Source organism: Pseudomonas ficuserectae (assembly GCF_024584585.1).
Classification (GTDB): Bacteria; Pseudomonadota; Gammaproteobacteria; order Pseudomonadales; family Pseudomonadaceae; genus Aquipseudomonas; species Aquipseudomonas amygdali.
The window spans coordinates 2,761,406-2,876,748 of record NZ_CP085684.1 but is presented as its reverse complement, the minus strand read 5'-3'; the positions used below and the strand labels follow the sequence as shown (position 1 = coordinate 2,876,748).

Below are 115,343 nucleotides of genomic sequence, written 5' to 3'. Positions count from 1 at the left end.
GCGCTGTACCAGACCCTGACCGACGCAAAAGCCGATACGCTGCAAAAACATTGCACGGCGGTAGCGTTCTTCACCCTGATGCTGGAGACATTTGATGCTGCGCCAGCGCCGCCCCTCCAACTCTCCCCCCGAGTCACGCGCGCCGCTGAGTACATCAACGACAACTTCACCCGGCCCATCAAACTCGCCGACATCTGTGCTGCAGCCAACCTCTCAGCGTCATACCTGATTCGCTCGTTCGAGCAGCGTTATCACCTGACGCCGCATGCCTACTTGCTCAACCGCCGTATCCAGCACGCCCAAACACAGTTGAAAAGCGGCAAGATGATTGCCGACGTTGCGCAGGAAACCGGCTTTGCCGATCAAGCGCATTTTCAGCGTGAGTTTAAAAAACACCTGGCAGCGACACCGGGGCAGTATCGGTTGTGATTGCACGGGTCAGATCAACAGATACAACGCACAGCCAGCCAATAACAGCGCCATGATCCGGTTGAAAACACGCACGCTTGCCGCGCTGCACAAATAGTTGCTCAGAAAACTCCCGGCAAAGACCCAGCAACCCAGTGACAGGTAGCACACCACACAATAGATGGTTGCGAATTGCCAGATCAACGTGGCCTCGCCATTGGCAACAAAAACACCCATGCCTGCTATCGATGCCAGCCATGCCTTGGGGTTCAGCCATTGCATGACCGCCCCTTGTATCATCGAAGGACCGACTGCCTTATCGCCCAGGCTCAGTTGACCGTTGTCGGTTGCAAGCCGGAACGCCATATACAGCAGAAATGCCACGCCGGACCATTGAATGATTCGGGTCAGAAATGGCCATTGCTGCAAGGTTTCGTACAGGCCAAAACCGATGAGTAGCAGCAATAGGGTAAAGCCCAGCGTTGCACCCAGCACGTGGCGCATGCCCGGCCAGACCCCATAGCGCGCACCGGCACTAAACGCCACAATGTTGACCGGTCCCGGCGTGATGGACGAAGCCAGTGCAAACGCAGCCATGGAAATCAGCATAGTCATGGAACACCCCTTGAACATGATCAGAAATGACCAGCTCAAGGTAATGACGGCAATGAACAGCGTATTGAAGGAAATTGCTCACAATATTATTCCAGCCATCCGCTTCACCTAAAACCATTGCTTTTTTGTCCGCATACCTTACAAATGCAATGTTCTCAGTCTGTAACCTCACTGCCACCTTCTCTGCGAGCCTGCTCCATGTCCAGAACCGTCGCCATTGCCTTCGCCTGCCTGCTTTCATCAACGGCCCAGGCCGCCTGCCCCGCCGCGACCCCGGTCGATACAGCGCGCTGGGTCTACGAAAAGCATCAGGACTTCTACCTCAGTGGCAAAGGCTCGGCTGATTACCTGTCCAAGCCTTTGCTGGGCTTGCTGAAAAAAGACTGGGCCTGTCAGAACGGTGATCAGTGCGCAGTCAGCGCCAACCCCTGGACCGACGCGCAGGATGGCGATGTGCAGAAGCCCATCGACTGGAAGCTGGTGTCCAATTCCGACAAGCAGGCGGTGGTCGAGATGACCTACAACCTGGGCTACAAAGACGCCCCGCAGCAGCCGGTCACCAGCCAGACCACTCGTCTGTTGTTGACTAAAAATGCCAGCAGTTGCTGGGTGCTGGACAATCTTCAAGGGCCGCAGGGTGTCGCACTGATGCAGACCCTGGAGGAATTTCCTTACGAAGGTGATTGATCGGCCTTGAAACAATCCGTCATTCTCGGTATCACAGGCACTTGAATTTCACGAGCGAGCACCATGAATACCTTTGAGCAATCGATTATTGAGGCTGCGCAGGCCGCCACGCCCAATAACACCGATGCCGAACGCGAAGCTGCCAGAATTGCCGCCACGCAGGCAGTGGCCGAAATCATGTCCAGCCGCAGCGGGCTGGACCGTACCCTGGCATTGGCCGAGTTGCTGGATTCCTACTCGGAACATGACGATCAGGAAGACGATTAGGCTGGGCGGCAGCGGGCAAAAATTTATTACCTGTTTATTTACCTGCCACGCTAAAGAAAGCTACTGTAGCGGTCGATAATTCGATTGAGGGGGTTCATCACAGCCCCCATTCATTTAGTCATTCAGTGCGCTCGGATGCGACCTATAGGGGAACCATCCGTGCAAGTCGAACAACTGAAAGACATCCAGGCCTACGTCAGGCGCACCGCCGACGACCTTGAACGCGTCTCGGCCAATCTTGCCGGACATCTTTTGTACCTGGAGCGTACTTCTCGCCCGCATGAAGCACAGGAAGTCAGCGAGCGGATCGTCGGCTTGCGTGCGTCAGTCGATGGACTTCGTGGCGTGTTCCGGTAACTTACCATTTACCTTTCCCCGGCCTGCGACAGCGGCCTCGCTACTTCCTCCAGAGACTTGCGCTCGGCAGCCGCGCCCCATATCGACTGCACCAGCGCCGCGAACACCATCAACCCTGCCCCGATCAGATAGCTGATCAGCACATTGCTGCGTTCGCCGGTTTCTATCAACTCACCAAACAACGTAGGGCCTATCATCCCGCCCAGCCCCGTACCGAAGGCGTAGAACACCGCAATCGCCAATGCGCGGATTTCCAGCGGAAAGGTTTCGGCCACTGTCAGATAGGCCGAGCTGGCCGCTGCCGAAGCAAAGAAGAAAATCACCATCCAGGCAATAGCCTGCTGGGTTACGTCCAGCAGACCTTGCTCGAACATATAGCCACTGATCGCCAACAGCACGCCTGACACACCGTAGGTCAGGCTGATCATGACACGCCGCCCCACCACGTCAAACAACCTGCCCAGCAGCAGCGGACCGCAGAAATTACCCAGCGCCAGCGGCAACACATACCAACCGACGCGCTCGGACGGCACGCCATAGAAGTCGGTCAATACCAGTGCGTAAGTGAAGAAAATCGCATTGTAGAAAAAAGCCTGCGCCGTCAGCAGCGTCAGGCCAACCAGCGATCGCTGGCGAAACGTCACCAGCAAGGTTCTGGCAACCTCCCCCAGCGGCGTGTGGTCGCACACGTGCAGGCGCAAGGGTTTGCCCTGCACGGGAGACAGCACATGGCCCTGGCGCTGCAAATCGGCCTCTATCTGTTCAACGATCTTTTTCGCCTGCGTGGCCTGGCCGTGAATCAACAGCCAGCGTGGGCTCTCCGGCAGCCACAGACGCATCAGCAGCACCAGCAGGCCCAATACCGCACCGATCCCGAAACACAGGCGCCAGCCCAGTTCGGCACCTACCCATTGCGGATCGAGCAACACAATCGAGCCAATCGCGCCCAGCGCAGCACCCAGCCAGAACGTGCCATTGATGGTCAGGTCGACCCAGCCCCGGTAACGCGCCGGGGTAAATTCCTGGATCGTCGAATTGATTGCGGTGTACTCACCACCGATACCCATGCCGGTCAGAAAACGGAACAGCATGAAGCTCCAGACACTGAATGAAAACGCCGTGGCGGCCGTGGCACCGACGTACAGCAGCAAGGTGATGAAGAACAGTTTGCGACGCCCGAGACGGTCCGCCAGCCAGCCAAAAAATAACGCGCCGAGTACGGCACCGGCGATATACGCGGCACCCGCCAGGCCCACGTGACTGTTGGTCAGGTTGAGCGCCGGACTGGCTTTCAGAGCGCCAGCCACCGAGCCGGCAAGGGTCACTTCCAGACCATCGAGCAACCAGGTGATACCCAGCGCCACAACCAGTAAGGTGTGAAACCGCCCCCAGGGCAAGCGGTCCAGACGGGCCGGCAAATCGGTTTCGAACACTGCACCCTTTTCATCGGTTGTGGTCATTTCCGGCTCCCTGACAGCGAACATTGGTGTCAGGTTTGAGAGTGACTTACGGCGATCAAGTTCAGCTCACCCAGAACCACAGCAGCGTCAGATTGGCCGCCGAGATCAGACCGAACAGACCCCAGGCGGCAGTCTTGACCAACCGACTGTTGACGAACGGCCCCATCAACTGCGGATCACTGGTAAAGCGAATCAGCGGCCAGAGCGCAAACGGCAGTTGCAGGCTCAGCACCACCTGGCTGAGCACCAGCATCTTGCCGACCGAACTGTCACCCAGCCAGATCACACCGATCAGCGCCGGAATCAGTGCCAGTGCGCGAGTAATCAAGCGCCGCTGCCAGCAAGGAATTTTGGCCTGCAGAAAGCCTTCGAGCACCACCTGCCCGGCGATGGTCCCCGTGAACGTCGAACTTTGCCCTGCCGCCAGCAAGGCGACGCCGAACAGCACGCTGGCAATGGCACCGCCGACCAATGGATCAAGCAGGTGATAAGCGTCCTGAATCTCGACCACTTCGGTATGCCCGGTCTTGTGGAACGCCGCAGCCGCGAGGATCAGAATCGCCGCATTGATAAGCAGCGCAAGGCTCAGCGAACCGATAGTGTCCAGCCGGGCGTGGCGAATGGCAGTGGCCTTGCTGGCCAGGTCAGCACCATTAACCCGGGTCTGCACCACCGACGAATGCAGATAAAGGTTATGCGGCATGACCGTGGCACCCAGAATACCGATTGCGATATACAGCGGCTCCTGGCTGCTCAGTACATCCCAGCTCGGTTTCAGGCCCGCCACTACATCCGGCCAGAATGGCTTGATCAGAAACAGCTCGATGGCAAAACAACTGGCAATGGTTGCAATCAACCCCAGCACGATAGCTTCCAGACGCCGGAAATTGGCGCCCTGCAAGGCCAGCACGATCAGGGTATCGAAAGCGGTCAGCGCTACACCGGTGGTTATCGACACGCCCAGCAACAGATGAAACGCCAACGCCGCCCCCAGCACCTCTGCCAGATCGGTGGCGATGATCGACAGCTCTGCCAGCAGCCACTGGCCTTTGGCGACATTACGGCTGTAGCGGGCAGCAGACAGCTGCGCCAGATCACGCCCGGTGGCGATGCCAAGGCGGGAAGAAAGGTTTTGCAAGACCATTCCCGACAGACTGGCGAGCACCACCACAAACAACAATGAATAACCAAAGCGTGAACCGGCCTCGATAGCCGTCGCCCAGTTGCCGGGGTCCATGTAACCGATGGAAACCAGCAGGCCTGGCCCCACGAACAGCATCATCTTGCGTAGCAAGGATGCGTTCGGCGGGATGGTCACGCTGTCGGTGGTCGCCGATGGGCAGAAAGGGGCTGTTGCAGTGGTGGGCAGTTTGTACGTCACGGGAACCCGACAGGCAGAAAATCAAGACCCTCATCCTAAGGTTTTGCGACACATGTTGATACATCATTGGCGGCTTCATGCCTGCTGTTTTGACGCTTGCTGGTCTTTGAGGCTGGCGCTGCATTGCTAATCACAAGCTATTTCAACGGCGTACAGCCTGACCCAACCGGTATAAACACTCAAAAACCGCACCAACTAAACAATTATTAATCTTTTAGGGAAACTCTGAAAAAGACTTCCTAATTTGGCAAAATCTCCGGACACCAGTCGCCGAGCTTTTCGATGATGAAACAGATGACCTTCGCCGACGCCGAGTATGCCGGCAAGCGCAAGCAGACCCGTAAGGAATTGTTCCTGATCGAGATGGATCAGGTGGTGCCCTGGAAAGGTTTGATTGCCCTGATTGAGCCCTATTATCCAAAAGGAGAAGGTGGCCGGCCCGCCTACCCACTGATGGCGATGCTGCGTGTTCATCTGATGCAGAACTGGTTCGGCTACAGCGATCCGGCGATGGAAGAAGCGCTGTATGAGACGACCATCCTGCGTCAGTTTTCAGGCCTGAGCCTGGAGCGAATTCCAGACGAAACCACCATTCTCAACTTCCGTCGTCTGCTGGAAAAGCACGAGTTGGCGACCGGGATTCTCGGCGTAATTAATGGTTATCTGGGCGACCGTGGCTTGTCGTTGCGTCAAGGCACCATCGTCGATGCCACGCTGATTCACGCGCCCAGTTCGACCAAGAACAAGGATGGCAAACGCGATCCTGAGATGCATCAAACCAAGAAAGGTAACCAGTACTATTTCGGCGCCAAGGCTCACATCGGCGCCGACGACGAGTCAGGCCTGGTGCACAGCGTGGTAGTAACAGCGGCCAATGTGGCAGACGTCACGCAGGTTGCCAAACTGCTGCACGGCGAGGAAAACGTAGTCTGCGCCGACGCAGGTTACACCGGGGTCGAGAAGCGCGAAGAACACGCTGGGCGCAAGGTCATTTGGCAGATTGCCGCCCGCCGCAGCACTTACAAAAAGCACGGAAAACGCAGTATTTTGTACAAGGCGATCCGCAAAATCGAGAAGGCCAAGGCCCAGGTTCGCGCCAAGGTCGAGCATCCGTTTCGGGTCATCAAACGCCAGTTTGGCTATGAAAAAGTGCGCTTTCGGGGCTTGGCCAAGAACACCGCGCAGATGGTGACGTTGTTCGCCCTGTCAAACCTGTGGATGGCCCGCCGACATTTGTTGGCGAGCGCAGGAGAGGTGCGCGTGTAATGCAGGAAATGGTTACCGCAAAAGGCTTTGCAGCGGCCGAAAGAGCTAAAAAGCGAAGATAATTGAGCAAATTTCGACATGCATCGTTTTTTGAAAAGTGCTGAGGACTCGGTAGCCGGAAAACATCCGGCTACTTCAGACCTTCCTTAGGGGCCATTAACCGCATTAAAAGACCATTCATTACAAATTGTAAAGAGTACCATTCAGGCATCTACAAGAACTCAGGATGGCCATCGATGAACTCATCACCTCGCACAGGTGCACCCAAGGGCGAACAGCTGCGGGCAGCGTATATCTCGGCGCGTATTGATCGACTGCCTGCGGTTGCCACTATCTGGAAACTGGTCGCCCTGCTGTCTATCGCCGGTTTTTTCGAGCTTTACGACCTGTTTCAGACGGCCTATATCAGCCCCGGCCTGATTCGCGACGGAATCTTTGCCACGGGAAACCAGGGCCTGTTCGGCTTTTCCGATCAGGCAGCCTTTGCCTCGGCGACCTTTCTGGGTCTGTTTTTCGGTGCCAGTCTGGTTAGCCCGATTGCCGACCGTTACGGTCGCCGCGCAATTTTTACCTTCGCGCTGATCTGGTACACCATTGCCACGGTGATCATGGGTCTGCAGACCTCCGCTCTGGGCGTGATAGGCATGCGCTTTGTAGTGGGTATCGGCCTGGGCGTCGAGCTGGTGACCATCGACACTTACCTGTCGGAACTGGTACCCAAACGCATACGCAGTTCGGCGTTCGCCTTCGCATTTTTCATCCAGTTCCTGTCAGTCCCCAGCGTGGCGCTAATGTCATGGTGGCTGGTGCCCCAGGCACCCGTCGGCTTTTCCGGATGGCGCTGGGTGGTGATTGGCAGCGCGGTATTTGCGCTGTTTGTCTGGTGGCTGCGTTCAGCACTGCCAGAATCACCTCGCTGGCTGGCGCAGCAGGGGCGTTTCGACGAAGCCGAACTGATCATGGACGGAATTGAAGCACGTTGTATCAAAGACCAAGGCAAGCCGCTGGATGAACCTGAACCGGAGAAAGTCGCGCTGTCAGGCAACGGCCGCTTCGCTGATATGTGGCAACCGCCATACCGTCGTCGTGCACTGATGCTGATCGTATTTCACGTCTTCCAGGCCATTGGCTTCTTCGGCTTCGGTAACTGGCTGCCCGCCCTGCTTTCTGGCCAGGGCCTGAGTGTCACACACAGCCTGGGGTATGCGTTCGTGATCACGCTGGCCTACCCGCTCGGCCCGCTGCTGTTCGTGAAGTTTGCCAACCGCTTCGAGAACAAATGGCAAATCGTCGGCTCAGCGTTGGGAGCGATGATCTTCGGCAGCCTGTTTGCCTTCCAGACCAGCGCGGCAGGCCTTATTTTCTGCGGGATCATGATCACATTCTGCAACGCATGGCTGAGCTTCAGTTATCACTCGTATCAGGGCGAGTTGTTTCCGACCAACATCCGCGCACGTGCCGTGGGCTTTTGCTACTCGTTCAGCCGCCTGTCAACGGTGTTCAGCAGCCTGCTGATCGGGATTTTCCTCGACCACTTCGGCACACCGGGCGTACTGGCGTTCATCGTTGGCAGCATGCTGATCGTGATCATCACCATTGGCCGGTTCGGACCACGTACACGCAATCTGGCGCTGGAGCAGATAGCCCACCGTTGAGTGAACTGACCGAGGAGTGGGTTCAGGCCTGAGCCCACTCCACATTGGTGACACCAAAGTGTTCCGCATAAGGTTTGGACACTTTGGCGACTTTCTCCAAACGGTATTTCGGTATGCGCGCAAGACCCGCGTCGACACTTGCACAGTGCCATGCTTCAGCGTTGTCCATATTCTCGGTGCGTATATAAAAACTCTTGAACGAACCGTTCAGCAGATAATCAATGCGGTAATGCTTTGGAAGTGCCATTGAAAGCCTGATCCTTTTTTCAGCAGTGGCTTGAAGTATAGGTGACTGCATTCACTGCAAAGAAATTCATTCTTTTTTCAATATCGGCGACCAACGAACATCCCCATTCGGATATATCAGCGAATACCCAGGCGCTTGGCAAGTCGATTGAGATTGGCTCTGTCCACCGCTAAATCGCGCGCCACTTCTGCCCAACGGCCTTGATGTCGTTCAAGACAATCAACAATCAAAGAATGCTGAAAAGCATCCACCGACGCCTTGAGCCCTGCCCCCTGCACAGCCGCTGAAAGGGCTTTTTCAGCCGTGGGTAGTGGCGTGGCAGACGCCGAGCCGTCGAGACCCAGCGCTGGCCCTTCGACCGTCAGGATGCGCGGCTTTTGCGGATGGGCAGACAACGCCTTGAGCACCGCCCGGCTGATCAGGTGCTCCAGCTCACGAACGTTACCCGGCCAGGGGTGCGCGAGCAGCAGCCGCTGCGCCTCGGCGCTCAGGCGCAGCCCACGTAGCCCCATGCGCACACGGTTTTCCTCGAGAAAATAGCCGGCCAGCAGCAACACATCCCGTCCGCGCTCGCGCAGTGCTGGCACGAGCAGCGGGTAGACGCTCAATCGATGATAGAGATCCGCCCGAAACCGGCCGGAGCGCACTTCCTCGGCCAGATCACGATTGGTGGCAGCGATGATGCGCACATCCACATGGTGTTCCTGATCAGCACCGACCCGTTGCAACTGACCACTTTGCAGCACACGCAACAGCTTGGATTGCACCGACAATGGCAGCTCACCCACCTCGTCAAGGAACAACGTACCGCCATCCGCCAGCTCGAACCTGCCGCTACGCCCATTGACCGCCCCGGAAAAAGCGCCTTTGACATGCCCGAACAATTCGCTTTCGACCAGCATTTCAGGCAGCGCGGCGCAGTTGAGGCTGATCAGCGGCTTGTGTGCCCGCGGCGAGTGCAGATGGATGGACTCGGCCACCAACTCCTTGCCGACACCGGTTTCACCCATGACCAGTACCGTCAGCGGGCTGTTGCCGACCAGTTCAATCTCCTGCTGCATACGCTGGTGAACCGCACTCTGGCCAATCAGCTCGCGAGGCGTTCGCCCTCCGGCAGCGCGCTTGTAGACCTCGGCCAACTGGCGCTGATCTTCAAAACCCCGCGCCAACTGGTTGATGCGCTCGCCCGCCATGACCGTTGCCGCAGCGAGACTGGCGAAGGCCTGCAGGTTATCCAGATCGACGCTGCCAAAGCTGGAGGGGTCCAGCCAATCCAGGGTAATGAGCCCCCAGGGCCGCCCCTGAACAGACAGCACGCAGCCCAGGCAATCATGCACTTCCAACGCGCCATGACCGTCGACCAGACCGTCATAAGGGTCGGGTAAATCGCAATCGGCAGCAAAGCGCAGCGGCCCGTCACTCGCAAGCAACGCCTCGAAGCGAGGATGCTCGCTGACCCGGAAGCGACGACCGAGCGCGTCCGGGCTGAGACCGTCGACCGCCAGCGGAATCAACACATCACCTTCAAGCCTGAGCAGTGCTGTAGCGTCGCAAGGCAGCCAGTGGCGCAGCGAGCACAGCAGACGCCGATAACGCTCTTCGTCCGGCAGTTCTCTGGACAGGTCGGACACCAACGGTATCAGCTCACGCAACAGGGGGTGGGTCATTACGACTCCAGCAGACGGCCAAAAAAGGCGTCATTATGACTCGCCAGGCTGAATAAGTGGTCACCGCGATGTTTATCCAGGCTCGCCCGTTCTGGCACCGTATGTCGAACACGTTGTATCAACGCGCGAATCAGAGCTACCGCCGTTAATCAGCCCTGTGAAATGACTCATTAACTTTACAGTTGCCGTACCAGATTCCGTTATTTGACCAATCAATGAATCAATAGCGTTCATGCAATTACAGTTGCCCGATCCTTAATTTTTCTGACGCCACAGGCACGGCTGAATGATGGATATTGTTTAATTTTATTGATGTGGCGATTGTCCGGTCTTGTTCCATAGTGCGCTCACTTTTACAGGAGCAACTGTTCATGCCCGGTACTCAAGGAAGAGCTCTTGAGGTTGATACACCTCTGGTTGTCGACCTCGATGGAACGCTGCTGCGTTCAGATCTGCTGTTTGAAACCGCAGTAGCTTTTATCCGCGGCCGACCACTACAGGTATTCAGGATTTTTACCTGGCTGTTACAAGGCAAGGCGCCCCTCAAGCAAGGGCTGGCTCTGGGCACCGACATCGACGTTGCGTTACCGCCCTACGATGCTGCGGTCATCGCTTATATCCAGACCAGTCGGCAGCACGGGCGCAGGGTGGTTATGGCAACGGCCTCTCACGAAACCCTTGCCAACCAGATTGCAGCACACCTGCAAACGTTTGATCAGGTCTGGGCCTCGGACGGTAAAACCAATCTTTCTGCCCATCACAAACGCGATTTGCTGGTCAGCCATTATGGTGAGGGCGGCTTTGATTACATCGGTAATTCCCGGGACGACCTGTGCATCTGGAAAGTCTCACGCAAGGCCATCGTCGCCAGCCCGCTCGCAGGTGTGGAACGCGCGGCGCGGGCACAAGGAAACGTCGAACAGGTGATCAAATCCACATCGTCCCGACGCAGTGCGTGGTACAAGGCGTTGCGCCTCCACCAATGGCTGAAAAACACACTGATTTTTGTGCCCCTGCTCGCTGCTCACCAAGTCCAGAGCACGCAATTGCTGCTCGACGGATTGCTGGCATTTTTGTGTTTCGGGCTCTGCGCATCAAGCGTTTACCTGCTCAATGACCTGCTTGATCTGGCAGATGACCGCCACCATCGAAGCAAACGCGAGCGCCCATTCGCCAGCGGTCAATTGTCGATCGAATCCGGCTTACTGGTGATCCCGCTGTTGCTTGCAGCAGCCTTCGCCGGCGCGGCAATCATGTTGCCATGGCAATTTGCGGCGGTGCTGGCTGCCTATTACTTGCTGACGCTGGTCTACTCGCTTTACCTCAAGAGCCACATGGCAGTGGACGTCATTGTTCTGGCGATGCTCTACACCACGCGCATCCTGGCCGGTGCAGCGGCGTTTCAGTTGCCGCTGACGTTCTGGATTCTGGCATTTTCAATGTTTCTGTTTCTCAGCCTCGCGCTGGTCAAGCGCTATGCCGAACTGCGCGACGCGAGGCTGTGCGATGTGACCGTCAAGACACGCGGCCGCGGCTACTACCCGGGCGATCTGGACATGATCGCCTCCCTGGGTGCATCGTCGGGCAATCTGGCGGTAATGGTCCTGGCGCTTTACATCCATGAGGGCGCGACGGTTGCCCTGTATCAGCATCCGCATGTGATCTGGCTGGCCTGCCCGTTGCTGTTGTTCTGGATCACTCGGATCTGGATGCTCACCCATCGCGGCCAGATGAACGAGGACCCGGTAGTTTTCGCAATCCGCGACCGGATCAGCCAGGGGATCGGTTTTCTGTTCCTGCTGGTGTTCTGGATCGCCGCATGAGCGCGCCTCTCTACTCCTGGGGGCGCTACCCGCAGGTTGCCCAGCAAGGTCATGACTGTGAGGCGGTAAATCGCTTGCCGGCGCACATCTCGGAAACACTTGCGCACCATCACACCAGCCTGCCGTTCGGCAACGGCCGTAGCTACGGCGACAGTTGTCTGGCCAGCAGTGGTCACGTACTGGACATGCGCAAGCTGGATCGCTTCATCGCCGCAGACTGGCAGCACGGCGTGGTGCAACTGGAAGCAGGCATGACCCTGTCACAACTGCTGGCGGCAGCAATCCCGCGCGGCTGGTTTCTACCGGTCACACCGGGCACGCAGTTTGTGACGATAGGCGGCGCACTTGCCAACGACGTGCACGGCAAGAATCATCATCTACGCGGCACCTTCGGCTGTCATGTCATGCGTTTCGAATTGATCCGTCATGGCGAGCCGCCGATGGTTTGTTCGGCCGTGGAAAACCCTTTGTTTTTCGCTGCCAGCATCGGCGGCCTGGGCTTGACCGGCGTTATCAGTCGGGTCGAGCTGCAATTGATGCCGATCCGTACCAGTCAGATCAACAGCACGGTGGTGCGCTTCGCCAATCTGGCAGAATTTTTTACCCTGTCGCACGAGCTGGACGCGCAGCACGAATACAGCGTGGCCTGGATTGATTGCCTGGCGCGAGGCAGTAATAGCGGCCGTGGCGTGTACATCGTCGGCGACCACGCTCGTTACGGGTCGCTAACGGCCGATGCGCCCAAGCGTCTGAGCATACCGTTCATTGCCCCGCTTTCACTGGTCAACCATCTGTCCTTGCGTGCATTCAATTCGATCTACTGGCACGCCCATCCACAACAGGCCAAGGCCCACCGCAGCGCTTGCGAAGCGTTCTTCTACCCGCTGGATCGCATCCAGCACTGGAATCGTCTTTATGGTCGCAAAGGGTTTCAGCAATACCAGTGCGTGATCCCCGAGCATTGCGCGCCCAAGGCCATGCAACTGCTGCTCGATGCGATTGCTGCATCGGGCCGGGGTTCATTCCTTGCGGTACTCAAGCGCTGCGGCGATATCGCTTCGCCGGGGCTGCTGTCCTTCCCGATGCCGGGTACTTCGCTGGCACTGGATTTTTCGCAGACGCGCGAGCTGGCCGAAACACTGTTCCCACGCCTGGATGCCATTGTCCGTGAAGCGGGTGGACGTCTATATCCGGCAAAAGATGCACACATGACCGGGAGCGATTTCCGCCAGGCCTATCCAGCCTGGGAACAACTTGAAGCCCTGCGTGACCCTTCCTTGATGTCCCGCTTCTGGAAACGAGTGATGCCATGAAAAAAATTCTGATCATCGGCGCGACATCAGCCATCGCCCACGCCTGTGCCCGACTCTGGGCCGCGCAGGGCTGTGATTTTTTTCTGGTGGCGCGCGACATGGAGAAGCTCGACAGCAATGCAGCCGATCTCAAGGCGCGCGGTGCCGGGCGTATCGACACACACCGACTGGACGTTACGCACTTTTCAGGGCACCCGGCGATGCTGGCCGACTGTCTGGCTGCATTGGGGCAGATCGATATCGTCCTGTTGGCTCACGGCACCCTGCCCGACCAGAAGGCCTGCGAGCAATACGCAGGCCTGGCCATACAGGAATTCATCACCAACGGTGCATCGGTTATTGCCTTGCTGACCCTGCTGGCCAGGCATTTCGAAGTGCAGCGCTGCGGCACACTGGCAGTGCTTTCCTCCGTCGCTGGTGATCGAGGACGCCCTTCCAATTACCTGTACGGCTCGGCCAAGGCTGCCGTCTCGACGTTCTGCGACGGGTTGCAGGCGCGGATGTTCAAGCTCGGCGTACATGTAGTGACCATCAAGCCGGGTTTTGTCGACACGCCCATGACCCACGGCCTGCCGTTGCCTGCCTTGCTGGTTGCGCAACCGGCAGCTGTTGCCGAGCGCATCGTCAAGGGCATCGCACGCCGGTCTACAAGCCTTTATGCGCCGGGCTTCTGGGCATGGATCATGTGGGTGATTCGCGCGATTCCACAGCCATTATTCAAAAGGCTCGACCTTTGAGCGACATGCCGCTGCTGTCAGGCTGGCGCTATCGGGCGGTGCTGCTATCGGTCGTCTTCTCGGCACTGGGCTATCTGGGATTTTCCCTGTGGGGCGGCTGGCAGGCAGTCAGCGCAGCAACCGGCAAGGTCGGGGTGCAGGGCGTTGGCTTGGTCTTGCTGATGTCGGCAATCAACTACGCGCTGCGCTTCGGACGCTGGCAGCTTTACCTTGAGGTGCTGGGGCATCCGCTTGCCTGGCGGCAAAGCCTGTGGATCTACCTGGCCGGCTTCGCCCTGACAACCACGCCCGGCAAGGCCGGCGAAGCACTGCGTGGCGTATTGCTCAGGCCGCTGGGCGTACCGTACCCACAAAGTTTTGCTGCATTTTTCAGCGAACGCCTGTCCGATCTGCTGGCCATCGTGCTGCTGACGCTGTTCGGTTTGTCGTGGTACCCGCAGGCGCAACCCATGATTTTTATCGGCCTGGCGCTGGTTCTGGCGGGGCTGCTGGTGCTGTCTCAGGGTCATTTGCTGAAGCGCATGCGAGGTGCGCTGCCGACGGAGAAGAGCACACGACTGCACAGGCTGCGGCGGCAGCTGTTCGACATCCTGCTCGCCGCCCGTCAATGCCTGCACGGAAGAGTGTTGCTGACCGCCAGCCTGCTCAGTCTGCTTGCCTGGAGCGCCGAGGCACTAGCGTTTTACTGGATGCTTGGCTGGATAGGCGCGCAGATCCCACTGACGTTTGCCGTGTTCACCTATGCACTGGCAATGCTCGCAGGAGCGTTGAGCTTCATGCCGGGTGGCCTGGGCAGTGCCGAAGCAGTGATGGTTGGGCTGCTGATGTTCAAGGGCATGCCTGGGGCAGACGCGATTGCCGCCACGCTGCTGATACGTCTGGCGACCCTGTGGTTCGCAGTGGCGATCGGTGCCGTGATGCTTTCCCGATTCAACGCTGCACCACCGGGACGTCAGCCTTGAGGCAGTAAAGCAGGCACCCGACACCTTTTGTTCACCTCACGGAGGAGCTGTTCAATGCCACCCGATTCGCGCACTTCGATTGCTATGCCCCTATTTCTGCTGGGTGCCGCCATCGCCGCAAGTTTTCTGGCCTCCAGCGGGCCGGTGCAATGGATGGACAATGGCATGTTTCTGGCCAACGCCCGCGAAGGCCATTATTTCAGTCAGTCGCTCGGACCGCTGGAGCATCCGCTTTATCAACTGATCAACTCGGTATTCTTCACACTGTTCGGCTCACGCGCGCTCAGCCTGCTGAATTCGTTACTCCTCGTGCCGTTGGCATGGATTGTCTATCGACTGGCGCAAAGCCTCGGCGCCGGGCCGCGTCAGGCCGTACTCGCTGGCGCAGCGACGGTATTGGCGCACGGAGTGTTCTGGGTGTCGACCAAAGCCGAGGTTTACCTGCTGCACACGCTGTTCGTACTGCTGGCTTATACGCTGCAGTTCAATGACAGTAACCGTCTGACGCCGCTGAAAAAGCTGTTCATGATTGGCGTGCTGACTGGAATGGCGGCCTCGACTCATCAACTGACCTTCGTGGTCCTGCTGCCGCTGTACCTGCATCTGCTGTACCTGTATAAAGCGCGCGTTTTGATCACCCTGCCCGGCTTCATGCTCGGCTTCGCAACGGCGGCTGTCGCGGTGTTCAATGATCTGAACACCGGATTGGGCCTGCTGGATATTGCTCGACGTTACCTGACCGGTGCGTCCGCGATCATTGCGGGGCCGGAGTGGCAAGGCAGCCTGTTGCGTTTCGACGAACTTCTTGAGGAGAGGAACGCAGCCATACTGGTGCTGCTGTCACTGATAGGGCCGCAGTTGGCGGGGCTGCTGCTGTTTCCCAGGAGAGTCGGCTGCGGTTGTTGTGGAGTGCGGCGCTGTTGAATCTGGTTTTTGCCATTTCCTATAACGTGACCGACCGTTTCACCTTTTTTCTACCCGGCGTGGCGATGCTGAGCATCATCGGCATGATTCAGCTGCGGCGGGTTTTGCCACACAATATGACACGCAGCACCTTGCTCAATCTCTCGGTATTGTCCTCGCCGACAGTGGTTCTGTTGGCGTATTCACTTTACGCAAACGGGGTCATACATTTTCCTGAGCATAAGGAGAAGCTGCCCTACCGCGACGATATCCGTTATTTCATGGTGCCTTACCTGCGCGACCGCTCTGCCGAGCAGTTCGTGCGCGCCTATGAACAGGTCGTGCCCAACGGTGCGTTGATCATCGCCGACTGGACACCGATGGGTGCCATGCGCTCCGGGCAAGCCATCGGGCTGCTTGGCGGTCGCAGGCTGGCCATGTGCGACGACAACGTTGCCATTCGAGCGGCCTTGAACAGCAACGGCGTCTATCTGCCACGGTTGAGCTATTGCGGGACGCTTACACAGCACTACCGGCTGGAAGAACGGGACTGTCAGAAATTTTGCGTTCGGGCATCACATGCGTTTAAGGTGCATGACATGCCTAGCAAAAAGACCCCGGCCGGCAAGGCCAAGAAAGACCTCCCTGAAATCCCCAAGGAGCTGGTCGAACAGTTCGTCAAAGGCCCGATGACAGCCGAGGCGATTCAAGACATCTCGATGGCCTTCAAGAAGGCGTTGGACGAGCGCGCACTCGGTGCCGAGCTTGGCCATCATCTCGGCTACCCGCCAGGTGCGGAGCGCCCCGAAGGCATCGAGAACCAGCGCAACGGCAGCAGTGGCAAGACTGTCCTGACCGACGATGGCCCGCTGAAACTGGATATTCCTCGAGATCGCGATGGCAGCTTTGCCCCGATCCTGATCCCCAAGCATGAGCGCCGCTTCACCGGTTTCGACGACAAGATCATCGCCATGTATGCCCGTGGCATGACGGTGCGCGAGATTCGCGCGTTCCTGTTGGAGCAATACGGCACGGACGTTTCCCACGACTTCATCAGCTCGGTGACTGACGCCGTGATGGAAGAAGTGGGTGCGTGGCAACAGCGGCCGCTCGAGCCGATGTATCCCGTGATTTTCTTCGACGCCCTGCGCGTGAAAATCCGCGATGAAGGCATGGTGCGCAACAAGGCGATCTACTTGGCACTGGGTGTTTTGCCGGATGGTACCCGCGATATTCTGGGCATCTGGATCGAAAATACCGAAGGCGCCAAGTTCTGGCTCAAGGTGTTCAATGACCTGCGCAACAGAGGCGTCGAAGACATGCTGATCGCTGTAACCGATGGCCTCAAGGGCATGCCGGAGGCGCTGGCAGCGGTTTACCCTGAAACGACCCTACAGACCTGCATCGTCCATTTGATCCGCAACAGCCTTGATTACGCCTTCAGGGACAAGCGCAAGGGCTTGGCCAAGGCGCTGAAGCCGATTTACCAGGCACTGAACGCAGAGGCTGCGGAGCAAGCGCTGAACGACTTTGAGTCCGGGCCTTGGGGGAAACAGTATCCAACCGTCGTTGCCGCGTGGCGTCGGGCTTGGGATCGCGTAATCCCGTTCTTCGTGTTCCCGCAGGCGATACGCAAAGTGATCTATACCACCAACGCCATCGAAAGCGTGAACGCGCAACTGCGCAAGATCATCAAGACGCGCGGGCACTTCCCGAATGACGAAGCGGCTACCAAGTTGATCTGGCTGGGGCTGCGTAATATCACGGCCAACTGGAGCAGAGCCGCGCATGATTGGAAGGGTGCGATGAACCAGTTTGCGATCCTTTACGGAGATCGCTTCACCAGGCCCGCCTGGTGATTACAGTGTCCGTCAGGTGACGGGCGTTAACCGCCCGCACACAAAAAATCTGACAGTCCCGGAAGAACAGCCGGCAGGATATTCATTGCAGGCGAACTGATCATGAATGAACCTCTGACTCACATTCATGACACGTTCGCGCACACTCTCAAGGCTGCCAGAGCGCCTGCCCGCCGCCCAGTTTGCGGTCCAGAAAACTGGCCGCGCTGATTAACGCCAGATGGCTCAGGGCCTGCGGTGTATTACCGAGATGATGAGCATGCGCGTCGAATTCTTCGGCGTACAAGCCCAGCGGGTTGGCGTAACGCAGCAATTGTTCGAACTCCAGATGCGCCTGCTCGACCCGACCGGCACGGGCCAGACATTCGACGTACCAGAACGAACAGGCAACGAATGCACCCTCTTCGCCTGCCAGTCCGTCATCGTGATCATCATCGTTGCGATAGCGGAATACCATCCCGTCACGCACCAGTGCTGCTTCGATGGCGTCCAGCGTCGCCAGCCACTTCGGGTCATTGGCACCGACAAAGCGTACCAGCGGCATCAGCAGCATTGAGGCATCCAGATTGCGGCTGCCCTTGTGCTGCACGAAGTGGCCCAGGTCTTCGTTCCAGAAATTCTCCCAGATATCGTTGTGGATCTCTTCACGTACCCTGGTCCAGCGCTCGAAGGGCCCCGACAGCGAGCGCTTGAACGCCAGGCGCAGTGCCCGGTCCAGTGCCACCCAGCACATCAGCCGCGAATGCAGAAAATGCTGATCGCCACCGCGCATTTCCCAGATGCCCACATCGCGGTCGCTCCAGTGTTCGCACACGTAGTCGACCTGGCGAACGACATGCTGCCAGCCATCATGGGAAATAGCGTCTCCATACTTGTTGGCCAGGTAGACGGCGTCCATCAGTTCGCCATAGATATCCAGCTGAACCTGCTTGTAGGCCTCATTGCCGATGCGTACCGGCTGAGCACCGCCGTAGCCGGACAAATGATCGAGATTGTCTTCCGGCAATTCTGCGTGGCCATCGAGGGCATACAGAATGCCGAGTTTCTCGGTCTGTTCACAGCAGTCATCCAGTCGCCCGCGCACCCAGCTCATGAAGGCATTGGCTTCATCGGTGTACCCCAGGCGCATGAACGCATACACGGTGAATGATGCGTCACGTATCCAGGTGTAACGGTAGTCCCAGTTGCGCTCGCCGCCCTCGGTTTCCGGCAGACCGAACGTCGCGGCTGCGACAATGCCGCCATGCTTGCGCGAGGTCAGCAGCTTGAGCGCCAGCGCCGAGCGAGTGACCATTTCACGCCAGCGGCCCTTGTATTGCGATTGCCCGGCCCAGCGCCGCCAGAATTTCAGTGTGTCGTCGAAATAGCGCGAGCATTTGCCTGCGGCCACGTTCGGGTCGTCGATACCGCCAAGAATGAACTCGACGGTCTGGCCTTTATGCATGTGAAACTCGGCTACAGCGTTCTGCTGCTCCAGCTGTAGCGGCGTAGCAGCCGACAAGCGCATGCCTGGCTGCCCTTCGGCCTCGAAACAGATGTCCTGACCATCGACGCGAGCGGTGGTTTCAGCACGGCTGTAGTCCATGCGTACCCGACAGCGCATGCGAATGGTGGCCTCGCCAAAACGCACTTGAACCCTGCGCACGATGCGCGGCAGATCGTCCTGATCTTCACCGATCGGCATCAGGTCGGTGACTTCCACCACCGCGTCCTCGGAAATCCAGCGGGTTTGCAGGACATTGGTGTCCGGCAGGTAGATCTGCAGCCGCCTGGCGTCAGGCAAATCGGGCGCCAGCTGAAAGATGCCGGCATCGGGCGTATCCAGCAGCGCGGTGAAAATCGACGGGCTGTCGAAATCCGGCCAGCAGCAGAAATCGATGCTGCCGGTGTTGGCGATCAACGCGGCGCTGCGCATATCGCCGATGATGCCGTGGTCTTCGATACGGTTTTGCGCTTCTTGGGGAAAGTCAGCCATTGCCACGGAACTCCGGATAAAGGGTCATCCCGCCGTCGATGTACAGGGTCGTGCCGTGCACATAATCCGAGGCATCGGAGGCCAGCCAGAGCACGGCATTGGCGACGTCTTCAGGCTCACCGATACGGCCATAAGGGATCAGTTTGAGCATTTCTTTCTCGGCGTCGCCCTTGCGCGCATCGGCATTGATCGGCGTGCGAATAGCACCCGGCGCGACGCTGTTGACGCGAATTTTCAGCTCGCCGACTTCCTGAGCGATGCTACGCATTAACAGGTCGACGCCGCCCTTGGATGCTGCGTAATTGACGTGCCCGGCCCATGGAATCAGTTGGTGCACTGAACTCATGTGAATGATCTTGCCCATCGCCCGTGACACATCAGGGCGCATGCCTTGCTTGATGAACTGGCGCAACGCCGCACGGGCACAGAGAAATTGCCCGGTCAGGTTGACATTGATGACCGTGTTCCAGTCTTCCAGGCTCATGTCGACGATGGCTGCGTCTTTTTGCAGGCCCGAGTTGGCGACCAGGATGTCCAATGCGCCAAAGTGCTCGATGGTCTGCGCAAACAGGCGCTCGACGTCTGCTTCTTTCGACACGTCGGCCCCGACAGCAAGGGCGCGACCGCCCGCTGCGCGAATCTCTTCAGCCAGCTTCTCGGCAGGTTCAGCCTTGGAGTTGTAATTGATCACCACCGCCGCCCCGGCTTCCGCCAGCGCTCGCGCGGCACCCGCGCCGAGACCGGAACTGGCTCCGGTGACGATAGCGACTTGTTGCTTGAGTGAGATATGCATCGAATTTCAGCCTCGGAGTAAGCGTACTAGTGCTGACTGACGAGGCTGAAAGTAAGTTCAGTTCGGCTTAGGGTGCCGGGTTGGGCTGAGTAGTGTGAATCGCTTCGATGCCAGCGATGACCTCGTCGGACAGCGTGACGTCGATGCTCTCCAGATTGATCTTCAGTTGATCCAGTTTCGTGGCACCAATGATGTTGCTGGTCACGAACGGACGGCTGGTGACATAGGCCAGCGCCATCTGCGATGGATCCAGACCATGCACGCGAGCCAGCGCGACATACTTGGCTGTGGCAGTGACGGCCTGCGGGTTGTTGTAGCGCTGGAAACGCTCGAACAGGGTCAGGCGGCCATCAGCCGGACGTGCACCGTCCAGGTACTTGCCGGCCAACACACCGAACGCCAGTGGCGAATAGGCCAGCAAGCCGACCTGTTCGCGAATAGCGATTTCTGCCAGACCCACTTCGAAGGTGCGGTTAAGCAGGTTGTAGGGGTTCTGGATCGAGACAGCACGTGGCAGATCGAGGGTTTCGGCAAGGTGCAGAAAACGCTGAGTGCCCCATGGCGTTTCGTTGGAGAGGCCGAAGTGGCGAATCTTGCCCGCCTTGACCAGATCGCCCAGTACCGACAGGGTTTCTTCGATTTCGACAGCCTGATCATCCGGGTCGTGGGTGTAACCCAGCACGCCGAAGAAGTTGGTCTTGCGATCCGGCCAGTGCAACTGGTAAAGGTCCAGGTAATCGGTATTAAGGCGCTTGAGGCTGGCTTCCAGCGCCGCAGTGATGTTCTTGCGGTCAAGCCGCGGATTGCCGTCGCGGATATGATCCATGCGACCTGGACCGGCGACCTTGCTGGCCAGTACCCAGTCGTTGCGGTCCCCGTACTTCTTGAAGTACTCGCCGATGATGCTTTCGGTCGTGGTGTAAGTCTCGCCACGCGGCGGCACCGGGTACATTTCTGCCGTGTCGAGGAAGTTGACCTTGGCATCCTTGGCCATACGAATCTGTTCGAATGCTTCATCCTGGGTGTTCTGCTCGCCCCAGGTCATGGTGCCCAGACAGATCGCGCTGACCGACAGATCGGTTTTGCCCAATTTACGAAATTGCATCGATGTCTCCGTTTGATTCAAAAAGATACAGCTTGAAACAAGGCTCCCATAAAACGCCGACTGGTCATTCACTGCAACACTTTTTATCTAACGATAGCCTTGCGCCTGCAGATCGAACAGCGCGGCGTAGCGCCCTGCGGCGGCGATCAGGCTGTCGTGATCACCGCGCTCCAGCACCCGCCCATGCTCCAGTACCACGATATGTTCGGCGTTGCGCACACTGGAAAAACGGTGGGAAATCAGCAGCGTCATGCGTCCCTTGGCGTACTCGCGAAAGTGCTCGAATACCGCAGCTTCTGCCCCGGCATCCAACGCGGCAGTGGGCTCATCGAGAATCAGAATATCGGCATCGCGGCGCATATAGGCGCGTGACAGCGCGATTTTCTGCCACTGCCCGCCGGACAGCTCCTGACCGCCTGCGAACCAACGCCCCAATTGTGTGGCGTAACCCTTGTCGAGCTGTTCGATAAACTGCGCTGCCATGCCTTGCGCAGCGGCTTCGCGCCAGCGGGTTTCGTCGTGAAAGGCGTGGGTATCGCCGACCCCGAGGTTCTCACCGACCAGAAACTGATAGCGGATGAAGTCCTGAAAAATCACGCCGATGCGCGACCGCAGGGCGTCTTCGTCCCAGTCCTGCAGATCGCTGCCATCCAGCAGAATGCGGCCTTGGTCGGGCTGATAAAGGCGCGTCAGCAACTTGATCAGGGTGGTCTTCCCCGAGCCGTTCTCGCCCACCAGCGCCACGCTACGACCCGGTGCAAGATGCAGATCGATGTTTTCCAATGCTGCGCGGCTGGTGCCAGGGTAAGTGAAGCTGACGTTCTCGAAACGCATACCATCGCCGGGCAGCGCACCCTGGGTCAGACTGCCAGCAGACGGCGTGACCGGCTGACCGAGGTAAATGTACAGGTCGGCCAGGTACAGCCCGTCCTCGTACAAACCACTGATCGCACTCAGGCTGCTGCTCACAGCGGCCTGCCCTTGCTTGAACAGCACCAGGTACATGGTCATCTGCCCCAGGGTAATACGCCCATGCACCGCATCGACCACCACCCAGGCGTACGCCAGATAGAACGAAGCAGTGCCCAGCAAGCCGAGCAGAAAGCCCCAGCCATCACGGCGCACGGTCAAGCGCCGGTCTTCGGCATACAGACGCTCGAAGGTGTCGCGATATCGTTTGAGCAGCAGCGGCGCGAAGCCGAACAGCTTGACCTCTTTGATGTAGCCCTCGTGGGAGAGCAATGTTTCGATGTAGTTCTGCCGACGGGTTTCCGGAGCACGCCGGGTAAACAGGCGGAACGCGTCGCCGGAAAAATGCGCCTCGGCAAAGAACACCGGCAATGCGCCGAGCACCAGAATCAGCAACGCCCAGGGCGAGAAATGCACCAGCAGTACGGCAAAGCTGATCAGCGAAATGAGGTTTTGCAGCAATCCCAGGGATTTGGTCACCAGTGCCAGCGGCCGTGTCGAGGCTTCACGCCGGACGCGCACGAGCTTGTCGTAAAACTCCGAGTCTTCGAACTGCGACAGTGACAGGGTCTGGGCCTTCTCCAGAATCAACGTATTGACCTTCTGCCCCAGCAACACCCGCAACAGCGCCTGCTGCACCGACAGCCCGCGTTGCGCACCGGCCAGCAGCGCCAGTACACCGGCCTCAAGCAACACATAACGCAACACCGGCCATAAAGGAGCCTCGCCAGTGCTGGCATGCAGTTGCATGGCACTGACCACCGCATCGACAATCCGCTGCCCCAGCCAGGCGGCCAGCGCGGGCAGCAAGCCTGCCACCAGCGTGGCAACGATCAAGCCAACGGACAGCGCTCGGGACGTGGTCCAGACCAGATGCATGGCCCGTAAGGCCTGCTGCATGAACGACGTGAAGCGTTTGAAAACCGGCATACGTTAAAAAATCCTGAAGAGCCTTATATGTTCACTGGAGCGCTCATCGTTATACACAAAGCCTTGAGATGACTATCGTGCCAATGCTCCGCGTTGGCATGCAGTTCGTGACGCTCTGCGTCACACATCTTCAGTCTGGTGAAACAGCAGGCGTAACCGGAGCTCAGGCCTGCATCTCGTACGACCTGAATCAGGTGTCAAGGCTCTAATGTGTGACGCGGAGCGTCACGAACTGCATTACCACGCGGAGCGTGGTAACGATAATCGATGTGTGATCGCTTATTCCGGACTCACCCTCACTTCGGTGCGCGCTGTACGCAGCGTTCGCGGCGGTCGTCGACGCGTTCGGCGAACCAGGCGGTGGTCAGGTTGCGGGTGATTTTCGGGCTTTTCAGGGTGATGCCGGGCAGGATGGCTCTTGGCAAGGGCTTGCCTGCTGCCTTGTCCGCCAGTGCAAACACCTTGCTGTACAGATCGGTCTCTTCGAACTCCAGGGTATCGCCCTGCTTGAGCTGGTTCCATATCTGTGACTTGTTCATGCCCAGCCGGTCAGCCAGGGTTCGCACTGCCAGCTCGGTGGAGCCTGGCGAGGTGGAGTCGAAACGAATCAGATCGCCATCAAGCGCCAGCTCGATGCCGGTCGCACGACTCACCGCGTTCTGAAACGCGGCATTGCGACTGGCGTACCAACCGGCATTGAAATCGGCAAAGCGGTACAGGGACTGGGTGTAGTTCACCGGGTAACCCAGTAGATGAGCGATGCCGAAATACATGCCGCCACGGCGAGTAAAGACTTCGCGTCGGATCGAGCCATCCACCGTGTAGGGATAATCTTCCGCATGCTTCTCGGCAAAGGCGATGCTGACCTGCATCGGGCCGCCGGTCTTGACCGGGTTGAAATTGCCGAACAGTACCTGGCCCAGCGGTACCATGCCGATGAAATCATCAAAGATCGCGCTGAGGTCTTTCTCTGTGCGGGCTGAATCGAGGCGCTTGCCATAGGTCTTGCCGTCTGGTGAACGTACGCGCAATGCCGTGGCTATCAACGCATTGGGGATATGCAAGCGCGCCGCGCGGCGGTTTATTTCGGCACGGGCAATGCGGCCCATGTCCGGCACCGCAGGGTCGACCTGAAAGGTTGACTCCTGTTCGGTCACAGCCAATACCGAGCACAGGTTTTCGGTGGTCATCGGAATTTTCTGCGCGGCAAATGCGGCATGGATATCCGTTGCCCAAGCCTGCCGATCCGTAACAGTGGCAGGCATCAGGCGCACGATCTGCGCACGCGCCTGTTCCGGGCTCAGTTCAGGTTCCTGCACACGCTGAGTGCCACAACCTGCCAGCACCAGCAGCCCGACGCTCAGCATGAGCGATTTGCTTAGCCTTCGATTCAATCCATGACTCCTGCCACGTTCGCGCTTTACCACACGGTTCACTTCAGAAGGCTTTAAAACACCGACCAGTCGATCCTCGCGCTGAGTTTTTCCAGCGCAGCCATACCGACAAGGGAATTGCCCGCCGCGTTCAACTCCGGAGACCACACACAGACCGAAGCGCGCTCCGGCACAATCGCAACGATACCACCCCCTACTCCGCTCTTGCCCGGCAGGCCGACACGATAGGCAAAGTTACCGGCTTCATCGTAAAGACCGCTGGTGGCCATGATCGAATTGACCTGAGTGGCCTGGCGTGCGGTGAGTATCTGATCGCCACTGTGAGTGCAGAAGCCCTGATTGGCCAGAAAACCGAACGCCTTGGCCAGATCAATGCAATTCATGCTCAGCGCGCAATGGTGGAAATAGCTGCGCAGCACGTCTTCCACATCGCCATGAAAATTGTCGAAGGACTTCATCAGATAGGCCGCTGCGGCGTTGCGCGAACGGTGCTGGTATTCGGATTCCGCAACTTTGGAATCGGAGGTGATCGCCCGGTTGCCGCACAGGCGTCGAACGAAGTCACGCATTGACAGCGACGGTGCCGCAAACCGTGCCTGATTGATGTCGCAGATCACCAGCGCGCCGGCGTTGATGAACGGGTTGCGCGGCCTGCCCCGTTCGAATTCCAGCTGCACCAGCGAGTTGAACGGCTGGCCGGAGGGCTCGTGCCCCAGGCGCTGCCAGATGTCCTCACCGGAGTGCCCGATGGCCTGCACCAGGCTGAACACCTTGGAAATACTCTGTATCGAAAACTGCGTTTCGGCATCACCGGCGCTGAACACCTGGCCGTCGTTGCCGTACACCGCAATGCCCAGTTGATCAGGCCGCACCCCGCCCAGCGCCGGAATGTAATCTGCCACCTTGCCCTGACCAAGCAAGGGTCTTACTTCATCGAGGATTTCGTTCAGCAGGTCTTGCATGTGTGCGCCCCTTGTTTTGGCTGCGCACACTACACCAACCCCAGGTGCCTCGCATCACTGTGTTGCAGGCTCAGTCCCGGTAATCGGTGCCGCTACGCTCCAGCTCGCGGATCAGCGCATTCCAGTGTCGGGCGACACCCGGACCATTACCGTCCTTGATGGCCTTGGCCTGCTCTTCCACTTTGGCGATGACCTCCCGGGGCGGAAACACCAGCTCTGCGTTGCCGGCAGACTGCGCTGCAATCTGGATATTGCAGGCGTACTCGAGGGCATGCAGCTGCTGGAATGCGTGCTCTACACTCACCCCGCCGGTGAGCAAGCCGTGATTGCGCAGGATCATCACGCTCTTGTCACCCAGGTCCGCGACCAGTCGTTCACGCTCGCTCAGGTCCAGCGCAATGCCTTCGTAACCGTGATAGGCCACGCGCCCGGAGAAGGCAATGGAGTGCTGGGAAATCGGCAGCAGCCCGTCCTTTTGCGCCGACACTGCGATACCGTCACGGGTGTGGGTGTGCAGCACCGCTTGCAGGTCATGGCGCGCAGCGTGAATGGCACTGTGAATCACATAACCGGCGTAGTTGATACCCAGCCCTGTCGGGTCATCGACAATCGTGCCGTCGATGTCGACCTTGACCAGATTGGATGCGGTGATTTCATCGAACAACAGGCCAAACGCGTTGATCAGAAAGTGCTCGTCCGGCCCCGGTACCCGCGCCGAGAAGTGTGTATAGATATGGTCGGTCCAGCGCTTGAGCGCGGCCAGCCGATAGGCCGCCGCCAACTTGACCCGGACTTCCCATTCCTGCGGCGAAACCCTGTCACGCACAGTGCCGCCACCCGACGGCGTAGTACCTGGCTGGAGTGGCAAAGCGCTGACGTTGCTCATAATGTTGCTCCTTGGTGACTGCTGACTGGCCAGCCAGACTAGGCGCATTACAAATCAATTAAAAATCACATTTACTTCTAAGCTAATTATAAAAAACAAGAATATTAGGAATAGCGGTTACAAAGGTTCCGCAAGCGCATCAAGGCGGTCTATTCATATTCGTTAAGGTTATTTAAATAAATTTTTATATAGCGATATGCTCCAGAAAATTCCGTTTCCGTTTTGGAGCCATGCATGTCAAAACCTGCCCCCTTTCTACCCCGTTTCAGCCGTCTGGCAGCGGCCATCGGGCTTGGTGCCGCGCTATTGACCGGAACGCTGATTGCGCCCGCCAGCGCACAGGCTGAAGGCGAAATTCGCATCGCCGAGCAGTTCGGCATCGTCTACCTGCTGCTCAACGTGGTGCGCGATCAACAATTGATCGAGAAACACGGCAAGCAAGACGGCCTGGAGATCAAGGTGGACTGGACCCAACTGTCCGGAGGTTCGGCGGTCAACGATGCGCTGCTGTCGGGCTCCATCGATGTTGCCGGTGCCGGGGTTGGCCCGTTGCTGACCATCTGGGACCACACCAAGGACAGGCAGAACGTCAAGGCGGTCGCATCGCTGGGCAACTTCCCCTATTACCTGGTGAGCAATAACCCCAACGTCAAAACCATCGCCGACTTCACCGAAAAGGACCGCATCGCGGTGCCGGCAGTCAGTGTTTCAGTGCAGTCACGCTACCTGCAATTCGCCGCCGCAAAACTTTGGGGTGATAAGGAATACGCACGCCTGGACAAGTACACCTTGAGCCTGCCGCACCCGGACGCCGCCGCCAGCCTGATCGCGGGTGGCACCGAATTGACCGGGCACTTTTCCAACCCGCCCTATCAGGATCAGGAACTGAAAAACCCCAACGTGCATGTCGTGCTCAACACTTATGACCTGCTGGGGCCTAACTCTCCCACCGTACTGTTCGTCACCGAGAAATTTCGCAACGAAAACCCGAAAACCTACAAGGCCTTCATTGAAGCGCTGGCCGAGGCAGAAGCTTTTGTCAGCAAAGACATTGGTGCTGCCGCCGACATCTACCTGCGCGTCACCAAGGCGAAGATCGACCGTGCCGAACTGTTGAAGATCATTGATCAGCCGGAGTTTCAATTCACCATCACGCCGAAGAACACCTACCCGCTGGCCGAGTTTTTGTACCGTGTTGGCGCGATCAAGAACAAGCCGGCGTCGTGGAAGGATTACTTCTTTCAGGATGCCACCCCGTTGCAGGGCAGTTGAGTTCTCGCACTGATCCTTATACGCAACAGTCGCTCGGCGTATAGACAAGTCCGGATGACGGGCTTCTGCCCGGAGGGCGTGGGAGCGTCGCCCGGTCCGCTCCCACGGCCCTCGGCCAGAATCAAGAGCGGACTTGTGTATCACGCGAAGCATTGGGACAACAATCAGCGGCAAGTCAAATTACCAGTTGTACGTCACCTTGCCGTAGTAAAACGCCCCGCTATACCCATAAGGCGAGAACGTGCTGTAAGCCAGGTTGCCGCCGCTGGACGAGAAGTCGTTGAGCTTTTCGGGGTACTTGTCGGTGACGTTATCGCCGCCCAGGGTGAAGACCCAGTTCTTGAGTGTGTAGTCTACTGCGAGGTCCAGCAGCCACGCAGCGCTGAAGGTCTGATCGTTGACCTTGTCGGCCTGGTAGCTGGTGAACTCGCCGTAGCGAACCAGGTTGGAATGCAGTGCCCAGTTACCGAACGTCAGATCATTGCCCAGCGTCAGTTTGTGCTGCGGGGTGGTGTCACCCAGCAGACCGATGCGCTCCCTGCGATCCACGCGAACCAGATTCACCCCTAACTGATCGAGAATCGCCGGGTTGGCTTTCACGTCGGTGACTTTAGTGTGGTTGTAGTTGTAGCCCACTGTGCTGTTCCAACGGACGCCGTTATCGAACTGGTAGCGGTAATTGGCGACCAGATCGACACCATCGGTGCTGGTGTCTGTGGCGTTGGTGAAATAGCGCGCACTGGTGTAGTTGATATCACCCACGCCATTGCTGCGCAGGTAGTTGATGGCCGTGTTGTTGAGCACCAGGTTAGAGGACAGCGAGATACGATCCTGAATATCGATGCGATAGACGTCGGCGGTCACAGTCAGGCTGTCCAGTGGCTGGAGCACCAGGCCCAGGCTGTAGTTGCGCGACTTTTCGGGCTTGAGGTCTTCGGCGCCTAACAGTTGCGCAACGTTACTGCCGGCCGGAAACGTGCCCGCTTCCTGGATAGTGTTGCCAATCAGTTGTGACGAGGTAAAGGTGAAATTCTGCTGCGCCAGTGAAGGGGCGCGGAAGCCTGTCGATACGCTGCCTCGCAAAGCCACCTGCGGGGTGAAGTCATAACGCGCCGAGAGCGAGCCGCTGACGTTGGAGCCAAAATCGCTGTAGTCTTCGTGGCGAACGGCAGCCGACACACCGAGCTTCTCGGTCAGGTTGGTTTCCACATCCAGATACTGGGCGAAGTTGTGTCGCGAGTAGCTGCCTGCATCGGCGGCGCGGAAGCCGCCCAGCCCGGAACTGCCGGTCTGAAAATACGACTCGGCCTGCCCCGCCTCGATCTGATAACCCTGGTGCAGGTATTCGGCGCCGAACGCGACCGACACCGGGTAAGGCAGCCATGCCGCGCTGAACTCCCGCGACAGATCGAAGCCAAGTTGCTTCTGATCGTTGGTCAGCGTGCCGTTGTCGAACGAGCGCGGCGTGTTCAGGCCAAGTGACGTATTGATGGTTTTGGTACGCAGTTCATAGGTGTTTTTCCCGTAGTTGGCAGACACGTCGTAGTGCCAGTCATCCGCCAGCTCGCCGCGTAATCCCGCTACCAGCGAGGTGTCTTCCAGCGTGCCGTTAATCAGTGGCAGATAACCGTTGGGGTAAATCGCAGCGATGTTGTTGGAGGCATTGCTCGGCCGATAAAACGCGGCCGTTTCACCACGGCGCTTGCTGTAGCCACCGAAGCTGTAGAACTCCGCCGCATCGTTGAAACTGTACTCGGCGTTGTATTGCAGCTTGCCCTCGTGGGTTTGCGGCTCACCCTGACGGAACACCTGCTGACCGTAAGTAGTGGAACCTATGCTGGAAGTACGAAAATCATCACCGGCACGGTTGGTGTAGTCGTTGTTGGAGCCTTCACCCGACAGGTTCAACGTGCCGTTGTCGCCCAGCGCGAAACCGGTGTTGCCGGACACCTGACGCTGAATCCCGTCGCCCTTCTTGTATTGGCCGTATTTGCTGGAAATCGAGCCGCCATGATCGGCGCTTTTGAGGATGATGTTGATCACCCCGGCAATCGCATCGGAACCGTAACGCGCTGAAGCACCGTCGCGCAGCACTTCGATGTGGTCAATGGCAGACAGCGGAATGGCGTTCAGGTCGGCAGGTGCCGAACCGCGTCCCACCGCCCCACCCAGGTTGACGAAGGCCGATGTGTGGCGGCGTTTGCCATTGACCAGCACCAGCACCTGATCCGGCGACAGCCCGCGCAATTGCGCCGGTCGGGTCAGCTCGGCACCGTCCACCAGGCCGGGCCGCGGAAAGTTGATCGAAGGGATCAAGCGCGCCAGCACCGTGCCCAATTCGCTGGAGCCGGAACTGCGCAGGCTGTCGCCGGAAATCACATCGATGGGCGACAGCGAAGCACTGGCGGTGCGCTCCTGCGCCCGAGTGCCGGTAACGATTACCGTGCCCAGGGTGGATGCGCCCTGGCTGTTTTGCTCATCTGTTGCCTGTGCAGCATGAGCGCTTGCACTGATGCCTGCGACGCTCAGCAAATTGGCTGAAAAAATCGCCGTGGCCAATACATTCCGTTTGAAACTCCCCATACCACTACCCCTTGAAAATCCTTGATCCAGAAACTCTGTTCTGGTTACAACGAGCGATCCGTGCGGCGGACGGTAGCGATCATTACAGTGTCTGATTGGTGTTCCGGAGGCCCGATGCTTTATAGCTTAATGACATTAATTTAAATATTTAAATATCAATAAAGAATAAGCATCTACATTTGTGTCCAGACTGAAAAATGCCGGAAGCGCGGACAAAAAAAGGCCGCACCTGCCTGAGGATGCGGCCCAAAACTGATGAAGCTGATGGACGAAGAATTGCTTACTTTGCGGTGATCACCGACAGTTTGGTAATGCCTGCGCGTTCGATGGAAGCCATGGCTCGTGCCACTTCGCCGTAATTCACGCCATTGTCCGCCTGCAACTGCACGCGCACGTCAGGGGCCTTGTCCTTGGCCGCCTTGAGGCTGGTTTCCAACAGATCTGGTTGAATTTCATCTTTGTTGATGAACAGCTTGCCCTGCCCGTCGATACTCACCACTAGCGGGTCTTTCTGTTCCACCGGCGCAACCGATTCGGTCTTGGGCAGGTTGATCGGAATCGAGTTGGTCAGCAGCGGCGCGGTCACGATGAACACCACCAGCAGCACCAGCATCACGTCCACCAGCGGCGTAACGTTGATCTCGCTCAGCACTTCATCGGTATCTTGTGTGGAGAAAGCCATCTCAGGATGCCTCCTTCACTTTCTGTCCAGCCTGCCCGCCTGTAGCGCCAGACTTCAGGACCGGATGCAGCAGCACGCGAAATGCACTCTTCTGCGCCAGGCTATAGAAGTCGTGGGCGAAGTCATCCAGGTCGGCAGCGGTCAGTTTCAGGCGCCGCAGGAAGTAGTTGTAAACCAGTACCGCAGGCACGGCGACGGCGATGCCGACACCGGTTGCCACCAGCGCTGCGCCGATAGGACCGGCAACGGTTTCCAGGCTTGCCGAACCGGCAGCACTGATACCCTTGAGCGCCGACATAATGCCCCAGACCGTACCGAACAGGCCGATAAACGGCGAGGTGCTGCCAATACTGGCGAGAATCGCCAGACCGGTCTCCAGCGAGCGGCGCTCCCGAACGATCTGCTGACGCAGGGCACGTTCAAGGCGGTCCTGATGGTTGATGGACTGACTGAGGTCGTTAGCCTGCGCGCCGTCCGGCACCTGAATGGCGGCGTAACCGGCCAGCGCAACACGAGCAGCAGCGCCGGGCTGTTCCTGGGCAAGTTGCGCGGCCGAATCCAGGCTCGATGCAGCCCAGAATTGCTTGTGGAACTTGCGGTCCTGGGATTTCAGGCGCGAGAACTGCACACCTTTGAGCAGGGCCAGGCCCCAGGTGGCGACGGAAAAAATGACCAGCAGCCAGATGACCGCGTGTTCGATGGATTCAAAAGGCGAAGCAAGTAGGTTCATGGCGCAGCTCTCTTTATGAACGAAGTCTGAACAAGGCATTGGGGTGTATCGCGATGCGCCTTTGGTTCAGGTAGCTCGCCGGGTCAATCGAATATCGTGGTTATTGGAACTTGAAACGTTATTTGATCTTGAAATCAATCGGCACACTGACCCAGCCGTCCTGGGCGACGTCGCCTTGTTTGGCGGGCACGAAACTCCAGCGCTTCACCGCTGCCAGCGCTGCGTCATCCAATTGATCGCGGCCGCTGCTTTTCTGTATCTGAATCTCGCCGGGCTTGCCGCTGGCCAATACATGGACGCGCAACAGCACGGTGCCTTCCCAGCCGCGGCGCATTGCCAGCGACGGGTATTCCGGTGCCGGGTTGCGCAGATAGCCAGCGCTGGCAGAAGCCGGAGTTACCGGTTTTGGCGCGGGCGGTGCGGGAGCGGCAGGTGCAGCGACAGGTGGCGCGGGCACCGGTGGGGCCGGTTGCTCGACCGGTTTTGCCACTGGCTTGACGACCGGTTTGACCACCGGCTTGGGCGGCTGCGGCTTGGGTTTTGGAATCGGTTTGGGCGGTGGCGGCTTGACGGCCAGTTCATCTTCGACCGGGGGCGGCGGCTCGACCACAGGCTGCACGACAGGCTCGGGCGGTGGTGGCGGCGTCTCCACAACCGGCGGCGCGGGCTGAGAGAACTCGATGGTCATCGGCGGAATTTCCGGCGGCACGACCGGCAATGCGGGTGTCGGGTTCTGGCTCAACCAGTAGATGACCGAGCCATGAAATACCAGCGCCAGTGCACCCAGCAGAATGGCTTCGCGTCGTCCAAGTATGGGTTTGGGGGTGCTTTGCAACCGCGATAACGCCAGAGGCGCACGGAAAGGACGCCCCAGATCGACCAGGTCGCCACTCGGCGTCTGGCGCCAGGGCACTTCATGTGCGCTGGCTGCGGTCTGGACATTGCCCATTGATACACTCCTGCATTTTCATGATAAAAATCCAGGTTCTGTTGGTATCAGTCACCTTTCCAAAGTTGATGTGGCAAGGCAATCATCGCTGAAAGAGGCTTGTTCCTGAAAAGAATATTTGGTTCGCCGGTTAGACTTTAAATGAATATATGAACCAGCGCAGACCGTGATGCGAGAGCGTGAGGAACGATAGTCGTCAGGTAGATCAGGCTCAATGACCGCTGTGATCACCATGCCCGCTGTGCTCGTCGCTGGTCAGCGACTTGGCGACTGCGGTGACCTGAATCGACTCTTTCACGCCCTTGGCGTCTTCCACGGTCAGGGTCAGAGGCACCTGATCACCCTCTTTGACCTGCGCTGCAAGGCCCATGAACATCACGTGGTAGCCGTCGGAATCGAGCATCACCGGTTTGCCGGCTGGCAGGTCAACCGAGTTGACGCGCTGCATGCTCATCACGTCGCCTTTCATGCTCATCTCATGGATCTGCACGGTTTTCGCAACAGGTGAAGCAACATCGACCAGCTTGCTGTCCGTGTCCGAAGTGATGCGCATGAACGCACCAGTGGCGGACTGGCCTGGCACAGTGGCACGCACCCAGGCGTCATCGACTTTGGTTTCGGCCAGCGCCTGAGCGCTCAGGCCCAGCAGCGAAAGGGTCAGCAACAGAGGCTTTGCGACGTTACGAATCAGAACGGTCATCAGCATACTTCCATCAAAGTGAGCAGATCTTCAGTGCATTGTTGGGCGGACAGCCTGTGCGACAAGCCCAAGCGCAGCACGCCGCGGGTGTCGTAGACATAACTGGTGGCGGTATGCGAGATCGTGTAGGTGTCGCCCAGCGGGACCTTTTCGAAGAATACGCCGAACTCCTTTGCCGTTGCGGCCGTTTCTTCAAGCGTACCGGACAGGGCGACGAAGGTCGGATCGAAAGCCTTCACGTAGGCGTCGATCACCTCGGGCGTATCACGCTCCGGGTCGAGAGTAATGAACACTACCTGGAGGGTCTTGCCCTCTTCGCCCATCAGCTTTCTGATCTGTGCAGCTCGCGCCAGTGCCGTCGGGCAAATGGCCGGGCATTGGGTGAAGCCGAAGAAGATCATCGGCATCAGGCCACGAAAACTCGACAGGGTCTTGACGTTGCCTTGTGCATCCTTGAGTCGGAAGTTGCGGCCAACTATCTCGTTGCTCATGTCTTTGCCGTGCTTGAACGGCAAGGCATTGGAATTGCCGCAGCCAGTCAGCAGGCCAAGGCTCAGCAACGAGAGGCCTGTGACCACCTCGCGGCGGGTCGGTTGGTACGTCATGTCTTGCGTCCCCTGGAGGGTTAGGCGCGTGGGTTCTGACACATTCAAAGGCCGCGAATTTACCACCCCAAGGCAACAGGGAATACCGCCAATCCTGTTTCAAACCATGAGCAGGCGCGCAAACGTCGGCCTCATGGGCTGCAATACGTCGTGCGACAAAACAGCACAGGCAGCTTTACCACCCTCAAGTACTGTTACCGAACACCCGTGCGCAACGCTTTAAATGCATATAAAACATATAATAAATAAAAATAATTCAATATTTTTATAATTAACATATAACCAAAAGGCCTTTCACAGGCTCGTTTCATAACCCTATATTCGCCAGCAAACCGACCCTTGCCTTGTGGAGGTGCCCAGAACTTTCTCAGCATTGCCCAAGGATTACTCCGCCATGGCCTTACCCGCTCACGCTCCCCGCCACGCCCTGCGCAACCCGCTGATCAAAAGCATAGCGCTTGTCGGCCTTGGCCTGATGAACCCCGCTCAGGCCGCCGATGAAACCCTCGACCGTGAGGCCCGGCTGGAGAAGGTCACGGTGATTTCCACCGGGGTTCGCGGTACACAGCGCACGGTGACTGAAAGCCCGGCCCCGATTGATATCGTAACCAGCGATCAGTTACTGAAAACCGGTCGCGCCGACCTGACCGAAGCCATCGCCAAACTGCTGCCTTCGTTCAACTATGGCACCAACGTCGCAGGCTATAACTCGACCATCTGCCCGTTGTCCAACCGCAGCCTTGCACCGGCCTACACGCTGGTGCTGGTCAATGGCAAACGCCGCCATAACAGCGCCCTGCCCGCCAATGGCTCGACTGACAGCAGCGGCGCGAACTCGGTGGACATCGACATGATCCCGATCAGCGCGGTGGAGCGCATCGAGGTGCTCAAGGACAGTGCCGCTGCGCAATACGGCTCGGATGCGATTGCCGGGGTGATCAACGTGATTCTCAAATCCAGCGCCGAGGGCGGTCATCTGGGGGTGACGTACGGCAAGCTGTACAGCGGTGAAGGCGAAGTGAGCAAATTCGAAGGGGACACCGGCTTCGAACTGGGTGACGGCGGCTTTCTGCATCTTTCGGCCGACGCACGCAAGCGTGGCGATGCCAGCTGGAACGAAAAAGCCACCAATAACGCCTACTTTCCCGGCGACCCTCGAGAGGCGACGTGGGACCGGGTCGGCGTCAAGAACGGCGACCCGCAGATCAAAGCGTTCAACCTGGCCTACAACGCCGAACTGCCGCTGAATGATCAGACGAAACTGTATTCCTACGGCACTTACGGACAACGCGACGCCATCATCAACAACTACTTCCGCTATCCCAACAGCAACGCCAACGTTCCCGAACTGTTTGCCGACGGCTACTACCCGCTGAACAATCTGGACGACACCGACTATCAGTACCTGATTGGCGCCAAGGGTGAGGCGCTGGGCTGGAACTGGGACCTGAGCACTACATACGGGCGCAACAACAACCATCAGTACAGCGATCTGACCATCAACCCCTCGCTGGGACCGGCCTCGCCGACGTCGTTCGACGACCTGGCAACCTATCGATTCGAGCAATGGGTCAACAACGTCGACATCACCCGTGCGTTCGACGGGCTGTTTGGCGTGCCGCTGCAAGTGTCCGCAGGGCTTGAACATCGCTGGGAGCGGTTCCGGACGCTTTCCGGCGACGCGCAGGCCTATCAGGTGGGCGGCTATCGCTTTCCGGCTACTCTGCCCAATGGTCAGGCCAACCCGCTGGCCGGACAGCTGGCGTCGATTGCCGCCCAGGCCGCAGCGGTGATCTCGCCGCAGGATGCCACCAGCCTGCAACGCAACAACTACGCAGCTTACGTCGATTTCGGTATCACCCCGATAGAACCGTTGTTTGTCGACCTTGCGCTGCGTGCAGAGCATTTCGACGATGACTCGGGCAACACGGTCAGTGCCAAGCTCAACTCGCGTTACGAATTTACCGACACCTTCGCCGTACGCGGCACCGTCGGCACGGGCTTTCGTGCGCCCTCGCTGACCCAGGTCGGCTACAGCATCTCGGACAACCGGGTCGGTGCTGCGCCGGATGGCACCATCGTGCCCGCCGTGACGCGCATCGCGCCGGTCAACTCGGCGCTGGCCCAGGCGCTCGGTGCGACCACCCTGGACCCGGAAAAATCGCGCAATCTGGGGTTCGGCGTGACCTGGCAACCGGCACCGCGCACCAGCCTGACCGCAGACGCCTACTGGATCGAGATCGACGACCGCATCGCCCGTACCGAAAGCCTGTACGGCCCAGCGCTGGCGCCCATCCTGTCGGCTCAAGGTGTGGACACCAGCACCCGCGGCCTGGACATCGTCCTCGACCATTCCAGCCAGTATGGTGCATGGGGCAACGTGCGCTGGAGCGCCGGGTTCAACTACAACAAGACCATTATCACCGACGTCAAGGACGCACCGGCAGCCTTGCAGGGCCTGGGCAGCAACCCTGGCGGCAGCCTGACCTGGGTCGGCCGGGCCCGCGAAGGCGACCTGACCGATGCTCAACCGAAAACCAAATGGGTACTGGGCGGCAAATGGACGCTGGGCGACCTGGGCGTGAATCTGCAAACCACCCGCTACGGCAAGGTCAAGACGCTCCAGCAGCTGGAGAGCGGGGATCGCAGCTTCGGGGCCAAGTGGATCACCGACCTGGATGTGTCCTACACCCTCTACGACAACATCACCCTCAGTGTTGGCGGCACCAATATCTTCGATGTGCGCCCGGACAAGAATGCAATCCCCTCCGCCGTCGGACTCAACCTGTACGGCAATTCACCGTTCTATCCGGGCGGTGGCTTCTGGTACAGCAAGATTGCCTATGATTTCTGACATCCGCACAGATTTGCTTATCGTGCCGCCGCGCCATGCAGAAAAAACTGCGTCACCAATGCGCCCATACCGGCGCGTGCCACACGGCCGCGGCGTTCGGCGTCGACCATCCCGGAGAGCAGCGCTGCGAACATTTCGGTAAGGACGGCCGCACTGACGTCGATCCGGAACAGACCTTCATGCTGCCCACGCAGGAAAAACGCATCGAGGGCGTCGGAGTAAGGCAACCAGCGGCGCCCTCCGCTGCTTTCATCGAGCGAATCCGGGCGCCACTGAAACACCAGAAAGACCAGCATTTCGCGGTGCATGAGGTGGTTGTCGACCAGTCGCTGAAGCGCTTCCAGCGGCGGAGCATGCTGCAGATCCGCGTCGGCAACCATCTGGTTCATCAGGTCCGAGGCGTGATTGAGCAACAGTTCCACGAGGTTGGCGCGGGTGCCGCAGAAACGGTTGAGCGTCGCCTTGCTGACGCCAGCCGCTTGAGCAATATCCTTGAGCGTACCGTTGGAGTGGTCAACCAGCGCAACGGCCAGGGCTTTCAGAAATTTGTCGTCAGCGGCAGGTAATTCCATCGGGTACGTCTTCAACTCGTGTTAAGTGGCAGGCGGCGCATTGTGCAGAAACCTTACCGCGTTCTCAAAGCCTATACACAATTAGTCACTAAAGTCTCACATGAGTCAATATTGACTCACTCTCTTACACAGTAGATCATTCGCGGCTTTAGTGTCTGATGGGCTGCGCCCGGGTGAGCGATGAGTGGTTTGAGCGATTGGCGTGTCATGCCTGCGGTAGCGCTGCTGGCAGTGTTGGGTCTGGCCGGGTGCGAGCAGAAACAGCAGCAGGATCACGCCGCATCGACAGCGCCCAAAGAGGTGGAGGCCATTGCGGTCAAAGCCGAATCGTTCACGGTCGTTGATGAACTGCCCGGCCGTATCGAACCGGTTCGTGTGGCGCAGGTACGCGCCCGGGTGGCCGGTATCGTGCTCACGCGCAACTTCGAGGAAGGTGCCGATGTGAAAGCGGGCGCGGTGCTGTTCCAGATCGACCCGGCACCGTTCAAGGCCGCGCTGTCCAAAGCTCAGGGCGACCTGGCCCGCACAGAAGCCACATTGTTCGAAACTCAGGCTACGGTCAAACGTTACGATTCTCTGGTCGAAATCGAAGCGGTCAGCCGCCAGACCTTCGACACCGCCCGCTCTGCGCTGCAAAACGCCATCGCCGCTAAAAAGTCGGCTCAGGCAGATGTCGAAACGGCCCGACTGAACCTGGGATACGCCACAGTCAAGGCACCGATTTCAGGGCGCATCGGCCGCGCGATGGTCACTGAAGGCGCGCTGGTCGGTCAGGGCGAAACCACACTGCTGGCAACCATCCAGCAACTCGACCCGGTCTACGCCGACTTCACCCAGCCGGTTGCCGACGCCTTGCAAATGCGCGAGGCCATTCAGGAAGGTCGCCTGCCCAAGGGTGGCGAAGATGCGCTGTCGCTGAGCGTCGACGGTACTGACTATCAAAGCACCGGCACCCTGTTGTTTACCGACGTTGCAGTAGACCGGACCACCGGCCAGGTTTCGTTACGCGCCCGCTTCGCCAACCCCAAAGGCGTGTTGCTGCCGGGCATGTACGTGCGGGTGCGCACACCGCAGCGGGTCGATGCCAATGCCATTCTCGTCCCGCAACGTGCCGTTCAGCGCTCCAGTGATGGCGCAGCCCGCGTACTTGTGGTTGGCCAGGACGGTACGGTCGAAGCGCGTCCGGTCAAAACCGGCGCAATGCAGGATTCGCGCTGGCAGATCACCGAGGGGCTGAAGGCAGGTGAACAGGTTGTCGTCGGCAACATGACCGGGCTCAATTCCGGTGACAAGGTCGTCGCCAAATCGCCCTCCGCCCAGCCGCAATCCAAGTCGCAATAAAGCCGCCTTCAGCGCGATCGAGGATCACCGTTCATGTCTCTGTTCTTTATCAAGCGACCCAACTTTGCCTGGGTGCTGGCCCTGTTCATTCTGCTGGCAGGCCTGATGGCCCTGCCCTCCTTGCCAGTGGCGGAGTACCCTGATGTGGCACCGCCGCAGATCACCATTACCGCTACTTACCCCGGCGCATCCGCGAAAGTGCTGGTCGACTCGGTGACCAGCGTCATCGAGGAAGAGCTGAACGGTGCCAAGGGCATGCTGTATTACGAGTCGACCAGCAACTCGACCGGCAGTGCCGAAATCAACGTGACATTCGTACCGGGCACCAACCCGGACATGGCACAGGTTGAAGTTCAGAACCGTATCAAGAAGGCTGAAGCGCGCCTGCCGCAGACGGTGCTCAGCCAGGGCCTGCAAGTCGAACAGGCCAGCTCCGGCTTCCTGTTGATTTTTACCCTGAACTACAAGGACGGCTCGGCCACCAAGGATACGGTCGCGCTGGCCGACTACGCGGCCCGCAACGTCAATAACGAAATCAGTCGGGTGAACGGTGTCGGCAGGTTGCAGTTTTTCGCCGCCGAAGCCGCAATGCGGGTCTGGATCGACCCGCAGAAGCTGGTGGGCTATGGGCTGTCCATCGACGACGTGAATGCGGCCATTCGTGCGCAGAACGTGCAGGTTCCCGCAGGCAGCTTCGGCAGCAGCCCGGGCTCATCACTGCAGGAATTGACCGCGACACTGGCGGTCAAGGGCACGCTGGACAACCCGGAGGAGTTCGGCCGCATCGTATTGCGTGCCAACGAAGACGGCTCCACGGTGCATTTGTCCGATGTGGCACGCATGGCCATCGGCAGTCAGGATTACAGTTTTGAATCGCGCCTGAACGGGCAACGTGCAGTGGCCGGTGCCGTGCAACTGTCGCCAGGTGCCAATGCGATCCAGACTGCCCGGGCAGTCAATCAGCGCCTCACCGAGCTGTCGGTCAATTTCCCGGAAGGCGTCGAGTTTTCGATACCGTACGACACCTCGCGCTTCGTCGACGTGGCCATCGACAAGGTGATCTACACCCTGATCGAGGCCATGGTGCTGGTGTTTCTGGTGATGTTTCTGTTTCTGCAGAACATTCGCTACACGCTTATCCCGACCATCGTGGTGCCGGTGTGTCTGGCCGGGACCCTGGCGATCATGTACCTGATGGGCTTCTCGGTGAACATGATGACCATGTTCGGCATGGTGCTGGCCATCGGTATTCTGGTCGACGACGCCATTGTGGTGGTGGAAAACGTCGAGCGGATCATGGCCGAAGAAGGCCTTTCTCCGGCAACCGCAACAGTCAAGGCGATGCAGCAGGTCTCCGGCGCGATTTTCGGTATCACGCTGGTACTGGCCGCAGTGTTTCTGCCACTGGCGTTCATGGGGGGTTCGGTCGGGGTCATCTACCAGCAGTTCTCGCTGTCGCTGGCCATGTCGATTCTGTTCTCGGGTTTCCTGGCCCTGACCTTTACCCCGGCACTGTGTGCCACGCTGCTCAAGCCGATCCCGGCCGGGCATCATGAAAAGCGTGGTTTCTTCGGTGGTTTCAATCGTCTGTTCGGCACGTTCACCGACCGTTACGAGCGCGTCAGCTCGAGCATGATCAAGCGCGCTGGCCGCTACATGCTGTTGTACGTTGGGATTGTCGGTCTGCTGGGCTTTTTCTACCTGCGTCTGCCGGAGTCCTTTGTGCCCGTGGAAGATCAGGGCTATCTGATCATCGACGTGCAACTGCCGCCCGGCGCGACCCGGTCGCGTACCGACCTCACCGCGCAATTGCTCGAGAACTACATGTTGTCCCGCGAAGCCACAGGTGCTGTGACCATGCTGCTGGGCTTCAGCTTCTCGGGCATGGGTGAAAACGCCGGTCTTGCGTTCCCGACCCTGAAGGACTGGTCGGAGCGCGGCAAGGGCCAGTCGGCAGCTGAAGAAGCGGCGGCGTTCAACCAGCATTTTGCCGGGCTCGCCGACGGTACGGTGATGGCGGTGACGCCTCCGCCCATTGACGGCCTGGGCACCTCGGGCGGCTTCTCGCTGCGCCTGCAGGACCGTGCAGGCCTGGGCCGCGAAGCCCTGCTGGCGGCACGCGACAAGCTGCTCGGCGAGGCCAACGGCAACCCGAAGATTCTCTACGCGATGATGGAAGGTCTGGCCGAAGCGCCGCAATTGCGCCTGAATATCGACCGCGAAAAAGCCCGTGCGCATGGCGTGAGTTTCGAATCGATCAGCAATGCGCTGTCCACCGCCTTCGGCTCCTCGGTGATCAGCGATTTCGCCAATGCCGGACGTCAGCAGCGTGTCGTTGTGCAGGCAGAACAAAGTTCGCGAATGACTCCGGAAAGCGTACTCAAGCTCTACGTGCCCAACAGCAGCGGCACGCTGGTGCCGCTGGGCGCATTCGTTTCGACGCAGTGGGAACAAGGCCCGGTGCAGATCGCCCGCTACAACGGCTACCCCGCGTTCAGGATTTCCGGCGATGCAGCACCGGGTGTGAGTACAGGTGAAGCGATGGCGGAAATCGAACGGATCGTTTCCGAGCTGCCGCAAGGCATCGGCTATGAATGGACCGGCCTCTCCTATCAGGAAAGAGTCGCCAGCGGCCAGGCAGCCGGCCTGTTCGGCCTGGCGCTGCTGGTGGTGTTCCTGCTGCTGGTTGCGCTGTATGAAAGCTGGGCGATTCCGCTGGTGGTGATGCTGATCGTACCCGTCGGTGCGCTGGGCTCCGTGCTGGCAGTGACTGCGGTCGGCATGCCTAACGATGTGTATTTCAAGGTCGGGTTGATCACCATCATCGGGCTGGCAGCAAAAAACGCGATTCTCATCGTCGAATTCGCCAAGGAGCTGTGGGATCAAGGCCATTCGCTGCGTGACGCGGCACTTCAGGCTGCGCGACTGCGCTTTCGGCCGATTGTCATGACATCGCTGGCCTTCATCCTTGGCGTCGTGCCCCTCACGCTGGCGACCGGCGCAGGCGCTGCGAGCCAGCGTGCGATCGGCACCGGCGTCATAGGCGGCATGCTCAGCGCTACACTGCTGGGCGTGATTCTGGTGCCGATATTTTTTGTCTGGGTGCTGTCAGTGTTGCGCCGTAAGCCGCATGTAGTACAGCAGGTTGATGACGATAAACACCTGCCCGAGAAACAATAAACAGTAAGCGGCCAGCGGGCTGGCGGGCTTCAATCCCGTCACTCCGCCGTTGGCCTGCTGTCGGTTTGCGGGTCCGCCGATGCTTTGACGCGGGTCCAGGCCGGCAGTGTGCTGGTAGCGATTTCCGACGCCACATTCACACGGTTGCGACCTTGCGACTTGGCAGCATACAGCGCACGGTCGGCAAGTTCGATCAGGCTGCGCTGGTCGAGCTGTCGATCCGTGCCGACGAATGTGGCAACACCGAGGCTGACCGTCACGATGCCAAACGGGCTGGCGGGATGCTCGATCTGCTCGTCGCGGATAGCCTGCAGGATGTTCTCGGCCACCTGACGAGTACTCGACTCGTCAGTGCCGGGCAGCACCACCGCGATCTCTTCACCGCCATAACGAGCAGCGACATCACCGGGGTGGCGGATGCATTGTTCGACCACACGGGCCAGTGCCACCAGGCACTCGTCACCGGCCAGATGGCCGTAGTGATCGTTGTAGCGCTTGAAATGATCGGCATCTATCAGAATCAGTGACAGAAGGCTGCGCTCGCGTCTGGCACGCTTGAATTCAACCTCCAGAAACTGATCGAACCGTCTGCGATTGGCCAGCCCGGTTAGCTTGTCTTCCGAGGCTATGAACTCCAGGTGCTGATTCAACTGGATGAGGGCTGCCTGAGAGTCGAGTAACTGATCTTCCGCGCGGATGCGGCTGTGAATGTGCCCGATCAGGCGGATGCCGAGGCCGACCACCAGCCCGAGCAGCACCAGCATGACCAGAATCGACTGCTTGGTCTGGCCCAACCAGTCGAGCATGGCCTCTTTCTGGCCCAGCGCGACCACAGTGACAATCGGGTACACGGCGCTGCGCTTGAACGCATAAAAACGCGCAACACCGTCGATTCTGGAGACAAATTGAGTGGTGCCAGAGGGTCGATTGCGCTCAGAAGTAAAGATCGGCGTCGATGAGAGGTCACGCCCGATTTCCGCTTCCAGGTGCGGATAGCGCACACGCAACTGCCCGGCCGCCGACGTGAGGCTGATGATGCCGGTTTTGCCGACCTGAATATCCGAATAGAACTTCAACAGATGATCGACACCAATGGTCACGACCATCAGCCCGGCAAAACTCGAATCAGGGTGGTTGATGCGCCTGCTGACCGATATGACCCATTCGCCGGAGGCACGACTGCGGATTGTCGGGCCGATGAAAGGTGCTTTGCCAGGCGTCTGCAGGTGGTGCTGAAAGAACTCGCGCTGGGCGCTGTTGACGCCAATGGCCTTGGGATTGGTTGAAAAGGTGCAAATGCCGTCAGCGTTGTACAGCGAAACCGTGTCGATTTGCGGCAACGCGCCCATTTCACGGGCAATGACCCATCTGAGACGCTCCATCTGCTCGGGTCCGGCACCGTCGTTTTCGACACGCTCCGTCAGGCCGATCAGCATCAGCTCGCTTTGTTTGAAAATGCCATCGGTGTAAGTGCTCAGCGCCCCAGCCAGATTAATCGTGCTGGTCTGGATGTTCTCCAGCGTGTTGCGGCGCGCGGTCCATGCTTGCCAGGCCATCAACATCACCACGCAGGCGCACACTACGAAGATCAGCCATGACGCAAGCCGAAGGTCGCGTTTCAAAACTTGCCTCCACAACAGGTGAGAACCAGTGCATCTGGTTTTTCTGAAAACCGGACCTGATTGCTCAGGGGCCATCGACAATCCTTTCGCTACTAACTGCCATTGTCGGCAAGCGTTCGGCCGTACCTGAAGGCCTGGCATTAATGAAGCATGCCAGAGAGTGGCATCATAATGCCACGTACAGCGGTCTATTGGTTGATCGGGGTTCAACATACGCAGGCAGGCACGCACTGGATCACAGTGGTGCCTGATTTTCTGGAGGGCTGTTTTCTGAAGGGGCTGGAAGCGAAGCTCGCTTACAGGGGCAAGGCAGGACGCACGTATTTGCCGGGCTTCATGCTGTTTCGGCGACAGTTTTGCGCAGTGCCGCAGCTTCCAGCTCGCGCACTAAAGGCAGCACGTGCTCGCCGAAATAGGCGACTTCTTCCTGGAAATGCAGAAATGCGGAAAGTACCAGATCGACACCGACGGACTTGAGCTCGACGATGCGCTCGGCAATCTGACGCGGCGTGCCGATCAAATTGGTCTTGAAGCCATCGTTGTACTGCACCAGATCCTGAAAGGTGGATTTGGCCCAATTGCCCTCGCCTTCCGGGCTGGCCTTGCCGGCCTGTTTCGCGGCATCACCAAACGCATTGACGGCTTCCGGATCTGCCTTGTCGACAATTTCAGCCAGCACCGCTCGCGCCTCTTCTTCGGTGTCCCGGGCAATGATGAAGGCATTGACGCCGATCTTCACTGAATGGCCGTTCGCGGCAGCCTTGGCTCGAATGTCATCAACCTGAGCCTTGATGCCTTCGATAGTATTGCCGTTGGTGAAATACCAGTCTGACACCCGGGCCGCCATATCCCGCGCAGCACGTGAGCTGCCGCCCTGAAAGATCTCGGGATGAGGACGCTGGATCGGCTTGGGTTTGAGGGTGTAATCGTGGAAGCGATAGAAGTCGCCCTTGAAGGTAAAATTGTCGGTGGTCCAGATACCCTTGAGGGCCCGAATGAACTCTTCGGAACGGCGATAGCGCTCGTCGTGCTCCAGCCAGGGTTCGCCAATGGCCTGAAACTCGCCCTTGAACCAGCCGCTGACAATATTGACCGCCACGCGCCCGGCGGTGAGCTGATCAATGGTTGCCAGTTGCTTGGCCGCAACAGAGGGCGTCCATGGACCTGGCAATATTGCTGCAATGACTTTGAGCTTTTCGGTGGCCGCCAACAGAGCATGGCTGAACGCTACGGACTCATGCTGGAATTCCGCCCCGTAACCGGCAGTGAAGCGAATTTGCGTCAGCGCATATTCGAAACCGGATTGTTCGGCGATCTGCGCCAGCTTGCGGTTGTAGTCGATGGTCCAACTGGTACGCTGTTCGATCTTGCTGACGACCAGACCACCGCTGACGTTCGGCACCCAGTACGCAAATTTTATGGAAGATTGGCTCATATCGGCACTCCTCTGACTGCAGGCTTCCCGAGCGCATTAGTCGAACGGGCTTGCAGAACCATAGAGCAGCAACCGTGCCAGACAGTTAAATGAATACAGATCAAAGAGTTGCAATGCCTGAAGGACAGCGTCAACTGTTTGCACTTCGGCAAGCTGTCGAAACACTGTTCCCAGGGCAACAGTGTCTGGCCGGGTTGCGCATTCATGCAGTGTTTAATTTAGCGGAAACAAACCGACGGAAGGCTGACCGCGCAGCTATCCAGAATCAAATGGCTAGGGTATTTTTGGATCCAATGAAACCGCGTTCATCCGCAGGAGCACCGATGAAACTGCATGCCTTTTTACTGGCCTTGATGATCCCCGCACTGTCGGCGCATGCCGAAGCCAAAACCATAAACGTCCCCCATGACCCGACCGGGCAGCACGCGCTGGTGGAGAAAAGCGGCAGCGCCCAAGCGCGCGTCGTCGTTACCCGACGTGAAGGTCTGCTGGGCGTGATCTACTCCAAGCGCGTCTACAACTGCGCCAATCACACAGTGAACCTGGTAGGCACCGGCTCTACTCTGGAAATCATGGAACAGGCTCGCGCCGTCAGCGGCATGGGTCCGGTGATACGCGATTCCACAGCCGACTACATCGAGTCCGAAGCCTGCAGTTGATGTCGCACTGATCAAGCACCTCCCCGGCTGAATTCACTTCGCCCGAAAGCGCCTCTCATGAGGCGCTTTTTTCGTTTCGTCTGCCTCGCCATTCAGCCAACACGTCGGACGCAAAAAACGCTTGCACGTAAAGTATTACGGTATACCATCAGACAGAAACAACTCACCATGCCCGTGCAGGCAGCAGGATTTAAGCGAGGCAAGTGTCATGAAGTTTTCGTTGTTCGTGCACATGGAACGCTGGGATGAAAGTGTCAGTCATCGCCAGCTTTTCGAAGACCTGACCGAGCTGACGCTGATGGCCGAGCAAGGCGGTTTCAGCACCGTGTGGATCGGCGAACACCATGCGATGGAATACACAATATCGCCGAGCCCCATGCCGCTGCTGGCGTACCTGGCCGCCAGAACAACGCGCATTCATCTGGGCGCGGGCACCATCATTGCGCCGTTCTGGCATCCGTTGCGGGTGGCAGGAGAATGCGCGCTGCTGGATGTGATCAGCAACGGGCGCATGGAAGTCGGCCTGGCGCGCGGTGCCTATCAAGTGGAGTTCGACCGCATGGCGGGCGGCATGCCGGCCTCCGAAGGCGGCAAGGCGTTGCGCGAAATGGTGCCGGTAGTCCGTGCGCTGTGGCAGGGTGACTATGCCCACGACGGCGATATCTGGAAATTCCCGACTTCGACCTCCGTACCCAAGCCAATCAACACGCCACCCATGTGGATCGCTGCTCGCGACCCTGATTCGCATAACTTCGCCGTGCAGAACGGCTGCAACGTGATGGTCACGCCATTGATGAAAGGCGACGAAGAAGTCGTCGACCTGAAGAACAAGTTCGAAGCAGCGCTGGCCAATAACCCTGACGTACCTCGGCCACAACTGATGGTGTTGCGCCACACGCATGTGCATGCTGCGGACAACCCTGAAGGCTGGAAAACCGGTGCTGACGCCATCGCGAAGTTCTACCGCACCTTCGACGCCTGGTTCGGCAACAAGCAGACGCCGGTGAATGGTTTTCTGGCACCCAGCCCGGAAGAGAAATTCAAGGAGCGTCCGGAGTTCGAGCTGGAGAATATCCGCAAGAACACCATGATCGGCACGCCGGAAGAGATCATCCCGCGCATCCGCCATTACCAGGAGCTGGGGGTCGACGAGTTCAGCTTCTGGTGCGACAACAGTCTGCCGCACGCCGAGAAGAAAAAATCACTTGAGCTGTTTATCAAGCACGTGGTGCCGGTGTTTCGTTGAGCTGAACGAGAACGACAGCTCGCTTGCCAATGCTCCGCGTTGGCGTGCAGTTCAGGACGCTCCGCGTCCCTTGCGACGCAGAGCGTCGCGAAATGCATTCCCACGCTGGAGCGTGAGGAACGAGAGGTGTCTGGACTTTACTCTCGCTCCACTCAATTAAGGCCAACCTTCAATGGTTATAAGCCCGCTCGTTATGCTCGGCCAGATCCAGCCCCATCTCTTCCACTGATTCATGCGCACGCAGGCCGATCAGTGCCTGCACGGCCTTGAGGATGATCCAGCTGACTGCGAAGCAATATACCGTGGTGAACAGCACGCCTTTGATCTGAGCAATTACCTGGGCTCCCATGCTGACATCCGGCACCAGCCCGCCCAGTGAGGGCACGCAGAACACGCCGGTCAGCACTGCGCCGATCATGCCGCCGATGCCGTGCAGGCCGAACACGTCGAGGCTGTCGTCATAACCCAGGCGTTTTTTCAGCACGGTCACGCTCAGGTAGCAGAACACCCCGCACAGCACGCCAATCGCCAGTGCCCCGCCGACGCCGACATAGGCACAGGCAGGGGTAATGCCGACCAGACCCGCCAACGCACCGCTTGCCAGGCCCAGCGCGCTGGGTTTGCCGACCTTGAACCACTCGGTGAACATCCAGCCGAGTATCCCGGCGCAGGCTCCCACTTGCGTGTTGAGCATGACGATGCCGGAAGTGCCGTTCAGGCCGCCACCGGAGCCGATATTGAAACCGAACCAGCCGACCCAAAGCATCGCCGCGCCAGCCATGGTCAGGCTTAGGTTGTGTGCAGGCATCGGGGTATTCTGATAACCCTTGCGTTTGCCCAGCACCAGACACGCCGCCAGTGCCGCGACACCGGCATTGATGTGCACGGCGGTGCCACCGGCAAAGTCCAGCACGCCCCAGTTGTGCATCAGCGCACCTGCCCCGCCCCAGACCATATGCGCGACCGGCGCATACACCAGGGTGAACCACAGCGCCATGAACAGCAGCGCGGCCGAGAACTTCATGCGTTCGGCAAAGGCTCCGGCAATCAGCGCAGGCGTAATAATGGCGAAGGTCATCTGGAAGGTCACAAACACGCCTTCCGGAATGTCACCGACCAGACTGTCGGGGGTCATGCCGGCCAGAAACGCGCGGCTCAGTCCGCCGACAAAGCTGTTGAAGCTCACCTGCCCTTCGACCATGTTGCTGGTATCCACTACCATGCTGTACCCGTAGATGACCCACAGCACGCCGACCACTCCGGCAATGCCGAAGCACTGAGTGAACAGCGACAACATGTTCTTGGCCCGTACCAGCCCGCCGTAAAACAGCGCCAGCCCCGGAAGGCACATGAACAGCACCAGCACTGCTGCGGTGATCATCCACGCCGTGCTGCCGGTGTTCAGAACGGGGGCGTCAGCTGCCTGCGCAATCGGAGCGAAGGCACCTGGCGCGAGTAAAGCTGTAAGGGATTTGCCGTGTAGACGATTGAACATGTTCAAAGCTCCCGCAAATGAATGGAAAGTGTCTGGCAGCAAGAAAGGTCATCGAGACAGGCGAGGCTCTTCGGCCTCTTGGGGGGTCAAGTTCTCGTGGCGCGAATGGCGTTATATAAGTCCGATGAGCCCGAAAGCGGGGCTTAAACCACCAGGGTTCTCGTTCCCACGCTCCGCGTGGTAATGCAGTTCGTGACGCTCCGCGTCACACAGTTCTGCGACTCAGTGAGATTCAGGCTCGACTTGAGTCAGCTTTTCGCCCCTCGGCGACCTACTTTGATGGGGCCAAAGTAGGCAAATCCCTTCGCTCCTGTTTCCGGCCCGACTTCGTCGGGTTCCTTCGCCCTGTCACTGATCCGGGGGTCGCCGCAACGGACCATCCATGGTCCGGTGCGGCTAGCCTGGCGTCCTGCCAGGCTACCCCCGGATCAGCGCCAGGACTCAGCCGTCACTAACGTCGCACTCTGCGTCGTCTGTGCCATCGCGGTCGATAAGCACGTTATCGAATCAGTAACCAGAACCCGGAATCCACGACGTCCCGGCCAAGGGCACTCGGGCCATCGCCGCAGACTCGACGGTCAGCGCCACCAGATCTTCCGGGTCGAGGTTGTGCAGGTGCGACTTGCCGCAGGCGCGGGCCATGGTCTGAGCCTCCAGCACCAGCACGCGCAGGTAGTTGGCCAGACGCCGACCGCCTTCGACCGGGTCGAGACGTTTGGACAGTTCAGGGTCCTGGGTGGTGATGCCCGCAGGGTCGCGGCCGTTCTGCCAGTCGTCGTAGTAACCCGCTGCCGAGCCAATCTTTCTCAGCTCTTCGTCGAGACGCGGATGGTTGTCGCCCAGGGCTATCAAAGCGGCTGTACCAATTGCCACTGCATCAGCGCCCAGAGCCATGGCCTTGGCCACGTCGGCGCCGTTGCGAATCCCGCCGGAGACGATCAACTGCACCTTGCGATGCATGCCCATCTCCTGCAGCGCCTGCACGGCTTGCGGGATGGCAGGCAGAATCGGAATGCCGACGTGTTCGATGAACACTTCCTGAGTGGCCGCAGTACCGCCCTGCATGCCGTCGAGCACAATAACGTCAGCACCAGCCTTCACCGCCAGCTTGACGTCGTAGTACGGGCGGCTGGCACCTATCTTCACGTAGATCGGCTTTTCCCAGTCGGTGATCTCGCGGATCTCGGCAATCTTGATTGCCAGATCGTCGGGGCCGGTCCAGTCCGGGTGTCGGCACGCAGAACGCTGATCGACGCCGACCGGCAAGGTGCGCATGCCAGCCACGCGCTCGGTAACTTTCATGCCCAGCAACATGCCGCCGCCACCGGGTTTGGCGCCCTGCCCCAGGACGATTTCGATGGCATCGGCCTTGCGCAGATCGTCGGGATTCATGCCGTAACGCGATGGCAGGTACTGGTAGACCAGATGCTGCGACTGACCGCGCTCTTCCGGGGTCATGCCGCCATCGCCGGTGGTGGTACTGGTGCCGGCAATGGTTGCGCCGCGGCCCAGCGCTTCCTTGGCGTTGGCCGACAATGCGCCGAAGCTCATGCCTGCAATGGTCACCGGAATTTTCAGGTACAGCGGCTTTTTGGCGAAACGATTACCCAGCACCACGTCGGTGCCGCACTTCTCGCGATAGCCTTCCAGCGGGTAGCGCGAGACGCTTGCGCCAAGCAGCAACAGGTCGTCGAAGTGCGGCAGCTTGCGCTTGGTGCCGCCACCGCGAATGTCGTAGATGCCGGTTTCCGCAGCACGCTGGATTTCCTGAATGGTCAGGCGATCGAAGGTGGCCGATTCGCGCAGGACTGGAGCAGGTTTTTGGCTGATGGGGTCGCTCATGGTAATGCTCCTGAATCAGTACGCGGAGGCGTTATCGACTTTGAAGTTGTAAAGCTGACGGGCCGAGCCATAGCGTTTGAAATCCGCGGCCTTCTCGTTGAAGCCCGCGCGATTGAGCAGCTCCTGCAACTCCTGCAGATGCTCTTCGCGCATCTCCTTGGCGATGCAGTCAGAGCCCAGCGACTCGACCTTGCCTTTGACGTAGATCCGCGTTTCGTACAACGAGTCGCCCAGCGCATCGCCCGCGTCGCCGCAGACCACCAGCCGACCGGCCTGGCCCATGAAGCAGCTCATGTGGCCGATGCTGCCGCCGACCACAATGTCGATGCCTTTCATGGAAATGCCACAGCGCGCTCCGGCATCGCCTTCAATCACCAGCAAACCGCCGTGCGCCGTGGCACCTGCGGCCTGCGAGGCGCTGCCCTTGACCCGGACTGCGCCGGACATCATGTTCTCGGCGCAACCAACACCGACATTGCCGTGCACGGTGATCGAAGCTTTCTGGTTCATACCCGCGCAGTAATAGCCGGCATGGCCCTGAATATCTATGGAGATGGCCTCGTTGACGCCGACCGCCAGGTTATGCGCGCCGTCAGGGTGGGTGACCAGCCATTCGCGCTCTTGCAATGCCTTGACCTGATCGTGCAGAGCCTGGTTGAGATCACGCACGGTGGCGCTGGAAAGATCGACGGTTTTCATGAGCGTGCTCCCTCGGCTGGCTCGCGTTCCCAGATGTACATAGTAGCCGGGACAGGTTCCCAGACCCTGGCGTTTTCGATACCCGGCAGGCTGGACAGCGCCTGGTATTCCGAGGCCATGGCGACGTAATCGTCGGTTTCGGCGAGAATGGCCGGTTTGCAGGCAATCGGATCGCGAATCACCGCAAAACCATTGCGCGTGCCGATGGCGAAGGTAAAAAAGCCATCGAGGTCCTCCAGCGATTTGTCGAGCGCCTGCTTGAGGCTGTCGCCCTGTTGCAGGCGCCAGGCCAGATAACCGGCGGCCACCTCGGTGTCGTTGTCGGTCTCGAAGTGAATGCCTTCACGGCGCAGGTTCTGGCGCAGGCGAAAGTGATTGGACAGCGAACCGTTGTGCACCAGACACAGGTCCGAACCCGTGGAAAACGGATGACTGCCTTCCATGGTCACCGCACTTTCAGTGGCCATGCGCGTATGGCCGATGATGTGGCTGCCCTTCATGGACGCCAGACCGAAGCGCTCGGAAATCTCCCTCGGCAACCCCATGCCCTTGAGGATCTCGATACTCTGTCCGGCGCTCATGATGCGCACGGTGGGCGCCAGCTGCGCCAGTGCAGCACGCACCGGGGCTTCTTCTGCCTGAATCTTCAATACCACGGCGCTGGCGTTCTGAAACCAGTCCAGTGGTGCATCCAGTCTGCTTTGCAGCGCTGCGATCAGCGCCTTGAAATCATACTGTTCGGTGGTGGCCTGCAAGGTCAGCTTGACCCAGCCCTGCGCCACTTCATCGCCATAAATGGCAAACCCGGCGCTGTCCGGCCCGCGGTCCGTCATAGCCTCGAGCATCGGTTCGAACAACCTGCCGAGTTGTGATTCCAGCGCCGGGTTCTTCAGATACAAACCAACGATTCCGCACATAAGCCTCACCTTGTTCGGAAGCGGCAAGCTTTTAGCTACAAGCTGCAAGCCAACCGCATAGACAGAAAAATTCAATACGCCGCAATCCAGCTTCTTATTGCAGCCTGAAGCTTGAAACGTGCAGCTAGAAAAACTCGATATAACGCTTCACTTCCCAGTCACTCACGTGGCGGCTGTACTCCACCCATTCCATGCGTTTGAGGCGGATGAACTCACCAACGATCTCGTTGCCCAGCACCTAGGCGAACAAAGGGTCGGCTTCGAGTGCATCGCAGGCTTCCTTGAGCGACTGCGGCAGGGTCTTGATGCCCCGTGCGGCGATTTCTTCCAGGCTCAATGTGTAAAGGTTCTCGTTACAGACGTGATCGATTTCCAGTTGCCGGTCGATGCCGTCCAGCCCTGCGGCGATGATCGCGGCGCTGACCAGATACGGGTTGCAACCGGCGTCCGGCAGGCGAAACTCCAGTCGGCCATAGGGCACCCGCACCATCGCCGAACGGTTGTTGGCGCCGAAGGCAATGAACGCTGGAGCCCAGGTCGCCCCCGACAGCGAGTTGCCGACCACCAGGCGTTTGTAGGAGTTGACCGTGGGTGCCGCGAAGGCACACAGCGCGGGGCCATGAGCCAGCAGGCCAGCCGCAAAGTGATAGGCCATCTTCGACAGGCCCATGCCGCTGGGGTCGCTGGCGTCGTGGAACAGGTTCTTGCTGCTGGCACTGGCGATCGACAGGTGGAAGTGCATGCCGTTGCCCGCACGCTTCGGATCGGGTTTGGGCATGAACGAGCAGATCATGCCCATGTCGTTGGCGATCTCCCCGGCCGCCATGCGGAAGAAAGTGAAGCGGTCCGCCGACTCCATGGCCTCGCTGTAGGTGTAATTGATCTCGAACTGGCCGTTGGCGTCTTCGTGATCGATCTGATAAATGTCGAAGCCCACCGGCTGTAGCGCCTCGGTCAAGCGCTCGAGAAACTCACGTGAACGCGACAGCCCCTTGTAGTCATAGCAAGGCTTGTCGAGGTTATCGCTGGCATCGACCATTTGCAGGCTGCCCGCAGCATCGCGCTTGAACAGGCTGAACTCGGGCTCCAGCCCGGTATTGAGGGTCCAGCCACGCTGGCTGAGGCGTTCGACCTGCTGCTGCAACACATAACGGCTGTCATAGGGCCACGGCTTGCCATCCACATGACCGATGCACACCACCCGCCCATACCCCTGCTGCCAAGGCACGGGGGTCAGCGACGACAGGTCGCCCCTGGCCATGAAGTCCGGGCCGTGGGGTTCCATGCCCATGCCGCAGATAGCGAAACCGGCGAACCCGGCACCGTCCTCTGCAACCATTTCCAGGCCCGTCACAGGAACCGACTTGGTCTTGGCCGAACCATGAATATCCACGAACTGAGCCAGCACGTACTTGATGCCGTGCTGTTCGATCAGGCGCTGTGTTTCGGGTGGCAACATGGGACGTGTCTCCTGGCATGGCAAAACGTTTCAGGGAAGGAGCGTTGTTTCACTACCCGCCGAGAATATATTCTGAGCAGGAAAGTTACTTTCCCTTCAGGAATGCAAAGCGCTTGCCAGTTTGGTATGCCAGCAAATCGAAGAGACGTTGAAGGGGCAATTCAGCTGTTTATATGGGAAACTCGTTTTCTCTCCGGGAATAATTTGCAACTGAAGTACGCCGATGACAGCGGCGAAATGCACATTCCCAGTGCGAAATAAAAATTATTGAACGGAAACTGTGCGCAGCCGATGAATATGCCGACCGAACCGCATCCGAAATTGAAGCTTGAGCAATACCTGGGTATTCAGATCAAACGCCAGCGCCAGGCTCAGGAGCTGAAGCTTGCCGACGTAGCGCGCATTGCCGGTATCAGCCAGGGCATGCTGAGCAAGATCGAGAACGCACAGGTGTCGACCAGTCTCGACAACCTCAGCCGTCTTTGCGACGTGCTGGGCATGCCCATGTCCAAGCTGTTCAGCCAGTACGATCAGCAAGGCAGCAGTGCACTGCTGGTGAAAGCCGATGAAGGGCTTGAGGTGGTAAGGCGCGGCACCGAGAAAGGCCACACCTATCACTTGCTCAACCATACCCGTGGGCCGAAGAAGAGTTTCGAGGCGTACATGGTGACGATGGACGATGCCAGCGAGGAGTTTCCGACCTTCTCACACCCCGGCACCGAGTTTCTCCACCTGCTCGAAGGCGAGCTGATCTACCGCCACGGCAATCAGCTGTATCCGATGCAGGCCGGTGACAGCCTGACCTTCGACGGCGACATTCCCCACGGTCCCGAGCAACTGGTGCAGGTGCCGATCAAGCTGCTGTCGATCATGAACTATGGTGCGCAGGGCGATTGAGGTCAGACCGGCAGCGGCGCGCCTGATGGCGCGCCGTGTCTACGGTGGTTACAGGTATTTCAACCAGCTGATATCGCGACGACGCGCCTTCAGCTCAGCGAACCAGCGCACGGCCGGAAACAGCAGCACCGCCAGTACCACCGAGGTCAGCCAGACACCCCATATGTGGTCGAAACCAAAGTACTTGCCCTGGTTGGTTCCCCAGATCGCTACGGCAATCAGGTACAGAATCTTCAGGACGTACAGGTGCAGCAGGTAGAAAAACATCGGTGCCGAGCCGAGCACCACCAAGGGCCGCAACCAGCTTTTTTCCTGACTGCGTTCGAAGGCGATGAGAATCAGCAGGCCGATCCCCAGCGTCAGGCTGATGAACAGCAATGACGGTGGGTATTTGGTGATGTTGAAGAAGCTCATGACCGTTTGCACACCGGTCTCGCCAACGCTCCACGGTTTTTCACCGTAGCCGTTGATCATGCGCAGGACCACAAAGCCCGACAGCGCTCCCCCACCCCACATCCACAGGTTTGCACGTCGTTTCGCCGCATCGTAACTACCGGCAAACCAAGGGCCTGCGGCGTAGCCCAGCGCGATAATGCCAATCCACGGCAATAACGGGTAAGAGGTACGGAAACGCAGGTTATCGGAGACCTCGATCCAGCCCCGATCATGCAGAATCGCCCACGGAATGTGCATGGCCGACTCGACACCGAAGTGCAGTGAGTCCAGCAGGTTATGCCCGGCAATGATCACCACGCCAATGACCACCAGCGCCCAGCGCGGCAGATACACCATCAGCGACAGCGCAACCATGCTCAGGCCGATGGCCCAGATCACTTGCAGGTAGATGATGGTCGGCGGGAACTGGAAGGTCCAGGCGAAGCTCACCAGGGTGAACTCCAGGGCAATGAGGAACAGCCCGCGCTTGAGCAGAAACGCCGACACGTCAGTCTTGCCCTGATATTTCTCGCCATACAGGTACGCCGAAAGCCCGGTCAGCAGAACGAACAGCGGCGCACATAAATGCGCCAGTGTGCGGCTGAAAAACAGGGCGGGCTCGGTGCTCGCGACCTCCATCGGGTCGAGGACCTGGCGGTGCAGGAAGAAGGTTTCCCGCACGTGGTCCAGCAGCATGAAGAGAATGATCAGCCCGCGCAGAGCATCGATAGAGCGCAGCCGTGATGCTGGCGCGCGGGTTGGTTGAACAACTGCTGTCATGAAAAATCCAGATCCGTAGCCGGAAGTGCAATGAGTCGATTGTGTTCTGTGTCAGAACTCGTTCTGAAGTGCCTTGTAGCCGCGCACCAGGTCAATGTTGGTGTGCGCCACGTCTTCGGAAAACTCCGAAGCCGAAATGCTCACCGGCGGGAATTGCGAGAGCTCAGTATTAGGCCCGATCCGGGTGGTGGACGGCACGTAAAAATTCTCCGGCAAATCGCGACCGTCGACCACCGAGTTGTGTCTGACCACACTGCCGGTGCCGACCTGGCAGTTGAACAGCACGCTGTTGAAGCCGATGAAGACGCGGTCTCCGACCATGCAAGGTCCGTGCACGATGGAGCGGTGGGCAATCGAGGTGAACTCGCCGATGGTCACCGCAGCACCCGATTTGGAGTGAATCACCACGCCATCCTGAATATTGGAATTGGCGCCGATGACAATCGGCTCCATGTCCCCTGTAGCGTCGACTTCGTCGGCGCGGATCACGGCATAGGGACCGACAAACACGTTGTCCTTGATGATCACCTTGCCGCAGATGATCGCGGTCTTATCGATGTAGGCGGATTCGGCGATGACAGGCAGATGGCCGGAAGGATTTTTACGGATCACGGTATGAAGCCTCAGGACAGGTAGTTGGAGGTCTGGGCGGCCGCATCGTGCGGATGCAGGCTTTCGAAGTGACGCACACTGACGCTGGAGGCTGCATAGCGGCCTTCCAGCGCTTGCTGGACCTTGCGCGCGGCGTCTTCGACGTACATCAGGTTCTGGCCGTTGAGCCGGGCAAATGCCTGCTCATCGGCACGCTTGACGGCGGTTTGTACCGGGGTGCCCAACGCCTGCTCGACCGCGTCGATCAGCGTCATCAGGCCCAGTTCGGTCGCCTGCTCTGCCACCCGCACCTGGACAGTAGCCACGCTGCGCTGGCTGTGCGGCGTGGCGAACGAGGCGTTCTCGCGCAGCCAGGTCGCAACCAGCATCGGGTCGACAAACGACTGCCTGCCAAAGCGTGCCGTAAAAGCCCCTTCCAGCAGTTGTCGAGACAGTGCAGCCGAGCACGGGCAGGTAGACGAGTAAATGATGTCGGCTGAAACATCGAGGCACAAACGACCGGCGTGCCATGTGGCGTCAAGCTTCACCGGGTAGGATTTCCAGCCGCTGAGCCCTTCGGTAATCAACGCCGGGCGACGGCACAGCAGATTGAAGCTCAGGGTGAGCCGGGCGCGGCTGGAATGGCAGTCCAGGTGACTTTCGACCATGGCTTCCATCAGCGCACCCAGCGTATCGGGGCTCAGTATCTGGTGCTCGGCATACCTGTCGAGGAGCCGGTAGAGCCGCGACATATGGATACCTTTGACACTCGGATCGGCCAGATCGACTTGCAGATCGACATGTGCATGGACCGGGTACCGGACGCCTGCTTCGGCCAGCCTGACGGGCACTTCGACGCCCTGCATGCCGACCCAGTCAAGTGAAACCAGGGCCGAGGAAACTTCCGTCAGGGCAACGTCTGGGAGGGAGTTGTTCATGTGCGTCAGTCGTCTCTTTGGCGAACCTCGCCGAGGGGGCGAAGCCTGATGTTGGCGGTTCACGGCCGCACAGCGTGCAGTCACAAATTCGTTACACTATAACATCATGCTTATGGACTTCATCAACCAAACGCTACCAGCCCGTTACAGCGCACCACCGACGCCACCTGCGTGTCAGGTCTTAGCCAGCTCCTCGATCAGAAAATCCCGAAAGGCCGCAACCGCTGCGGGCAGGTTGCGGCCGGCCATGCTTTGCAGTTCGATACGACGCGCCTTCATGCCTTCGTCGCTGATCGGCAGCGACTTGAGCTGTTTTTCGTGTGCGCGCTTGTCCAGCGTCATCTCGCTGGACAGGCTGATACCGCCCTCCTCACGCACAAACCGCAGTAGCGCGCCAATGTAATTGCTGGTCAGCACCGGATCGAACAGCAGGCCCTGCACCCCGCAACAGATGTCGAACAACTGGCGCAAGGTCGTGTCGGGATTGGTCAGGGCGATGGCATAGGGTTGCAGCTCGGCCAGCGAGACTTCGGTGCGTGAGGCCAGCGGATGGTTATGACTGACCACCGCGCAGATCGCGCCGCTGTGAATGTGCTCGACCTTGATCTCGTTCTGCGGTGTCAGGCTGAAGGTCAGACACAGGTCCGCATCCCCGGAGCGCACCCGCTCGGTGGCCTGCGCCGGAGCACAAACCTCCATCGAGAAATGGATACCCTGATACTGCCGCCGAAAACGCGCAATGCACTGCGGCAGAAAATCCAGGGCAAAGCCCTCCGAGCATGCGATGCGCACATGCCCACGCTGCAAGCCTTGCAGCTCGGTGATTTCCAGTACGACCTGCTCGGCTTCCAGCTGTGATTTGCGCGCATAGGCTGCCAAACGGATACCCGCCTCGCTAAGCATCATGCCGCGTGCCTGGCGCTCGAACAGCACGGCATCCAGCTCGCGCTCCAACTTGCTGATCTGCCGACTGACTGCCGAGGACGCGACATTGAGCCGTATCGACGCCTCGCTGATCGACCCGCAACGCGCCACTTCAAGGAAGTAGCGCAACGCGGTGGACTGTACGCCGTAGAGTTGCATCGCGGCTCCTGCGTTGCCTTTTCGGCAATGAAAGGTTCGAAATATTGTGCTTGTGGCATTGATACGCTTTGCCTAGAGTCATGTCGAGGCGCAACATCAATACAACCTAATCAAAAGAACACTGCAGCCTCGTTTCTCCCCTCTTCTCGCATTTGCGACCCCACTGCCCTTTGATACATCCACTTTGCCTTTTGGAGACGACGGCATGGGAATCAAGGGTTTCGCTCGCAGCATCGCGCTATTGAGCCTGTTCAGCAGTTTTTCCGCCCTGGCTGGCAAGGCCGACGACACACTGGTCTACGCCTCCGACAGCGAACCGGAGAACATCAGCCCCTATCACAACGACCTGCGCGAGGGCGTGATTCTCGGTCGCCTGATCTGGGACAACCTGGTCTATCGCAACCCGGACAATGGCGAGTACCAACCCATGCTCGCCACCAGCTGGAAGCAGGTCGACGACACCACCATCGATTTCCAGCTGCGCGAGGGCGTGAAGTTTCACAACGGCGATCCGTTCACGGCAGATGACGTGGTATTCACCCTCAATTACGTGGTATCGCCCGAATCCAAGGTGGTCACGGTACAAAACGTCGACTGGATCAAGAGTGCCGAAAAACTGGGTGACTACAGCGTACGCCTGCACCTGAAAAAGCCTTTCCCGCCTGCGCTGGAATACCTTTCCAACGCTGTGCCGATGTTCCCGAAAAAGTATTTCGAAGAGGTCGGGATGGCAGGCTTCAGCCGTAAACCAATTGGCACGGGGCCTTACAAGGTGACGGCCATTGCTACCGGTGAAGGCGTGAAGATGGACAAGAACCCAGATTACTTTCAGGGCAGCCCACAGGGCCAGCCGAAGATCGCTCACATCAATTTTCGCGTGATTGCCGATGCTGAAACACGTCTGGCCGAGCTGATGACCGGTGGCATCGACTGGACCTGGCGCGTAGCGCCGGATCAGGCCGAAAACCTCAAAGCCATGCCCAACCTGGTGGTCACCAGCGGCGCGACTATGCGTATCGGCTTTCTGATTCTGGATGCGCGCGGCACCTCCAGCGCCGACTCGCCGATGAAACACCTGAAAGTACGCCAGGCAATCAACTATGCGATCAACCGTGACGGTCTGGCCTCGCAACTGGTCGGTGGCGAAAGCAAACCATTGCAGGTCGCCTGCTACCCCGGTCAGTTCGGTTGCGACACCAGCGCAGCCACGGTCTACAACTATGACCCGGCCAAGGCCAAGGCGCTGCTCGCCGAAGCGGGTTACCCGAACGGCTTTGAAACCGAAATATTCGCCTACCGCGACCGCGACTACGTTGAAGCAATCATCGGCAACCTGCGTGCAGTCGGCATCAACGCCAAGCTGCGCTACCTCAAGTACGCGGCCCTGCGTGACCAGCAGCGTGGCGGCAAGGTGCCAATGTCTTTTCAGGCCTGGGGTTCGTTCTCGATTCTCGATACATCGGCCTCGGCCGGCACCTGGTTCAAGGGCAACCCGGACGACAACATCAAGGACCCGCAAGTCCAGGGCTGGCTGCAGACCGCCGACAATGCACTGGACCCGCAGGTGCGCAAGGACAATTACCGCAAGGCCTTGCAGCGCATCAGCGAACAGGCGTACTGGGCACCGTTGTTCAACTACTCGATGAACTACGCCTACGTCTCGGACCTGAACTTCAAGCCGTATCCGGACGAGCTGCCGCGCTTCGTACTGTCGAGCTGGAAATAGATCGTTAGTGAAGTTATTTGGCGAGACCTGCTGTGAGGTACGTGACGCGCCTTGCAGCATCGTCAGCCAACCCGTCATTCCCTGAACACAAGGTCACTTGCCATGTTCGGATTTCTCTTGCGCCGCCTGGGCATTGCCCTGTGCGTAGCGATCACCGTGTCGGTGATCAGCTTTTCCCTGCTGCACCTGTCCGGCGACCTGGCCACCGCCATCGGCGGGCCGGAAGCCAGCAGCGAGCAGATCGAACAGATCCGTGTGCAATACGGCCTCAACAAACCATTGGTGACCCAGTATTTCGAATGGTTGGCCGACGTGGTACGCCTGGATCTGGGTGACTCGTTCTTCTTTCAGGAATCGGTCTACAACCTGATCGCCTCGCGCCTGTCGATTACCCTCGGGCTGGGCGCAATGGCCCTGAGCATTGCGCTGCTGATTGCCATTCCGTTGGGCGTACTGGCCGCCGTGAAGCGCGACACGTGGATTGATCGCCTGGCGCTGAGCATCGCGGTACTGGGTCAGGCGATGCCGAGTTTCTGGTTTGCGCTGATGCTGATCGTGGTGTTCTCGGTCACCCTGAAATGGCTGCCGGTATCGGGCAACTCGACCTGGGCGCACTTCGTCATGCCTGCCATCGCGCTGGGTTATTACGCCACACCGGCGATCATGCGCCTGACTCGCGCCGGCATGCTCGACGTGCTCAATTCCGATTACATCCGCACAGCGCGTGCCAAGGGCCTGCGCCCCGCCACCGTGCTGTTCAAGCATGCGTTGCGCAACGCGTTGATCCCGGTGGTGGCACTGGCCGCCGTGGAGTTCGGCTTCATGCTTGGCGGCTCGGTGGTCATTGAAACAGTGTTCTCGCTGCAAGGCATCGGCCAACTGGCCTGGGATGCGATTGCCCGTGACGACTTCCCGTTGGTGCAGGCGGTCGTGCTGTTGATCGCGGTGATCTACATCGTCCTCACCCTGCTGGCCGACGTGCTCAACGCATTGCTCGACCCGCGCATTCGCGTGAAATAGGAGGCCACATGAGCACAACCACCTCATCGCCGCTGCTGATCAACGATTACCAGCCACCGGCGCGCAGTGTCTGGCGCACCCTGCGCAACAGCTTCGCGCACCGCGGTTTTGCCATCGACGCGGTGTTGTTGCTGATCATCCTGTTCGGCGCACTGTTCGCCCCCTGGCTGGCCCCTACGACCCTTACACGCAGGATGTAATGCTGCGCATGAAACCACCGGTATGGATGGCCAACGGCACCTGGGACTATGTGCTGGGCACCGACAAACTGGGCCGCGATTACTTGTCACGCCTGCTGTACGGCGCACGCATCTCGCTATTCATCGGTTTCTCGGCGGCGCTCATCTCTGGCGTCATCGGCACCATCATGGGCCTGCTGGCCGGCTACTTCGGCGGCAAGACCGACGCTGTAATCAGCTACCTGATCACCACGCGCCTGGCAATGCCAGTGGTGATGATCGCACTGGCCTCTGCATCGCTGATCGGTGGCTCGCTGAAAGTGGTGATCGTGCTGCTTGGCTGCCTGCTCTGGGACCGCTTTGCCGTGGTGGTCCGCGCTGCTGTGCAGCAGATCCGCGACGCTGAATACGTTGCCTCGGCCCAGGCGCTGGGCTGCTCGACGCTGCGCATTCTGGCCAGCGAAATTCTGCCTAATCTGGTCGGCGCACTGATCGTGGTTGCCACGCTGGAGATGGCCCACGCGATCCTTCTGGAATCGGCGCTGTCGTTCCTCGGGGTCGGCGTACAGCCACCGATTCCGTCCTGGGGCCTGATGATCGCCGAAGGCAAACCGTACATGTTCTTTTCCCCTTGGGTTATCGCGATTCCCGGCATCGCCCTGATGGTGCTGGTGCTGGGCATCAATCTGGTCGGTGACGGCCTGCGCGACCTGATCCTGCCCGACGGGCGCAACTGACAGAGGAGATACGCACATGGCGCTGTTGCATGTTGAAAACCTGCGTGTCGAGATTCCTCTCGGCCAAGACACGCTGCACGCAGTGCGCGGCCTGGATTTTCAGGTCGAGCGCGGCGAAATGCTGTGCATCGTCGGCGAGTCCGGCTGCGGCAAATCCCTGACTTCGCTGGCACTCATGGACCTGCTGCCGCGCAAGGCCCGGCGTACCGCAACGACGCTGAGCCTGGACGGTATCGATATGCTGACCCAGAGCGAGCGGCAGATGTGCGACCTGCGCGGCAACCGCCTGGCGATGATCTTTCAGGAGCCGATGACCTCTCTGAACCCGGCCTACAGCATCGGCGATCAGCTCAGCGAAGTGCTCACCCGACACCGCAAGGTGTCCCGCAAGGAGGCACTGCAGCGCGCCGCGCAGATGCTCGAAAAAGTCGGGATCAGCAACGCCAGCGAACGCCTGCGTCAGTATCCACATCAATTGTCGGGCGGCCTGCGCCAGCGGGTGATCATCGCCATGGCACTGATGTGCGAACCGGACGTGATCATCGCCGACGAGCCGACCACCGCACTGGACGTGACCATTCAGGCACAGATCCTGCGCCTGATCCGCGACATTCAGAAGGAGCTGGGTCTGGCCGTGATCTTCATCACCCACGACCTGGGGCTGGTGGCACGTATCGCCGACCGGGTTGCGGTGATGTACGCCGGACAGATCGTCGAAACCGCCCCGGCGGTCGAGTTGTTCGAGAACCCGCAACACCCCTATACCCGCGGCTTGCTGGCGAGCATACCGATCCCCGGACGCACTCAACCGGGTCAGCCGCTGGGTTCGATTCCGGGGCTGGTGCCCAGCCTGGTGGGCGAGCAACACGGCTGTGCATTTCGCAATCGCTGCTCGCTGGCAATCCCGGCCTGCGCCGAAGACGTGCCGCCAATCAATAGCCAGGACCACATGACCCGCTGCCTGTTTGCTTCAACGGGCGAAGAAACTGTATTGCACCGTGAGGGCATGACGTCATGAATAATCAGGCCCTTAACACGAGCGTCAAAAAAGACATTGCTCTGGAGCTGTGCGACATCCGTCGCGAATTCAGCATCAGCCGTGGCTTTTTCAAACCCAATGCCACTTTGAAAGCAGTCGACGGAGTGTCACTGCGCCTGATGCGCGGCGAAACCCTCGGGCTGGTCGGCGAATCGGGATGCGGCAAGAGCACCCTGGCCAAGATGCTGCTGGGCCTGCTCGCGCCCAGCAGCGGCGATGTACTGGTCAATGGCAAACACCTCGCCGGAACCGACCGCAAGGAGATGGCACGGCGCATCCAGCCGATCTTTCAGGATCCTTACTCGTCGCTCAACCCGCGCAAGACCCTGCGCGAAATCGTCACTCTGCCGCTGATCGTGCATGACATCGGCACCCATACCGAACGTCGCCAGCGTGCCGAGGCGATGATGGACGTGGTCGGCTTGCCCAAGCGCGTGATCGACAGTTACCCGAGCCAGCTTTCCGGTGGCCAGCGCCAGCGGGTAGCGATTGCCCGGGCCCTGGTGATGCGCCCGGATGTGTTGATTTGCGACGAGCCGACCTCGGCACTCGACGTTTCGGTGCAGGCGCAAATTCTTAATCTGCTACAGGACCTGAAACAGGAATTCGGGCTGACGTACCTGCTGATCAGCCACAACCTGGCCGTCATCGAACACCTCGCCGACCGCGTCGCGGTGATGTACCTGGGGCGGATTGTCGAAGAGCGCAGCCGCGAATCGCTGTTCGCCAGACCCGGTCATCCCTACACGCAAGCGTTGCTGGACTCGGTACTGACCCCTGACCCGCATCTGGGCATTCCCGATCTGGGTTTGCACGGGACCTTCCCCAATCCTATGTCGCCGCCATCCGGCTGTGCCTTTCACCCGCGCTGCCCGGCCTGCATGGCGGTGTGCAAGGAGAAGTCTCCGGTGACTGGCCGCATGGAAGGCGGAACCGTGCGCTGCCACCTGCGCGACACCTCGAAAACCCTGGAGCTGATGCCCTCATGAGTAGCCGTTCGCACGCCATCGAAAACGTCACTGAACAGTTCGACAACGGCGCATTTTTCGCCCTGCTTGGCGAAAGCGTCGCCTATCCGACCCAGAGCCAGGAGGCCGAGAGCCTGCCGGAGCTTTATCGCTATCTGCACGAATTCATTACACCGCATGTCGAGCGTCTGGGTTTCAGCGTGGCGGTGCATGACAACCCGGTCGCCTGGCGTGGCCCCCTAATGATCGCGACCCGTATCGAAGACCCGGCCCTGCCGACCCTGCTCAGTTATGGTCATGGCGATGTGGTTCGCGGTTATGACGCGCAGTGGCAACCGGGCTTGTCGCCGTGGCAGGTCATCGAACGTGGCGAACGCTGGTACGGGCGTGGCACTGCGGACAACAAGGGCCAGCACCTGATCAACCTGACCGCTCTGGAGCAGACCCTCAAGGCACGCGACGGCAAGCTGGGTTTCAACGTCAAACTGCTGCTGGAAATGGGCGAAGAAGACGGCTCGCCGGGTCTTGGCGCGTTCTGCCAGGCCCACGCAGAAGAACTCGCCGCAGACATTTTCATCGCCTCCGACGGCCCACGCCTGGCAGCGGCGCGCCCTACCCTGTTTCTTGGCTCGCGCGGGGTGTTCAACTTCGAGCTGACGGTGAACCTGCGTGAAGGCGCGCACCATTCCGGCAACTGGGGCGGGCTGCTGGCCAACCCAGGCATCATTCTGGCCAACGCAATTGCCAGCATGGTCGATGCGCATGGCCGGGTGAAAGTCGCGGGCCTGATGCCGACAGCCATCCCCGATGCCGTGCGTACTGCGTTGGCGGATATCGAGGTCGGCGGCCCCGGCGACCCGGACATCGACGCTGGCTGGGGCGACCCGGCGCTGTCGCTCAGCGAAAAAGTTTTCGGCTGGAACACCCTCGACGTTCTCGCCTTCAAGACCGGCAACCCGGACGCCCCGGTACACGCCATTCCCGGTAAAGCGCACGCGTTATGCCACATTCGCTTTGTGGTCGACAGCGATTACAACGCGTTCATTCCCGCCGTGCGTGCACACCTGGATGCGCACGGTTTCACCCAGGTCGAAGTCCGTCAGACGCGCATGGACGTAATGCACGCCACGCGCCTGTCACCCGACAGCCCGTGGGTCGGTTGGGCACTGGCATCGCTGGCCGTCACCACCGGCAAGAAGCCGGCACTGCTGCCCAATCTGGGCGGCTCGCTGCCCAATGACGTGTTCGCTGAAGTGCTGGGCCTGCCGACTGTCTGGGTGCCACACTCGTACCCGGCGTGCTCACAACATGCCCCCGACGAGCATTTGCTGGCACCGGTGGTCAAAGAAAGTCTGCAAATCATGGCCGGACTGTTCTGGGACCTGGGAACGGACGGCGTACGGCTGACCCGCGAGCATCGGATACAGGAGCTGAGTGAATGAATGAGGCACAACGGCAGGCCACCGACTGGCTGAGCGGGCAGTACGAGGCAATGGAGAAGCTGTTGCAGAGCCTGGTCGATACCGACTCCAACAGTTACGACAAGGCCGGAGTGGATGCGGTCGGCGAACTGCTCGCCGCGCAATTGCTGGCCGACGGGATCAGCGTCGAACGTATCCCGGTTGACGGTTTCGGCGATGTGCTGCTGGCTGAATTGCCAGGCGGCCCCGGCAAGCCGGTGCTGCTGCTCGGCCATCGCGACACGGTATTTCCCAAAGGCACCACGTCCACTCGCGGCTATACCAAAGATGCCGAACTGGCCTATGGCCCTGGCGTGGCCGATATGAAAGGCGGACTGGTGCTGAACTGCTTTGCGCTGAAAGCGTTGAAGCGCATCGGCCCGCTGCCGTTTCCAGTACAGATCCTCTATACCGGCGACGAAGAAATCGGCTCGGCCAGCGCTCGTGTTCACATCGAAAGATACGCCCGCCAGGCTCGCGCGGTGCTCAACCCGGAACCGGGACGCGCCAGCGGCAACGTGGTCAGTGCCCGCAAAGGCGGTGCCACGCTGATCATCGAAGTCAGCGGCCGCGCGGCGCATTCCGGGGTCAATCACGCCGACGGTGCCAGCGCGATTCAGGCGCTGGCGCACAAGGTGATCAAGCTGCATGCGTTGACCGACTACGCAGCGGGCATTACCACAAACGTCGGCTTGATCTCGGGCGGCACCTCCAGCAACACCGTTGCACCCAGCGCCACGGCGAAGCTTGATGTGCGCTTTGTCGAACTGCGCCAATGGGATGAAATTCTCGCCGCCGTCCAGGCCATTGTCGCCGAAGAGGAACTGCCCGGCACATCGGCCAGACTGCTGGAAGCCACGACCTTCCTGCCCATGGAAGCCCGGCACAGCACCGAACTGCTGAGTATTTATCAAGGTCTCGCGCAGGAACTGGGTTTCAGCGTGGAAGGTGAGTTCACCGGCGGCTGCGCCGACTCGGGCTTCACCGCCAGCCTGGGTATCCCTACGCTGTGCGGCCTCGGCCCGGTCGGCGGCAAGGTACACACCGACCGTGAGTATCTGGAGCTTGATACCCTGGTGCCCAGAGGCCAGGCGCTGGTCGCGACGATACTGGCGTTGGGGGATGGTTGAAGAGACTGCCAACGTGCGCCCGACCTGGAAAAAGAGGCGCGACGCAGGTGTGTGACGCAGAGCGTCACGAAATGCATTCCCACGCGGAGCGTGCGGAACGATGACATTCGGGAGAACATTCCATGCAAAACCCATCCGAGCTCCTTGGCAAATCCGCCACCGAACTGCGTGCGCTGATCGGCAACAAACAGATCTCGCCAGTGGAATTGCTCGACGCCTGTATCGAGCGCATTGAAAGCCTGAACCCGAAAATCAATGCGTTCGCCGCCACCTGTTTCAAGCGCGCCCGCGACGAGGCACTGCTGGCCGAGCATGCAGTCCTGCAAGGCAAACCGCTGGGGCTGCTGCATGGCCTGCCAATCGGCATCAAGGATCTGGAAGAAACTGCCGGGGTACTCACCACTTACGGCTCACAATTGTTCCGCGACAACATCCCCGCGCAGGACAACCTGTTCGTCGCCCGCCTGCGTGCTGCCGGAGCAATCGTCGTCGGCAAGACCAATGTCCCGGAACTCGGCGCCGGAGCCAACACCCGCAACGTAGTCTGGGGCGCGACCGGCAACCCGTTCAATCCGGAACTCAACGCAGGCGGTTCCTCGGGTGGTTCAGCCGCCGCATTGGCTGTGGACATGGTGCCGTTGTGCAGCGGTTCAGACACCGGTGGTTCGTTGCGCATTCCCGCAGCACTGTGCGGCATCGTCGGCCTGCGACCCTCACCCGGCTTGGTACCGAGCGAACGCAAAAAACTCGGCTGGACGCCGATTTCCGTTGTTGGCCCGATGGGTCGCAATGTCGCCGACACGCTGCTGCAACTGCGCGCCAGCGCCGGGCTGGGGCAGTCTGATCCGTTGAGCTATGCCATTGCCGATGACGAATTTGCACCACGCACCGTCGACCTCAGCCAATTGCGGGTCGGCTACAGCGAAGACTTCGGCGCCTGCGCAGTCGATGACACAATCCGTGCCGTTTTCCGGGAAAAAATTAACGCACTGAGGCCGCTCTTCAAATCCTGCGAAGCCATCGACCTGAATCTGGGCAGCGCCCATCGCACCTTCGATGTACTGCGTGCCGAAGCCTTCGTTGCAGGGTTGCAGGACGCCCATGACCGCGACCCCGATGCGCTGGGACCCAACACCCGCGCCAACTTTGAGATGGGCGCTGCCATGTCGCTGCAGGACTGCGTCAAGGCGCACGGCGAGCAGAGCCGGATCTTTCGCGGTTTCCAGAAGCAATTCGAACACTACGACCTGATCCTCGCGCCGACCACGCCAGTCTCGCCCTTCCCGTGGAGCGAACTGTACCTGAGCGAAGTCAACGGTGTGCCACTGGACAATTACTATCGCTGGCTGGCGCTGTGCTACACCATCACCCTGACCACCAACCCGGCACTGTCCCTGCCCTGCGGCACCGACCACAACGGCATGCCGTTCGGGTTACAGGTGATCGGCGGGTTCCGCGGCGACGCAAAACTGCTCGCCTGCGCCGAAGCGCTCGAACAGGCGACGGCGAATGACCCACGCTTGTCTCGTCCACGCCCGGACCTGCAGAAATTGCTGGCCTCGGCGGTCGACCTGACGCACATCGTCACGCATCCACCGGTTTACGGCGGGTCGAGAACGGGCAAGCCGGAGATTGGGGCGATGTAGTTGGGGATGTGTGAAGGAGCAAGACCAATACCAGGCGCTCAACAAAAGTGCCGCACTTCACTTTTTAGCGATCAACCAAAAAAACTTTCAAACCACAGCGGTGAGAAAAAGCGCCGGGAATTCAATGCGTCACCTAGCTATCACAGTCGTGAACATCCAAATGCTATCTCATTGACATCATTGCGATCGTCGCACAAATGAGAAAAATGGCAGTATCTGAGATCGAATTGGCATGCCAGACGGTCAGGCAAAGGTTACCTCTAGCGCAGGCTGTAGTCCGATGACTAAGGAAACTCTGAAAAAGACTTCCTAATTTGGCAAAATCTCCGGACACCAGTCGCCGAGCTTTTCGATGATGAAACAGATGACCTTCGCCGACGCCGAGTATGCCGGCAAGCGCAAGCAGACCCGTAAGGAATTGTTCCTGATCGAGATGGATCAGGTGGTGCCCTGGAAAGGTTTGATTGCCCTGATTGAGCCCTATTATCCAAAAGGAGAAGGTGGCCGGCCCGCCTACCCACTGATGGCGATGCTGCGTGTTCATCTGATGCAGAACTGGTTCGGCTACAGCGATCCGGCGATGGAAGAAGCGCTGTATGAGACGACCATCCTGCGTCAGTTTTCAGGCCTGAGCCTGGAGCGAATTCCAGACGAAACCACCATTCTCAACTTCCGTCGTCTGCTGGAAAAGCACGAGTTGGCGACCGGGATTCTCGGCGTAATTAATGGTTATCTGGGCGACCGTGGCTTGTCGTTGCGTCAAGGCACCATCGTCGATGCCACGCTGATTCACGCGCCCAGTTCGACCAAGAACAAGGATGGCAAACGCGATCCTGAGATGCATCAAACCAAGAAAGGTAACCAGTACTATTTCGGCGCCAAGGCTCACATCGGCGCCGACGACGAGTCAGGCCTGGTGCACAGCGTGGTAGTAACAGCGGCCAATGTGGCAGACGTCACGCAGGTTGCCAAACTGCTGCACGGCGAGGAAAACGTAGTCTGCGCCGACGCAGATTACACCGGGGTCGAGAAGCGCGAAGAACATGCCGGGCGCAAGGTCATTTGGCAGATTGCCGCCCGCCGCAGCACTTACAAAAAGCACGGAAAACGCAGTATTTTGTACAAGGCGATCCGAAAAATCGAGAAGGCCAAGGCCCAGGTTCGCGCCAAGGTCGAGCATCCGTTTCGGGTCATCAAACGCCAGTTTGGCTATGAAAAAGTGCGCTTTCGGGGCTTGGCCAAGAACACCGCGCAGATGGTGACGTTGTTCGCCCTGTCAAACCTGTGGATGGCCCGCCGACATTTGTTGGCGAGCGCAGGAGAGGTGCGCGTGTAATGCAGGAAATGGTTACCGCAAAAGGCTTTGCAGCGGCCGAAAGAGCTAAAAAGCGAAGATAATTGAGCAAATTTCGACATGCATCGTTTTTTGAAAAGTGCTGAGGACTCGGTAGCCGGAAAACATCCGGCTACTTCAGACCTTCCCTAAAGGATCGAGAATCGGAATTTACTCTTTTCAAGGACAGAGATGAATAAATGGATCTTTTAGCCAACGTCCCTAAATGGGACGACATCGAGCGAACACTCGATAACAAATTCAACCATCTGAATCAGTCTTTCGATCAAGGCTGGGAAAGCGCTTTCGATGGTTGGAACGGTTTCACTCGACGAGTCAGTAACGAGGCCACATTGGCCTTCGGCAGTATCGGCGGAAACCGCATCGAATCGGTGAAGTTGGCGATGGCCAAGTCCTATCCGATCATCCAGCTAAATCTGATGCGCAAATGGGCTTCCATAGACGTTACGGAAATCCTTCCCGTCTTGCTGCAACTGGTCAAAGAGGTCGCCATGATTATGGGCGGCAGCGTGGCCGTCGGGACTCTTGTTGTTGGTGGTGCGGCTGGGTCGCTAGCGTTCGGAGCGGGCGCTGTACCAGGAGCCATAGCAGGCAGCGGCATAGGCTTACAGGTCGGCAACCTGATTCTGTTGGGCATGGGGCTTTCAGCCATCGCTGATTATTTTTATCAAGGCCTCCCAGCTTGTCTCGCAACCCTTTATGAAGGCATGGTCACAGCCTGGAACGCAGAGGAAGGTGTCAAACCGCCGGGGCTCGATCCCACAGGCGCTTCTGCGTGGTTGATTGATGAGCGTATAGACGCTGCCGCGCGGCAACTTGCCAGAGGTCAGGAGCAATTAGTCATGCTCCTGCTGACTGCCATCGTTACCTACATCACACGAGGTCAGATCAAGGCCGGGATCGTAGGCAGCCTGGATGGCATTGCGGCACGTAGCGCAAAGCTTCAAGCGGACATGACTGATAAACAAATTGCGGGTTGGTTGGCTCGCAATGAGCAGAAGTTGCTGGCTCATCCTGAGTTGCGGAGGAGTGAGCCTTCACCGCTCCGGGGAGTAATGGACACCCAAGAGCCGCCAACTACACCCTCGCCATCTAATCGGCCAGATGCAAAAAAAGAATCCAACGACGTGGCAAATACCTCATCAAAACCAGAGTGGCTGCAGCGACTCGATGCAGGTAACGAGTTTAATAGAGTTCAATCAAAAAATTACCCCTACAATGAGGTCTACATACAGAGGCCTGACGGCAATGGCTATTACCGACTAGATTCATACAACCCAACAACTGGGGAAATCATATCACGTAAATTAACTCAATTTTCAAAGATATCTGAATCCACCGCCAAAAGCTATATAAATGAAGCAATATCAAAGTACCCGAGTGGCTCTACTATAGCGAATGTTCCATCCAGTGGCTCTTTGGCAGGACAAAAATTACAGGGCGCTTTGATACTGGAAGTTCCACCTCAAACAGGTATAATACCCCAAACTATTTTAGACTCTGCAGACAAAGCAGGAATTTTAATTAGAGATATCAACGGAAAGGTGTATTGATGAGTCCTTCTATTTTTTATTGCAAGTCCTGGTTCCGCCTTAAGCATCGTGCAATCGACCCTATGGACGAGGCTACCGCCAACGCTTTGCATTTGGCTAAAAAACCTTATACAGCGTTGATAGGCTCAGACTCTAAACCAGCTTGTTTCGTAGAAATGATTTTAGACAAGAACATGGTGGGCGTTGGATTTCTGGATGACCATCAGCGCGAATACCTTACCTATCAGTTTCAATGCCTGGATTCAGAAACGCTTTTCCTCACGATGGCAACCCATCGTGAATTTGATGACGCTGGGAAAATCTCAGTTGGAACCAGCTACATCTTCAAAGAAAGCGGCGAGCTTTTGATTCGTCGGGAGCAGCTAAACCCACATAAGCTTGAGGAAGCCAAATCGCATTTCGAGCCTAAAGACAATTACGAAAAAATCCCCGAGTTCGGCGATTACTCAAACGTAACCAAAGTCAACAGATGAGCGTGGAAAGCCTCTAGCAAATACTGAACTATTTGAATTTTCAGGAGCAGATACAGGAGGTGGAACTAGATTTAACTGCGCGAATACTCACGAGTAATGAAATGACTAATTTGACAGCATTTGATCTTGGAAACCTTATGAAGACAAATGAGAATGTAGCAGCATTTGGAACACCTGCCGACGCTGTGGCCGATGAGTTGATTATTAAGGCAGAACAGCGTTTAGGTCACCCACTGCCTGACTCCTACAAATGGTTTTTACGGAATTATGCGGGAGGAGAAGTAGGCACCGAGGAGATTTACAGTATCTACGGCATTGACTTCGATGGCATACAGGGTGGAGATATTGTCTTCCAACATATCAACGAACTCAAAAACAAGTCGACCACCCCAGATAAATTGGTCATCAGCAGAACGGACCTTGGCGAAGTTTTCTTCTTTGACTATAATACTTACAAAACAATGAATGCCAGATCTTCTTGAAAGTACCGTCAGGAGCTGCGATCCTCTATGCAGCGAATTTTTATGAGTATCTTGTCAAAAGAATAATCGCCCACTCCTAAACGTAAAGCCAAACTGCAGCCTAATAACATCCCATCAACAATTCCGCCTCGCCCATTCATATCAAACAGATTCGCACCTTATATCATCAATTATCAAAAATTGAAGCCTGCCCCCATAACAAAAAGCCGGACGCCCTCATGAAAACAGATCAATACGCCAACCTGAGCCGATTACTAGGTTGCTATTTTCATCAGGACTGGACGGAAGAGTTCTCGGACAGCAATCACGTGCTTGAAGAGATCGTAAAATGTGAACCCTTGAGCTGTTTGCGAGATAGCGTAAAAGAAATTGAGCATCTGTTAAGCCAGCCCATGACAGAAACAGACTACAGCGAAATAATGACAACCACATTGGGGTGCTATTTCGAGCCCAGCAGTAAACACACTCATTATTCGGATTGGCTATCCAAAATGGCCATTTACTTCACAAGCCAACAATAGCATCCATCTGTCCGCGAGACATCCAGCATGTGACATGACAAATCGAGGGGCAAAATCTGCCCCTCAACGTTGAAGCACGTTACTTGGGTAACGCGTAGGCAATCACGTAATCGCCACGATCCGGCGATTGGCGGGCGCCGCCGGCGGTGAGCAGGATGTACTGCTTGCCGGTTTTGGGCGATACGTAGGTCATCGGGCCGGACTGGCTGCCTACGGGCAGACGGGCCTTCCAGATTTCGTTGCCGTTGCCGCTGTCGAAGGCACGCAGGTAGAAGTCCTGAGTACCGGCGAAGAACAGCAAGCCCGACTGGGTAGACAACGAAGCGCCCAGCGTCGGCATGCCAATCGGAATCGGCAGGCCCATACGGATGCCCATCGGACCTGTGTCTTTCACGGTGCCGACCGGAACCTGCCACATCAGTTTTTTGGTTTTCAGGTCTATCGCCGACATGGTGCCGAACGGCGGTGCCTGGCACGGAATGCCGACGGCAGACAGGAAGCGCTGGCGCATTGCACCTAACGGTGTGCCGGTCTGCGGCACAACGCCCATTTCGATACCGCTGGCACCGGCAGCGATCTTGTCGCGCGGGATCATGTAGTTGGCCAGGCCCAGGCGCATGTCATTGACGAACATATAGTTGTTGGTCGGGTCGACCGAGACGCTGCCCCAGTTCATGCCGCCCAGCGAGCCGGGGAACTGCTACGCAGGGTCCAGGCCTGGCGGTGTGTAAACGCCCTCGTGGCGCATGCCTTTGAAAGCGATGCGGCACATCAGCTGGTCGAACGCCGTAGCACCCCACATGTCCGACTCTTTGAGGGTCTGGTTGCCAATCGACGGCATGTCTACCGAGAACGGCTGGGTCGGCGAATAGCGCTCGCCCGGCACATTACCCTGCGGCACAGCGCGTTCTTCGACACGCGAAATCGGCACGCCGGTTTCGCGGTTGAGCAGGAAAATCTCGCCCTGCTTGGTGACTTGCGCCAATGCCGGCTGCGTACCGCCCTTGCCGTCCGGAATGTCATACAGCAACGGCTGCGCCGGAATGTCGAAGTCCCACAGATCATGGTGGGTCATCTGGAAGTTCCAGCGCACCTGACCGGTCTTTACGTCCACCGCAACGACTGATGAGGACCATTTGTCGTCCTGCTCGGTACGCGTCCCGCCGAAGAAGTCGGGTGTAGCGTTACCGGTCGGCAGGTAGATCAGGCCGAGCTTGTCATCGTAGGACATGGCCGACCAGACGTTCGGCGTGCCACGCGTATAGGTTTCACCTGCTGGCGGACGCTTGTTGGTATTCGGGTTACCCGGATCCCAGGCCCAGGCCAGCTCACCGCTGTGTACGTCGAAAGCACGCACCACGCCTGGAGGTTCGCCGGTGGAGAAGTTGTCGGCAACCCGACCGCCCACCACAACCACATTGCCCGCCACCAGCGGCGTCGAGGTCTGCTGGTAGTAGCCTTCCTTGACTTCGCCCATGTCGGTTTTCAGATCGACTAGGCCTTGATTACCAAAGTCCTTGCAGGTCTCGCCGGTCCTGGCATCGAGTGCGATCAGGCGAGCGTCGCCAGTCGGCAGAAACACGCGTGTGGCACACGCGGCGGCTGGCTGGGCAGGTGCGTCGGGTGCAGCTGCGGGTGCGGCGAAGTAGCCCAGGCCTCGGCAGCGCTGCCAGTTGGGCGCACTGCCCTGCGGGTCGAACTTCCAGCGCTGAGTGCCGGTGTCAGCATCCAGTGCGAATACTTTGCCGTAGGCGGTGCAGGTGTAGACCGTGTCGCCGACCTGCAGCGGGGTGTTCTGGTCTTCTGCACCGGCACCTGTGCTCTGCGGAATGTCGCCGGTGTGGAAGGTCCAGGCAACCTGCAGCTTGTCGACGTTGCTCTTGTTGATCTGATCCAGAGCAGCGAACCGGTTACCTGCCGGCGTATTGCCCCAGTGTGCCCAGTCCTTCTGCTCGGCACCCGGCGCCACCGGGACAATAGGCGGCACGCTGCTGGCGCTGACCACATGGCTCGGAACGAACATGTAGCCGATGGTCGCCACAACACCGATGGCCAGCATGCCAGCCAGACCATAGGCACCGCGGCCTGCCTGAGCACCCGAAGCGCGAACCAGTGTCGGGTAGATCAGCGCAATCACCAGGCCGATCACGGCAAAGGTCAATAGGCGGGACACCAGCGGCCAATAGTGCAGGCCTGCATCCCAGATAGCCCAGATGGCGGTCAGTACCAGGGCGATGCCATACAACACGGCACCTTTGGGTTTGCGCGCGGCGATCAGCGCACCACTGATCAGCATCGCCAGTCCCATCAGCAGGAAGAACCAGCTGCCGCCCAATGTCACCAGATAGCCGCCGCCACCTGCCAGACCGAGCCCGATCAGGGCGATCAGTACTCCCAGCCCAAGCAGCAGCAACCTGCCGCCAGTTCCTGTGCCTTGCTTGTTTGTCATTTTTCAAACCTGTCGGATTTTTACAGCCGAACAGAATGTACCAAACGGTTCATAATGACAAATTGTCGCAGGCTGCCAAGCTTCTGGAACAGGCTTTTGCGGGCGATCAGCGCACAGTTTTTGCGTTTATGCGCACGCCTAGAGCGCCATGCCGTCCCGACCGATCAATACATGGCCCGGCAGTCCTGGCGGCAGCCCCATCAACCACGCATCCAGCGTGTGGCCGATGTGCGTCAATACCGCCTTGCCCGGTCGCAACTGGTCGATGGTTTGCAGCGCCAGGGTCAGGTCATTGTGATTGCGTGGCGGCTGAGGCTGTGGGGGCATGGAACAATCGAGAATCAACACATCCAGCGGTTGGCGTTGCAAAAACTCGCAGGTCGCGTCGGGCAAGCCGACTGTGTCGGTCAGGTAGGCAAAACGTTGCCCGTCGCCTTCAAACATGTACCCGAACGTGGGCTTGGAGTGCGTCAGCGGCAACGCCGTGACCTGCAATGCGCCCAGTGCCCGGGTTTCGAAGGCTGCAAACGGCTGGCTGAAATCGAGAATGCCGGGGTGCTTGTAGAGGTCGGCCAGGCCTTCTGGGTCCGCCGGGCCGTGGACCGGAATCACCAGCCCCTGGCCCCAGCGCAGATGCAGCAGGCCCTGGGCATGGTCGGCATGGTAATGCGTCTGCAGGATGCCATTCAGGCTGCGCGGCGGGAACCGTTCGGTAAGGTCGGTCAGGCCGCCGTCGATCAACCAGCGCTGATCGGCGCATTCAATCAGCGCACTGCACGGCAAGCGTCGCAGGTCCTGATTCGCCCGCGCCGCCGAGCAGGCCGGGCACTGGCAACCGTAGACGGGCACCTGTCGTGCGTCACCGGTGCCCAGCAGGGTCAGGCGCATGCGTCACGCCGCTCCATCAGGCCGATAAGCGTGGCGACGGTCTGTTGCAGATCACCTGAATTATCCAGCGGGAAGACCTGCGGATTGTTCGCCAGTAAATCCCCGGCAAAGCGCGAGTTGCGCGCTAGGCGCTCCTCGATTTCCGCAAGGGTTTCCCTGTTGCGCGCCAACAGCCGTTGGCGCAGCACGTCCTGATTGACGGTCAGCAGCACCGCCAGCAGCGTCGGGTAACGCAATTGCGCTTTCTGCAGATGCGCCCGGGAGCCGTTGATCAACACGTCGTGGCCCTCCAGCAGCCACTGATCGATCTCGATGGGGATGCCGTAGTGCAAGCCATTGGCCTGCCAGCTCAAGGCAAACGCGCCACGCTCGCGCATCTGCTCGAACTGTTCGACCGTCACCGCCTGTGCCGCCTCGCCCACCGCTTCGGCAGAACGGGTGATCACCCGCCGTACAACCCGGCAGTTGCGTTGCGCCAGCGTTTCACGGGCTGCATCCAGCAGGCTGTCCTTGCCTGAACCGGACGGCCCGATGAGATAGATCAACCTGCCAACCATCAAAACACCCTCTTGCCTTGTCGCCAGACCTTGTCGATAACCGGCAGGCCTGCATGATTGCGCGCCTGAATCAGATCAGCGCGCAGACCGATGCGAATCTCGCCCCGATCCGCCAACCCTGCCGCAACGGCGGGCGTGCGGCTGACCATATTGATCGCGTGCGGCAGCTCGCAGTCGTTGTCCTGTTCGGCCAGCATGAACGCGGCCTGCAACAGGCTGGCCGGGTAGTAATCGCTGGACAGAATGTCCAGCAGCCCGTGTCGGGCCAGCGATGCTGCCGCCACGTTACCGGAGTGCGAGCCGCCGCGCACGATGTTCGGTGCGCCCATAAGCACACTCATGCCCAGTTGCCGACAGCCACGGGCCGCTTCGAGTGTGGTCGGGAATTCGGCGATGTTCATGCCGAAACCTGCCGATTCCTCGACATGTGCCATGGTTGCGTCGTCGTGGCTCGCAATCGACAGGCCGCGCGCCAGGCACAGTTCGACAATCGCGCGCCGGTAGCGGTCGGCATACTCGGTGGAATTGGCCACCTGTTCGACGATAAAGCGGTCAATTTCCTCATGACTCATGTGGTACTTGCCCATGTAGTACTCGCGGTACTTGGACTCCAGGGCAAATTGGCGCTGGCCGGGCGCGTGGTCCATCACCGAAACCAGTTGCACCAGTGGCTGGTCCACCAGGTCACGAAACACGCTCAGGGTATCCGGATGACTGACCTCACAACGCAGGTGCAACAGGTGCTCGGCGCGGGTCAGGCCCGCTGCGTTGGCGTCGGCAATCGCCTGAAGCATTGCGGGCAGTTGCTGCATGCGCTTGCCTTTGGGGTTGATGTCGCCAATCGACAGTGCATCGAGCACCGTGGTAATCCCGGCCGCGACAATTTGCGCATCATGGCTGATCACCGCCGACATCGACGGCCAGTCGACACCCGGCCGCGGCGACAGGTGCTTCTCCAGATTATCGGTGTGCAACTCCACCAGGCCCGGCAGCAGGTAATCGCCCTGCATGTCCTGAGCCTGGCTCAGTTGGCTGCGCCCGCTCTGAACCTCGGCAATCAGGCCGTCGCGGACCACGACTGTGCCGACGAACACCTGCTCGGCAGTCACCACACGGGCGTTACTAAAGATCTGTTCGTTCAGCATTGCAGCAACTCCTTGGCGGTGAGGTCCACCGGGCTCATGTCGAGTTGACGATTGGCGACTGCCTCGCGGGCGTCGCGGTCATGAAAAATACCGATCAGTGCGGCACCGGCCTGTTTAGCCTCGTCGACCAGCTCCAGCACCACCTGACGGTTGGCGTCGTCCAGCGAAGCCGTCGGTTCGTCGAGCAATAAAACCGGCCACGGCACCATGAATGCCCGGGCGATGTTGATACGCTGCTGTTCACCACCGGAAAAAGTGCTGGGAGCCAGTGGCCAAAGGCGCTGGGGAATGTTCAGCCGGTTCAGCAGCAGTTGCGCGCGCTCCTGAGCCTGTTCGCGCGACCATCCGCGTGCGAGTGCCGGCTCCATCACTACATCCAGGCTGGAGACACGCGGAATGACGCGCAAGAACTGGCTGACATAGCCGAGCGTTTTGCGCCGCACCTCAAGCACCTGGCGCGGGGTTGCCCCGACCAGTTCGGTCCACTCGCCTTCGTGCTGTACGCGGATGCTGCCAGCGGCAGGCAGGTAGTTGCCGTACAAAGTGCGCAACAATGTGCTTTTGCCCGCGCCGGACTGCCCGCTGAGCACCAGGCATTCGCCAGCGCGCACCGAGAAACTGAGCCCGCGCAGCACATTGAGGACCACACCGTTGTGCTGGTGCAGGGTGAAGGTTTTCGACAGGTCACGGACCTCGATCAAGGTTGTCATCGGGCTCCCCTCTTCTTTACAGGCTGTTCGGACAGTGCGGCTCATGGCTGCAATACCGAGGACACCAGCAGTTGTGAATACGGATGCTGCGGGTCATCGAGAATCTGATCGGTCAGGCCGCTCTCGACCACTTCCGAGCGACGCATAACCATCAGCCGATCAGCCAGCAACCGTGCGACCGCCAGGTCGTGAGTGACGATGACCACGGCCAGGTCCAGCTCTCGAACCAGACCACGCAACAGGTCGAGCAACCGCGCCTGCACCGATACATCCAACCCGCCGGTGGGTTCGTCCATGAACACCAGTCTGGGACTGGACACCAGGTTGCGGGCGATTTGCAGGCGTTGCTGCATGCCGCCGGAAAATGTGCGCGGCAGATCATCAATGCGCAGCGGGTCGATCTCGACCTGGCTCAGCCAGTCCAGCGCGGCACCCCGCAACTGCTGATAATTACGTACCCCCTGCGCCATCAGACGCTCGCCGATATTGGCGCCGGCCGACACGCCCATGCGCAGGCCATCGCGCGGGTTCTGTTCGACAAAACCCCACTCGGTGCGCAGCAAGGTGCGCCGCTGCGCCTCACTGGCGCTGTACAGGTCGAACCAGTCGCCCGCCTTACTGCGATAGTCGATGCTGCCGCGGTCCGGCGGGCAACGTCCGCTCAACAGCGAGAGCAGCGTGGATTTCCCCGAGCCGGACTCGCCAACGATGCCCAGCACTTCGCCGGGGTACAGATCGAAACTGACGTCCTGACAGCCTTTCTGCACACCGTACAGGCGAGTCAGGCCGCGTACCTTGAGCAGCGGCTGCACAGCGTCAGGAAGGCGCCCGCCCGCCGCGTCCAACGAACGTGCACTGATCATCGGTCGTTCTCCTGCTGTTTGACGCGCTGGGCGCAGTAATCGGTGTCGGAGCAGACAAAGCTCTGCGTCCCGGCGTCGTCGAGAATCAGCTCGTCGAGAAAGGACTCATGGCTGCCGCAGATTGCACAGGACTGCTCCCAGCGCTGCACTTCAAACGGGTGATCTTCAAAGTCCAGACTTACCACCCGGGTAAACGGCGGTACGGCATACAGACGCTTTTCCCGTCCCGCACCAAACAGCATCAGCGCAGGGCTCATGTGCAGCTTGGGGTTGTCGAATTTAGGGATCGGCGACGGGTCCATCACGTAGCGCTCATCGACCATGACCGGGTAGGCGTAACTGGTAGCGATGTGGCCGAAGGTAGCGATGTCTTCGTAGAGCTTGACGTGCATGACGCCATAATCGTCCAGCGCGTGCATGGTGCGGGTCTCGGTTTCCGAGGGCTCGATGAAACGTAGCGGCTCGGGAATCGGCACCTGATAGACCATGATCTGATCGGCGTGCAACGGTGTTTCCGGAATGCGGTGACGGGTCTGGATGACAGTCGCCTCGGGGGTGCGCTCGGTGGTGGCGATACCGGCCGTACGGGCAAAGAAACGCCTGATCGAGACGGCGTTGGTGGTGTCGTCAGCGCCCTGGTCGATGACCTTGAGCACATCATCGGCACCCAGGATCGCAGCGGTCAGCTGCATCCCGCCGGTGCCCCAACCATAAGGCAGCGGCATCTCGCGCCCGCCGAACGGTACCTGATAACCGGGAATCGCTACCGCCTTGAGCAAGGCACGGCGAATCATGCGTTTGGTCTGCTCGTCCAGATACGCGAAGTTGTAGGCGTCATCCCGTGCGGGCCTTTGCTCTGCGGTGTTCATGGGTGCATTAGTCATTGATCGCTCTCCGGTTGCGGTGCGGACTTGCGCAGCTTGCGGATCAACTCCAGCTCGGACTGGAAGTCCACGTAATGCGGCAGCTTGAGGTGCGAGACAAAACCGGCCGCCTCGACGTTGTCGCAATGCGCCAGCACGAACTCTTCCTGCTGGGCCGGGGAGAGAACCTCTTCGTTGAATTCCCCCGCGCGCAACGAGCGGTCCACCAGCGCCATGCCCATTGCCTTGCGCTCTGCGTTGCCGAATGCCAAGCCGTAGCCACGGGTGAACTGCGCAGGTTCGCTGGCCGAGCCGACGAACTGGTTGACCATCTCGCACTCGGTCACTTCGATGTCGCCGATCACAATCGGAAAACCCAGTTCTTCAGGCTCTATCCAGACCTCTACCTCGCCGATGCGGATTTCCCCGGCGAACGGATGGTTGCGGCCGTAACCACGTTGGGTCGAATAACCCAGTGCCAGCAGGAAACCCTCATCGCCACGGGCCAGCGCCTGCAAACGCTGGGCACGACTGGACGGATACTCCAGCGGTTCGCGGGTGATGTCCGCGACGCTCTCGCCATCGTCCACTTCAGGTTTGATCAACCCTTCTTTGGCCAGCAACCCCAGCACTCGCGGGCAGGGTTGCAGCGTTGCATCCGGCGCCACGTCCGGGCCAGGGTGCTCACCTTCGGCCAGCAAGGTGAAATCCAGCAGGCGGTGGGTGTAGTCAAAGGTCGGGCCCAGCAATTGCCCGCCGGGGACGTCCTTGAACGTGGCAGACAAGCGCCGGTTGAGCGGCATATTCGAGGTGTCGATGGGCACGCTGGCGCAAAAACGCGTCAGCGTCGTGCGGTAGGCGCGCAGCAGAAAGATCGCTTCGATCAAATCCCCCGCCGATTGCTTGATCGCCAGTGCGGCCAGCTGCGGGTCGTACAGCGAACCCTCGCTCATGACTCGCGCAACCGCCAGTGGCAACTGCTGGCGGATCTGCTCGACATCGAGCTCGGCAATGCTTGTATCGCCACGGCGCTTGTTGGCCAACAGGCGGTGGGCGTTATCGATGGCCTGTTCGCCACCCTTCACGGCGACGTACATCAGGCACACTCCTGCACGCGGGTGCTGCGTGGCAAGCCGAGCATCTGGTTGCCCGACACAAAGAACACGTCCAGCCCACAGGGGAAGACATTCCGTGCTTCACGCTCGGTCCAGAACGCTTCGTCCAGCGGCAAGGCCACAGAATTTTGCTGCTCGATGCCGGGACCGCTCCAGGCAAGGGTCTGTCCGCCTTGCAGGCCTGGCAACTGAATCAGCAAGGTGCAGGACTGATCAGGGTAACGGTCGTTGCCGGTATCGAAACCGTGCAGGTCCCTGACAGTCGACGCATCGAGCAACGCAAAGCGCGCAGCGTGCCGGTCGCTGACAATCGGGCTGCCGCAATGAAAGGCAATATTCGCGCGAATCGCCGGGGTATCAAACTCAGGGGCAAGCCAGAGCGGAGTGTCCAGGTCCAGCAGCGCCAGGCACAAGGCATGAGTGGCACTGTCCAGGCCCTGCAAGGCAGGCGGCTGATGTCTGGTGGGCAGGGTCTGGATCACACCCGGACCGGACAAAGCCTTGAGCGCTACGCGAAAACTGCGCTGGGCATCCAGCACCGGATCGGTGAAGGCAGGTTGCAGAAGGACGGCATTCATCAGTCTTCTCCTCGGACCAGGGTAAAGAATTCCACTTTCGTTGCAGCGGCTTCTGCGTCCTTGCGTGCACGACGCTCGGCTTGCGCACGCGCCAGGGGCTCGATCAGCTCGGACAGCCACCAGGCCTGTTGCGCGCCTTGCAAATGGGCATCAGCCAGCGCCGCCAGTTCGGCATGGCGCTTGTCGCGTCCGGCCAGGTAGCTGTAACCCGTGCGGCCATCGGCCAGACGGACCACGCAGCGGGTAACGCTCATCTCGCCAAGATTGAACGCCGAACCGGTGCCGCCCATGCGACCACGCACCAGGGTCATGCCGATTTCCGGGGCGCGGATCATCTGGTAATCGGTGTCACGCAACGCCGCTTCGTGACGCTGCAACTGTTCGCGGCTCGGCTCATCGACAAGGGCGCGCGCCAGTACGCCCATCCAGTGCTGCCGCGCGGCCGTTTCAGGGGTTGCTTGCATGGAACACCTCGATGTCAGTCAGTCGTTGGGGTGACGGCGATCTGGTTGAACGCCACCTGATACTGGAAGCGGTCGCAGCGGCTGGCCGAGCGGGAAAGCTCCACCGGCCGCCCCGATCGGTCACACGAAACCGTCAACACCGTCAGCGCCGGCATGTGCCGGGGCATCAGCAGCAGCCCGGCCTCTTCACGGGACGGCAGGCGTGCTCCGATCAGGCTCTGCGCGCGGCTCAGCGGCAACTCGCGCTCAGCCAGATACTGGCGAACCGAGCCACCCTGATAGTCAGCCAGCACATCGCTGTAGCGGGCGCTGTAGCGGTGGCAGATCAGGCTTACAGGCTGGCCATCCAGCTTGCGTAACGTCTGCATTTCGATCAGCGGCGCATGCTCGGCCAGCCCCAGATGCAGCGCATCTTCGTGACTGGCGAGGCATTCGCGGCGCAACAGCAGAATCGCTTCCACGCCGATGCCTTGTGCCGACAGCGACTGGCTGTAGGCGCTGTCGGCCTGCATCGGGTAGATCAACGGACGTTCCAGCACTTGCGTGCCCTTGCCCTGGCGTCGCAACACACTGCCCTCACGGACCAGTTCATCGACCGCTCGGCGGATCGTATGGCGGTTAACACAGAAGCGTTCGGCCAACTGAAACTCGGCAGGCAGATAATCGCCGGGCCGATACGAGACCAGCTCATCGCGCAGGGTTTCAGCCAGTTCGAGGTACATCGGCTCAGCTTGTCTAGACAACTGCATGATTAAAAAAAGTGTTCATTGAACACCCCTCTTCTGTCAGATGAATTGCTTGCGCAGGCGCTGCGACATGATGTCGATGACGCTTACCACAACGATGATCACCAGCAGCACGGCGCTGGTCTGGACGAACGCAAAGGCCCGGATATTCTCCCAGAGAATGACCCCGATGCCGCCTGCTCCGACCATGCCCACTACGGTCGCCGAGCGCACATTGGATTCGAACCGGTATAAAGCATAGGAGATCCATAGCGGCATAACCTGAGGAATTACACCGTAGATCACTTCCTGTAAAGCACTGGCACCGGTCGCACGTACCCCTTCGACAGGACCAGGCTCTATGGCCTCGACGGCTTCGGCGAACAGCTTGGCGAGCACACCGGTGGTACTGATCCAGAGCGCCAGCACCCCGGCAAACGGCCCAAGCCCGACCGCGACTACAAACAACATCGCAAAAACCATCTCATTGATCGAGCGAAAGGCGTCCATGCAGCGCCGCAATGGCAGGTGAATCCACCACGGCGTGATGTTCTCGGCGCAAAGAACGCCCAGCGGTATCGAACAGACAATCGCCAGCGCCGTACCCCACAGGGCAATCTGGATGGTCACCAGCATTTCCTTGAGGTAGCTGCGCCACTCACGGAAGTCCGGCGGGAAGAAATCGGCGGCGAAGGTCGCCATGTTCGACGAGTCCCGAACCAGCGTCATCGGGTTCATTTCCGCGCCCTGCCAGGCCCAGGCCAGTGCCGCAAGCAACAGCCCCCAGCCCAGGTAACGAGACCAGTTGGGCTTGCCCGCAACCTGGGCATAGGCAACTTGAGTGGTCATGGCGAACTCCTGATAGTGATCGATTGGCTCAACCTGCAGAGCTGTCTGCCGTTTTCTGGTTCAGCTCGGTGATGCGCTCCTGCAACTTGTTCAGGCTGGCGTCGATGTCCTTGAGGCGGGTCGTTTTCTCCTGAGCATCCAGCGTGGTGCTGGCGGTCACCTCAGTACGCTGTTTGAACAGCTCAAGCTGGCGAATAGGCAACAACTGGTCATCGCTGGACTTGAGGAACTTGCCCATCTGCATGTTCTTCAGGACGGTTTTCTCTTCAGCGGTATTGCCATAACTGGCGAAGAAATCACGAATCTTCGCCTTGTTTTCGTCCGACAGCGCCTTGCTCCAGACAATCGGGTCGGCTGGAATCAGCGGCGACTTCCAGATCACTTTCAACTGCTCGACCTTGTCTGGTTGAGTCACGGCCAGGCGGTCCCAGCTTTCGGTATTGAAGGTCGCGACATCCAGCTGACCTTTGGCAACACTCAGGGCATTGACCTCATGGCTGGAGTTCAAGGTGCGCTTGAAGGCGGTGGAGGCATCCACGTGGTTTTTGGCAAATACGTAATAGCCAGGCACCAGATAACCCGACGTGGAGTTCGGGTCACCGTTGCCGAAGGTCAGACTCTTGGCGTTCTTGAGCATGTCTTCGACGGAGTTGATCGGGCTGTCCTTGCGCACGATCAACAGGCTCCAGTAGCCCGCATCGCCGTTGGCGGCAGACGTCTGGGCAAAGATCTCGCCATTGGAGCGGTCTACCGCTTCCATCGCGGCCTTGTTGCCCAGCCAGGCCACATCGACCTTGTTGAAGCGCATGCCCTGAATCAGACCGGCGTAGTCCGAGGCAAAGGTGGCATTGACCTTCAGACCGGTTTTGCGGCTCATGTCATCGAGAAACGGCTGCCAGATACTTTTCAGGTTCTGCGATGACTCGGTGGACATGATGCCGAAATTGATGGCTTTTTCTTCTGCAGCCTGGACCGTGCCCAACGCGCAGGCGGTCAGCAAGGCGGCAGAGGCGAGAAGACGACCGATACGCTTGAACATGCAGGCTCTCCTGATAAATAGGGTGATGTTGAAAAGCTTCAGACTTTGGCCAGTTCCAGACGCGGCTTCTGCCGAACGCGACGGCTTCGTTCGGTGATCATCAGGCTCGCGTCCGCGTCTGCACCGTAGAGGTCATTGAGGAACTGTTTGCTGAGATCCTGCGCCAGGCCATCAAAATGGATCCGCCCGCCCTTGAGGGCCACGGCACGCGGGCAATAGCGCACCGCGTAATCCACCTGATGCAGGGTGACGACGACGGTCTTGCCATCGCTGCGATTGATGTCGGCAAGAATTTCCATGACCCTGCGTGCCGATTCGGGGTCCAGGGAGGCAATCGGTTCGTCGGCTAGGATCACTTCGGCGCGCTGGGTCAAGGCACGAGCAATCGCCACTCGTTGCTGCTGGCCGCCAGACAGGGTCGAAGCCCGCTGGGCGGCAAGATCTGCCAGCCCTACCCTGTCCAGCGCGGCCATCGCGCGCTGTTTTTCCTCGCGATTGAACAGCGCCAGACTGCCGCGCCAGCGCGGCATGCGTCCCAGACAACCGAGCAAAACGTTGTCCAGCACACTGAGGCGATTGACCAGATTGAATTGCTGGAAGATATAGCCGATATCGGCGCGCAGACGTCGCACCTGACTGTTAAGACGACCGGACGACTGAACCTCGCGCCCCAGCACCTGAACCTGACCGCCATTGCTGCGATCACAGCACGCCAGGCCGGCAAGATGGCGTAGCAAGGTTGATTTGCCAGAGCCGGAAGCACCAATCAGCGCAACCATCTCACCAGGTTGTATAGACAACGCAAGGTCAACCAGCGCACTTTTGTGCGAGAAGGTCTTGTTCAGGCCCTGTACATGAATGGCATCGTTCATGAGGCTTCTCGGTCTGCGCACGACCCGGGACAGGTCGTATTCGGTTGTCAACCAAACTGAACCTGTGTTGTTGCAGCCTCATGAACCGTGAGTGACTAGCTGATAACAGTTTGTCGCAGAAGGTGTTGCAGCGTCACGAAATGCATTACCACGCGGAGCGTGGTAACGATCATCATTGCGGTTTGAGCCCTATTTACAGGCCCATCGGGACCTGTACATCACGATGAGCCCTCCGCTTGGTACAGACAGCTGCCGGATCAGATCCGGAAGCTGCCGACCAGTTGCTGCAAGCGGGCAGCCTGCTCTTCCAGCGAGTTGCAGGCGTCCAGGGTCTGGCGCAGGTTGTCGACGCCCAGCTGGTTGAGGGTGTTGATATGAGTGATGTCGACATTGATCGACTCCACCACCGAGGTCTGCTCCTCCGTTGCTGCGGCCACCGACTGGTTCATGCCGTTGATCTCTTCGATGCGTCGGGTCACGCTGCCCAGGCGCTCGCCGGCGAGATTGGCGATGCCTACGCTGTCCTCGCTCTGACGCTGGCTTTCAGTCATGTTGACCACCGCTTCACGAGCGCCGACCTGCAGCTCTTCAATCATCTTCTGCACTTGTTGCGCCGAATCCTGAGTGCGGTGCGCAAGGTTACGCACCTCGTCAGCCACCACGGCAAACCCGCGCCCGGCTTCACCGGCACGCGCCGCCTCGATGGCCGCGTTGAGCGCCAGCAGGTTGGTCTGCTGGGAAATGCTGGTGATCACTTCGAGAATCTGCCCGATGTTGGCGGTCTTGCCATTCAGGCTTTCGATGTTCACGCACGACTCGCTGATCTTGCCGGACAGCTCGTTCATGGCCTTGATGGTCTGCTGCACAACGTTCTGGCCGTCGCTGGCCAGGCCGCTCGCATCGCTCGACTGCTGCGAGGTGCGCGCAGCATTCTGGGCGATTTCCTGGGCGGCGGCACCCAATTCGTTGATCGCCGCTGCCACGCTTTCAGTGCGGTTGGCCTGCTGGTCGGAGTTGTCCATCGACGCGTTGGAGACCTTGACCACTTGTGTGGCCACCGCCCCCAGTTGCGCGGCAGTCGAGGCCACTTCGCGGATCGAGGTATGGATACGTTCGACAAAATGGTTGAACGACTGCGCCAGGGCACCGAATTCGTCCTGCGATGTGATGGCCAGACGCTTGGTCAGATCGCCCTCGCCGTCAGCGATATCTCGCATCGCGCGGCCCATCTGATGCAAGGGTTGCATCAACACCCGGATCAACAGGCCCAGCAGCAGGATGATCACCATCACCACAACCACCATCGCAGTGATGGCCGAGGTACGGAACTCGGTCAACATGGCGTAGGCGGAATCCTGTTCCAGTACCAGTGCCACGTACCAGTTGGCCGTCGAGACACCTTGAACGGGCGTGAAGGAAATGATCTCCGGCTTTTTACCGGAGTCGATTTCACTCACCCCGGCAGCAATTTTCGGAGTGTTGGTCGGGTAGGCTTCACTGATGTTCTTGAGCACCAGCTTGCTGTCCGGGTGCACCAGAATCTTGCCGTCGGCACTGACCAGAAACGCATAACCATGGCCATCAAAGTTCAGCGAGTTGATGATCTTGGTGACGTTGTCCAGAGCGATATCAGCACCGGCCACGCCCACGAACTGATTCTGAAACTTGACTGGTGTGGCCATGGTCATGACCAGCTTGCCGGAAGATGCCGCGATGTAGGGTTCGGTCACAATGGTGCCGGGCGCATTCTGTGCCGCCTTGTACCAGCCACGTGCACGCGGATCGTAGTCAGCGGGGCGATTGGCCGACGGCACCGAGAACATCACGCCATCGGTGCTGCCAAAGTAACTCAACTGAAAACTTTCGCTGTAGGCAGGCAGGCCGATGGCGCGCTGCAACTGTGGCAGCTCCTTGCCATCCGCGGCGACTTGCTGCGACATCGATTGCAGCAATTGCATGCGGCTTTCCAGCCAGGTCTGGATGTTCTGCGTGGTGAGCGTACCCAGTTGTTGCAACTCGGACCTGACGCTGGATTTGAGCGACTGACGTTGTCGATAGTCATTGATGACAATGAACACACTGAACGCGACAACCACAATCAATGCGGCGGCGAGAAGAATTTTCTTGCTGAAACCCAGACTTTTCATAGCGGTTACTTCCACGGCAAAAACCAATAAGGACGATCTCTGAATCGCCAATCAAACTTCCAACTGTGCCGTCCTTTTCACGTAACAACCTACAGGCCGTTCAGCAACCGGAGTCGATACACCAGCGCCTGCCATGTCGATCATCAGGCAGGTTCAGGTACCGAAACCTTACAGAGACGCTTGTATCGCCATATCGGCCGAGATGGACGAGTCCTTGATTATTTTTTTCGAAGCGTGCTGAGACCTGTCTCCCACAATCGGCGGTGAAACGTGCAGAGCAGGAAAAACTGGCTATGGTTGAATCATCCCCGCCGTGCAGAGGATGGTCTTGCCATGCTGAGTATCGAAAAACTTTTTGACGATTTGCACAGTCTCCCGAGCATTCCCAAGGTGGCTCAGGATCTGATGCTGCAATTTGACAACCCTTCCTCGAACCTGGAAAGCATTGCCCGAAACATCGAGAAAGACCCGGTGATTGCTGCCAAGGTGCTGCGCCTTGCCAACTCGGCGCGGTTTCGCGGCTCGCGAGAATCCTCCAGTATCGAAGACGCGGCCATGCGCCTGGGTTTCAACACCCTGCGCACCTTGGTAATGGCCTCGGCAGTGACCGGCGCGTTCAAAGCCGGGCCAAGTTTTGACCTCAAAGGGTTCTGGCTCAAAAGCTTTCAGGTGGCAGGGATCTGCCGGATGCTGGCGAAACAGACGGGTGTCGACCCAGAAATCGCCTTTACCTGCGGGGTCATGCATAACATTGGCGAACTGCTGATCCAGACCGGCGCCCCCGACGTTGCAGAGCGCTTGAACAACGCAGCCAAGGCCGGTACACCGGGGCGTGCAGCCAACGAAACCCTGCAACTGGGTTTCAGCTACCCGGAAGTAGGCGCAGAACTGGCCAGTCGCTGGCATCTGCCAGAGCTGATCAAACAGGCTATCGCCTATCAGGCAACACCGCTGAAGGCTCCGGCCGACGCACCGCTGCCAAAGATCGTCGCTCAGGCCATCACCATCTCCGATGCACTGGAAGCCCACGGCGGCGCAACTGCGCAAGCGCAGCATGCCTGCGGCGGGCCATTGATGGAAGGAGTCGATCTGGACGCACTGTTTGCCGGGCTGCCAGCGGTGCTTGAAGCCGACAAGGCGTTCTCCGACCTGTTGAGCTAAGCCGGCCACTCTCCACGGCTGCAAGAGCGGCCATGGCGTGAGTGCTTCACCCCATGGTCCTCCTCATTTATCTGTATATCCATACAGATAAAACTTGCCCGTAGCGTATTCAACGTTCATCCTTGCAGCCCTTGCACCGGTAATCGACGACGGTAGTCATGCGGCTGTTTCTTTGCGAAAAACCCTCCCAGGCCAAAGACATTGCGGCTGCGCTCGGCGCGACCCGGCGTGGCGACGGCTGCTGGGTGGGTGCCAATGCCACCGTAACCTGGTGCATCGGCCACTTGCTGGAAACCGCCCCGCCCGACGCCTACGATGCGCGTTACAAACGCTGGGTGCTGGAAGACCTGCCCATCATTCCGGAAAAGTGGAAGATGCTCGTCAAGCCGAGAACTGCCAGCCAGTTCAAGGCAGTCAAGCGATTGCTGGGCGAAGCTCAAGAGTTGGTGATAGCCACCGATGCCGACCGCGAAGGCGAGATGATCGCCCGCGAACTGGTCGAACACTGTCGCTATCGCGGGCCGATTCAGCGTTTGTGGCTGTCGGCACTCGATGACGCCTCCATCCGCAAGGCGCTGGCAGCGCTCAAACCCGGTGCCGATACGTTCAGCCTGTATCACTCGGCACTGGGTCGATCCCGTGCCGACTGGCTGATCGGCATGAACATGAGCCGCCTGTTCACCCTGCTGGGTCGCCAGTCGGGTTATCAGGGCGTATTGCCAGTCGGGCGGGTACAAACCCCGACCCTGCGGCTGGTGGTGGACCGTGATCGCAGCATCGCCAACTTCGTACCGGCACCCTACTGGGCCATTGACGTCAGGCTGTTGCACGACAATCAGGCTTTTATCGCCCAATGGCGCGCACCGTCCGACGCCTGCGACGATCAGGACCGCTGCCTGAATCAGCCGCTGGCGCAACAGGCTGCCGAAGCGATGCGCAGTGCGGCCAGCGCACGGCTGGTCAAGCTTCGCACCGAGCGGATTCGCGAAGTTGCCCCGCTGCCTTTCGATCTGGGCACCCTGCAGGAAATCTGCTCGAAAAAGCTCGGGCTCGGGGCGCAGGAAACCCTTGATATAGCTCAGTCGCTGTATGAAACACACAAGGTCATCACGTACCCGCGCAGCGATTGCGGTTACCTGCCGAACAGTCAGCATGGCGAAGCCGCGGATATCATCGCAGCGCTGTGCAAGGCAGACCCGACGCTGGCCAGCCTGTCGCCACACCTTGACCCGCAACGCCGATCGCGGGCCTGGAATGACGGCAAAGTGACTGCCCACCACGGCATCATTCCCACTGCTGCCGTGCGCGGCGTCGAGCGTCTGACCGGCAAGCCGCGAGCGGTGTACACCCTGATCAGGGCGCGCTATCTGGCGCAGTTCCTGCCCAACCACGAATACGACCGTACCCAGGCCGACTTCGACTGCGCAGGCCATGCGCTGCGGGCGGTCGGCAAACAAATTGTCGAGCCAGGCTGGAAACGTGCCATGCCCGAGGCACTGGCACCGGCCAAGGGTCGCGAAGCACCTGCGCCGCAGCCGTTGCCGGCATTGTTCCAGGGCTGCGAGTGCGCCGTCGCTGAGGTCATCCTCAAGGACCTCTGGACCCAACCGCCCAAACCTTTTACCGAAGGCGATCTGATCAAAGCGATGAAAAACGTCGCCAAACTGGTGGAAGACCCGCTGCTCAAGCAAAAGCTCAAGGACACGACCGGCATCGGTACCGAAGCCACCCGCGCCGGGATCATTCAAGGCCTGCTGGACCGTGGCTATCTGACCAAACAGGGCAAGGCACTCTGCGCAGCGCCCGCAGCATTCAGCCTGATCGACGCCGTCCCCCGCGCCATCGCCGACCCAGGCACTACAGCGATCTGGGAACAGGCACTCGACATGGTACAGAGCGGCGAAATGAGCCTTGAAGAGTTCGTCGCCAAACAGGCAGCGTGGATGAGCAAACAGGTCAGCCGCTGCGTCGGCATGCGCATGAGCATCAGCGGCCCGGCCAGCCCTGCAGGCGTTGCGCCGCCCTGGAAGAAAAAACGCAAGACTGCGAAGCGCAGCACTGCTACGTCCTCTGCTGCAACGGGCACTGCGACGAAAAAACCGCGACGTACAGCCAAACCGGCGGCCAGATGACTGGCTCATATACAACCCGATCAGCCATCGCATAGTCGGGTGTTACACACTCAAGCGTTACAAACAGGTGTTACAACATGTCAGACCGAGAGATCATCGTTCCGCCCACCATGCAGCCGATCATGGACCGAGCAGGCTATGCACCCGCAGTCAGAGTCGGCGACACCCTTTACTGCGCCGGACAGGTGGGACGCACACGGGAAATGGAAGTCATCCTCAACCCCGAAGCGCAGTTCATCGCCTGCTGGGAAAACCTGCGCACGGTACTGGCTGAGGGCGGCTGCACGTTCGACGATATAGTCGACATGACGACTTATCACGTAGCCATGAGCGAGCACATGGCGGTGTTTCGTGACGTGAAAAACCGTATATTTCCGCGCGGCCAATGTGCATGGACCTGCATCGGCGTTGCCGAGCTGGCGCATCCCGGGCTGCTACTGGAAATCAAGTGCATCGCGGTCAGGCGCAGCGCCTGACATCGCGATCAGTGGCTTGAGCGCAACGGGATCTCCTGGCGTGATGACTCTGCCTGAGCGCTGCCCAGACCGACCATTTCGTCGTGAGCCACAGCCTGGGTCAGGAACAGCTTTACATCAGATACCGAAGAAAGCACCTTGCGCGCCTCTTCCACCGAGGCAACGTGCAAGGTTTTGCCAGTCGAGTCTTCCACCGGTACAGACTTGCCGTCAAGTTGTGCATGGAGCACATAGGAACCGCCCTCGATGGAGATCAGATCGAGTTCACGAACCTTTTTATCCTTCGCATGTTTTGTGAGATCTTGAATGTTCAAAGTCACACCTCCGGTGGCGTTCTGAAAATCAGCGCCTTGTAGAAGTGGAGCTTTTACCGGCGCGAACGTTCAGTCGTGTTGCATGCCTTATCGACGCAACAGTAACGCTGCCTCACTTGCCCAGCAACAGCGCCGCGTCGAAGCCCATCCGCAAGTTGCCCCAATGACGCCCTTCAAAAAAGAACGGCACATCGATTTCGGTCATGATCTCGCCGGTATCACGCAGGTAGGTCTGCAATAGAAAACGCTGCTGGTTGCCCGCAGCACGCAAGCCTATCGGGTCGGAGAACATGCGTTTGTTGCGGCACACCGGCAAGTCGACGGCACGGTCGCCGGTCGGTTTCAGTGACACCCAGCTGTTGTTGACCGGGCAGTAACCTTTGTTATCCACGATAAAAGTGACCTTGCCGCCCCGGGTGCCCTTGGTGAGTTTGTCGCACTCTTCCTGACAGACTTGTGCGAAGCGCTCTGTGTAACCGGTCATGTACTGCTTGGGGTCGGTGCCGGGAATCAGCTTGTAGCTCTGATCGAACAGATTGACGCCTTGTTTGTGCAGCTCGGCCAGCCGCACCTGCAGGATGTCCCGGCACTGACTCGCGCGGGTAATGGCAGCGTCCAGTTCGCCATGCCCCAGCACGAAACGCCCCAGCAAGGCCTGAACCTTCTCGGCTACACCGGACAGGTCACGGGTGGCGGTAGCAGAGTGCTGCATACGCTGGTCGATAGCCTGGCTGTCGGAGTAAATTCGCGTCACCCGTTCGTTGATGCCTGTGTTGGTGGTTGCGAACTGCTGGATATGCGCAGCGATGTCGGCCAACTTGTCATTGGTGGACTCGAAATCACCGATCATGCTCTCGAAATGGCCGGATGCGCGCTCTACGACCTGTTGGGTTTCGCGGGCGCTGTGGCTGATCTGAATGGTCTGTTCGTGGGTGGAGCTGACCTCCTGAAGCATCGCGTCGATGTTCCGGGAGATATCGTCAGTGGCTTTACTGACGTTCTGCGCCAGGGTGCGCACCTCATCCGCCACCACAGCAAACCCTCGACCGCTTTCACCGGCCCGCGCCGCTTCGATGGCCGCATTGAGCGCGAGCAGGTTGGTCTGCGAGGATATCTGCTGGATGAGCCCGACAATCGACTTGATGCTTGAAGAACGCTCATTCAAGCCGGATACCAGCCCACCGAATTCATTGAGACTGCTGGATATCTGGCTAATGTTTCCAGTCACCTCCAGCAATTCGGCATAAGAGTCACGCGCCATGCTCAGGTTCTGCGCAGTGGTAGTGGAAATGCCCTGCGTCTGCTGCGAGACGTCCTCAATGCTGCCCACCGCCATATTGCTCTGGTCCATCACCTCTCTGGCGAAACGCGCCTGATCGGTCGCGCTGTCGCTGGAATCACTGATGTTTTTCAGCGAGCGTGCCGATTCGACTGCGATCTGCACCGTCAGCGCCTGAATACTGCTGATAACCTCGCGCTGCTTGGCCAGAAAACGATTGCAGGTACTGGCCAGCACTCGAATTTCGTCATGGGTCAATAATGGCAAGTCACGGGACAGGTCGCCCTCGCCGTTGGCGATTTCTTCGAGTGCGTGAGTCATGAACATCACTGGACGCACAATCAAATGGCGGAAGTACCAGACCATGAAACTGACCATGACCAGCGTAAACAGGGTGCTCAGCAGGATTGCGTTGCTGAGGACATCCAGTTGGCCCTGAATTTTGCCCAGTTCGGCCGCATCCAGTTGCGTGCCGTGGAGTTGCAGCATGATGTCAGAGCGGATGTTCAGAGCCACCCAGTACAGCAGCGCGCTAACCAGGACCAGCAGAAAAAGGCTCGAGAGCTTTTTGGTCAGTGTGTCGAAAAACTGCTTTTCGACTGACTCGTATAAGGCCTTTAACGTCTGCATGTCGCTGCTCCTGGGGTGAAAAATGATTCATCCACGAAAATTAACGCTTGTCGGTGCCGAAGATTCAATGGCTGAACCGGCCAATACAGGCCTGTGATGACCCCTGCGCGACTCGACCGGGGGTCGAATGCGCCGGAGAGTACTGCAGGTCGGGGCTATTTGATATCAAAGATGGAAACGATCCACCGATTGCGAAAGCTGTCCGGCCATTGCCGAAAGTTCATCGGTAGTGCTGGCGGTCTGCCCGATGACCCGGCTATTGCCCTCGGACATACTGGCAATCATCTCCACCTGGTGAGCGATTTCGTTACTGGCCAGGCTCTGTTCACCAATGGTGCGAGTGATGTCGTTGACCAGCTGTGTGGTGCTCAACGTGGCCTCCAGTATCTCGCTGATCGAGCGTTGCACCTCGGCAGTGACGGCCATGCCCTTGTCGACCTGGGCAACGCCTGCTTCCATGCTGGTCACCGCCTCGCGGGTACTTTGCTGAATACGAGCGACCATCGCGGTGATTTCCTGGGTCGAGGTGCTGGTGCGCCCCGCCAGATTGCGAACTTCGTCGGCAACTACGGCAAAACCTCGACCCTGCTCGCCAGCGCGTGCAGCTTCAATGGCTGCGTTAAGCGCCAGCAGGTTGGTCTGATCGGCAATGCCCTTGATCACCTGAATAATATTGAAAATTCCTTCCGAGTCCTTGTCCAGCGTACGGATAACCTGCGCCGACAGCTGCGCCGAGCGGGCAATACTGTCCATGTCACTGACCACCTGATGAATCACCCGGCCACCATTTTTCGCCAGTGTTTCAGCCTGATTTGCCATCTCCAGTGCGTGCCCGGCATGCCGGGTGATTTCTTCGATGCTCGCCGTCATCTCGCTGGTCGCTGCCGACATGGTGCCCGCTGCCGAGCTCTGCTGCCGACTGCTGTCGGCCACTTCATGGCAGCCACTGCTGAGCTGGCGGCTCATACCGCTGACGCCATGCGCGTTGCTGCGCACCACTTCGATCATCCCGCGCAGGTCGCGCTGCATGACCGCCAGACTGCGAATCAGCATGCTGGCCTCATCACCGCCACGGGGCTCGGCGATTGGTTCACTGAGATTGCCGTGAGCAATGCTGTCGGCAATGCGGCTGGCAGAGGCAAGAGGAATCATGATGCTGCGGGTTACCCAGCGGCCCTGAACCAGAAGCAGCAGGATACTGGCCACCAGCACCACAACCAGAGCGATGTTGGCGCTGCGGATTGCCTGACGGGCACCTTCGCCGCTTGCCTTGAAGTTCTCCTCGATCAGGTCGCTGAGACTGGACATCTGCTCTTCCAGTTGCGTGAAGGCGCTGGTAAACGTGCCCAGTTCCTGTTGCGCTCGTTCCGGATTAACCAGAGCCAGACCGACAATACGCTCGCCACTGGCAATATAGGTATCGAGGCTGGGCTTGATCCTGTTCAGCTCCGCCTTGATCGCTTCGGTGATGGGAAGTTTGAGGTTATCGTTCAGCACAGCGCGAAAATGTGCAGCATGCTCATCAAGGGATTTCTGCACCTCTTCACGCGTGCTGTTGCTTTTGCCCAGGCCGACCAGCATCGCCGACAGCACATCGGCACGCAGCGCATCGTGCATCATGTCGGCTTCCAGATGATTGCTGAGCGCGGTCATGCTGACCTCGCTATCGATCATCGCCGCCTCCGTGCGCGTATTGCCCACATAGTTGACCAGGCTGATGATCAGAACCGTCAGCACGCTGGTGCCAATCAAAAACAATAGACGTAGCTTTATCGACATCCTGATGTCCCCTGCGATCAGTGAAATAACATGAACTGCGGAGTGCTCTTATTCAGAGCTTATCGACGCCTGTTACCCGTAACTTGAACCCGTTTACAGTTTTTTACCGTATGAGTGCCCGCGAGCGATCGATTACCCGGCCTGACGTCGACCTGTAACGCGGCTATGGTGAACTGTAATGAACTCACGCCCACCGCAGGAGCCAACCAAGTGTCTGACAAAAAGCCCGCTATCGATCTCACCTACCGACCACGCCTCGCCGACCTCAAGCCACTGCTCCCTTCGGCCGGATTGCTTGCACCGCAACCTCTTGCATCGCCACGCACCACACCGGCGAGCGAATTGCAGAAACGTAAGGGGTATGTCGAGAATTTTCTCGGTGACTTCGTCGTGCCATGGCCCTCGACCGACGCGGAGCTGGCACCGGATGTCTATCCGCTGGACAACACTGGAAATCGCCTCGATTACACCCACTTTTCAATCACCATGTCGCGCAGTCGGCGTCTTGCTCTGTATGTCGGTGTCAATATCGACGCTGCCAGCAGCGTCGAGGTCAAGCGTGGCAAGGATTCGTGGTCTTTTGATGGCAGGCTGCCTGCCGAGGCGCAGATCGGCGAAAGCCTGTAAGCCGACAATCTGCTGGATCGCGGTCATCTGGTCAGGCGTCAGGACCCTAATTGGGGCAAGGAAGCCGAAACGGCCAACAGCGATACCTTTCACTTCACCAACTGCTCACCGCAGATGGCCGCCTTCAATCAGAAGACATGGCTGGAACTTGAGGACTACATCCTTGAGAACACGCGACGCTGGAAATCCCGGGTAACCGTTTTCAGCGGGCCGGTGCTGCGCGAAGACGACCGCAGCTACCGCAACGTCAAGATCCCTTCGGCATTCTGGAAGGTCGTGGCGTTTCTTGGCGACGACGGCAAACCTTCGGCCAGTGCCTACATGATCGACCAGAGCAGCGAGCTGGGTAAGCTGGAGATCGTATTCGGTCCACTCAGAACCTGGCAGCGCAGCGTCCTGCAGATCGAAAAACTCACTGGCATCAGCTTCGGCGACCTGGCCAGCTACGACGGTTTCTCCAACGAAGAGCGCCTGACCGGCACACGCATCGAAGCACAGATTCGCGGGCCGCAGGATATCCGGTTATAGCGCGTTATAGACAAGCCCTGAGATGCCGTAGAGTGGGCTTGTGCCCGGAAAGCGTCGAGCTTCCGGGCTAATTGAAACAACGCTGAGCGCTCCGCGTGCGGTTCACTGGAAAGACAGTCAGTCCACACCGCGGCCCTATTCGAACTGCTGGCGATTCTCCGGGGTGATGAGTTTGAAGGGTACCCAAATGACCGGAGATGCCAGTGTTTCGCCACGCGCCATGCTCAGCGCGGCATCTACTGCGCCGTTGGCCTGGCCGACCGCATCCTGAAACACGCTGACGGCCATCTTGCCCTCGGCCATCAGCTTCAAGCCGTCCGGGGTGCCGTCGATGCCGCCCACCAGATAATCCCTGGCATTCTTTCCGGCCTTCTCCAGCCCCATGATCGCACCGATCGCCATTTCGTCGTTGTTAGCCGCGACGATAGAGAAGTCCACACCCTGCTTGACCCAGTCAATCACGATTGTCGCGGCCTGGCTGCGCTCCCAGTTGCCGATTTTCTTCTGCACGACCTTCATGTTCGGGTACTTGGCGACCACCTTTTCCACGTCCTCGGTGCGCATGACCGACGACTTGTTACTCGGATCACCCACCAGAATCACCACGTTACCCTTGTAACCGGCACGACGGGCCAGCTCTTCCATTTGCAAAGTGCCGGACTCCAGTTCGTCAGAGCCGACAAATGCCGTCAGCGCAGGCCACTTGGCAGGTTCCGGATTGCGGTTGACGAATACCAGCGGAACCTTGGCCTCATTGGCCAGACGCATCATTTCCGCTGCACTTTTGCCGTTCACCATAGCAACAACGATGGCGTCGAGTTTCGAATTGACCAGGTTACGGAATTGACGCATCTGCAACTCCACGTCGTCCTGGCCGTTCTCCATGAAGATGTCGGCATCCAGCAGCGCCACCTGCTTTTCCACGCCGTGGCGCAGAATGGTCTGAAAATTGTCGTTGTACTTGGCCATACCCACGCCGATCAATGGCGTGGCCGCCTGTGCCAGGCCCGCGACCAGCAGGCTTGCACTCAGGGAAATCGATAACCACTGTTTCATGTTCTGACTCCCGGGCATCAAACGCTGAAATGATGGAGCAGCTCGCGCTGATCCCTTGCCATTTTCGACAGGTCCTGACTGCTGCTCGCAGACTGTTCGGCACCGTCGGCGGCCTGCTGGGCAGAATCGTTGATGTGCGTGACCATGCGACTGGTTTCCTGCACCGTTGCGCTTTGCTGCTCGGTGGCAGCTGCGATCTGGATATTCATGTCGCGAATCGTGTCCACCGCCTCGCCCATTTCCACCAGCAACTGGTCGGCACCGGAAGCCAGCGTCACGCAGTGATTGGACTGGATCTGGCTTTCGTTCATCACCTGCACAGCCGAGTGGATCTTGCTCTGCATCTGGCCGATCATTTCCTGAATCTCGCTGGTCGAGGTCTGGGTGCGACTGGCCAGCGAGCGTACTTCATCGGCCACCACCGCAAAGCCCCTGCCCTGCTCGCCAGCGCGTGCCGCTTCGATGGCCGCGTTGAGCGCCAGCAGGTTGGTCTGCTCGGCAATGGTACGAATGGCATCGACAATACCGTCAATGTTTTGCCCGTACTTCTGCAACTCGTCGGTGACCGCAGACGCCTTGTTGACCTGTTCAGCCTGCTGACGAATGTTGACGATGGTTTCAGCCACGCGCTTCTGCACCTTGTTGGTCAGTTCGCTGGTGCTGTCCACCGCGCCACGCGTGTCCTGAGCACGACGGGCCACCTCTTCCACCGTACTTTCCATTTCATTCATGGCCGACGCGGCAGAATTGAGACGGTCTTTCTGCTCGTCGACCACACGGGTGGTCTGCTCACTGATCTGCGCGTTCTGACTGGCAGTCAATGCCAGGGTGTCGGCAGAGCCGATCAACTGACGAAATGTCTGTTGCAACGACTGGGTGAATTCATTGAGGTAACCGCCCAGCTCGCCGAACTCGTCGCGACGGCTGACATCGAAACGTACCCGCATGTCGCCGCTGGTGAGGGTCTTGAGCACCTCGCGAAACGCCGCCAATGGACGCCGAAGGCTGAACGCGATCCAGGTACCGATGACTGCCGCTGCAACTACCGCCAGCAGGCAAGCGATCAGCAGCAGGCTGAGGCTGGTGGCGATGGTCGAATCCGCACCCGCCTTGGCCTCGTTGGCCACCGCCAGTGACTGATTACCGAACTCGCCGATCTTGTCCAGTGTTGCCTGAAGCCGGGTTTCCGCCGCCTGGCGCTGTTTACCAACCTGCTCGGCGAGCGCCGCCTCCTGCCTGTAGGCCTGATAAACGCCGTCACTGCCGGTGAGGTCGTTGAGCAGGCGGTTGACCATCACACCAGCGATACGACCGCCGCGTGGATCTACTGCCGTGAGTTCGCGCGCCCGAGTACTGATTACCTCATCCTGCAGGTTGAGCACACGCTGCAAGGTCTGGATATCCGGCGTCGCCGCGTGGGCAGCCAGTCCCTCGTAGGATTTGCCGACTTCCAGCAACAGCTTTTCACCTGCGGCCACGTTATCCGCAGCCCCTGCACTACGCTCGCGGGCAATGTAATCACGAAGATAACCGGTCAGTTGGGCGCCCTGGCTGCTGCTGTAGCCCTGCAATACCCGGCTCTGGAGTGACTGCAAAACGTGCTGTCGATGGCCGGCAATCAGGGTCTGCGCCTGTTCGGCATAAGCAGCGCTCAACTGACGCTGCTGATTCAGGTTGTCGCGCAGTTCAGCGCGGTCGCCGATGTAGGCAGGCGTGCTGTCCAGCAACTGATTGAACCGGGCCATGCTGTCGTTGAAGGGCTGCTTGCCATCGTCAATCTGCTTGGAGTCATTGCTGACCAGAATCCCGAGCAGTGCCTGATTGGCGCGCAGCACATGTACGTAAAGCTCGCTCGCCGCCCTGCTCAAGGGTGCCGACTGCCCGGTAATGATGCTGATCCGGTCGCTTATGGAATGGGTGCTTTGGTAGCTGATACCTGCCATGGCGAGCAGCAGCACAACCAGCACGGCAAACCCACCGATCACTCGCTGAAGAATGGTCATGGCTATCCTCTTTTATTTTATTGCGCCGAATCTGATCCGGGCCTGCGTAGAGAACGTCAGTCCGGAAAATGATCGGAGCTCAAGAGAGAATGTCGGCCGGGCGGAAGGCGACTTGAGGCATGGTTCACATTATCTTTATCGAAAAAAGGGCCGCCTGACCTGAAGAGTCACGCAGCCCTCTAACTACCCGAATGGAGATCAGCGGAAATGACGCGCTACCACCTCCGGTGCATCGGGCACATCCATGTTGATCCTGCGCCATGCGGCCTGGGCGAAGCTGTACACCGAAAACGCGATCAGACCCAGCGCCACGATTAGCAGCACCAGACCACCGGCCGGCAAATTCTGCAAACCGTTGAGCGCATCCTTCATGCCCGGCGGGTGCATGGCCTGATAGCTGGAACCGCTTACGGCCAGCAACACTGCAATTTCGATAAACGCCACGCCGCGGGCGATCAGCCCGAAGCGCGACACCGGACGCACATATTTCATGACGTCTTCATCAGCCTCGAAATACTTCTCGAAAGACGCCTTGTAGCCCTTGATGATATGCACAATGCCCAGCGCCAGTGGCACCAGTGCCACGACATAGACCAGCAGGTTGGAGTGATCCCAGGACAGAAGGGTTGCCAGCAGGTCCTTGGCCTGGCCACCACCCGATGAGCCACCGGAGCTCTTGAGCCCGCTGACCAGCAGGCCCAGCGCGAAAAACGCCAGTGCCCCATAAGTAAAGCCGCCCACCAGAAGACCGCCACGAATCACCAGCCCCTTGAGTTCGCGGCCATGATGGTCCACATCACGCGTGGCCTGCAGCACACGCCATGCGGCGAACGCCAGTAGACCGACAATTACCACCCCGACCAGCACGCTGCCGAACGGCTGGCTCAACAAGGCTTCAAGACTGCTGTGGCTGTCGGCAGGCTGTGAAGATCCCTGCGCCGCCAGTACCGCGAACAAACCAATAATCAGATAAACAACACCACGGGCGGCATAACCGCCTCGTGCAAGTAGAACAAGGCCGCGTTGCGCCGACATAAATAACTATCCCTGAGAGTAATTACAGGAACAGACCCGGCATGTTCACAGGGGTTCGACCCGATTGACGGCGTGCGCACGTTGCACGCCGTCAATGGGCTCATGACCCTTCAGGCAAACGTGGCACCTCGTGTATTCACGAACACCGAATAAAGCGAATGGCTGCTGGCCATGAACAGCCGATTGCCCTCTCGCCCGCCAAAGCAGACATTGGCGCAGCGTTCGGGCAGGCTGATGTGGCCGATGGCCTTGCCTTGGGGGTTGAACACTCGCACGCCGTCGAGTTTCTCCATATCGGCTTTGGGATCACCGTTACCTCCCCAGCCGCACCACAAGTTGCCGCTTTCGTCGCACTTGATGCCGTCGATGGCCGCGTAGTCCAGACCTTCGATGTGTTTACGCCGCTCGCCCAGCGTGCCGTCTTCGTTGACCGCTATCGCCCAGATGAGGCCGTGGGGTTTGGCGCGCCCTTCGACCACATACAAGGTTTTCTCGTCCGGCGAGAAGCACAAACCATTTGGACCTGCCAGATCATCGATAACCCTGAAGACCTTGCCGTTCGACGGGTCTATGCGATAAACGCCGAAGGGTTGCTCCTGCTTGACCTTTTGACCTTCATAGTTGCTTTCGGCCTGGAAGGTAGGATCGGTGAACCAGATAGACCCATCGCGTTTGCAGGCGATGTCGTTGGGCGAATTGAAAGGCTTGCCCTCGAAACTATCGGCCAGCACGGTAATACGCCCGTTGTACTCGGTATGCGTCACCCGCCGTCCTTCGGTGGTGGTGCTCGACCCCTCACAGACCAGCAGCCTGCCCTGGCGATCGCGGCACATGCCATTGGAAAAGTTCGAATGCTCGCGGTACACCGACAGCTGACCCGTTACCTCGTCCCAGCGCATGATCCGATTGTTGGCGATATCGCTGACCAACAAGTAGCGACCGTCTCCAATCCACACCGGCCCTTCGGCCCAGCGCATGCCGCTGGCCAGCTTCTCGACGCTGGCATTGAATATTCGTATTTGGGTAAAGCTGTCATCCAGAACACTGACCAATGGGTCGGGGTAGCGCTGGGTCAACGGCTGAGCACTGGAAAGACGCGGCAATGCGCCAATGGCGGCGACCGTGGCCGAAACAGCCAGTGATTGTTTCAGGAAGCCTCTACGGCTCTGATCGGCTTTACTGCCTGACGGAGAAAATTCCATGATGAGCATCCATTATCTTATTTTTGGGAATGCGCCCGGCTTGCGGCCGCACGTAATCCTACAAGATATCCCGGAACGGCCCGAACAATAGCCTTATGGAATCAGGCATTACCTCAAGACTCATCGCACCCCAGACTTCATGCCCAAACCAACAATCAGGTATCTTGCACAACTCTTCCATCCACACCCAAGGCCTCCAATGCCATCCAGCAAACGCGAACAGGCCCAGACAGATCGGCGTCTGGTGAGCGCACTGACACACGCCTGCGAAACAGCCAAAACCGAAATGCCCGGTTTCTGCTGGCTGACTCACGAAGTCGATTACGCAGCCTTCCCTGCCAGCTTGCAGGTGGTATGGGTGTTCGACACGCTGGCCGACAAGAACGCTGCGCTGGCGCGCGGGCTGATGGAGCGGATGATCGGTCTCACGGTAGAGGCACTTGACGATGCACAGGTTAGCCTGACAAATGTACCGGCTCATGTGCATGTCGACTGCGAAGAGCAGTGCCTGCGCGAGAACGGTGGTGACTGGCAGCAGCGTATCAAGCGCAAATACGCCAGGCGTAGTTGATATGGCCAAGGACATCGAAAACCCGTGCATTTCCGTGTGCCAGCTCAGCGGCGATCTGTGCGTGAGCTGCGGGCGTACCAAGGACGATATCCGCAAGTGGAAACGCATGAAACGTCCGGAAAAGATGGCCGCCGTGCAACGTGCCACACAGCGAATGAAAAGCCTGCAGAAAAAGAACGTGTGAAACCGAAAATTTCATCTTCGGTGCGGAAACTTCTTTAAAACGGCCCCGGTCAGTATTACCCGTGACTCGGCTACCTGGAGTCTGACGAATTACGGGAATTCCGCTCTTGGCCAGTCATGCAGATCGCCGCAACACCCTTTCACTGGATAGCCTGAATTTCTTCCTCGCCGATGTGCGTGACGGCCTCGGGCCTTACCTGGCGATCTATCTATTGGCCGTGCATAAATGGGACCCGGCCAGCATAGGCGTGGTGATGACCATCGCAGGTATCGCCGGGCTGCTGACCCAAACCCCTGCTGGCGCGCTTATCGACCGGACGCCTTACAAGCGCGCCATGATTGGTGTGGCGGCGCTGCTGGTGACCCTGAGCTGCCTGATTCTGCCTTTCACTTCGTCCTTCTCCGTCGTCGCCCTGACCCAGGCGCTGAGCAGCATCGCGTCCTCGGTGTTCGCACCGGCCATCGCGGCCATCTCTCTGGGCATAACCGGGCCGAAAGCCTTTACCCGTCGTACCGGGCGCAATGAAACATTCAACCATGCCGGTAATGCCTGCGCAGCCCTGTTAGCGGGCGGCTTTGCCTACCTCTTCGGGCCTATTGCGGTGTTCTATCTGATGGCAGCGATGGCCCTGGCGAGTGTTATCGCGATCAGCTTCGTTTCTGCCGATGCCATCGATCACGACGTCGCCCGGGGTTTTGATGCGAACCACGACTCTCAAGGAGCTCAGCCTTCCGGACTTGCTACGTTGCTGAGCAACAAGCCGCTGCTGCTGTTCGGCATCTGTTGCGCACTGTTCCATCTGGCCAACGCGGCCATGTTGCCACTGGTCAGTCAGAAGCTTTCGCAAATCAATATGCAGATGGCAACGCCGCTGACCTCGGCGTGCATCGTCGCAGCCCAACTGGTCATGGTGCCAGCTGCGCTGCTGGTGGGTATGAAAGCGGATGACTGGGGACGCAAGCCGCTGCTGCTGGCAGGCTTTCTGATTCTGCCGATTCGTGGTGTGCTTTATACCCTGTCAGACGACCCCTACTGGCTGGTGGCGGTGCAGATGCTCGACGGCATTGGTGCCGGCCTGTTCGGCGCGCTGTTTCCATTGATGGTCAAGGACCTCACTCAAGGCAGCGGACGCTTCAATGTAAGCCTCGGGGCGCTGTCCACTCTGTTTGGACTGGGCGCGGCGCTGAGCAACGGCCTGGCCGGTTTCGTGGTACATGCAGCGGGCTACAGCGCTGCGTTCCTGACCCTCGCGGGTGTGGCGGCGGCGGCGTTTTGTCTGTTGCTGGTGGCCGTACCGGAGACACTTTCACGTTCGAATAATGAACCTGAACTCAAACCTGACCACGCGGTGAGCACGTAAATCTGTTTACGCCACCCGAACCTGCCAGCCTTCGCGCTGGCAGGTCACGATGACCAGCCCGCTTCCTGCGCCTTGCATACCGCCTATCCAGCGCCCTGCCCCGTCCCATAGGCCGCTGCGGCCTGCTGACTCCCAGCCGCCAGTCGGTGCTCCGTGATTGGCCACCAGCATCGGTAGGTTATGACGTCGGGCATGCCCCGCGAGCATCTCTGCATCCTGCGCATAGCCACCCGGCGAAATCAGCACGCTCGCGGCATACACCCAGGCGCCACCTGCTGCCATACGCTGCACATGCGCAGGCTGCGTGAAGTCGGCACACACGCATAGGCCGATCTGTTGCTGATCAATGGGCAGATAGCAGTCTTTGTCTCCAGCACTGAACACCTTGTCCTCACCGGGATGCAGGTATTGCTTGGCATAGATAGTAACGTCGCCGTCAGCGGTGAAGGTCAGCGCACCAATCAGGATGCTGTCATTTGCTCCTTTGAGCGGTACGCCAATGGTGGTAACCAGGCGCAGCTTCATGGCCAACGCCTTAATCGGCTCAAGACGGGCGTCGTCCGCATGCAACGCCAGCGCTCGGGCCAGATCGGGTTCGTAGCCTGTCAATGAGAGCTCGGGAAACAGCAGGTAACTGGCCCCAAGATCAGCGGCGCGCTGCATGAACGCGAGGTGTCCGGCGAGGTTCTGTTCGATGTCGCCCCTTGCAGAGCAGAACTGAGCAACAGCGAGTATCGGAAACTTCATGGACTCTCCTGAGAACACAGTGGTGACAAGTCGGACATTATCTAACACGCGCTGCCCGGTTCACACCTGGTTACATTTTCAACCACCACCAACGTTGTACGACGTCTTATCTTATCTGGCAGTGAATGACATCTCATTACAATAAAAACGGAGATTCAACGCATGCCTCATACCCCGTCTCTCAAAGAAACAGCTACACCCGCCAGCGAACCTCGTCTCAAAAAACTCGCCAAACTGCTCGGCCCCGGTATCATCGCGGTACTGTCCTGGCTGGGCGCGGGTGATCTGATCACATCGTCGGTGGCAGGTGCCAGTTATGGCTACGCCATGATGTGGGTGCTGGCGATTTCGCTGTTGCTCAGGTTCCTGATCGTCAACATCATTGCCCGCTTCCAGCTCTGCAATAACCAGAGCATGACCATTCTGCAGGGCTATGCGCAACTGCATCCGCTGTTTGCCTGGTTCATGCTGGGCTACGCGTTGTTGATGGGCCATCTGATCAACGCCTACATGATCAAGGGTGCCGGTGAAGCGCTTGCCATGCTGCTGCACATCAATCAGCCGTTGCTCTGCTCGGTTGCGGTGGTAATCGCCGTATGGCTGCTGGTGGGACGCAATATCTACACGATGATCGAAGGCGTCATGAAGGTATTGCTGGCAATCATGACCCTGGCGTTTCTTACCCTGGCGATCATGTCCGGTCCGGATGTCAGCGGCATCATCAAGGGCACTATCGGTTTCAGCATTCCGCCTGATGAAGGTGTGCACGGGGCGCTGCTGGTGGCGGTCTCGGTGATCGGTGCCGTAGCCGGCTCCATCGCCAACTTCGTCCACCCTTACGTGATGCGTGAAAAAGGCTGGACCGGCCCCGAGCACAAACGCATTCAGCGCAACGATCTGCTGTTCGCCGTGATCGTCGGCATTATCATCAACCTGGCCATCTGGGTTGTAGGCGTCGAAATTCTCCGGCCCAACGGTATTCAGGTGAATACGCTGGCTGATCTGGGCAAGGCGCTGGAGATATTCTTCGGCCCGCTGGGCTGGTACATCTTCTTCATCGGTGTGTTCGCCACGCTGTTTGCCAGTATTTCCGGCAAAACCACCGCCTTCCCGATGCTGATCACCGATGCCTTCCAGCACATTCGCCCGAAGCGTCGCGAACGCTACGGCAAAGTGTTCCACAACGACCCGATGCACAAATGGTTCATGCTGTTCATTCTGGTCACCCCGCTGATCTGGTCGCTGCCCGGCATGCCGGACTTCGTGACCCTGACGCTGGGCGTCAACGCACTGAACATCGTGGGGCTACCGGTCATCTCGCTGGGGCTGCTGATCATGTCCAATCAGAAGTCGCTGCTGAGCAAGGAATACCGCAATAACTGGTTCGAGAACATTGCGCTGACCTTTGCGACCGGACTGGCCTTGTGGGTGGCGTTTCAACTGGGGACAGAGTTGCTCGCCTGAGCAGATAGAACGCTACATGTGCGCTGGATAAACCTTCCTCGAGTCCATTTCCGTCCATGGAAATGGACTCGGTTTCAATGACCGAATCTTCCCCCTACCTCAAACCCTACCTTCACGCGTCAGGCTCCTGTTGATGAGTACAACTGTCACATCCCGCCAAAAACAAACAGAAATAATTCTCAAAGGATATGTTATATTGTATCTGTTATCATCAGGAAGTCTCACATGTCGTCTCGTAGAATCGCGTCTCTGGCAGGCTTGGCAATCGGGGTTTTTGGCAATACCGGCTATGCGGAGGAACATCCGCAAACCATTGAACTGGAAAGCGTCAACGTAACCTCCGACTATCAGTACGAGACAGCCACCAGCCCGGTTCAGGGCTATCGCGCTACCCGTTCGGCCACCGCCACCAAAACCGATACCGCCATCCAGGACATTCCGCAGTCGATCAGCGTAGTGCCCGCTTCGGTGCTCAAGGACCTGGGCAGTAACAGTGTCGAGCGCGCGCTTGAGTTTGCCGGGGGCGTGTCGAAGCAAAACAACTTCGGAGGCCTGACGCTCTACGAATACAGCATCCGCGGCTTCACCACCTCCGAATTCTACAAGGACGGCTTCAGCGCCAACCGCGGCTACCCTGCCACGCCGGATGCCGCCAAGATCGAGCGTATCGAAGTGCTCAAAGGCCCCGCTGCCAGTCTGTATGGCCGTGGCGACCCTGGCGGGACGGTCAACATTGTCACTAAAAAACCCCAGCGTGAAGCATTCACCACCCTGCAGACCAGCGCGGGTAGCTGGGATCGCTATCGCACCGCACTGGACGTCAACACGCCGCTGGATGAGGAAGGCAGGCTGCTGTCTCGTGTCAATCTGGCCGTCGAAGACAACAACAGCTTTCGTGACCATGTCGAAAGCAAGCGGGTCTTGATCGCCCCCTCATTCAGTTGGCAGTTGAACCCCGACACCAGTCTGTTGGTGGAAACCGAGTTCGTGCGGCAGACATCGACTTTCGACCGGGGTGTGGTCGCCCCCAACAATAAATGGAGTGGCGTGTCCCGCTCGACCTTCCTCGGCGAACCGGACGACGACATCGATAACGACAACAACATGGTTCAGTTTGCCCTCGACCATCAACTCAGTGATGTGTGGTCGCTGCGCCTGGCCAGCCACTACAAGCAAGGCGAAATGTCAGGTTTTGCCAGCGAGGCACGCCCCCTGAATGCCGACGGTCGTACCGTCAACCGTCGTTACCGCGAACGCGACAACAACTGGCACGACAGCATCACCCAACTGGAATTGCGCGGACATTTCGATGCGATCGGTCTGGAGCACGAAGTGCTGATCGGCACCGAATACGAGAATTACCGCAAGAACGAGCGGGTGACTACCATTGCAGGCAGCCCATACGCCATCGACATCTACAACCCTGTGTACGGCCAGCCAAAACCCAATGGCGCGCGTTCCGGCACTGATTTCTACGAGCACATTGAAAGCCGTGCGCTGAACCTGCAGGACCAGATTGTCTTTACCGACAAGCTGCGCGGGATGATCGGCGCGCGCTACGAGCACTTCGATCAGCAGGTCGATGACTTCACCACCAATGCCACCTCCGGTCAGCGTCACGACGCTTTCACCCAGCGCGCCGGGCTGCTTTATCAGCTCACACCGCAGGTTGGGCTGTTCGCCAACGCGTCCACCTCGTTCAAGCCGAACAATGGCCTGGACGCCGTCGGCAAAACCTTCGACCCGGAAGAAGGCATCGGTTATGAGGCCGGGATCAAGAGCGAACTGTTCGACAACCGCCTGAGTACCACCCTCGCCGCCTTCCACATAGAAAAAGAAAACGTTCTGGCCCTGGACCCGGGCACCGACACAAATCGCGCCGTGGGCAAGGCCCGCAGCCAGGGTTTCGACATGCAATTCACCGGACAAATCACTGACGCGGTGCGGATCATCGGAGCATTCGCCTACATTGATGCCGAAGTCACCAAGGGCGACCGGACCATCCCGGCAGGCAGTCGCATCCTCGGGGTCGCCAAACACAGTGGCAGCCTGTTGAGCGTCTATGAATTTCAGGAAGGCGTATTGCGCGGTTCGGACGTGGGCGCGGCATATACCTACGTCGGCGATCGTTCCGGCCAGTCCGGCACCGACTTCGAGCTGCCGGCCTACCAGACCGTCGACCTGCTGGCTCACTATAAAGCCAGCGAGAACGTGACAGTGGGCTTGAACCTCAACAACATTTTCGATGAAAAATACTACGAGCGCTCCTACAGCAATTACTGGGTCGCGCCCGGCGAACCGCGTAACTTTACGGTCAGCCTGACACTCGGCCTTTGACTCCTGTAACCCTCGCTTCACAACAATAAGGATGCACCATGCTGTCAACAAAACCTTTCATGGCCTTAGGCCTGCTCGGCGCATTGTTCGCCAGTCAAGTAAACGCACACGGCCTGTGGACCGAACAGCGGCGCGGCAATATCGAGGTGGTCTACGGTCATGGTGCGGAAGACAACGCGTTCAAAGCGCAAAAAGTCAGCGGCGCATGGGCGTATGACCAGCAGGGCAAAATGATCCCGGTGACGGTACAACGCCTTGAGGATCACGCGCGACTGGTGCCGCTCAAGCCGCCCGCCGTGATGACGGTGGCGCTGGACAACGGCATGTGGACACGCAACGCCGAGAAAAAGTGGATCAACGAAGGCCGCAGCAAAGTGCCCAATGGCACCGACTCGATTCATACCTTCAAATACAGCGTGGCAATCTACACAGAAGACGCGCACCTGCCCTCGTTCAGCAAACTGAATTTTGTGATCGTGCCACAGGCTGATCCATTGAAGGTCGGGGTTGGCAAACCCTTACCGGTACGCGTACTGATCGACGGCAAACCCGCCGCCGGTATCAAACTGATCGGCGATTACCGCAGCGCACCAGACGTGGTCAGCGCCGAAACCGACGCCCAGGGCCTGGCCAGCGTGATCGTGCGCAACGAAGGGCTGAATATCATCGCTGCCGAGGTCACGCAGCCGGTCAAGGATAATATCGATATCGCCGAGCGCGGCTTGTTTACCTCGCTGACGTTTGTCGGTGAGGCGCATCACGACTCACCCTTACTGCTTCCTGAAAACGCCCGCCCTGGGCGTTTTCTGCCTCACGGCAACTGAAAAAAAGGCACCGGCTCCCCACCACGCCACCCCCCATATTCCCTTTAGTAAACAAAGTTTCCAGAAACCTCTGGACGCTGCTTTTCCTTTCGCCTATAAAACAGCCTTCAAGAATATTAAATTCCTGTAGAGAATTTTATTCGCCACTCAAAAACCTCTGTATCTGACTTTTGCCCCCTTTGCCGAGCTGCCGCCCTATTCCAGAGGACAAGCCATGCAACACGAGAAGAACCATTTCATCCTGAAGATCAGCTGCCCGGCGACCTCCGGCATTGTCGCGGCAGTGGCTTCCTGCCTGGCTGGCAACGGCTGCTACATCGGTGAAATGGCCCAGTTCGACGACGAGTACAGCGGCACCTTTTTCATGCGCGCAGTGTTTCGCTTCAACGACGGTCACGACGGCGACATCCAGCAGTTGAAAACCGGTTTCGATGTGGTGGCCAAAGACTTCGCCATGCAGTGGGAACTGCATGACACGCGTCGCCCGATGCGCGTTTTGTTGATGGTCAGCAAGTTCGATCACTGCCTGACAGACCTGCTGTACCGCTACCACAAGGGGGAAATGGACATGACCATCACCGCCATTGTGTCCAACCACCTGGACTTGCGGCCGATGGCCGAGCGGGAAGGCATTCGTTTCATTTACCTGCCTGTGAGTAAAGAAACCAAGGCTGCGCAGGAAGCTGCGCTGATGAAGGTGGTCGACGAAACCGGTACCGAACTGGTGGTGCTGGCGCGCTACATGCAGATTCTCTCCGACGACCTGTGCAAGCAACTGTCGGGGCGGGCAATCAACATTCATCACTCGTTCCTGCCTGGTTTCAAGGGCGCAAAGCCGTATCACCAGGCTTATGAGCGCGGCGTGAAATTGATCGGTGCCACTGCGCATTACGTCACCAGCGACCTAGACGAAGGCCCGATCATCGAGCAGGAAGTGCAGCGTGTCGATCACGTTTACCTGCCTGAAGATCTGGTCGCAGCAGGCCGTAACAACGAAACCATCGCGCTGTCGCGGGCAGTCAAGTACCACCTTGAGCATCGGGTGTTTCTCAACACTGACCGAACGGTGATCTTCCGATGAGCGCGCGCATCATCGATGGCAAGGCAGCCGCCGCTCGTGTTCTGGAACAGGTCAGCACCGAAGTGAAAATCTTGAAGGCCGACGGCATCGAACCGGCACTGGCGGTCATTCTGGTCGGTAACGACCCAGCCAGTGAGGTGTATGTGCGCAACAAGATCCTGCGCGCCGAGGAAGCAGGCATTCGTTCGCTGGAGCACCGCCTGCCTGCCAAGAGCAGCCAGGCACAGGTGCTGGCGCTGATTGCCGAACTGAACGCCGACGACTCGGTAAACGGCATCCTGCTGCAACTGCCACTGCCGTCGCACATGGAAGAAGCCCGCGCCTTGCAGGCCATTGATCCGGGCAAGGACGTCGATGGCTTTCACAGTGAAAACGTGGGCGGCCTCAGCCAGGGACGCAGCGTACTGACGCCCTGCACGCCCAGCGGCTGTATGCACTTGCTTGAAGAGACCTGCGGCGATCTGAGCGGCAAACATGCGGTGGTTATCGGTCGCTCCAATATCGTCGGCAAGCCAATGGCCGCCCTGCTGTTGCAAGCGCATTGCTCGGTGACAGTGGTGCATTCGCGCAGTACCGATGCCAAGGCCTTGTGTCAGCTGGCAGACATCGTCGTCGCAGCAGTGGGTCGCCCACGCATCATCGACGCCAGTTGGCTCAAGCCCGGCGCAGTGGTGATCGATGTCGGCATCAACCGCATCGAGGATCAAGGCCGCAGCCGCCTGGTGGGCGATGTCGATTTCGACAGCGCCCTGAGCGTGGCTTCTGCCATCACACCGGTACCCGGTGGCGTCGGGCCGATGACCATCGCCTTTCTGATGAAAAACACAGTGACTGCTGCCAGGCAGCAAGCCCTCGCACAGCGCAGCCAATCGGAGGCCGTATGCCTTTCAACCTATTGAAATACGGGCTCAGCCCGGAGTATCCGGTCGAGGTGGATCTGCCTGCGCCCAAGGAACTCAAGCCTTCCTACGACGTGGTGATCATCGGCGGCGGTGGTCATGGCCTGGCGACCGCGTACTACCTGTCGAAATACCACGGCATCACCAATATAGCCGTGCTGGAAAAAGGCTATCTGGGCGGCGGCAACACGGCGCGCAACACTGCGGTTATCCGCTCCAACTACCTGACCAGTGAAGGCGTGAAGTTCTATGCCGAGTCGGTAAAAATGTTTCAGGGCCTGTCCAACGAATTCGACTTCAACATCATGTATTCCGAGCGCGGCCAGCTGACCCTTGCGCACACCGACGCCACCGTACGCTCGTTCCGTCAGCGCGCCGAGGTCAACAAGCATTTCGGCGGCCGCACCGAAATGATCGACCGCCAGCAGATCCGCGAACTGGTGCCGAGCCTCAATCTGGACCCCGGCCATCTGCCGGTGCTCGCGGGCCTGTGGCATATCGACGGTGGCACTGCACGCCACGACGCTGTGGCCTGGGGCTATGCCAAACAGGCGGCCAAGCGCGGCGTCGAGATTCATCAACTGACCGAAGTGCAGGAACTGGTGATCGAGAATGGCGCCATCACCGCAGTGAAAACCAATCGCGGCACTATCCAGTGCGGTTGCGCCGTTCAGGCAGTCGCGGGCATGAGTTCGCAGATGATGAAAAAGGCCGGAATTCGCTCACCGATACAGACTTTCCCGCTGCAAGCGATGGTCACTCAACCGTTCAAGCCGTTCCTCGACCCGTTGGTGAGCTCGTCTGCCCTGCACTGCTATGTCCAGCAGACCAGTCGTGGCGAGGTGGTGTTTGGCGGCGGCTCGGACCCGTATCCGCTGTTCAACACTCGCTCGACGCTGGACCTCAAGGAAAGCCTGCTGGCACACGCCATCGAGATGTTTCCGTTTCTGGCCAACGCCAAATTGATGCGCCAGTGGGCCGGAATCACCGACATGACCCCGGACTACAGCCCGATCATGGGGCTCTCGCCGGTCAAGAATTATTACCTGGACGCAGGCTGGGGCACATGGGGCTTCAAGGCGACGCCGATCTGCGGCAAGACCATAGCCGAACTGGTGGCCAGTGGCGGCAAGGTGCCTGAGTTGATCAGGCCATTCGCGCTGGAACGCTTCTCGACCTTCCAGCAAGTCAACGAAATGGGCGCGACAGCGGCCAGCCACTGACGGAGAGCGACACATGAAAATCATGATCTGCCCGCTCAACGGGCCGCGCAACATCAGCGAATTCACCTACGGCGGCGAATTCAAGCACATGCCTGACCCGCAAACCTGCAGCGATGCGCAATGGGCCGATTACGTGTTCAACAGTGAGGACACCCTGGGCGTGGTGCGCGAGTGGTGGATGCATAACCCGTCCAGCTACTGGTTTCTGGCCGAACGTCATACCGGCAGCGACGAGATCATTCGCACCTTCGACCCGCGGGAAATATTTACCGCACGTATCGACTTCGCTCCCCTCCCATCCAAGGAGATCGCAGGATGACCACCCCAGCCCGCTTGCCCGAGCCCATGGGCCTGCTGATCGATCGCAACCAGCCGCTCACCTTCAGCTTCGATGGCAAAACGTATCAGGGCCTGCAAGGCGACAGCATTGCCAGCGCACTGCTGGCCAATGGTCGCTTTCTGCTCTCGCGCTCGTTCAAATACCATCGCCCGCGCGGACCGCTGAGCATGGCCGGACAGGACGCCAACAGCCTGATCCAGTTGCCACACGAGCCTAACGTGCTGGCCGACACTTTTGTCTTGCAGGATGGCTTGCAGGCAACCGGACAGAATTTCAGCGGCTCGCTGGACCACGACAGGGACGCCTGGCTGGGCAAGTTCTCGAAGTTCATGCCGGTGGGTTTCTACTACCGCTCGTTCTACAAGCCCAAAGGCATGTGGAAAGTCTGGGAGCCGATCATTCGCAAGAAAGCGGGCCTCGGCGTGCTGGATCTGGACTTTCAGCCTGAATACTACGACAAGGCCTACCTGTTCACAGATCTGGCGGTAATCGGTGCAGGACCTGCCGGGTTACAGGCGGCTCTGACCGCAGCCAACGCCGGAGCCAGGGTGCTGTTGATCGAACAGCAGCCGATACTCGGAGGTTCGCTGACTTACGCGCGCTTCGATATCGACGGTCAGCGTGCCGGGCAACTGCGGCGCGAACTGGTCGACGCCGTGCAGGCGCACGCCAATATTCAGGTCCTCACACAGGCCACTTGCAATGCCTGGTTTACCGACAACTATCTGCCAGTGATTCAGGGCAAGCGTCTGTACAAGGTGCGCGCTACGCAATGTCTGGTGTGCAGTGGCTCGTTCGACCAGCCGGTTATTTTTCGCAACAATGATTTGCCCGGTGTGATGCTGACCAGCGCCGCGCAGCGTCTGATCAGGCTGTACGCAGTCAAGCCCGGCAAGCGCGCGGTGGTGCTGACCGGCAATGATGACGGTTACCTCGCTGCACTGGATTTGCACGATCAGGGTGTCGAAGTGGTCGCGGTCGCCGACATGCGCGCCAATCCGTCGGATCGGGGATTGCAGGTTGCGCTGGAGCAACGCGGCATCGTCTGCCACATGAGCACCACCGTGTATGAAGCGCTGCACGAGAAAGGCATGCGTCACGTAAGCGGGGCCGAGCTGCGCAAGATCACCGGCCAGGGTCAGGTGGCCAACAAGGGTTTGAGTGTCGAGTGCGACCTGCTGTGCATGTCCGGCGGCTACATGCCGGCCTACCAGTTGCTGTGTCAGGCGGGCGGCAAGCTGGCCTATGACGATCGGCAGGCAGAGTTCGCGATCAGCAGCCTGCCGCAGAACCTGCGCATCGCCGGTTCGGTCAACGGTTATCACGCGCTGGATAACGTGCTGACCGATGCGGCGAATGCCACCGCCGGGGTGCTCTCGGCGCTAGGCCTGGAATCGACCGACAAACCGGCCACTCTGCGCAGCGAAGCGCAGGTCAACTTCGCCTGGCCGATTTTTCCGCATCCCGAAGGCAAGGATTTTGTCGATTTCGACGAAGACTTGCAGGTGCGCGATATCGTCAATGCCACCCGCATTGGCTATCGCGACATTCAGTTGGTAAAGCGTTATTCCACTGTCGGGATGGGGCCGTCGCAAGGTCGTCACTCAGCGTTGCCAACCGCACGACTGGTGGCCGCGTCTACCCAGCGCAGCATCAGCGAAACCGGTGTGACCACTGCCCGGCCGCCCTTCGAGGCAGAGAAACTGGCGCACGTCGCGGGACGGGCCTTCGACCCCTACCGCCAGACGCCCATGCACCAACGGCATGTGCAGGCAGGCGCGAAGATGATGCCGGCCGGGGTCTGGCAGCGTCCAGCGTTCTATGGCAAGCCATCGCAACGCGATACCTGCATGCAGCAAGAAGCACTGCATGTGCGCAACAAGGTCGGGATTATCGATGTGTCGACACTCGGTGGCCTGGACGTGCGCGGACCCGATGCCGCCGAGCTGCTCAACCGCATGTACACCTTTGCGTTCCTCAAGCAGCCGGTCGGGCGTTCACGCTATGCGCTGATGACCAACGAGCAAGGCGTGGTCATTGACGACGGCGTTTGTGCACGCTTTGCCGACCAGCACTTCTACGTCACCGCCACCACCAGCGGTGTGGATCGCATCTACCAACAGATGCTCAAGTGGAATGCCCAGTGGCGTCTGAATGTGGACATCACCAACGTCACAGCGGCCATTGCTGCGGTCAACGTGGCGGGCCCGGATTCACGCAAGGTACTGGAGCAAGTGTGTACCGACCTTGATCTGTCCGCCGCAGGTTTCCCCTATCTGGGCGTGCGCCTGGGCACTGTTGCCGGCATCAAGGCGCGGCTGTTGCGAGTCGGTTTCGTCGGCGAACTGGGCT

93 protein-coding genes and 9 pseudogenes (2 of these 102 running past the window's edge) are annotated in these 115,343 nt (G+C 59.0%); 47 read left to right on the top strand and 55 right to left on the bottom strand.

Features of this window, described 5'->3' with window-relative positions; genetic code table 11:
* Positions 1 to 429 carry the 3' portion of an AraC family transcriptional regulator gene (locus LJU29_RS12615; RefSeq protein WP_054996015.1) on the top strand. The gene continues 405 nt to the left of window position 1, outside the view, so only the last 429 of its 834 coding nucleotides appear in the window; its start codon lies off the left edge, out of view; the stop codon is at positions 427 to 429.
* Positions 430 to 438: 9 nt separating this feature from the next.
* Here the strand turns inward: LJU29_RS12615 and LJU29_RS12610 are convergent, their stop codons facing one another.
* The gene (locus LJU29_RS12610; protein WP_004667690.1) at positions 439 to 1,023 is read right to left on the bottom strand and encodes a LysE family translocator; all 585 of its coding nucleotides are present in this window, start codon (positions 1,021 to 1,023) and stop codon (positions 439 to 441) included.
* Positions 1,024 to 1,221: 198 nt separating this feature from the next.
* On the opposite strand from LJU29_RS12610, the gene LJU29_RS12605 reads away from it, so the two are divergent.
* The 3 genes from LJU29_RS12605 to LJU29_RS12595 all read left to right on the top strand — a co-directional run bounded on the left by LJU29_RS12605 (position 1,222) and on the right by LJU29_RS12595 (position 2,334).
* Positions 1,222 to 1,710: a DUF3828 domain-containing protein gene (locus tag LJU29_RS12605; protein WP_005733540.1), complete on the top strand. Its 489-nt coding sequence runs from the start codon at positions 1,222 to 1,224 to the stop codon at positions 1,708 to 1,710.
* A 63-nt stretch (positions 1,711 to 1,773) separates the two neighbouring features.
* On the top strand, positions 1,774 to 1,977 hold the full coding sequence (locus tag LJU29_RS12600) for a hypothetical protein (RefSeq protein WP_002553810.1): 204 nt from the start codon (positions 1,774 to 1,776) through the stop codon (positions 1,975 to 1,977).
* 159 nt (positions 1,978 to 2,136) lie between these two features.
* On the top strand, positions 2,137 to 2,334 hold the full coding sequence (locus tag LJU29_RS12595) for a hypothetical protein (RefSeq protein WP_002553811.1): 198 nt from the start codon (positions 2,137 to 2,139) through the stop codon (positions 2,332 to 2,334).
* Positions 2,335 to 2,342: 8 nt separating this feature from the next.
* Here LJU29_RS12595 and LJU29_RS12590 read toward each other — a convergent pair whose 3' ends face one another.
* Together LJU29_RS12590 and LJU29_RS12585 are read right to left on the bottom strand one after the other, a co-directional pair.
* Positions 2,343 to 3,794 (bottom strand): MFS transporter, encoded by a 1,452-nt coding sequence (locus tag LJU29_RS12590; protein WP_257112512.1) that lies wholly within the window; start codon positions 3,792 to 3,794, stop codon positions 2,343 to 2,345.
* A gap of 61 nt (positions 3,795 to 3,855) precedes the next feature.
* Positions 3,856 to 5,163 carry an Nramp family divalent metal transporter gene (locus LJU29_RS12585; RefSeq protein ID WP_371321915.1) on the bottom strand — a complete coding sequence of 436 codons (1,308 nt, stop codon included), beginning with the start codon at positions 5,161 to 5,163 and terminating at the stop codon, positions 3,856 to 3,858.
* A gap of 297 nt (positions 5,164 to 5,460) precedes the next feature.
* Here LJU29_RS12585 and LJU29_RS12580 point away from each other — a divergent pair, with 297 nt between their 5' ends.
* Together LJU29_RS12580 and LJU29_RS12575 are read left to right on the top strand one after the other, a co-directional pair.
* Positions 5,461 to 6,441 carry an IS5-like element ISPsy2 family transposase gene (locus LJU29_RS12580; protein ID WP_054078085.1) on the top strand — a complete coding sequence of 327 codons (981 nt, stop codon included), beginning with the start codon at positions 5,461 to 5,463 and terminating at the stop codon, positions 6,439 to 6,441.
* A gap of 236 nt (positions 6,442 to 6,677) precedes the next feature.
* On the top strand, positions 6,678 to 8,096 hold the full coding sequence (locus LJU29_RS12575; RefSeq protein WP_257112511.1) for an MFS transporter: 1,419 nt from the start codon (positions 6,678 to 6,680) through the stop codon (positions 8,094 to 8,096).
* 22 nt (positions 8,097 to 8,118) lie between these two features.
* Here the strand turns inward: LJU29_RS12575 and LJU29_RS12570 are convergent, their stop codons facing one another.
* Together LJU29_RS12570 and norR are read right to left on the bottom strand one after the other, a co-directional pair.
* Positions 8,119 to 8,343: a DUF6555 family protein gene (locus LJU29_RS12570; protein ID WP_004658504.1), complete on the bottom strand. Its 225-nt coding sequence runs from the start codon at positions 8,341 to 8,343 to the stop codon at positions 8,119 to 8,121.
* A 116-nt stretch (positions 8,344 to 8,459) separates the two neighbouring features.
* The gene (norR, locus tag LJU29_RS12565) at positions 8,460 to 10,010 is read right to left on the bottom strand and encodes a nitric oxide reductase transcriptional regulator NorR (protein ID WP_257112510.1); all 1,551 of its coding nucleotides are present in this window, start codon (positions 10,008 to 10,010) and stop codon (positions 8,460 to 8,462) included.
* 371 nt (positions 10,011 to 10,381) lie between these two features.
* Here norR and LJU29_RS12560 point away from each other — a divergent pair, with 371 nt between their 5' ends.
* The 6 genes and pseudogenes from LJU29_RS12560 to LJU29_RS12535 all read left to right on the top strand — a co-directional run bounded on the left by LJU29_RS12560 (position 10,382) and on the right by LJU29_RS12535 (position 17,607).
* A complete protein-coding gene (locus tag LJU29_RS12560) occupies positions 10,382 to 11,833 on the top strand; it encodes a UbiA family prenyltransferase (protein WP_257112509.1) in 1,452 nt (483 codons plus the stop codon).
* A complete protein-coding gene (locus LJU29_RS12555; protein ID WP_257112508.1) occupies positions 11,830 to 13,146 on the top strand; it encodes an FAD-binding oxidoreductase in 1,317 nt (438 codons plus the stop codon). The genes LJU29_RS12560 and LJU29_RS12555 overlap by 4 nt, the downstream gene beginning before the upstream one ends.
* A complete protein-coding gene (locus LJU29_RS12550) occupies positions 13,143 to 13,883 on the top strand; it encodes an SDR family oxidoreductase (RefSeq protein WP_057454605.1) in 741 nt (246 codons plus the stop codon). Before LJU29_RS12555 ends, LJU29_RS12550 begins: the two co-directional genes overlap by 4 nt.
* On the top strand, positions 13,880 to 14,845 hold the full coding sequence (locus tag LJU29_RS12545; RefSeq protein ID WP_057454606.1) for a lysylphosphatidylglycerol synthase transmembrane domain-containing protein: 966 nt from the start codon (positions 13,880 to 13,882) through the stop codon (positions 14,843 to 14,845). The genes LJU29_RS12550 and LJU29_RS12545 overlap by 4 nt, the downstream gene beginning before the upstream one ends.
* Positions 14,846 to 14,899: 54 nt before the next feature.
* Positions 14,900 to 16,296 (top strand): annotated as a pseudogene (locus tag LJU29_RS12540) (DUF2723 domain-containing protein); the annotation flags it as partial.
* A 51-nt stretch (positions 16,297 to 16,347) separates the two neighbouring features.
* Positions 16,348 to 17,607 carry an IS256 family transposase gene (locus tag LJU29_RS12535; RefSeq protein ID WP_257112719.1) on the top strand — a complete coding sequence of 420 codons (1,260 nt, stop codon included), beginning with the start codon at positions 16,348 to 16,350 and terminating at the stop codon, positions 17,605 to 17,607.
* A gap of 148 nt (positions 17,608 to 17,755) precedes the next feature.
* Here the strand turns inward: LJU29_RS12535 and LJU29_RS12530 are convergent, their stop codons facing one another.
* From LJU29_RS12530 to LJU29_RS12500, 7 genes are all read right to left on the bottom strand, one after another.
* Complete coding sequence (locus tag LJU29_RS12530) at positions 17,756 to 19,582, bottom strand: glycoside hydrolase family 15 protein (RefSeq protein WP_005757443.1); 1,827 nt, start codon at positions 19,580 to 19,582, stop codon at positions 17,756 to 17,758.
* The gene (locus tag LJU29_RS12525; RefSeq protein ID WP_054996007.1) at positions 19,575 to 20,375 is read right to left on the bottom strand and encodes an SDR family oxidoreductase; all 801 of its coding nucleotides are present in this window, start codon (positions 20,373 to 20,375) and stop codon (positions 19,575 to 19,577) included. The genes LJU29_RS12530 and LJU29_RS12525 overlap by 8 nt, the downstream gene beginning before the upstream one ends.
* Before the next feature lie 67 nt (positions 20,376 to 20,442).
* On the bottom strand, positions 20,443 to 21,480 hold the full coding sequence (locus LJU29_RS12520) for an NADP(H)-dependent aldo-keto reductase (RefSeq protein WP_257112506.1): 1,038 nt from the start codon (positions 21,478 to 21,480) through the stop codon (positions 20,443 to 20,445).
* Between the two features lie 87 nt (positions 21,481 to 21,567).
* A complete protein-coding gene (locus LJU29_RS12515) occupies positions 21,568 to 23,379 on the bottom strand; it encodes an ABC transporter ATP-binding protein (RefSeq protein WP_004665547.1) in 1,812 nt (603 codons plus the stop codon).
* A 296-nt stretch (positions 23,380 to 23,675) separates the two neighbouring features.
* Complete coding sequence (locus LJU29_RS12510; protein WP_005757451.1) at positions 23,676 to 24,746, bottom strand: DUF1615 domain-containing protein; 1,071 nt, start codon at positions 24,744 to 24,746, stop codon at positions 23,676 to 23,678.
* Positions 24,747 to 24,826: 80 nt separating this feature from the next.
* Positions 24,827 to 25,735, bottom strand: coding sequence for a glutaminase B (glsB, locus tag LJU29_RS12505; protein ID WP_257112505.1), 909 nt, complete (start codon positions 25,733 to 25,735; stop codon positions 24,827 to 24,829).
* Between the two features lie 70 nt (positions 25,736 to 25,805).
* A complete protein-coding gene (locus tag LJU29_RS12500) occupies positions 25,806 to 26,621 on the bottom strand; it encodes a class II aldolase/adducin family protein (protein ID WP_257112504.1) in 816 nt (271 codons plus the stop codon).
* 234 nt (positions 26,622 to 26,855) lie between these two features.
* On the opposite strand from LJU29_RS12500, the gene LJU29_RS12495 reads away from it, so the two are divergent.
* Complete coding sequence (locus tag LJU29_RS12495) at positions 26,856 to 27,893, top strand: ABC transporter substrate-binding protein (protein ID WP_257112503.1); 1,038 nt, start codon at positions 26,856 to 26,858, stop codon at positions 27,891 to 27,893.
* Positions 27,894 to 28,073: 180 nt separating this feature from the next.
* Here the strand turns inward: LJU29_RS12495 and LJU29_RS12490 are convergent, their stop codons facing one another.
* From LJU29_RS12490 to LJU29_RS12465, 6 genes are all read right to left on the bottom strand, one after another.
* On the bottom strand, positions 28,074 to 30,476 hold the full coding sequence (locus LJU29_RS12490; RefSeq protein ID WP_257112502.1) for a TonB-dependent receptor plug domain-containing protein: 2,403 nt from the start codon (positions 30,474 to 30,476) through the stop codon (positions 28,074 to 28,076).
* Positions 30,477 to 30,756: 280 nt separating this feature from the next.
* Complete coding sequence (locus LJU29_RS12485; protein WP_002553831.1) at positions 30,757 to 31,158, bottom strand: ExbD/TolR family protein; 402 nt, start codon at positions 31,156 to 31,158, stop codon at positions 30,757 to 30,759.
* 1 nt (position 31,159) lies between these two features.
* Entirely contained in the window at positions 31,160 to 31,888 is a 729-nt protein-coding gene (locus LJU29_RS12480; protein WP_002553832.1) for a MotA/TolQ/ExbB proton channel family protein, read from the bottom strand.
* Positions 31,889 to 32,006: 118 nt separating this feature from the next.
* Positions 32,007 to 32,837 (bottom strand): energy transducer TonB, encoded by an 831-nt coding sequence (locus tag LJU29_RS12475; RefSeq protein WP_257112501.1) that lies wholly within the window; start codon positions 32,835 to 32,837, stop codon positions 32,007 to 32,009.
* 211 nt (positions 32,838 to 33,048) lie between these two features.
* Positions 33,049 to 33,543 (bottom strand): copper chaperone PCu(A)C, encoded by a 495-nt coding sequence (locus LJU29_RS12470; RefSeq protein WP_004658526.1) that lies wholly within the window; start codon positions 33,541 to 33,543, stop codon positions 33,049 to 33,051.
* Positions 33,537 to 34,142 (bottom strand): SCO family protein, encoded by a 606-nt coding sequence (locus LJU29_RS12465; RefSeq protein ID WP_004658527.1) that lies wholly within the window; start codon positions 34,140 to 34,142, stop codon positions 33,537 to 33,539. Before LJU29_RS12465 ends, LJU29_RS12470 begins: the two co-directional genes overlap by 7 nt.
* Positions 34,143 to 34,536: 394 nt before the next feature.
* Between LJU29_RS12465 and LJU29_RS12460 the strand changes: the two genes are divergently transcribed.
* Positions 34,537 to 36,996: a TonB-dependent receptor plug domain-containing protein gene (locus LJU29_RS12460; protein ID WP_257112498.1), complete on the top strand. Its 2,460-nt coding sequence runs from the start codon at positions 34,537 to 34,539 to the stop codon at positions 36,994 to 36,996.
* A 17-nt stretch (positions 36,997 to 37,013) separates the two neighbouring features.
* On the opposite strand, the gene LJU29_RS12455 is transcribed toward LJU29_RS12460, so the two are convergent.
* Positions 37,014 to 37,568, bottom strand: a complete 555-nt coding sequence (locus LJU29_RS12455; RefSeq protein ID WP_005779656.1) for a TetR/AcrR family transcriptional regulator — start codon at positions 37,566 to 37,568, stop codon at positions 37,014 to 37,016.
* A 180-nt stretch (positions 37,569 to 37,748) separates the two neighbouring features.
* On the opposite strand from LJU29_RS12455, the gene LJU29_RS12450 reads away from it, so the two are divergent.
* On the top strand, positions 37,749 to 38,909 hold the full coding sequence (locus LJU29_RS12450) for an efflux RND transporter periplasmic adaptor subunit (protein WP_005757468.1): 1,161 nt from the start codon (positions 37,749 to 37,751) through the stop codon (positions 38,907 to 38,909).
* Positions 38,910 to 38,942: 33 nt separating this feature from the next.
* A complete protein-coding gene (locus LJU29_RS12445) occupies positions 38,943 to 42,089 on the top strand; it encodes a multidrug efflux RND transporter permease subunit (RefSeq protein WP_257112485.1) in 3,147 nt (1,048 codons plus the stop codon).
* Between the two features lie 38 nt (positions 42,090 to 42,127).
* Here the strand turns inward: LJU29_RS12445 and LJU29_RS12440 are convergent, their stop codons facing one another.
* Both LJU29_RS12440 and sfnG read right to left on the bottom strand, forming a co-directional pair.
* On the bottom strand, positions 42,128 to 43,711 hold the full coding sequence (locus tag LJU29_RS12440; RefSeq protein WP_057422663.1) for a sensor domain-containing diguanylate cyclase: 1,584 nt from the start codon (positions 43,709 to 43,711) through the stop codon (positions 42,128 to 42,130).
* Positions 43,712 to 44,045: 334 nt separating this feature from the next.
* The gene (gene sfnG, locus LJU29_RS12435) at positions 44,046 to 45,146 is read right to left on the bottom strand and encodes a dimethylsulfone monooxygenase SfnG (protein ID WP_257112484.1); all 1,101 of its coding nucleotides are present in this window, start codon (positions 45,144 to 45,146) and stop codon (positions 44,046 to 44,048) included.
* Positions 45,147 to 45,469: 323 nt separating this feature from the next.
* Here sfnG and LJU29_RS12430 point away from each other — a divergent pair, with 323 nt between their 5' ends.
* Together LJU29_RS12430 and LJU29_RS12425 are read left to right on the top strand one after the other, a co-directional pair.
* The gene (locus LJU29_RS12430; protein ID WP_054996189.1) at positions 45,470 to 45,805 is read left to right on the top strand and encodes a hypothetical protein; all 336 of its coding nucleotides are present in this window, start codon (positions 45,470 to 45,472) and stop codon (positions 45,803 to 45,805) included.
* A gap of 208 nt (positions 45,806 to 46,013) precedes the next feature.
* The gene (locus LJU29_RS12425) at positions 46,014 to 47,051 is read left to right on the top strand and encodes an LLM class flavin-dependent oxidoreductase (RefSeq protein WP_122321776.1); all 1,038 of its coding nucleotides are present in this window, start codon (positions 46,014 to 46,016) and stop codon (positions 47,049 to 47,051) included.
* A gap of 169 nt (positions 47,052 to 47,220) precedes the next feature.
* Here the strand turns inward: LJU29_RS12425 and LJU29_RS12420 are convergent, their stop codons facing one another.
* From LJU29_RS12420 to glnT, 5 genes and pseudogenes are all read right to left on the bottom strand, one after another.
* Positions 47,221 to 48,546, bottom strand: a complete 1,326-nt coding sequence (locus LJU29_RS12420; protein ID WP_257112482.1) for an ammonium transporter — start codon at positions 48,544 to 48,546, stop codon at positions 47,221 to 47,223.
* Positions 48,547 to 49,053: 507 nt separating this feature from the next.
* Positions 49,054 to 50,388 carry an FMN-binding glutamate synthase family protein gene (locus LJU29_RS12415; RefSeq protein ID WP_002553845.1) on the bottom strand — a complete coding sequence of 445 codons (1,335 nt, stop codon included), beginning with the start codon at positions 50,386 to 50,388 and terminating at the stop codon, positions 49,054 to 49,056.
* A gap of 15 nt (positions 50,389 to 50,403) precedes the next feature.
* Positions 50,404 to 51,087 carry a GltB/FmdC/FwdC-like GXGXG domain-containing protein gene (locus LJU29_RS12410; protein WP_004665565.1) on the bottom strand — a complete coding sequence of 228 codons (684 nt, stop codon included), beginning with the start codon at positions 51,085 to 51,087 and terminating at the stop codon, positions 50,404 to 50,406.
* Positions 51,084 to 52,004 carry a class II glutamine amidotransferase gene (locus LJU29_RS12405; protein ID WP_004665566.1) on the bottom strand — a complete coding sequence of 307 codons (921 nt, stop codon included), beginning with the start codon at positions 52,002 to 52,004 and terminating at the stop codon, positions 51,084 to 51,086. Before LJU29_RS12405 ends, LJU29_RS12410 begins: the two co-directional genes overlap by 4 nt.
* A 124-nt stretch (positions 52,005 to 52,128) precedes the next feature.
* Positions 52,129 to 53,463: pseudogene (gene glnT / locus LJU29_RS12400) on the bottom strand (type III glutamate--ammonia ligase).
* 291 nt (positions 53,464 to 53,754) lie between these two features.
* Between glnT and LJU29_RS12395 the strand changes: the two are divergent.
* Entirely contained in the window at positions 53,755 to 54,360 is a 606-nt protein-coding gene (locus LJU29_RS12395; protein ID WP_004665568.1) for a helix-turn-helix domain-containing protein, read from the top strand.
* A 48-nt stretch (positions 54,361 to 54,408) separates the two neighbouring features.
* On the opposite strand, the gene LJU29_RS12390 is transcribed toward LJU29_RS12395, so the two are convergent.
* The 4 genes from LJU29_RS12390 to LJU29_RS12375 all read right to left on the bottom strand — a co-directional run bounded on the left by LJU29_RS12390 (position 54,409) and on the right by LJU29_RS12375 (position 58,187).
* Complete coding sequence (locus tag LJU29_RS12390; RefSeq protein WP_005744228.1) at positions 54,409 to 55,575, bottom strand: acetyltransferase domain-containing protein; 1,167 nt, start codon at positions 55,573 to 55,575, stop codon at positions 54,409 to 54,411.
* 51 nt (positions 55,576 to 55,626) lie between these two features.
* Positions 55,627 to 56,187: a gamma carbonic anhydrase family protein gene (locus LJU29_RS12385; RefSeq protein WP_005744229.1), complete on the bottom strand. Its 561-nt coding sequence runs from the start codon at positions 56,185 to 56,187 to the stop codon at positions 55,627 to 55,629.
* Positions 56,188 to 56,198: 11 nt separating this feature from the next.
* Positions 56,199 to 57,104, bottom strand: coding sequence for a GTP cyclohydrolase FolE2 (gene folE2, locus LJU29_RS12380; RefSeq protein WP_257112480.1), 906 nt, complete (start codon positions 57,102 to 57,104; stop codon positions 56,199 to 56,201).
* A gap of 174 nt (positions 57,105 to 57,278) precedes the next feature.
* Complete coding sequence (locus tag LJU29_RS12375; protein WP_004667697.1) at positions 57,279 to 58,187, bottom strand: LysR substrate-binding domain-containing protein; 909 nt, start codon at positions 58,185 to 58,187, stop codon at positions 57,279 to 57,281.
* 205 nt (positions 58,188 to 58,392) lie between these two features.
* Between LJU29_RS12375 and LJU29_RS12370 the strand changes: the two genes are divergently transcribed.
* From LJU29_RS12370 to LJU29_RS12310, 13 genes and pseudogenes are all read left to right on the top strand, one after another.
* Entirely contained in the window at positions 58,393 to 59,913 is a 1,521-nt protein-coding gene (locus LJU29_RS12370; RefSeq protein WP_005779677.1) for an ABC transporter substrate-binding protein, read from the top strand.
* 102 nt (positions 59,914 to 60,015) lie between these two features.
* On the top strand, positions 60,016 to 60,933 hold the full coding sequence (locus tag LJU29_RS12365; RefSeq protein ID WP_257112479.1) for an ABC transporter permease: 918 nt from the start codon (positions 60,016 to 60,018) through the stop codon (positions 60,931 to 60,933).
* A gap of 8 nt (positions 60,934 to 60,941) precedes the next feature.
* Positions 60,942 to 61,849 (top strand): annotated as a pseudogene (locus LJU29_RS12360) (ABC transporter permease).
* A gap of 16 nt (positions 61,850 to 61,865) precedes the next feature.
* On the top strand, positions 61,866 to 62,867 hold the full coding sequence (locus tag LJU29_RS12355; protein WP_005757495.1) for an ABC transporter ATP-binding protein: 1,002 nt from the start codon (positions 61,866 to 61,868) through the stop codon (positions 62,865 to 62,867).
* Positions 62,864 to 63,877, top strand: a complete 1,014-nt coding sequence (locus LJU29_RS12350; protein ID WP_005757498.1) for an ABC transporter ATP-binding protein — start codon at positions 62,864 to 62,866, stop codon at positions 63,875 to 63,877. Before LJU29_RS12355 ends, LJU29_RS12350 begins: the two co-directional genes overlap by 4 nt.
* Positions 63,874 to 65,298 (top strand): M20 family metallopeptidase, encoded by a 1,425-nt coding sequence (locus tag LJU29_RS12345; protein ID WP_257112478.1) that lies wholly within the window; start codon positions 63,874 to 63,876, stop codon positions 65,296 to 65,298. Before LJU29_RS12350 ends, LJU29_RS12345 begins: the two co-directional genes overlap by 4 nt.
* The gene (locus tag LJU29_RS12340) at positions 65,295 to 66,446 is read left to right on the top strand and encodes a M20 family metallopeptidase (protein ID WP_257112477.1); all 1,152 of its coding nucleotides are present in this window, start codon (positions 65,295 to 65,297) and stop codon (positions 66,444 to 66,446) included. The genes LJU29_RS12345 and LJU29_RS12340 overlap by 4 nt, the downstream gene beginning before the upstream one ends.
* A gap of 122 nt (positions 66,447 to 66,568) precedes the next feature.
* Positions 66,569 to 68,092, top strand: a complete 1,524-nt coding sequence (locus tag LJU29_RS12335; protein ID WP_122322539.1) for an amidase — start codon at positions 66,569 to 66,571, stop codon at positions 68,090 to 68,092.
* Between the two features lie 355 nt (positions 68,093 to 68,447).
* On the top strand, positions 68,448 to 69,428 hold the full coding sequence (locus tag LJU29_RS12330; RefSeq protein ID WP_257112718.1) for an IS5-like element ISPsy2 family transposase: 981 nt from the start codon (positions 68,448 to 68,450) through the stop codon (positions 69,426 to 69,428).
* 197 nt (positions 69,429 to 69,625) lie between these two features.
* A complete protein-coding gene (locus tag LJU29_RS12325; protein ID WP_257112476.1) occupies positions 69,626 to 70,999 on the top strand; it encodes a DUF6861 domain-containing protein in 1,374 nt (457 codons plus the stop codon).
* Entirely contained in the window at positions 70,999 to 71,472 is a 474-nt protein-coding gene (locus LJU29_RS12320; RefSeq protein ID WP_004665578.1) for a hypothetical protein, read from the top strand. Before LJU29_RS12325 ends, LJU29_RS12320 begins: the two co-directional genes overlap by 1 nt.
* A 101-nt stretch (positions 71,473 to 71,573) precedes the next feature.
* A pseudogene (locus tag LJU29_RS12315) lies at positions 71,574 to 72,034 on the top strand (SMI1/KNR4 family protein).
* A gap of 138 nt (positions 72,035 to 72,172) precedes the next feature.
* Positions 72,173 to 72,475: a contact-dependent growth inhibition system immunity protein gene (locus LJU29_RS12310; protein ID WP_004643190.1), complete on the top strand. Its 303-nt coding sequence runs from the start codon at positions 72,173 to 72,175 to the stop codon at positions 72,473 to 72,475.
* Positions 72,476 to 72,554: 79 nt separating this feature from the next.
* Here LJU29_RS12310 and LJU29_RS12305 read toward each other — a convergent pair.
* The 16 genes and pseudogenes from LJU29_RS12305 to LJU29_RS29615 form a co-directional block, all read right to left on the bottom strand.
* A pseudogene (locus tag LJU29_RS12305) lies at positions 72,555 to 74,924 on the bottom strand (glucose/quinate/shikimate family membrane-bound PQQ-dependent dehydrogenase).
* A gap of 138 nt (positions 74,925 to 75,062) precedes the next feature.
* Entirely contained in the window at positions 75,063 to 75,812 is a 750-nt protein-coding gene (phnP, locus tag LJU29_RS12300) for a phosphonate metabolism protein PhnP (protein WP_122321222.1), read from the bottom strand.
* The gene (gene phnN / locus LJU29_RS12295; protein WP_004665582.1) at positions 75,803 to 76,369 is read right to left on the bottom strand and encodes a phosphonate metabolism protein/1,5-bisphosphokinase (PRPP-forming) PhnN; all 567 of its coding nucleotides are present in this window, start codon (positions 76,367 to 76,369) and stop codon (positions 75,803 to 75,805) included. Before phnN ends, phnP begins: the two co-directional genes overlap by 10 nt.
* A complete protein-coding gene (locus LJU29_RS12290; RefSeq protein ID WP_257112470.1) occupies positions 76,369 to 77,514 on the bottom strand; it encodes an alpha-D-ribose 1-methylphosphonate 5-triphosphate diphosphatase in 1,146 nt (381 codons plus the stop codon). The genes phnN and LJU29_RS12290 overlap by 1 nt, the downstream gene beginning before the upstream one ends.
* Positions 77,508 to 78,224 carry a phosphonate C-P lyase system protein PhnL gene (gene phnL / locus LJU29_RS12285; protein WP_002553866.1) on the bottom strand — a complete coding sequence of 239 codons (717 nt, stop codon included), beginning with the start codon at positions 78,222 to 78,224 and terminating at the stop codon, positions 77,508 to 77,510. The genes LJU29_RS12290 and phnL overlap by 7 nt, the downstream gene beginning before the upstream one ends.
* A gap of 41 nt (positions 78,225 to 78,265) precedes the next feature.
* The gene (gene phnK, locus LJU29_RS12280) at positions 78,266 to 79,087 is read right to left on the bottom strand and encodes a phosphonate C-P lyase system protein PhnK (RefSeq protein WP_057424250.1); all 822 of its coding nucleotides are present in this window, start codon (positions 79,085 to 79,087) and stop codon (positions 78,266 to 78,268) included.
* Positions 79,084 to 79,956 carry an alpha-D-ribose 1-methylphosphonate 5-phosphate C-P-lyase PhnJ gene (locus tag LJU29_RS12275; protein WP_369812060.1) on the bottom strand — a complete coding sequence of 291 codons (873 nt, stop codon included), beginning with the start codon at positions 79,954 to 79,956 and terminating at the stop codon, positions 79,084 to 79,086. The genes phnK and LJU29_RS12275 overlap by 4 nt, the downstream gene beginning before the upstream one ends.
* An 11-nt stretch (positions 79,957 to 79,967) precedes the next feature.
* The gene (locus tag LJU29_RS12270) at positions 79,968 to 81,047 is read right to left on the bottom strand and encodes a carbon-phosphorus lyase complex subunit (RefSeq protein ID WP_257112469.1); all 1,080 of its coding nucleotides are present in this window, start codon (positions 81,045 to 81,047) and stop codon (positions 79,968 to 79,970) included.
* Positions 81,047 to 81,643, bottom strand: a complete 597-nt coding sequence (gene phnH, locus LJU29_RS12265; RefSeq protein WP_054995218.1) for a phosphonate C-P lyase system protein PhnH — start codon at positions 81,641 to 81,643, stop codon at positions 81,047 to 81,049. Before phnH ends, LJU29_RS12270 begins: the two co-directional genes overlap by 1 nt.
* Complete coding sequence (gene phnG / locus LJU29_RS12260) at positions 81,643 to 82,107, bottom strand: phosphonate C-P lyase system protein PhnG (RefSeq protein WP_004658080.1); 465 nt, start codon at positions 82,105 to 82,107, stop codon at positions 81,643 to 81,645. Before phnG ends, phnH begins: the two co-directional genes overlap by 1 nt.
* Before the next feature lie 14 nt (positions 82,108 to 82,121).
* Positions 82,122 to 82,856 (bottom strand): phosphonate metabolism transcriptional regulator PhnF, encoded by a 735-nt coding sequence (gene phnF, locus LJU29_RS12255; protein ID WP_002553871.1) that lies wholly within the window; start codon positions 82,854 to 82,856, stop codon positions 82,122 to 82,124.
* Between the two features lie 36 nt (positions 82,857 to 82,892).
* Complete coding sequence (gene phnE / locus LJU29_RS12250) at positions 82,893 to 83,681, bottom strand: phosphonate ABC transporter, permease protein PhnE (RefSeq protein WP_005753762.1); 789 nt, start codon at positions 83,679 to 83,681, stop codon at positions 82,893 to 82,895.
* Between the two features lie 28 nt (positions 83,682 to 83,709).
* Positions 83,710 to 84,720 carry a phosphonate ABC transporter substrate-binding protein gene (gene phnD, locus LJU29_RS12245; protein ID WP_054995219.1) on the bottom strand — a complete coding sequence of 337 codons (1,011 nt, stop codon included), beginning with the start codon at positions 84,718 to 84,720 and terminating at the stop codon, positions 83,710 to 83,712.
* 38 nt (positions 84,721 to 84,758) lie between these two features.
* Positions 84,759 to 85,592, bottom strand: coding sequence for a phosphonate ABC transporter ATP-binding protein (phnC, locus tag LJU29_RS12240; protein WP_002553874.1), 834 nt, complete (start codon positions 85,590 to 85,592; stop codon positions 84,759 to 84,761).
* Positions 85,593 to 85,849: 257 nt separating this feature from the next.
* A complete protein-coding gene (locus tag LJU29_RS29620; RefSeq protein ID WP_371321914.1) occupies positions 85,850 to 86,614 on the bottom strand; it encodes a methyl-accepting chemotaxis protein in 765 nt (254 codons plus the stop codon).
* Positions 86,615 to 86,707: 93 nt separating this feature from the next.
* Positions 86,708 to 87,739: pseudogene (locus LJU29_RS29615) on the bottom strand (HAMP domain-containing protein); the annotation flags it as partial.
* A gap of 333 nt (positions 87,740 to 88,072) precedes the next feature.
* Here LJU29_RS29615 and LJU29_RS12230 point away from each other — a divergent pair.
* From LJU29_RS12230 to LJU29_RS12220, 3 genes are all read left to right on the top strand, one after another.
* Positions 88,073 to 88,900, top strand: coding sequence for an HDOD domain-containing protein (locus LJU29_RS12230; protein ID WP_257112461.1), 828 nt, complete (start codon positions 88,073 to 88,075; stop codon positions 88,898 to 88,900).
* A 158-nt stretch (positions 88,901 to 89,058) separates the two neighbouring features.
* Positions 89,059 to 91,032: a DNA topoisomerase III gene (locus LJU29_RS12225; protein ID WP_257112460.1), complete on the top strand. Its 1,974-nt coding sequence runs from the start codon at positions 89,059 to 89,061 to the stop codon at positions 91,030 to 91,032.
* A gap of 77 nt (positions 91,033 to 91,109) precedes the next feature.
* Positions 91,110 to 91,508, top strand: coding sequence for a RidA family protein (locus tag LJU29_RS12220; protein WP_004658073.1), 399 nt, complete (start codon positions 91,110 to 91,112; stop codon positions 91,506 to 91,508).
* Between the two features lie 8 nt (positions 91,509 to 91,516).
* Here LJU29_RS12220 and LJU29_RS12215 read toward each other — a convergent pair whose 3' ends face one another.
* The 3 genes from LJU29_RS12215 to LJU29_RS12205 all read right to left on the bottom strand — a co-directional run bounded on the left by LJU29_RS12215 (position 91,517) and on the right by LJU29_RS12205 (position 95,510).
* On the bottom strand, positions 91,517 to 91,828 hold the full coding sequence (locus tag LJU29_RS12215; RefSeq protein ID WP_029240937.1) for a DUF6482 family protein: 312 nt from the start codon (positions 91,826 to 91,828) through the stop codon (positions 91,517 to 91,519).
* Between the two features lie 106 nt (positions 91,829 to 91,934).
* Positions 91,935 to 93,731: a methyl-accepting chemotaxis protein gene (locus tag LJU29_RS12210; protein WP_054083059.1), complete on the bottom strand. Its 1,797-nt coding sequence runs from the start codon at positions 93,729 to 93,731 to the stop codon at positions 91,935 to 91,937.
* A 165-nt stretch (positions 93,732 to 93,896) separates the two neighbouring features.
* On the bottom strand, positions 93,897 to 95,510 hold the full coding sequence (locus LJU29_RS12205) for a methyl-accepting chemotaxis protein (RefSeq protein ID WP_257112459.1): 1,614 nt from the start codon (positions 95,508 to 95,510) through the stop codon (positions 93,897 to 93,899).
* Between the two features lie 210 nt (positions 95,511 to 95,720).
* Between LJU29_RS12205 and LJU29_RS12200 the strand changes: the two are divergent.
* Positions 95,721 to 96,665, top strand: a pseudogene (locus LJU29_RS12200) (DNA/RNA non-specific endonuclease).
* Positions 96,666 to 96,800: 135 nt separating this feature from the next.
* On the opposite strand, the gene LJU29_RS12195 reads toward LJU29_RS12200, so the two are convergent.
* From LJU29_RS12195 to LJU29_RS12180, 5 genes and pseudogenes are all read right to left on the bottom strand, one after another.
* Positions 96,801 to 97,721, bottom strand: coding sequence for a substrate-binding domain-containing protein (locus LJU29_RS12195; protein WP_257112458.1), 921 nt, complete (start codon positions 97,719 to 97,721; stop codon positions 96,801 to 96,803).
* Positions 97,722 to 97,738: 17 nt separating this feature from the next.
* Positions 97,739 to 98,497: a methyl-accepting chemotaxis protein gene (locus tag LJU29_RS29610; protein WP_371321913.1), complete on the bottom strand. Its 759-nt coding sequence runs from the start codon at positions 98,495 to 98,497 to the stop codon at positions 97,739 to 97,741.
* Positions 98,498 to 98,593: 96 nt separating this feature from the next.
* Positions 98,594 to 99,016: pseudogene (locus LJU29_RS29605) on the bottom strand (HAMP domain-containing protein); the annotation flags it as partial.
* A gap of 906 nt (positions 99,017 to 99,922) precedes the next feature.
* On the bottom strand, positions 99,923 to 100,759 hold the full coding sequence (locus LJU29_RS12185) for a DUF1206 domain-containing protein (protein WP_257112456.1): 837 nt from the start codon (positions 100,757 to 100,759) through the stop codon (positions 99,923 to 99,925).
* Between the two features lie 110 nt (positions 100,760 to 100,869).
* Positions 100,870 to 101,961, bottom strand: a complete 1,092-nt coding sequence (locus LJU29_RS12180) for an SMP-30/gluconolactonase/LRE family protein (protein ID WP_257112455.1) — start codon at positions 101,959 to 101,961, stop codon at positions 100,870 to 100,872.
* 199 nt (positions 101,962 to 102,160) lie between these two features.
* Between LJU29_RS12180 and LJU29_RS12175 the strand changes: the two genes are divergently transcribed.
* The 3 genes from LJU29_RS12175 to LJU29_RS12165 all read left to right on the top strand — a co-directional run bounded on the left by LJU29_RS12175 (position 102,161) and on the right by LJU29_RS12165 (position 104,076).
* Positions 102,161 to 102,532, top strand: coding sequence for a hypothetical protein (locus LJU29_RS12175; RefSeq protein WP_005753736.1), 372 nt, complete (start codon positions 102,161 to 102,163; stop codon positions 102,530 to 102,532).
* A 1-nt stretch (position 102,533) separates the two neighbouring features.
* A complete protein-coding gene (locus tag LJU29_RS12170) occupies positions 102,534 to 102,716 on the top strand; it encodes a DUF1289 domain-containing protein (RefSeq protein WP_004665593.1) in 183 nt (60 codons plus the stop codon).
* A 106-nt stretch (positions 102,717 to 102,822) separates the two neighbouring features.
* Positions 102,823 to 104,076: an MFS transporter gene (locus LJU29_RS12165; RefSeq protein ID WP_054078519.1), complete on the top strand. Its 1,254-nt coding sequence runs from the start codon at positions 102,823 to 102,825 to the stop codon at positions 104,074 to 104,076.
* A gap of 6 nt (positions 104,077 to 104,082) precedes the next feature.
* Here the strand turns inward: LJU29_RS12165 and LJU29_RS12160 are convergent, their stop codons facing one another.
* Complete coding sequence (locus tag LJU29_RS12160) at positions 104,083 to 104,823, bottom strand: carbon-nitrogen hydrolase family protein (RefSeq protein ID WP_057452713.1); 741 nt, start codon at positions 104,821 to 104,823, stop codon at positions 104,083 to 104,085.
* A 162-nt stretch (positions 104,824 to 104,985) separates the two neighbouring features.
* On the opposite strand from LJU29_RS12160, the gene LJU29_RS12155 reads away from it, so the two are divergent.
* The 8 genes and pseudogenes from LJU29_RS12155 to LJU29_RS12120 all read left to right on the top strand — a co-directional run.
* Positions 104,986 to 106,287 carry an Nramp family divalent metal transporter gene (locus LJU29_RS12155; RefSeq protein ID WP_257112450.1) on the top strand — a complete coding sequence of 434 codons (1,302 nt, stop codon included), beginning with the start codon at positions 104,986 to 104,988 and terminating at the stop codon, positions 106,285 to 106,287.
* A gap of 225 nt (positions 106,288 to 106,512) precedes the next feature.
* Positions 106,513 to 108,624, top strand: coding sequence for a TonB-dependent siderophore receptor (locus LJU29_RS12150; protein WP_057452712.1), 2,112 nt, complete (start codon positions 106,513 to 106,515; stop codon positions 108,622 to 108,624).
* A 38-nt stretch (positions 108,625 to 108,662) separates the two neighbouring features.
* Positions 108,663 to 109,388 (top strand): annotated as a pseudogene (locus LJU29_RS12145) (DUF4198 domain-containing protein); the annotation flags it as partial.
* 274 nt (positions 109,389 to 109,662) lie between these two features.
* Positions 109,663 to 110,529, top strand: a complete 867-nt coding sequence (purU, locus tag LJU29_RS12140; protein ID WP_057452711.1) for a formyltetrahydrofolate deformylase — start codon at positions 109,663 to 109,665, stop codon at positions 110,527 to 110,529.
* The gene (folD, locus tag LJU29_RS12135) at positions 110,526 to 111,428 is read left to right on the top strand and encodes a bifunctional methylenetetrahydrofolate dehydrogenase/methenyltetrahydrofolate cyclohydrolase FolD (RefSeq protein WP_054078514.1); all 903 of its coding nucleotides are present in this window, start codon (positions 110,526 to 110,528) and stop codon (positions 111,426 to 111,428) included. The genes purU and folD overlap by 4 nt, the downstream gene beginning before the upstream one ends.
* Positions 111,410 to 112,651, top strand: a complete 1,242-nt coding sequence (locus LJU29_RS12130) for an FAD-dependent oxidoreductase (RefSeq protein WP_044323514.1) — start codon at positions 111,410 to 111,412, stop codon at positions 112,649 to 112,651. Before folD ends, LJU29_RS12130 begins: the two co-directional genes overlap by 19 nt.
* Before the next feature lie 13 nt (positions 112,652 to 112,664).
* A complete protein-coding gene (locus LJU29_RS12125; protein WP_005753716.1) occupies positions 112,665 to 112,970 on the top strand; it encodes a sarcosine oxidase subunit delta in 306 nt (101 codons plus the stop codon).
* Positions 112,967 to 115,343, top strand: partial view of a 2Fe-2S iron-sulfur cluster-binding protein gene (locus LJU29_RS12120; protein ID WP_257112448.1) — the 5' portion only. It continues 530 nt past the right edge of the window; only the first 2,377 of its 2,907 coding nucleotides appear in the window; the start codon lies at positions 112,967 to 112,969; its stop codon lies beyond the right edge, outside the window. Before LJU29_RS12125 ends, LJU29_RS12120 begins: the two co-directional genes overlap by 4 nt.

Bases quoted from the DNA above. Each gene is read 5' to 3' on its own strand.
- LJU29_RS12500 (WP_257112504.1), bottom strand. From the start codon at position 26,621: ATGAGCAACGTCAGCGCTTTGCCACTCCAGCCAGGTACTACGCCGTCG.
- LJU29_RS12465 (WP_004658527.1), bottom strand. From the start codon at position 34,142: ATGACGTACCAACCGACCCGCCGCGAGGTGGTCACAGGCCTCTCGTTG.
- phnD (WP_054995219.1), bottom strand. From the start codon at position 84,720: ATGTTCAAGCGTATCGGTCGTCTTCTCGCCTCTGCCGCCTTGCTGACC.
- LJU29_RS12555 (WP_257112508.1), top strand. From the start codon at position 11,830: ATGAGCGCGCCTCTCTACTCCTGGGGGCGCTACCCGCAGGTTGCCCAG.
- LJU29_RS12550 (WP_057454605.1), top strand. From the start codon at position 13,143: ATGAAAAAAATTCTGATCATCGGCGCGACATCAGCCATCGCCCACGCC.
- glsB (WP_257112505.1), bottom strand. From the start codon at position 25,735: ATGCAAGACCTGCTGAACGAAATCCTCGATGAAGTAAGACCCTTGCTT.
- LJU29_RS12420 (WP_257112482.1), bottom strand. From the start codon at position 48,546: ATGTTCAATCGTCTACACGGCAAATCCCTTACAGCTTTACTCGCGCCA.
- LJU29_RS12290 (WP_257112470.1), bottom strand. From the start codon at position 77,514: ATGCTGAACGAACAGATCTTTAGTAACGCCCGTGTGGTGACTGCCGAG.
- LJU29_RS12470 (WP_004658526.1), bottom strand. From the start codon at position 33,543: ATGCTGATGACCGTTCTGATTCGTAACGTCGCAAAGCCTCTGTTGCTG.
- LJU29_RS12350 (WP_005757498.1), top strand. From the start codon at position 62,864: ATGAATAATCAGGCCCTTAACACGAGCGTCAAAAAAGACATTGCTCTG.
- LJU29_RS12330 (WP_257112718.1), top strand. From the start codon at position 68,448: ATGAAACAGATGACCTTCGCCGACGCCGAGTATGCCGGCAAGCGCAAG.
- LJU29_RS12270 (WP_257112469.1), bottom strand. From the start codon at position 81,047: ATGTACGTCGCCGTGAAGGGTGGCGAACAGGCCATCGATAACGCCCAC.
- LJU29_RS12370 (WP_005779677.1), top strand. From the start codon at position 58,393: ATGGGAATCAAGGGTTTCGCTCGCAGCATCGCGCTATTGAGCCTGTTC.
- LJU29_RS12520 (WP_257112506.1), bottom strand. From the start codon at position 21,480: ATGCAATTTCGTAAATTGGGCAAAACCGATCTGTCGGTCAGCGCGATC.
- LJU29_RS12405 (WP_004665566.1), bottom strand. From the start codon at position 52,004: ATGTGCGGAATCGTTGGTTTGTATCTGAAGAACCCGGCGCTGGAATCA.
- LJU29_RS12425 (WP_122321776.1), top strand. From the start codon at position 46,014: ATGAAGTTTTCGTTGTTCGTGCACATGGAACGCTGGGATGAAAGTGTC.
- phnE (WP_005753762.1), bottom strand. From the start codon at position 83,681: ATGACCACTCAAGTTGCCTATGCCCAGGTTGCGGGCAAGCCCAACTGG.
- LJU29_RS12510 (WP_005757451.1), bottom strand. From the start codon at position 24,746: ATGCTGAGCGTCGGGCTGCTGGTGCTGGCAGGTTGTGGCACTCAGCGT.
- LJU29_RS12345 (WP_257112478.1), top strand. From the start codon at position 63,874: ATGAGTAGCCGTTCGCACGCCATCGAAAACGTCACTGAACAGTTCGAC.
- LJU29_RS12155 (WP_257112450.1), top strand. From the start codon at position 104,986: ATGCCTCATACCCCGTCTCTCAAAGAAACAGCTACACCCGCCAGCGAA.
- LJU29_RS12375 (WP_004667697.1), bottom strand. From the start codon at position 58,187: ATGCAACTCTACGGCGTACAGTCCACCGCGTTGCGCTACTTCCTTGAA.
- norR (WP_257112510.1), bottom strand. From the start codon at position 10,010: ATGACCCACCCCCTGTTGCGTGAGCTGATACCGTTGGTGTCCGACCTG.
- LJU29_RS12430 (WP_054996189.1), top strand. From the start codon at position 45,470: ATGAAACTGCATGCCTTTTTACTGGCCTTGATGATCCCCGCACTGTCG.
- LJU29_RS12170 (WP_004665593.1), top strand. From the start codon at position 102,534: ATGGCCAAGGACATCGAAAACCCGTGCATTTCCGTGTGCCAGCTCAGC.
- purU (WP_057452711.1), top strand. From the start codon at position 109,663: ATGCAACACGAGAAGAACCATTTCATCCTGAAGATCAGCTGCCCGGCG.
- phnC (WP_002553874.1), bottom strand. From the start codon at position 85,592: ATGAACGATGCCATTCATGTACAGGGCCTGAACAAGACCTTCTCGCAC.
- LJU29_RS12275 (WP_369812060.1), bottom strand. From the start codon at position 79,956: ATGAACACCGCAGAGCAAAGGCCCGCACGGGATGACGCCTACAACTTC.
- LJU29_RS12185 (WP_257112456.1), bottom strand. From the start codon at position 100,759: ATGTCGGCGCAACGCGGCCTTGTTCTACTTGCACGAGGCGGTTATGCC.
- LJU29_RS12320 (WP_004665578.1), top strand. From the start codon at position 70,999: ATGAGTCCTTCTATTTTTTATTGCAAGTCCTGGTTCCGCCTTAAGCAT.
- LJU29_RS12580 (WP_054078085.1), top strand. From the start codon at position 5,461: ATGAAACAGATGACCTTCGCCGACGCCGAGTATGCCGGCAAGCGCAAG.
- phnK (WP_057424250.1), bottom strand. From the start codon at position 79,087: ATGATCAGTGCACGTTCGTTGGACGCGGCGGGCGGGCGCCTTCCTGAC.
- LJU29_RS12485 (WP_002553831.1), bottom strand. From the start codon at position 31,158: ATGGCTTTCTCCACACAAGATACCGATGAAGTGCTGAGCGAGATCAAC.
- LJU29_RS12175 (WP_005753736.1), top strand. From the start codon at position 102,161: ATGCCATCCAGCAAACGCGAACAGGCCCAGACAGATCGGCGTCTGGTG.
- LJU29_RS12560 (WP_257112509.1), top strand. From the start codon at position 10,382: ATGCCCGGTACTCAAGGAAGAGCTCTTGAGGTTGATACACCTCTGGTT.
- LJU29_RS12310 (WP_004643190.1), top strand. From the start codon at position 72,173: ATGAAAACAGATCAATACGCCAACCTGAGCCGATTACTAGGTTGCTAT.
- LJU29_RS12150 (WP_057452712.1), top strand. From the start codon at position 106,513: ATGTCGTCTCGTAGAATCGCGTCTCTGGCAGGCTTGGCAATCGGGGTT.
- LJU29_RS12475 (WP_257112501.1), bottom strand. From the start codon at position 32,837: ATGGGCAATGTCCAGACCGCAGCCAGCGCACATGAAGTGCCCTGGCGC.
- phnH (WP_054995218.1), bottom strand. From the start codon at position 81,643: ATGAATGCCGTCCTTCTGCAACCTGCCTTCACCGATCCGGTGCTGGAT.
- LJU29_RS12125 (WP_005753716.1), top strand. From the start codon at position 112,665: ATGAAAATCATGATCTGCCCGCTCAACGGGCCGCGCAACATCAGCGAA.
- LJU29_RS12230 (WP_257112461.1), top strand. From the start codon at position 88,073: ATGCTGAGTATCGAAAAACTTTTTGACGATTTGCACAGTCTCCCGAGC.
- LJU29_RS12480 (WP_002553832.1), bottom strand. From the start codon at position 31,888: ATGAACCTACTTGCTTCGCCTTTTGAATCCATCGAACACGCGGTCATC.
- LJU29_RS12450 (WP_005757468.1), top strand. From the start codon at position 37,749: ATGAGTGGTTTGAGCGATTGGCGTGTCATGCCTGCGGTAGCGCTGCTG.
- LJU29_RS12525 (WP_054996007.1), bottom strand. From the start codon at position 20,375: ATGCATATCTCACTCAAGCAACAAGTCGCTATCGTCACCGGAGCCAGT.
- LJU29_RS12365 (WP_257112479.1), top strand. From the start codon at position 60,016: ATGTTCGGATTTCTCTTGCGCCGCCTGGGCATTGCCCTGTGCGTAGCG.
- LJU29_RS12460 (WP_257112498.1), top strand. From the start codon at position 34,537: ATGGCCTTACCCGCTCACGCTCCCCGCCACGCCCTGCGCAACCCGCTG.
- LJU29_RS12515 (WP_004665547.1), bottom strand. From the start codon at position 23,379: ATGCCGGTTTTCAAACGCTTCACGTCGTTCATGCAGCAGGCCTTACGG.
- LJU29_RS12390 (WP_005744228.1), bottom strand. From the start codon at position 55,575: ATGACAGCAGTTGTTCAACCAACCCGCGCGCCAGCATCACGGCTGCGC.
- LJU29_RS12445 (WP_257112485.1), top strand. From the start codon at position 38,943: ATGTCTCTGTTCTTTATCAAGCGACCCAACTTTGCCTGGGTGCTGGCC.
- phnN (WP_004665582.1), bottom strand. From the start codon at position 76,369: ATGGTTGGCAGGTTGATCTATCTCATCGGGCCGTCCGGTTCAGGCAAG.
- LJU29_RS12590 (WP_257112512.1), bottom strand. From the start codon at position 3,794: ATGACCACAACCGATGAAAAGGGTGCAGTGTTCGAAACCGATTTGCCG.
- LJU29_RS12455 (WP_005779656.1), bottom strand. From the start codon at position 37,568: ATGGAATTACCTGCCGCTGACGACAAATTTCTGAAAGCCCTGGCCGTT.
- LJU29_RS12325 (WP_257112476.1), top strand. From the start codon at position 69,626: ATGGATCTTTTAGCCAACGTCCCTAAATGGGACGACATCGAGCGAACA.
- LJU29_RS12220 (WP_004658073.1), top strand. From the start codon at position 91,110: ATGTCAGACCGAGAGATCATCGTTCCGCCCACCATGCAGCCGATCATG.
- LJU29_RS12205 (WP_257112459.1), bottom strand. From the start codon at position 95,510: ATGTCGATAAAGCTACGTCTATTGTTTTTGATTGGCACCAGCGTGCTG.
- LJU29_RS12210 (WP_054083059.1), bottom strand. From the start codon at position 93,731: ATGCAGACGTTAAAGGCCTTATACGAGTCAGTCGAAAAGCAGTTTTTC.
- LJU29_RS12490 (WP_257112502.1), bottom strand. From the start codon at position 30,476: ATGGGGAGTTTCAAACGGAATGTATTGGCCACGGCGATTTTTTCAGCC.
- LJU29_RS12130 (WP_044323514.1), top strand. From the start codon at position 111,410: ATGCCTTTCAACCTATTGAAATACGGGCTCAGCCCGGAGTATCCGGTC.
- LJU29_RS12605 (WP_005733540.1), top strand. From the start codon at position 1,222: ATGTCCAGAACCGTCGCCATTGCCTTCGCCTGCCTGCTTTCATCAACG.
- LJU29_RS12395 (WP_004665568.1), top strand. From the start codon at position 53,755: ATGAATATGCCGACCGAACCGCATCCGAAATTGAAGCTTGAGCAATAC.
- LJU29_RS12160 (WP_057452713.1), bottom strand. From the start codon at position 104,823: ATGAAGTTTCCGATACTCGCTGTTGCTCAGTTCTGCTCTGCAAGGGGC.
- LJU29_RS12335 (WP_122322539.1), top strand. From the start codon at position 66,569: ATGCAAAACCCATCCGAGCTCCTTGGCAAATCCGCCACCGAACTGCGT.
- LJU29_RS12535 (WP_257112719.1), top strand. From the start codon at position 16,348: ATGCCTAGCAAAAAGACCCCGGCCGGCAAGGCCAAGAAAGACCTCCCT.
- phnP (WP_122321222.1), bottom strand. From the start codon at position 75,812: ATGCGCCTGACCCTGCTGGGCACCGGTGACGCACGACAGGTGCCCGTC.
- LJU29_RS12355 (WP_005757495.1), top strand. From the start codon at position 61,866: ATGGCGCTGTTGCATGTTGAAAACCTGCGTGTCGAGATTCCTCTCGGC.
- phnF (WP_002553871.1), bottom strand. From the start codon at position 82,856: ATGCAGTTGTCTAGACAAGCTGAGCCGATGTACCTCGAACTGGCTGAA.
- LJU29_RS12530 (WP_005757443.1), bottom strand. From the start codon at position 19,582: ATGGCTGACTTTCCCCAAGAAGCGCAAAACCGTATCGAAGACCACGGC.
- LJU29_RS12195 (WP_257112458.1), bottom strand. From the start codon at position 97,721: ATGAAACAGTGGTTATCGATTTCCCTGAGTGCAAGCCTGCTGGTCGCG.
- folE2 (WP_257112480.1), bottom strand. From the start codon at position 57,104: ATGAACAACTCCCTCCCAGACGTTGCCCTGACGGAAGTTTCCTCGGCC.
- phnG (WP_004658080.1), bottom strand. From the start codon at position 82,107: ATGCAAGCAACCCCTGAAACGGCCGCGCGGCAGCACTGGATGGGCGTA.
- phnL (WP_002553866.1), bottom strand. From the start codon at position 78,224: ATGACAACCTTGATCGAGGTCCGTGACCTGTCGAAAACCTTCACCCTG.
- LJU29_RS12575 (WP_257112511.1), top strand. From the start codon at position 6,678: ATGAACTCATCACCTCGCACAGGTGCACCCAAGGGCGAACAGCTGCGG.
- LJU29_RS12570 (WP_004658504.1), bottom strand. From the start codon at position 8,343: ATGGCACTTCCAAAGCATTACCGCATTGATTATCTGCTGAACGGTTCG.
- LJU29_RS12415 (WP_002553845.1), bottom strand. From the start codon at position 50,388: ATGAGCGACCCCATCAGCCAAAAACCTGCTCCAGTCCTGCGCGAATCG.
- LJU29_RS29620 (WP_371321914.1), bottom strand. From the start codon at position 86,614: ATGGACAACTCCGACCAGCAGGCCAACCGCACTGAAAGCGTGGCAGCG.
- LJU29_RS12225 (WP_257112460.1), top strand. From the start codon at position 89,059: ATGCGGCTGTTTCTTTGCGAAAAACCCTCCCAGGCCAAAGACATTGCG.
- LJU29_RS12495 (WP_257112503.1), top strand. From the start codon at position 26,856: ATGTCAAAACCTGCCCCCTTTCTACCCCGTTTCAGCCGTCTGGCAGCG.
- LJU29_RS12600 (WP_002553810.1), top strand. From the start codon at position 1,774: ATGAATACCTTTGAGCAATCGATTATTGAGGCTGCGCAGGCCGCCACG.
- LJU29_RS12340 (WP_257112477.1), top strand. From the start codon at position 65,295: ATGAATGAGGCACAACGGCAGGCCACCGACTGGCTGAGCGGGCAGTAC.
- sfnG (WP_257112484.1), bottom strand. From the start codon at position 45,146: ATGAGCCAATCTTCCATAAAATTTGCGTACTGGGTGCCGAACGTCAGC.
- LJU29_RS12410 (WP_004665565.1), bottom strand. From the start codon at position 51,087: ATGAAAACCGTCGATCTTTCCAGCGCCACCGTGCGTGATCTCAACCAG.
- LJU29_RS12610 (WP_004667690.1), bottom strand. From the start codon at position 1,023: ATGACTATGCTGATTTCCATGGCTGCGTTTGCACTGGCTTCGTCCATC.
- folD (WP_054078514.1), top strand. From the start codon at position 110,526: ATGAGCGCGCGCATCATCGATGGCAAGGCAGCCGCCGCTCGTGTTCTG.
- LJU29_RS12180 (WP_257112455.1), bottom strand. From the start codon at position 101,961: ATGGAATTTTCTCCGTCAGGCAGTAAAGCCGATCAGAGCCGTAGAGGC.